Source organism: Agrobacterium sp. RAC06 (genome assembly GCF_001713475.1).
Classification (GTDB): Bacteria; Pseudomonadota; Alphaproteobacteria; order Rhizobiales; family Rhizobiaceae; genus Allorhizobium.
Genome location: NZ_CP016499.1, coordinates 454,800 through 568,651 on the forward strand (window position 1 = coordinate 454,800; position 113,852 = coordinate 568,651).

Annotated in this window: 104 protein-coding genes and 1 tRNA gene (2 of these 105 cut by a window edge); 62 read left to right on the forward strand and 43 right to left on the reverse strand. The window is 61.3% G+C overall.

The window, feature by feature from the left end; translation table 11 throughout:
- The 5 genes in view from BSY240_RS02140 to BSY240_RS02160 are tightly spaced (at most 2 nt apart) and all read left to right on the forward strand, a layout consistent with a single transcriptional unit that may run on beyond the window.
- On the forward strand, window positions 1–588 hold the 3' portion of the coding sequence (locus tag BSY240_RS02140; protein ID WP_150127373.1) for a vWA domain-containing protein. Its footprint begins 687 nt before the window's first position; 588 of the gene's 1,275 nt are visible here — the last part of the coding sequence; the start codon falls outside the window, past its left edge; its stop codon occupies window positions 586–588.
- Window positions 588–917, forward strand: a complete 330-nt coding sequence (locus BSY240_RS02145) for an XdhC family protein (RefSeq protein WP_069043790.1) — start codon at window positions 588–590, stop codon at window positions 915–917. The genes BSY240_RS02140 and BSY240_RS02145 overlap by 1 nt, the downstream gene beginning before the upstream one ends.
- Entirely contained in the window at window positions 917–1,633 is a 717-nt protein-coding gene (locus BSY240_RS02150) for an XdhC family protein (protein ID WP_069041260.1), read from the forward strand. Before BSY240_RS02145 ends, BSY240_RS02150 begins: the two co-directional genes overlap by 1 nt.
- Window positions 1,630–3,276 (forward strand): NTP transferase domain-containing protein, encoded by a 1,647-nt coding sequence (locus BSY240_RS02155; protein ID WP_069041261.1) that lies wholly within the window; start codon window positions 1,630–1,632, stop codon window positions 3,274–3,276. Before BSY240_RS02150 ends, BSY240_RS02155 begins: the two co-directional genes overlap by 4 nt.
- A 2-nt stretch (window positions 3,277–3,278) precedes the next feature.
- Window positions 3,279–3,620 (forward strand): TfoX/Sxy family protein, encoded by a 342-nt coding sequence (locus tag BSY240_RS02160; protein WP_069041262.1) that lies wholly within the window; start codon window positions 3,279–3,281, stop codon window positions 3,618–3,620.
- Here the strand turns inward: BSY240_RS02160 and BSY240_RS02165 are convergent.
- From BSY240_RS02165 to bcp, 5 genes are all read right to left on the reverse strand, one after another.
- Window positions 3,608–4,015 carry an NUDIX domain-containing protein gene (locus tag BSY240_RS02165; RefSeq protein WP_069041263.1) on the reverse strand — a complete coding sequence of 136 codons (408 nt, stop codon included), beginning with the start codon at window positions 4,013–4,015 and terminating at the stop codon, window positions 3,608–3,610. The genes BSY240_RS02160 and BSY240_RS02165 overlap by 13 nt on opposite strands.
- Window positions 4,016–4,020: 5 nt before the next feature.
- On the reverse strand, window positions 4,021–5,523 hold the full coding sequence (locus BSY240_RS02170; RefSeq protein ID WP_054149728.1) for a DEAD/DEAH box helicase: 1,503 nt from the start codon (window positions 5,521–5,523) through the stop codon (window positions 4,021–4,023).
- 227 nt (window positions 5,524–5,750) lie between these two features.
- Complete coding sequence (locus tag BSY240_RS02175; RefSeq protein ID WP_054149787.1) at window positions 5,751–7,061, reverse strand: peptidoglycan DD-metalloendopeptidase family protein; 1,311 nt, start codon at window positions 7,059–7,061, stop codon at window positions 5,751–5,753.
- Window positions 7,062–7,193: 132 nt separating this feature from the next.
- The gene (locus tag BSY240_RS02180) at window positions 7,194–8,039 is read right to left on the reverse strand and encodes a ferritin-like domain-containing protein (RefSeq protein WP_069041264.1); all 846 of its coding nucleotides are present in this window, start codon (window positions 8,037–8,039) and stop codon (window positions 7,194–7,196) included.
- Window position 8,040: 1 nt separating this feature from the next.
- Entirely contained in the window at window positions 8,041–8,508 is a 468-nt protein-coding gene (bcp, locus tag BSY240_RS02185) for a thioredoxin-dependent thiol peroxidase (protein WP_069041265.1), read from the reverse strand.
- A gap of 122 nt (window positions 8,509–8,630) precedes the next feature.
- Between bcp and BSY240_RS02190 the strand changes: the two genes are divergently transcribed.
- Window positions 8,631–12,041 carry a YhdP family protein gene (locus BSY240_RS02190; RefSeq protein WP_069041266.1) on the forward strand — a complete coding sequence of 1,137 codons (3,411 nt, stop codon included), beginning with the start codon at window positions 8,631–8,633 and terminating at the stop codon, window positions 12,039–12,041.
- A 12-nt stretch (window positions 12,042–12,053) separates the two neighbouring features.
- On the opposite strand, the gene BSY240_RS02195 is transcribed toward BSY240_RS02190, so the two are convergent.
- Together BSY240_RS02195 and BSY240_RS02200 are read right to left on the reverse strand one after the other, a co-directional pair.
- On the reverse strand, window positions 12,054–12,746 hold the full coding sequence (locus BSY240_RS02195; protein ID WP_069041267.1) for a cobalt-precorrin-6A reductase: 693 nt from the start codon (window positions 12,744–12,746) through the stop codon (window positions 12,054–12,056).
- Window positions 12,736–13,872, reverse strand: a complete 1,137-nt coding sequence (locus tag BSY240_RS02200) for a cobalt-precorrin-5B (C(1))-methyltransferase (protein ID WP_069041268.1) — start codon at window positions 13,870–13,872, stop codon at window positions 12,736–12,738. Before BSY240_RS02200 ends, BSY240_RS02195 begins: the two co-directional genes overlap by 11 nt.
- 107 nt (window positions 13,873–13,979) lie before the next feature.
- Between BSY240_RS02200 and cobA the strand changes: the two genes are divergently transcribed.
- Genes cobA through cbiB form a run of 4 tightly spaced genes read left to right on the forward strand, consistent with a single transcriptional unit; the run spans window position 13,980 to window position 18,110 of the window.
- Window positions 13,980–14,837: a uroporphyrinogen-III C-methyltransferase gene (gene cobA / locus BSY240_RS02205; RefSeq protein ID WP_171901542.1), complete on the forward strand. Its 858-nt coding sequence runs from the start codon at window positions 13,980–13,982 to the stop codon at window positions 14,835–14,837.
- Window positions 14,834–16,135, forward strand: coding sequence for a cobyrinate a,c-diamide synthase (locus tag BSY240_RS02210; RefSeq protein WP_069041269.1), 1,302 nt, complete (start codon window positions 14,834–14,836; stop codon window positions 16,133–16,135). Before cobA ends, BSY240_RS02210 begins: the two co-directional genes overlap by 4 nt.
- Window positions 16,132–17,136 carry a threonine-phosphate decarboxylase CobD gene (gene cobD / locus BSY240_RS02215; protein WP_069041270.1) on the forward strand — a complete coding sequence of 335 codons (1,005 nt, stop codon included), beginning with the start codon at window positions 16,132–16,134 and terminating at the stop codon, window positions 17,134–17,136. Before BSY240_RS02210 ends, cobD begins: the two co-directional genes overlap by 4 nt.
- Window positions 17,133–18,110 (forward strand): adenosylcobinamide-phosphate synthase CbiB, encoded by a 978-nt coding sequence (gene cbiB / locus BSY240_RS02220; protein ID WP_069041271.1) that lies wholly within the window; start codon window positions 17,133–17,135, stop codon window positions 18,108–18,110. The genes cobD and cbiB overlap by 4 nt, the downstream gene beginning before the upstream one ends.
- Before the next feature lie 60 nt (window positions 18,111–18,170).
- Here the strand turns inward: cbiB and BSY240_RS02225 are convergent, their stop codons facing one another.
- On the reverse strand, window positions 18,171–18,896 hold the full coding sequence (locus BSY240_RS02225) for a Crp/Fnr family transcriptional regulator (RefSeq protein ID WP_054149719.1): 726 nt from the start codon (window positions 18,894–18,896) through the stop codon (window positions 18,171–18,173).
- 189 nt (window positions 18,897–19,085) lie between these two features.
- Here BSY240_RS02225 and hemN point away from each other — a divergent pair, with 189 nt between their 5' ends.
- From hemN to BSY240_RS02265, 8 genes are all read left to right on the forward strand, one after another.
- Entirely contained in the window at window positions 19,086–20,435 is a 1,350-nt protein-coding gene (gene hemN, locus BSY240_RS02230) for an oxygen-independent coproporphyrinogen III oxidase (RefSeq protein ID WP_069041272.1), read from the forward strand.
- A gap of 105 nt (window positions 20,436–20,540) precedes the next feature.
- Window positions 20,541–20,819 (forward strand): acyl carrier protein, encoded by a 279-nt coding sequence (locus BSY240_RS02235; protein ID WP_003502893.1) that lies wholly within the window; start codon window positions 20,541–20,543, stop codon window positions 20,817–20,819.
- Between the two features lie 27 nt (window positions 20,820–20,846).
- Window positions 20,847–21,320, forward strand: coding sequence for a 3-hydroxyacyl-ACP dehydratase FabZ family protein (locus BSY240_RS02240; RefSeq protein ID WP_054149717.1), 474 nt, complete (start codon window positions 20,847–20,849; stop codon window positions 21,318–21,320).
- Window positions 21,321–21,421: 101 nt separating this feature from the next.
- The gene (locus BSY240_RS02245; RefSeq protein ID WP_069041273.1) at window positions 21,422–22,627 is read left to right on the forward strand and encodes a beta-ketoacyl-ACP synthase; all 1,206 of its coding nucleotides are present in this window, start codon (window positions 21,422–21,424) and stop codon (window positions 22,625–22,627) included.
- A gap of 12 nt (window positions 22,628–22,639) precedes the next feature.
- Entirely contained in the window at window positions 22,640–23,929 is a 1,290-nt protein-coding gene (locus BSY240_RS02250; protein WP_069041274.1) for a beta-ketoacyl-ACP synthase, read from the forward strand.
- Window positions 23,930–24,100: 171 nt separating this feature from the next.
- The gene (locus BSY240_RS02255; protein ID WP_006726181.1) at window positions 24,101–25,129 is read left to right on the forward strand and encodes a zinc-binding dehydrogenase; all 1,029 of its coding nucleotides are present in this window, start codon (window positions 24,101–24,103) and stop codon (window positions 25,127–25,129) included.
- A gap of 10 nt (window positions 25,130–25,139) precedes the next feature.
- Complete coding sequence (locus BSY240_RS02260) at window positions 25,140–26,063, forward strand: lipid A biosynthesis lauroyl acyltransferase (protein WP_377278502.1); 924 nt, start codon at window positions 25,140–25,142, stop codon at window positions 26,061–26,063.
- A gap of 234 nt (window positions 26,064–26,297) precedes the next feature.
- Window positions 26,298–27,029: a PAS domain-containing protein gene (locus BSY240_RS02265; RefSeq protein WP_069041276.1), complete on the forward strand. Its 732-nt coding sequence runs from the start codon at window positions 26,298–26,300 to the stop codon at window positions 27,027–27,029.
- A 57-nt stretch (window positions 27,030–27,086) separates the two neighbouring features.
- Here BSY240_RS02265 and BSY240_RS02270 read toward each other — a convergent pair whose 3' ends face one another.
- Window positions 27,087–27,584 carry a hemerythrin domain-containing protein gene (locus tag BSY240_RS02270; protein ID WP_054149712.1) on the reverse strand — a complete coding sequence of 166 codons (498 nt, stop codon included), beginning with the start codon at window positions 27,582–27,584 and terminating at the stop codon, window positions 27,087–27,089.
- Between the two features lie 276 nt (window positions 27,585–27,860).
- Between BSY240_RS02270 and ccoN the strand changes: the two genes are divergently transcribed.
- The 11 genes from ccoN to BSY240_RS02325 all read left to right on the forward strand — a co-directional run bounded on the left by ccoN (window position 27,861) and on the right by BSY240_RS02325 (window position 39,729).
- Window positions 27,861–29,504, forward strand: a complete 1,644-nt coding sequence (gene ccoN / locus BSY240_RS02275; protein WP_069041277.1) for a cytochrome-c oxidase, cbb3-type subunit I — start codon at window positions 27,861–27,863, stop codon at window positions 29,502–29,504.
- 14 nt (window positions 29,505–29,518) lie between these two features.
- Window positions 29,519–30,250, forward strand: coding sequence for a cytochrome-c oxidase, cbb3-type subunit II (ccoO, locus tag BSY240_RS02280; protein WP_069041278.1), 732 nt, complete (start codon window positions 29,519–29,521; stop codon window positions 30,248–30,250).
- Window positions 30,251–30,260: 10 nt separating this feature from the next.
- A complete protein-coding gene (locus BSY240_RS02285) occupies window positions 30,261–30,413 on the forward strand; it encodes a CcoQ/FixQ family Cbb3-type cytochrome c oxidase assembly chaperone (RefSeq protein ID WP_054149709.1) in 153 nt (50 codons plus the stop codon).
- Window positions 30,414–30,416: 3 nt separating this feature from the next.
- Window positions 30,417–31,283, forward strand: a complete 867-nt coding sequence (gene ccoP, locus BSY240_RS02290; protein ID WP_054149708.1) for a cytochrome-c oxidase, cbb3-type subunit III — start codon at window positions 30,417–30,419, stop codon at window positions 31,281–31,283.
- A 167-nt stretch (window positions 31,284–31,450) separates the two neighbouring features.
- Window positions 31,451–33,037 (forward strand): cytochrome c oxidase accessory protein CcoG, encoded by a 1,587-nt coding sequence (ccoG, locus tag BSY240_RS02295; protein WP_069041279.1) that lies wholly within the window; start codon window positions 31,451–31,453, stop codon window positions 33,035–33,037.
- Window positions 33,034–33,522, forward strand: a complete 489-nt coding sequence (locus BSY240_RS02300) for a FixH family protein (protein WP_069041280.1) — start codon at window positions 33,034–33,036, stop codon at window positions 33,520–33,522. Before ccoG ends, BSY240_RS02300 begins: the two co-directional genes overlap by 4 nt.
- A 2-nt stretch (window positions 33,523–33,524) precedes the next feature.
- The gene (locus BSY240_RS02305; RefSeq protein ID WP_150127375.1) at window positions 33,525–35,834 is read left to right on the forward strand and encodes a cation-translocating P-type ATPase; all 2,310 of its coding nucleotides are present in this window, start codon (window positions 33,525–33,527) and stop codon (window positions 35,832–35,834) included.
- Window positions 35,831–35,986, forward strand: a complete 156-nt coding sequence (gene ccoS, locus BSY240_RS02310; protein WP_006726192.1) for a cbb3-type cytochrome oxidase assembly protein CcoS — start codon at window positions 35,831–35,833, stop codon at window positions 35,984–35,986. Before BSY240_RS02305 ends, ccoS begins: the two co-directional genes overlap by 4 nt.
- A 96-nt stretch (window positions 35,987–36,082) precedes the next feature.
- Window positions 36,083–37,504 (forward strand): NADP-dependent phosphogluconate dehydrogenase, encoded by a 1,422-nt coding sequence (gndA, locus tag BSY240_RS02315; protein WP_069043793.1) that lies wholly within the window; start codon window positions 36,083–36,085, stop codon window positions 37,502–37,504.
- Window positions 37,505–37,579: 75 nt separating this feature from the next.
- Window positions 37,580–38,431 carry an MBL fold metallo-hydrolase gene (locus BSY240_RS02320; protein ID WP_069041281.1) on the forward strand — a complete coding sequence of 284 codons (852 nt, stop codon included), beginning with the start codon at window positions 37,580–37,582 and terminating at the stop codon, window positions 38,429–38,431.
- Window positions 38,432–38,550: 119 nt separating this feature from the next.
- Entirely contained in the window at window positions 38,551–39,729 is a 1,179-nt protein-coding gene (locus BSY240_RS02325; protein ID WP_069041282.1) for a GGDEF domain-containing protein, read from the forward strand.
- 39 nt (window positions 39,730–39,768) lie between these two features.
- Here the strand turns inward: BSY240_RS02325 and BSY240_RS02330 are convergent, their stop codons facing one another.
- Window positions 39,769–40,779 carry a LacI family transcriptional regulator gene (locus tag BSY240_RS02330; protein WP_150127376.1) on the reverse strand — a complete coding sequence of 337 codons (1,011 nt, stop codon included), beginning with the start codon at window positions 40,777–40,779 and terminating at the stop codon, window positions 39,769–39,771.
- A gap of 476 nt (window positions 40,780–41,255) precedes the next feature.
- Here BSY240_RS02330 and BSY240_RS02335 point away from each other — a divergent pair, with 476 nt between their 5' ends.
- The 9 genes from BSY240_RS02335 to BSY240_RS02375 all read left to right on the forward strand — a co-directional run bounded on the left by BSY240_RS02335 (window position 41,256) and on the right by BSY240_RS02375 (window position 53,092).
- Window positions 41,256–42,491, forward strand: coding sequence for an ABC transporter substrate-binding protein (locus BSY240_RS02335; RefSeq protein WP_054149701.1), 1,236 nt, complete (start codon window positions 41,256–41,258; stop codon window positions 42,489–42,491).
- A 165-nt stretch (window positions 42,492–42,656) separates the two neighbouring features.
- Window positions 42,657–43,559, forward strand: coding sequence for a carbohydrate ABC transporter permease (locus BSY240_RS02340; protein ID WP_054149700.1), 903 nt, complete (start codon window positions 42,657–42,659; stop codon window positions 43,557–43,559).
- Window positions 43,552–44,511: a carbohydrate ABC transporter permease gene (locus BSY240_RS02345; protein WP_054149699.1), complete on the forward strand. Its 960-nt coding sequence runs from the start codon at window positions 43,552–43,554 to the stop codon at window positions 44,509–44,511. Before BSY240_RS02340 ends, BSY240_RS02345 begins: the two co-directional genes overlap by 8 nt.
- A gap of 4 nt (window positions 44,512–44,515) precedes the next feature.
- Window positions 44,516–45,604: an ABC transporter ATP-binding protein gene (locus BSY240_RS02350; RefSeq protein ID WP_069041283.1), complete on the forward strand. Its 1,089-nt coding sequence runs from the start codon at window positions 44,516–44,518 to the stop codon at window positions 45,602–45,604.
- A gap of 63 nt (window positions 45,605–45,667) precedes the next feature.
- Window positions 45,668–48,127, forward strand: coding sequence for a beta-mannosidase (locus BSY240_RS02355; protein WP_069041284.1), 2,460 nt, complete (start codon window positions 45,668–45,670; stop codon window positions 48,125–48,127).
- Between the two features lie 63 nt (window positions 48,128–48,190).
- Window positions 48,191–48,952: a sugar phosphate isomerase/epimerase family protein gene (locus BSY240_RS02360; RefSeq protein WP_069041285.1), complete on the forward strand. Its 762-nt coding sequence runs from the start codon at window positions 48,191–48,193 to the stop codon at window positions 48,950–48,952.
- Between the two features lie 28 nt (window positions 48,953–48,980).
- Entirely contained in the window at window positions 48,981–50,114 is a 1,134-nt protein-coding gene (locus BSY240_RS02365) for a Gfo/Idh/MocA family protein (RefSeq protein ID WP_069041286.1), read from the forward strand.
- 117 nt (window positions 50,115–50,231) lie between these two features.
- Window positions 50,232–51,284 (forward strand): L-glyceraldehyde 3-phosphate reductase, encoded by a 1,053-nt coding sequence (mgrA, locus tag BSY240_RS02370; RefSeq protein ID WP_069041287.1) that lies wholly within the window; start codon window positions 50,232–50,234, stop codon window positions 51,282–51,284.
- A gap of 200 nt (window positions 51,285–51,484) precedes the next feature.
- Window positions 51,485–53,092: a glycoside hydrolase family 43 protein gene (locus tag BSY240_RS02375; RefSeq protein WP_069041288.1), complete on the forward strand. Its 1,608-nt coding sequence runs from the start codon at window positions 51,485–51,487 to the stop codon at window positions 53,090–53,092.
- Between the two features lie 125 nt (window positions 53,093–53,217).
- On the opposite strand, the gene fghA is transcribed toward BSY240_RS02375, so the two are convergent.
- The 7 genes from fghA to BSY240_RS02410 form a co-directional block, all read right to left on the reverse strand.
- Window positions 53,218–54,051, reverse strand: coding sequence for an S-formylglutathione hydrolase (gene fghA, locus BSY240_RS02380; protein ID WP_069041289.1), 834 nt, complete (start codon window positions 54,049–54,051; stop codon window positions 53,218–53,220).
- Between the two features lie 34 nt (window positions 54,052–54,085).
- Window positions 54,086–54,532 carry a YaiI/YqxD family protein gene (locus BSY240_RS02385; RefSeq protein WP_054149691.1) on the reverse strand — a complete coding sequence of 149 codons (447 nt, stop codon included), beginning with the start codon at window positions 54,530–54,532 and terminating at the stop codon, window positions 54,086–54,088.
- A 3-nt stretch (window positions 54,533–54,535) separates the two neighbouring features.
- Window positions 54,536–54,988, reverse strand: a complete 453-nt coding sequence (locus BSY240_RS02390) for a GNAT family N-acetyltransferase (RefSeq protein ID WP_171901543.1) — start codon at window positions 54,986–54,988, stop codon at window positions 54,536–54,538.
- Complete coding sequence (locus BSY240_RS02395; protein WP_054149689.1) at window positions 54,988–56,115, reverse strand: S-(hydroxymethyl)glutathione dehydrogenase/class III alcohol dehydrogenase; 1,128 nt, start codon at window positions 56,113–56,115, stop codon at window positions 54,988–54,990. The genes BSY240_RS02390 and BSY240_RS02395 overlap by 1 nt, the downstream gene beginning before the upstream one ends.
- A 100-nt stretch (window positions 56,116–56,215) precedes the next feature.
- Window positions 56,216–56,833, reverse strand: a complete 618-nt coding sequence (locus BSY240_RS02400; RefSeq protein WP_069041290.1) for a GNAT family N-acetyltransferase — start codon at window positions 56,831–56,833, stop codon at window positions 56,216–56,218.
- Window positions 56,834–56,890: 57 nt separating this feature from the next.
- A complete protein-coding gene (locus tag BSY240_RS02405; RefSeq protein ID WP_069041291.1) occupies window positions 56,891–58,162 on the reverse strand; it encodes a hypothetical protein in 1,272 nt (423 codons plus the stop codon).
- Window positions 58,163–58,262: 100 nt separating this feature from the next.
- Window positions 58,263–59,195, reverse strand: coding sequence for a DMT family transporter (locus BSY240_RS02410; protein WP_069041292.1), 933 nt, complete (start codon window positions 59,193–59,195; stop codon window positions 58,263–58,265).
- Window positions 59,196–59,472: 277 nt separating this feature from the next.
- On the opposite strand from BSY240_RS02410, the gene BSY240_RS02415 reads away from it, so the two are divergent.
- The gene (locus BSY240_RS02415; RefSeq protein ID WP_069041293.1) at window positions 59,473–59,910 is read left to right on the forward strand and encodes a helix-turn-helix domain-containing protein; all 438 of its coding nucleotides are present in this window, start codon (window positions 59,473–59,475) and stop codon (window positions 59,908–59,910) included.
- Between the two features lie 4 nt (window positions 59,911–59,914).
- Here BSY240_RS02415 and lipB read toward each other — a convergent pair whose 3' ends face one another.
- Window positions 59,915–60,631: a lipoyl(octanoyl) transferase LipB gene (gene lipB, locus BSY240_RS02420; RefSeq protein WP_054149684.1), complete on the reverse strand. Its 717-nt coding sequence runs from the start codon at window positions 60,629–60,631 to the stop codon at window positions 59,915–59,917.
- 214 nt (window positions 60,632–60,845) lie between these two features.
- Between lipB and BSY240_RS02425 the strand changes: the two genes are divergently transcribed.
- The 4 genes from BSY240_RS02425 (at window position 60,846) to BSY240_RS02440 (ending at window position 64,654) form a co-directional block, all read left to right on the forward strand.
- A tRNA-Leu gene (locus BSY240_RS02425) sits at window positions 60,846–60,930 on the forward strand.
- A gap of 424 nt (window positions 60,931–61,354) precedes the next feature.
- On the forward strand, window positions 61,355–62,917 hold the full coding sequence (locus tag BSY240_RS02430; protein ID WP_171901544.1) for an alginate export family protein: 1,563 nt from the start codon (window positions 61,355–61,357) through the stop codon (window positions 62,915–62,917).
- 29 nt (window positions 62,918–62,946) lie between these two features.
- Window positions 62,947–63,969: an SDR family NAD(P)-dependent oxidoreductase gene (locus BSY240_RS02435; RefSeq protein ID WP_083229533.1), complete on the forward strand. Its 1,023-nt coding sequence runs from the start codon at window positions 62,947–62,949 to the stop codon at window positions 63,967–63,969.
- 106 nt (window positions 63,970–64,075) lie between these two features.
- Window positions 64,076–64,654 carry an HdeD family acid-resistance protein gene (locus BSY240_RS02440; RefSeq protein WP_069041295.1) on the forward strand — a complete coding sequence of 193 codons (579 nt, stop codon included), beginning with the start codon at window positions 64,076–64,078 and terminating at the stop codon, window positions 64,652–64,654.
- A gap of 9 nt (window positions 64,655–64,663) precedes the next feature.
- Here the strand turns inward: BSY240_RS02440 and BSY240_RS02445 are convergent, their stop codons facing one another.
- Both BSY240_RS02445 and BSY240_RS02450 read right to left on the reverse strand, forming a co-directional pair.
- Window positions 64,664–65,164, reverse strand: coding sequence for a BON domain-containing protein (locus tag BSY240_RS02445; protein WP_083229534.1), 501 nt, complete (start codon window positions 65,162–65,164; stop codon window positions 64,664–64,666).
- A 65-nt stretch (window positions 65,165–65,229) separates the two neighbouring features.
- Window positions 65,230–65,724, reverse strand: a complete 495-nt coding sequence (locus tag BSY240_RS02450; protein WP_150127377.1) for a peptide deformylase — start codon at window positions 65,722–65,724, stop codon at window positions 65,230–65,232.
- A gap of 180 nt (window positions 65,725–65,904) precedes the next feature.
- On the opposite strand from BSY240_RS02450, the gene mgtE reads away from it, so the two are divergent.
- Both mgtE and BSY240_RS02460 read left to right on the forward strand, forming a co-directional pair.
- Window positions 65,905–67,317 carry a magnesium transporter gene (gene mgtE / locus BSY240_RS02455; protein ID WP_069041297.1) on the forward strand — a complete coding sequence of 471 codons (1,413 nt, stop codon included), beginning with the start codon at window positions 65,905–65,907 and terminating at the stop codon, window positions 67,315–67,317.
- 108 nt (window positions 67,318–67,425) lie between these two features.
- Window positions 67,426–67,818: a MerR family transcriptional regulator gene (locus BSY240_RS02460; RefSeq protein WP_054149681.1), complete on the forward strand. Its 393-nt coding sequence runs from the start codon at window positions 67,426–67,428 to the stop codon at window positions 67,816–67,818.
- Window positions 67,819–67,842: 24 nt separating this feature from the next.
- On the opposite strand, the gene BSY240_RS02465 is transcribed toward BSY240_RS02460, so the two are convergent.
- From BSY240_RS02465 to BSY240_RS02475, 3 genes are all read right to left on the reverse strand, one after another.
- Window positions 67,843–68,319 carry a methyltransferase family protein gene (locus tag BSY240_RS02465; protein WP_069041298.1) on the reverse strand — a complete coding sequence of 159 codons (477 nt, stop codon included), beginning with the start codon at window positions 68,317–68,319 and terminating at the stop codon, window positions 67,843–67,845.
- A gap of 70 nt (window positions 68,320–68,389) precedes the next feature.
- Entirely contained in the window at window positions 68,390–69,403 is a 1,014-nt protein-coding gene (locus BSY240_RS02470) for a heparan-alpha-glucosaminide N-acetyltransferase (protein ID WP_083229535.1), read from the reverse strand.
- A 69-nt stretch (window positions 69,404–69,472) separates the two neighbouring features.
- A complete protein-coding gene (locus tag BSY240_RS02475) occupies window positions 69,473–70,165 on the reverse strand; it encodes a DUF599 domain-containing protein (RefSeq protein WP_054149678.1) in 693 nt (230 codons plus the stop codon).
- A 597-nt stretch (window positions 70,166–70,762) separates the two neighbouring features.
- Between BSY240_RS02475 and BSY240_RS02480 the strand changes: the two genes are divergently transcribed.
- From BSY240_RS02480 to dusA, 5 genes are all read left to right on the forward strand, one after another.
- Complete coding sequence (locus BSY240_RS02480) at window positions 70,763–72,163, forward strand: L-serine ammonia-lyase (protein ID WP_054149677.1); 1,401 nt, start codon at window positions 70,763–70,765, stop codon at window positions 72,161–72,163.
- Window positions 72,164–72,434: 271 nt separating this feature from the next.
- A complete protein-coding gene (locus BSY240_RS02485; protein ID WP_054149676.1) occupies window positions 72,435–72,872 on the forward strand; it encodes a DUF1489 family protein in 438 nt (145 codons plus the stop codon).
- Between the two features lie 126 nt (window positions 72,873–72,998).
- Window positions 72,999–74,087 carry a DUF1176 domain-containing protein gene (locus tag BSY240_RS02490; RefSeq protein ID WP_069041300.1) on the forward strand — a complete coding sequence of 363 codons (1,089 nt, stop codon included), beginning with the start codon at window positions 72,999–73,001 and terminating at the stop codon, window positions 74,085–74,087.
- Between the two features lie 117 nt (window positions 74,088–74,204).
- Window positions 74,205–74,837, forward strand: coding sequence for a tyrosine-protein phosphatase (locus BSY240_RS02495; protein WP_083229712.1), 633 nt, complete (start codon window positions 74,205–74,207; stop codon window positions 74,835–74,837).
- Window positions 74,838–74,902: 65 nt separating this feature from the next.
- Window positions 74,903–75,970, forward strand: coding sequence for a tRNA dihydrouridine(20/20a) synthase DusA (gene dusA, locus BSY240_RS02500; RefSeq protein ID WP_069043796.1), 1,068 nt, complete (start codon window positions 74,903–74,905; stop codon window positions 75,968–75,970).
- 77 nt (window positions 75,971–76,047) lie between these two features.
- Here the strand turns inward: dusA and BSY240_RS02505 are convergent, their stop codons facing one another.
- Window positions 76,048–76,260 (reverse strand): cold-shock protein, encoded by a 213-nt coding sequence (locus BSY240_RS02505; protein ID WP_006724570.1) that lies wholly within the window; start codon window positions 76,258–76,260, stop codon window positions 76,048–76,050.
- Between the two features lie 459 nt (window positions 76,261–76,719).
- Here BSY240_RS02505 and BSY240_RS02510 point away from each other — a divergent pair, with 459 nt between their 5' ends.
- Both BSY240_RS02510 and BSY240_RS02515 read left to right on the forward strand, forming a co-directional pair.
- Window positions 76,720–77,346 carry a J domain-containing protein gene (locus BSY240_RS02510; RefSeq protein WP_150127378.1) on the forward strand — a complete coding sequence of 209 codons (627 nt, stop codon included), beginning with the start codon at window positions 76,720–76,722 and terminating at the stop codon, window positions 77,344–77,346.
- 304 nt (window positions 77,347–77,650) lie between these two features.
- The gene (locus BSY240_RS02515) at window positions 77,651–77,944 is read left to right on the forward strand and encodes a DUF6074 family protein (protein ID WP_054149656.1); all 294 of its coding nucleotides are present in this window, start codon (window positions 77,651–77,653) and stop codon (window positions 77,942–77,944) included.
- Window positions 77,945–78,042: 98 nt separating this feature from the next.
- On the opposite strand, the gene BSY240_RS02520 is transcribed toward BSY240_RS02515, so the two are convergent.
- The 5 genes from BSY240_RS02520 to BSY240_RS02540 form a co-directional block, all read right to left on the reverse strand.
- A complete protein-coding gene (locus tag BSY240_RS02520) occupies window positions 78,043–78,543 on the reverse strand; it encodes a hypothetical protein (protein WP_069041301.1) in 501 nt (166 codons plus the stop codon).
- Between the two features lie 1,627 nt (window positions 78,544–80,170).
- Window positions 80,171–81,628, reverse strand: a complete 1,458-nt coding sequence (locus BSY240_RS02525; RefSeq protein WP_069041302.1) for a hypothetical protein — start codon at window positions 81,626–81,628, stop codon at window positions 80,171–80,173.
- Between the two features lie 457 nt (window positions 81,629–82,085).
- On the reverse strand, window positions 82,086–85,211 hold the full coding sequence (uvrB, locus tag BSY240_RS02530; RefSeq protein ID WP_069041303.1) for an excinuclease ABC subunit UvrB: 3,126 nt from the start codon (window positions 85,209–85,211) through the stop codon (window positions 82,086–82,088).
- Window positions 85,212–85,328: 117 nt separating this feature from the next.
- Complete coding sequence (locus tag BSY240_RS02535) at window positions 85,329–86,249, reverse strand: HNH endonuclease (RefSeq protein ID WP_069041304.1); 921 nt, start codon at window positions 86,247–86,249, stop codon at window positions 85,329–85,331.
- 66 nt (window positions 86,250–86,315) lie between these two features.
- Window positions 86,316–88,325 carry a putative bifunctional diguanylate cyclase/phosphodiesterase gene (locus tag BSY240_RS02540; RefSeq protein WP_236759303.1) on the reverse strand — a complete coding sequence of 670 codons (2,010 nt, stop codon included), beginning with the start codon at window positions 88,323–88,325 and terminating at the stop codon, window positions 86,316–86,318.
- Between the two features lie 322 nt (window positions 88,326–88,647).
- Here BSY240_RS02540 and BSY240_RS02545 point away from each other — a divergent pair, with 322 nt between their 5' ends.
- On the forward strand, window positions 88,648–88,998 hold the full coding sequence (locus BSY240_RS02545) for a DMT family protein (RefSeq protein WP_069041305.1): 351 nt from the start codon (window positions 88,648–88,650) through the stop codon (window positions 88,996–88,998).
- A 61-nt stretch (window positions 88,999–89,059) separates the two neighbouring features.
- Here the strand turns inward: BSY240_RS02545 and BSY240_RS02550 are convergent, their stop codons facing one another.
- Complete coding sequence (locus tag BSY240_RS02550; protein WP_069041306.1) at window positions 89,060–89,497, reverse strand: hypothetical protein; 438 nt, start codon at window positions 89,495–89,497, stop codon at window positions 89,060–89,062.
- A 148-nt stretch (window positions 89,498–89,645) separates the two neighbouring features.
- Here BSY240_RS02550 and BSY240_RS02555 point away from each other — a divergent pair, with 148 nt between their 5' ends.
- Window positions 89,646–90,413: a helix-turn-helix domain-containing protein gene (locus BSY240_RS02555; RefSeq protein WP_069043799.1), complete on the forward strand. Its 768-nt coding sequence runs from the start codon at window positions 89,646–89,648 to the stop codon at window positions 90,411–90,413.
- A 6-nt stretch (window positions 90,414–90,419) separates the two neighbouring features.
- Here the strand turns inward: BSY240_RS02555 and BSY240_RS02560 are convergent, their stop codons facing one another.
- Window positions 90,420–90,809 carry an acyl-CoA thioesterase gene (locus BSY240_RS02560; RefSeq protein WP_082347838.1) on the reverse strand — a complete coding sequence of 130 codons (390 nt, stop codon included), beginning with the start codon at window positions 90,807–90,809 and terminating at the stop codon, window positions 90,420–90,422.
- Between the two features lie 178 nt (window positions 90,810–90,987).
- Between BSY240_RS02560 and BSY240_RS02565 the strand changes: the two genes are divergently transcribed.
- The 3 genes from BSY240_RS02565 (at window position 90,988) to BSY240_RS02575 (ending at window position 95,000) form a co-directional block, all read left to right on the forward strand.
- The gene (locus tag BSY240_RS02565; RefSeq protein ID WP_054151375.1) at window positions 90,988–92,802 is read left to right on the forward strand and encodes a methyl-accepting chemotaxis protein; all 1,815 of its coding nucleotides are present in this window, start codon (window positions 90,988–90,990) and stop codon (window positions 92,800–92,802) included.
- A gap of 164 nt (window positions 92,803–92,966) precedes the next feature.
- Window positions 92,967–93,767, forward strand: a complete 801-nt coding sequence (locus tag BSY240_RS02570; RefSeq protein ID WP_069041307.1) for a hypothetical protein — start codon at window positions 92,967–92,969, stop codon at window positions 93,765–93,767.
- Between the two features lie 411 nt (window positions 93,768–94,178).
- Window positions 94,179–95,000 (forward strand): sulfite exporter TauE/SafE family protein, encoded by an 822-nt coding sequence (locus BSY240_RS02575; RefSeq protein WP_069041308.1) that lies wholly within the window; start codon window positions 94,179–94,181, stop codon window positions 94,998–95,000.
- 13 nt (window positions 95,001–95,013) lie between these two features.
- On the opposite strand, the gene BSY240_RS02580 is transcribed toward BSY240_RS02575, so the two are convergent.
- The 3 genes from BSY240_RS02580 to BSY240_RS02590 form a co-directional block, all read right to left on the reverse strand.
- On the reverse strand, window positions 95,014–98,343 hold the full coding sequence (locus BSY240_RS02580; protein ID WP_150127379.1) for an SIR2 family protein: 3,330 nt from the start codon (window positions 98,341–98,343) through the stop codon (window positions 95,014–95,016).
- Between the two features lie 155 nt (window positions 98,344–98,498).
- Window positions 98,499–99,524 carry a GlxA family transcriptional regulator gene (locus BSY240_RS02585; protein ID WP_006727769.1) on the reverse strand — a complete coding sequence of 342 codons (1,026 nt, stop codon included), beginning with the start codon at window positions 99,522–99,524 and terminating at the stop codon, window positions 98,499–98,501.
- A 346-nt stretch (window positions 99,525–99,870) separates the two neighbouring features.
- Window positions 99,871–100,149 (reverse strand): hypothetical protein, encoded by a 279-nt coding sequence (locus BSY240_RS02590; protein ID WP_069041310.1) that lies wholly within the window; start codon window positions 100,147–100,149, stop codon window positions 99,871–99,873.
- On the opposite strand from BSY240_RS02590, the gene BSY240_RS24070 reads away from it, so the two are divergent.
- The 3 genes from BSY240_RS24070 (at window position 100,142) to BSY240_RS02605 (ending at window position 101,958) form a co-directional block, all read left to right on the forward strand.
- Window positions 100,142–100,501, forward strand: coding sequence for a hypothetical protein (locus tag BSY240_RS24070; protein WP_069041311.1), 360 nt, complete (start codon window positions 100,142–100,144; stop codon window positions 100,499–100,501). The genes BSY240_RS02590 and BSY240_RS24070 overlap by 8 nt on opposite strands.
- A gap of 39 nt (window positions 100,502–100,540) precedes the next feature.
- Window positions 100,541–101,437: a LysR family transcriptional regulator gene (locus tag BSY240_RS02600; protein WP_054151366.1), complete on the forward strand. Its 897-nt coding sequence runs from the start codon at window positions 100,541–100,543 to the stop codon at window positions 101,435–101,437.
- Between the two features lie 83 nt (window positions 101,438–101,520).
- Complete coding sequence (locus tag BSY240_RS02605) at window positions 101,521–101,958, forward strand: acyl-CoA thioesterase (protein WP_069041312.1); 438 nt, start codon at window positions 101,521–101,523, stop codon at window positions 101,956–101,958.
- A 4-nt stretch (window positions 101,959–101,962) separates the two neighbouring features.
- Here BSY240_RS02605 and BSY240_RS02610 read toward each other — a convergent pair whose 3' ends face one another.
- Both BSY240_RS02610 and BSY240_RS02615 read right to left on the reverse strand, forming a co-directional pair.
- Window positions 101,963–102,592, reverse strand: a complete 630-nt coding sequence (locus BSY240_RS02610) for a histidine phosphatase family protein (RefSeq protein WP_069041313.1) — start codon at window positions 102,590–102,592, stop codon at window positions 101,963–101,965.
- A 44-nt stretch (window positions 102,593–102,636) separates the two neighbouring features.
- On the reverse strand, window positions 102,637–103,362 hold the full coding sequence (locus BSY240_RS02615; protein WP_069043800.1) for a pyridoxamine 5'-phosphate oxidase family protein: 726 nt from the start codon (window positions 103,360–103,362) through the stop codon (window positions 102,637–102,639).
- A 64-nt stretch (window positions 103,363–103,426) separates the two neighbouring features.
- Here BSY240_RS02615 and pdxR point away from each other — a divergent pair, with 64 nt between their 5' ends.
- Window positions 103,427–104,878 (forward strand): MocR-like pyridoxine biosynthesis transcription factor PdxR, encoded by a 1,452-nt coding sequence (gene pdxR / locus BSY240_RS02620; protein WP_442856008.1) that lies wholly within the window; start codon window positions 103,427–103,429, stop codon window positions 104,876–104,878.
- Here the strand turns inward: pdxR and BSY240_RS02625 are convergent.
- A complete protein-coding gene (locus tag BSY240_RS02625) occupies window positions 104,816–105,442 on the reverse strand; it encodes a TetR/AcrR family transcriptional regulator (protein ID WP_069041315.1) in 627 nt (208 codons plus the stop codon). The two genes, pdxR and BSY240_RS02625, sit on opposite strands and share 63 nt — an antisense overlap.
- 98 nt (window positions 105,443–105,540) lie before the next feature.
- Here BSY240_RS02625 and BSY240_RS02630 point away from each other — a divergent pair, with 98 nt between their 5' ends.
- Entirely contained in the window at window positions 105,541–106,137 is a 597-nt protein-coding gene (locus tag BSY240_RS02630; RefSeq protein ID WP_069041316.1) for an NAD(P)H-dependent oxidoreductase, read from the forward strand.
- 137 nt (window positions 106,138–106,274) lie between these two features.
- On the opposite strand, the gene BSY240_RS02635 is transcribed toward BSY240_RS02630, so the two are convergent.
- From BSY240_RS02635 to BSY240_RS02660, 6 genes are all read right to left on the reverse strand, one after another.
- Window positions 106,275–108,032 (reverse strand): ATP-binding protein, encoded by a 1,758-nt coding sequence (locus BSY240_RS02635; RefSeq protein WP_069041317.1) that lies wholly within the window; start codon window positions 108,030–108,032, stop codon window positions 106,275–106,277.
- A gap of 651 nt (window positions 108,033–108,683) precedes the next feature.
- Entirely contained in the window at window positions 108,684–110,717 is a 2,034-nt protein-coding gene (locus tag BSY240_RS02640) for an ASKHA domain-containing protein (RefSeq protein ID WP_069041318.1), read from the reverse strand.
- Window positions 110,718–110,826: 109 nt separating this feature from the next.
- A complete protein-coding gene (locus tag BSY240_RS02645) occupies window positions 110,827–111,801 on the reverse strand; it encodes a methyltetrahydrofolate cobalamin methyltransferase (protein ID WP_069041319.1) in 975 nt (324 codons plus the stop codon).
- Window positions 111,802–111,870: 69 nt separating this feature from the next.
- The gene (locus BSY240_RS02650) at window positions 111,871–112,968 is read right to left on the reverse strand and encodes a methylenetetrahydrofolate reductase (protein WP_069041320.1); all 1,098 of its coding nucleotides are present in this window, start codon (window positions 112,966–112,968) and stop codon (window positions 111,871–111,873) included.
- Between the two features lie 2 nt (window positions 112,969–112,970).
- Window positions 112,971–113,570, reverse strand: a complete 600-nt coding sequence (locus BSY240_RS02655) for a methylenetetrahydrofolate reductase C-terminal domain-containing protein (protein ID WP_069041321.1) — start codon at window positions 113,568–113,570, stop codon at window positions 112,971–112,973.
- Window positions 113,563–113,852: the 3' portion of a virulence factor gene (locus BSY240_RS02660; RefSeq protein WP_006727754.1), read on the reverse strand. Its footprint extends 13 nt past the window's final position; only the last 290 of its 303 coding nucleotides appear in the window; its start codon lies off the right edge, out of view — the gene reads right to left on this strand; the stop codon is at window positions 113,563–113,565. The genes BSY240_RS02655 and BSY240_RS02660 overlap by 8 nt, the downstream gene beginning before the upstream one ends.

Here is a 113,852-nt window from a genome sequence, read left to right on the forward strand (position 1 = left end):
CAACAGCCGCCGCCGCTCGTCATCCTCGCGGACATTTCCGGTTCGATGAGCCAGTATACCCGCATCTGCCTGCATTTCCTGCATGTTCTGACCGAACGTCGCCGCCGGGTGCATACCTTCCTCTTTGGTACGCGGCTGACCAATGTGACGAGGCAACTCCGTCACCGAGATCCGGACGAGGCGATTGCGCAATGCACAGACGCCGTGGCCGACTGGTCGGGCGGTACGCGGATCGGCGAAACGCTCAGGCTCTTCAACCGCCATTGGGGCCGTCGCGTTCTGGGGCAGGGTGCCGTTGTTCTCCTGATCACCGACGGGCTGGAGCGGGACGAGGTCGATATGCTTGCCCGCGAGACCGACCGGCTACATCGTTCGTGTAGGCGCCTCGTCTGGCTCAATCCGCTGCTGCGCTTTGCCGGTTTTGAAGCGCGCGCGCGGGGGGTGCGCGCCATGCTGCCGCATGTCGACGAGTTGCGGTCAGTCCATAATCTGGAAGCGCTTTCGGATCTCGTCCAATCTCTTTCCGGGGCGCCGGATCGGAACTGCGATCCCCGGCGTTACCTCGCTTCAGACAGGAGCCAGCCATGATGACCACCGAAGCCGTTCTGCGCGATCCGCTCGAAATTGCCGAAAGCTGGTTCGCCGAGGGACGATCCGTCGCGATCGCGACTGTGATCGAGACCTGGGGCTCGGCGCCGCGCCCGATCGGCAGCCATCTTGTCATCGATGGCGAGGGTAATTTCGAGGGCTCGGTGTCCGGCGGCTGTGTCGAAGGGGCTGTCATCACGGAGGCGCTCGACGTGATCGAGAGCGGGACGCCGAAGATGCTCGAATTCGGCGTGGCCGACGAGACCGCCTGGCGGGTGGGGCTGTCCTGCGGCGGCCGCATCCGCGTGCAGGTCGAGAGGCTCGGCTGATGGAGATTTCGACGCTTGCGACTCTGAACGCCGCGAAACGTGACCGTCTCGGCGCCGTGCTGGTGAGCGACCTCGACACGGGCGTCTCGCAACTAATCACCGAGGATCAGGTTGCGACCGATGCCCTGGGGCAGGAGATCCGGGCGCGTCTTCTCTCCGGCAAGTCGGGCACTGCCGAGATCGCGGGCAAGAGCCTGTTCCTGAACGTGCATCTGCCGCCGCCGCGGATCGTCGTGATCGGCGCCGTGCACATCAGCCAGGCACTGGCGCCGATGGCGGCGCTATCAGGCTTTGCCGTCACCATCATCGATCCGCGCACAGCCTTCGCAACGCCCGAGCGCTTCGCCGGTATCGATCTACGGGCTGACTGGCCGGACGAGGTCTTCGCCGGGATGCCGCTCGACCGCTATTCCGCCATGGTGGCCGTCACCCATGATCCGAAGATCGACGATCCCGGCCTGATCGCGGCGCTGCAGGCGCGCTGCTTCTATGTCGGTGCGCTTGGCTCCCGCAAGACGCATGCGAAGCGCGTCGAGCGCTTGATTGCGGGCGGTCTGGATGCCGAGACCATTGCCGCCATCCGGGCCCCGATCGGCATCGATATCGGCGCTGCCTCACCGGCCGAAATCGCGGTCGCGATCCTCGCCGATGTCATCCAGTCGCTGCGCCGGCGTAGTGTCGGGGCGGCCTCCGGCTCCCATGAGGCCTCGCCGTGAGGTTCGGGCCGATCCTGACACCAGAAGCTGAGGGTGCGATCCTTGCGCATTCCCAGCCACTCGCCTCCGGCAAACTGCCGAAGGGCCACCGCCTGCAGACGGCGGATCTCGTTCGCTTGAAGGCAGAGGGGGTAACGACCGTCATTGCCTGCCGGCTGGAACCGGGCGACCTGATGGAAGACGAAGCGGCCGACCGGTTGAGCGCTGCAATAGAGCCCAGAGGCCTGACCCGCAGTCCGGCCTCGACCGGGCGGGTGAATTTCTATGCCTCTGCAAACGGTCTCTTTCGCGCGAACAGGACGTTGGTCGACCGCTTCAACGCCGTCGATCCCGCGATCACGCTCGCCTGTCTCGCTGATCGGCGGGACGTGCGGGCCGGTGATCTCGTCGCGACCGTGAAGATCATCCCGCTGGCCGTGGCCGGTGCACGTGTTGCAGAAGCTGCTGCCCTCCTGCAGGAGGTGGTCATCGCCTTTGAGGTCGCGCCCTATTGTCGCCACCGGGTACATCTCGTCGCGACCCATCTGCCGTCCCTGAAACCGTCTGTCATGGACAAGACGACCCGCGTGCTTGAAGCCCGGCTTGCGCCCTCGGCGAGCCGACTTGCATCTGAACACCGGGTCCCGCATCGGGCTGACGCCGTGGCGGACGCCATCCGCGCCTCGCTTAACGACAGAGCTGTCGTGGAAGACGGTCCGCCGCTCATCGTCGTCTTTGGTGCCTCGGCCGTGGCAGATGCCGATGACGTGATACCCTCCGCCATCCGCCTTGCCGGTGGCGTGGTCGATCAGGTCGGCCTGCCCGTCGATCCTGGCAATCTGCTGGTTCTCGGTCATGTGGGCGATGTCCCCGTCATCGGTGCGCCAGGCTGCGCCCGCTCGCCGAAAGAAAATGGTTTCGACTGGGTCCTGAATGGCATTCTCGCCGGTCAACCGCCCGACCGCATGGAAATGGCGGGCTGGGGCGTCGGTGGTCTGCTGATGGAAATCCCGAGCCGTCCGCTGCCGCGTCTAAGTGCCACGAAGGACGTCGATCCGGCGGCCTTTGGCCTCGTGGTGCTTGCCGCAGGGCGGGCAAGCCGGATGGGCGAGGGTGGTCGCCATAAGCTGCTCGCCGAGTTCGAGGGCGAGCCGCTCGTACGACGCTCCGTGCGTCAGGCAATCGAGGCCGGCGTCGGTGCTGTTACGGTCATCACCGGCCATCGCAGCGGCGAGGTTGCCGAGGCGCTTGCAGGGTTCGCTGTTGAAGTGCTGGAAAATGAACACTTTTTGACCGGTATGGCGAGTTCGCTGAAGGCGGGTCTTGCCTCGGTCGAGGCCAAGGGGCTGCCTGGCATGATGGTGCTGCTGGCTGACATGCCGAACGTCTCCAGCGCGGATATCGCAGCACTTGCAAGCGCTTACGGTAAATCCGGCGGCAAGGCGATTGTGCGCGCCGTTTCCGATGGCCAGCGCGGCAATCCCGTCATTTTGCCCGCAGCAACCTTCGAGGCCTTGAAGACGCTTGAAGGCGATATCGGCGCCCGGCCTGTGATCGAAAGCGCGGGGCTTGCCGTCATCGATGTCGAGATCGGCCCCGCTGCCCGTCTTGACGTCGATACGCCCGAGGCCATTCTGGCAGCCGGCGGGATCCTGAAGGATTGATCATGGACAATGCGGCGATTGAGGAGATGTTCGAGGCGGTCGGGCCGGTGTCGATCCGTCGGATGTTCGGCGGCAAGGGCATTTATGCGCGCGGCATCATCTTCGCACTCGAACTGCGCGGCGAACTGATGCTGAAGGGTGACGACGAGAGTGCGCCCTTGCTCGAAGAAGCCGGCGCCCGGCGCTGGAGCTACGAGGGTCGAAGCGGCAAGCCTGTCGCCATGCCCTATTGGACGATCCCCGACGAAGCGCTCGACGACCCCGACATCATGGCGAAATGGGCGCGTATCGCGCTCGATGCCGCGATGCGGGTTACTGAGCGTGAGGCCGCTCAGCGCAGATAGGTCAGAACCGTCTGGGTGAAGACGGAAAGCGGCTGCGGCAGGTCATCCAGAGCAAACCAGCTGATTTCCGAAAGCTTGTCCGGTTCGGTCAGTTGTGGATCGCCGGATGTGTCGTCGGTGACGTAGAGCAGCGAGATCCAGTGCTGGCGGTCCGCCTCGATCAATTGTTCGGTAATGCCGAGATAGCGGATCGGACCGATCGAGAGCCCCGTTTCTTCCTCGGCCTCACGGCGCGCGGCGATCTCGGCACGCTCCATGTGATCGACCTTGCCGCCGACGATGTTCCAGTGGCCGGCTTCCGGCGCCTTCATGCGCTTGCACAAAAGCAGTTTGCCATCCCGGAGGATGGCAAGACCAACCCCGAGACCGGGGAAATCGATACCGGGCTGACCCACAGGGATCAGGCCTTGGCGGCAGCGACGATCAGCATGAAGGCCGGGATGTCATCGCCGAAGCCAACGGGCGTCGGGCCGTCGTCATGGTCGTTATGACGGTTGCGGCGGCGATCACGATTGTCGTCGTTTGCCGGATAAGGATTGTTGCGGTTGTTGCGCGGGTTCTGATCGCGGCGCTTGTCCGTTTTGCGTTCTGTCGCCACCGGCTCCACCTTGATCGCTTCCACTTTCACCGCTTCCATCACCTGTTGTTCCTCTGCCGGTTTGACATACTCGCTGCGCGTATCGGATTTATGACCGCCGCGCCGCTCACGACCCTTGTCGCGGCCGCGTTTTCCACGGCTTTCGTCATGGCTCTCGGCCGGCGCCGGAAGGGCCGACAGGTCGCCATCAAGCCATTCGATCTTCTGATCGATGAGCTTTTCGATGGCATCGAGGAACTTGGTGTCGCTGCGCGTAACCAGGGTAAAGGCCGCGCCTGAGCGTCCGGCACGACCGGTACGGCCAATGCGGTGGACATAGTCTTCGGCGTGGATCGGAACGTCGAAATTGAAGACATGGCTGACATCGGGGATGTCGAGGCCGCGGGCGGCGACGTCAGAGGCGACGAGCAGCGTGATCGCGTTGGCCTTGAAGCCTGCCAGCATGGTCGTACGAGAGCGCTGGTCCATGTCGCCATGCAGCGCGCCCACCGAGAAGCCGTGGCGCTCGAGCGACCGGAAGAGGTCGGCGACATCCTTCTTGCGGTTGCAGAAGATGATCGCGTTCTTCAGGTCGTCCTGGGCGCGGATGAGGTCTCGCAGCTTCGAACGCTTCTCGTAATCTTTGTTGTGGCATGCGACGAGGCGCTGCGTCACCGTCTTCGCCGTCGATGACGGCGGAGCGACTTCGATTCGCTCTGGATTCTGCAGAAACTGGTCGGCCAGCTTCTGGATTTCTGGCGGCATGGTTGCCGAGAAGAACAGCGTCTGACGCGTGAACGGGATCATCTTGGCGATGCGCTCGATATCGGGGATGAAGCCCATGTCGAGCATTCGGTCGGCTTCGTCGATCACGAGGATCTCGACGCCTGTCATCAGAAGCTTGCCGCGCTCACAATGGTCGAGCAGGCGGCCTGGTGTGCAGATCAGGACGTCGGCACCACGTTCCAGTTTGCGATCCTGCTCATCGAACGACACGCCACCAATCAGCAGCGCCACGTTCAACTTGTGATTCCGTCCGTACTTCTCGAAGTTCTCGGCGACCTGGGCTGCCAATTCGCGCGTCGGCTCCAGAATGAGCGTGCGCGGCATGCGAGCCCTGGCGCGGCCCTTCTCGAGCAGCGTCAACATGGGGAGAACGAAGCCTGCCGTCTTGCCGGTGCCTGTCTGGGCGATGCCGAGAATGTCACGCCGCTGCAGGGCCGGCGGAATTGCGCCTGCCTGGATCGGGGTCGGAATGGTGTAGCCGGCATCGGTGACGGCAGAAAGGACTTTTTGGCTCAGGCCAAGGTCAGCAAAAGTGGTCAAAGGGAAGTAGTTTCCGTTCCTGTTCTCGCGAACATCGCTCAATAGCCCGGAAGATCGGGCAACAATGGTTGCGGCGAATAGAAGGAAACTGCCGGAAAGTCAAGGAAACGGGCGGATTTACCCCTACAAAGGCTTAATGATCACGATTAATTGGCTTGCAACGTCATGGTTATCCGCAAACCGGAGCCCTGCTGACGGAAAACCTGCTGCGAATCGTCCTGTCGCCGTCAATTGATCAGCGGCGTCAGCTTCATTCCGGCATTGAGAAAACGCATGGGATCGACAGGGTCGCCATTGCGCCGGACCTCGTAGTGCAGATGCGGGCCGGTCGACCGTCCCGTCGAGCCTGCCAGGCCGAGAATCTGCCCGGTTTCGACAGTGTCGCCCTCGCTCACCAGAATGCGGGACATGTGCCCGTAACGGGTGGAGAGGCCGAGGCCGTGATCGATTTCGACCATGTTGCCATAGCCGCCCGAAAAGCTTGCGGTGACGATCTTGCCTGCCCCGGTGGAGCGGATTTCCGTGCCCGTCGGAGCGCGGAAATCGATGCCGGCATGCATGGCAAGTCCGCCGAAGAAGGGATCCGGACGGTTGCCGAATCGGCTGGTGATTTCCCTGCCAGGGGCGGGGTTTGCAAAGGGCAGGCGCTTGGCTGTGTCGCGAACCGTTTCCAGCCGCGTGAGGGCGACATCCAGCGCATTCAGCGAAGCGTTGAAATCGCGGTCTGACTGCGGCGCCAGATAAGGGCCACCGACGGCGTCGGTTGCCGGCAGTGCAGCCTGTTCGTCGATCGGCACGCCCTGACGCCTGAGGATCGCGGCAATCTCGTCGGCGGTCTGCGAGGCGCCGTTCGCCAGTTCCTCGATTCGTTGCAGCTGTTCGGCCTCGATCTCCTTCAGCGACAGCGTCATGTTCGAAAAGAGGCGGTCGGCGCGATCGGCGACATTTTCGCCGGTCATCGGCACGTAACCAAGCGCGAGTGCCGGCCTATGCGGGACCTCAGTCTTGGGTTCTGGTGCTGTTTCGCCGAGCAGGGCGGCGAAGGCCTGTGTGCCCGTTGAGAAGGAAGCCTGATCCTTGCCATCGACCACTGGCTTCTCGGCGGGCAGGGGGCCATCCGTCGGCAAAGCGTCAGGCTCACTCCCCGTCTGCAGAAGCGCGTCGATCCGGCCATGGCGGGAGGTGAGAGCCATCTGCTGCTCGAGCAGTTTCTCGACCTTTTCCTCGACCACCTGCTGGTCGAGCAATTGGCGCGAGGTGACACGGTCTACCTGGGCGCGCAGTGCTGCGATCCGGTCTTCATATTCATGCTGCATGCGCGCCTGGCGCGCCATGGTGGCGCCAATCAGGTTGTCGCGCAGGACGAGGTAGGTCGTGGCGCCGAGGTAGCCGATCGCCATGGTGCCGAGAAAACAGACTGTGAGCGCCACCATCCAGGGACGGATCGTCATGTGCCGGATGCGGTCGCCGCTCGCCAAGATGACGATATGCTGCTCCCTGCGCTTTCCGAAGACCTGGCTGTTCGAACCCGTCGTCACGCTGTCCCCCAATAAAGTCGGGCGCGCCTCGCGTAGCGTCATGCCCGATATCGGCGAGTCGCCTGTCCGATCCGCCGTTAGCAATTACGCATAATTAGGGTTAATGAAGCGTTAGGCGCTTGGAATTGCGTGTCAAGCCGACGAGTTGTTCTTGGAGGACAGCGACCGGTAGAAGGATGGCGTCAGGCCCGCTTCGGCGCGTGCGACATCGTTGAAAGGCGCCTTCAGCTGGCCGCGGAAATTGGCGCGCACCAGGTCCTGAAACGCCCGTGCGGGGTCACGCTTTTCGCGGGCGCAAAGGAAGCGGAACCACTTTGCGCCGACGGCCACATGGCCTTTTTCGTCTTCGTAGATGACCTTCAGCACGTCGGCGCTTTCGAGATCGCCCGTTTCGCGCATCTTGTCCTGCAGCGACGGCGTAACATCGAGGCCGCGGGCTTCGAGGATGAGCGGCACCACCGCAAGGCGGGCCGTGAGGTCGTTCTTCGTCGAGTGCGCCGCCTGCCAGAGCCCGTCATGGGCGGGCATGTCGCCATAATCTGCACCGAGCGCCCGCATGCGGTCGCGCACCAGCCGGAAATGCTTGGCCTCCTCATAGGCCACCTTCATCCAGCCGTCGAAGAAGGATTGCGGCACCGGTTCGGTGGCAAAGCGGGCGACGATGTCGAGCGCGAGGTCAACGGCATTGAGCTCGATATGGGCGAGCGCATGCAAAAGGGCGACGCGGCCGGGCAGGGTGTGCAGCGAGCGTTTCCCGACCGCCTTTGGCGGCACGAGCTCGGGTTTTGCCGGGCGGCCCGGCCGATCGGGAAGCGGCGGATCGAGCGGCGAGCGCAGCGACAGGCGGCGCTCATGCCAGCGCATCGCTGCGGTTTGTGCGAGCGCCGTCTTCTCGTCGAGGTCGGCGCTCAGGATTGCGAGGGTGGCAGCGCCGCGAAGGGAATGGAATGCCGTCTCGGGCTGCGTCCTCTCCAGCATGTCAAAGCGCCTGCGCGGCCTTCAACACGGCCTCTGCATGGCCGGGGACCTTCACCTTGCGCCAGACGTCGGCTACCTTGCCGGACTTGTCGATCAGGAAGGTCGAGCGTTCCACGCCCATATAGGTCTTGCCGTACATGCTCTTTTCCTTCCAGACGCCATAGGCTTCCAGTGCCTTGTGCTCCTCGTCAGCGGCCAGCACCACCGAAAGGTTGTGTTTGGCGGCAAACTTGTCATGGCTCTTCACCGAATCAGGCGACACACCGATGACGGTCGCGCCGAGCTTTGCGAACTCCTCGGTCAGACCCGAGAAGTCGACCGCTTCGGTCGTGCAGCCGCTGGTGTCGTCCTTCGGGTAGAAATAGAGAATCACCGGCTTTCCGGCGAAATCGGAAAGAGAAACGGTGCCGCCGCCATTGCGGGGCAGGGAGAAATCGGGGGCCATGTCCCCGGCAGTCAAATCCGTCATGGGATAACCTTTCTTTTGCCCGTTTTGTGGGTGAATGTGGGCGCCTTCGATATATAGTCCGCTCCGCAGTCGTCCAGAGCGACTTGTTAGCGGCATCGATCGACGGAGACAATCACCAGGATATGTCGGAGATCCGGGGCGAAAAGCTACGGTTTCGCAAGCGGGACATTGTGCCGCTGCATGCTCTTCCGTCTGCCCAGGCCGAGGATCCCCTCATCGTGCATTGTCCGCCGCCGAAGCGATCGTTGTTTCGGCGCCTGTTGCGGGTGCTGGCCGGCTTCGCGGGGCTCTGGGTCGTCGTGTTCTTTGCGGTCTATGCCGTGGTCGAAAGCGGCACCCTCGATGCCGCCCTTGCGCAACGAGCGCAGGCCGTCCTGAACAATGCCCTCGGACCGCAGTTCACCGCCAAAATCGGCGGCACGGAAGTGCGCTTCTCCAACGGTATGGAATTGTCCGTCGAGGCGCGGGACGTCACTTTACACGAACAGGCCGGCGGCGAGCGGGTCGCCCTGACGAATTCGGTCCGATTCATCCTTGAGCCCTTGGCGCTTCTCGGCGGTCGGTTCTCCATACGCGAGATCGTCAGCGAGGGCATCGATCTCGATGCGACGGTGCTGCCGAAGGGTGAGCGTCTCGACATCTCGGATTGGCGGATCGATCATATTCCGGCCCGGTTGGCAGATGCCTTTGCCGAACTCGACCGGCTGCAGGGTTTCATTGCCCGCGGCGGTCTCGACCGCATGCGCCTTGCCGGACTGGAGATCGCCTCCACGAGTACCAGTGGGCGGCCGATGACGCTTGCGATCGACGACATCGTGCTGGAGCGCGGCGATGACGGTTCCCTTTCGATCTTCGGCGCGGTTGCAGTCAACGGGCAACAAACGGAACTGACGGCGCTGACCACGAATGTCGACGGCCGTGCCGAATCGCTGACGATGCGGGTTGCCGATGTGCGGCTGACCCCGTTCCTGCTGCGGCGTTCCAGCACGGGCGAAGCGCGCCAGGGCATCGACGGCTCGGCCGAATTGCTGCTGAATGCTCGGCGCGAGGCGCCGGATCAGGATGCCAGCGTCTCGCTCGGCATCAACATGCAGAAAGCCGGCTTCTACTCCGACGGCCAACGCCAGGAGATCACCGACGCTCGTCTCAGGCTTTCCTACGACTTTGCCAAGGATACGATAGAACTTGCCGATTCGACTGCCCGATTCGACCAAACCATCTTTCCGCTCTCCGGCGGCCTGATCGATCTCGATCGGCTGCCGGAAGGCAGTAGTTTCGGCAAGGGTTTCGGCATCGACCTTGTGGTCACCGATGGCCGAGCAAATGTGCCGCGCGCCGGCGAAGCACCGTTTCCCTTCTTCCTGAAGGGCTATGGTCGCTACCTGGTCGAAGAGAACCGCCTGCAACTCGACACGCTTGACGTTTCCACGCCGTCGGGCAACATGCGCGGCAAGCTTCAGGTGGGCTTCGGTGGAACGGGGCCGGAGATCCGGTTCAACGCCGTGGTCGAGAACATGCGCACCACCGTGGTGAAGCAGTTGTGGCCCTACTGGATTGCCTCCAAGCCGCGCGAATGGGTTCTCGGAAACCTCTATGGCGGCCTGATCCCCAAGGGGACGATCGACGTCTTCATTCCGCAGAACCGCCTGTCGATCGACCCGAAGCCGGTGCGGCTTGATGCCGACGAACTGAAGATCGGTTTCGATCTGGAAGACGCGCGCCTTAACCTGACCGGCGAACTGCCGCCGCTTCGCGACGTCTACGGCCGCTTCGACATGGTGGGCGAGCGGGTGGATGTCGCCATCCGCTCGGCCGGTTCCTTCTTCCCGTCGGGCCGCATGGTCAAGCTGGAGAGCGGTCGTCTGGTGCTGCAGGACGCCTATGAGAAACCTCTGATGGCGGATATCGATCTCGATATCGCAGGCGCTGCGGATGCCGTGGCCGAACTCGTTTCCTTCAAGCCTATCGAAGCGCTGAAGGTCGTCGACTTCCAGCCCTCGGACTTCTCGGGCAAGGTTCGCGGGCAGGCGAAGATCCGGCTCGGTCTGGTGCCGGATCAGTCGCCGCCCGATCCGAGCTGGACGGCTGAAGTCGCGCTCAACGATGTGGATGTGGCCAAACCCTTCGACGGGCGTCAGATCGCCGATGTCACCGGATCCCTGTCTGTCGATCGCGACAAGGCCATGCTCGATGCATCAGCGAAGATCGACGACGTCCCGATGGAGGTGAAGCTCACCGAACCGGTGCGTCGCGGCGATGGTGCCGTAGCCCGCGAACAGGTCGTAACGGCGACACTTGACAATTCAGCCCGCGAAAAGCTCGCGCCGGGGCTCGGCGAGATCGTCAACGGGGCGATCAAGCTGGAGCTGCGCCGGCTCGACGACACGACACAGGCCGTGTCCGTCGATCTCCGATCCGCGACGCTGACCATTCCCTGGGTGGGTTGGTCGAAGGGGCAAGGCATTGGCGCGACCGCCAAGTTCGAGTTGACCAAAGACGGAAAGCTGTCGGTGATCCGCAAGTTCGCTCTGGATGGTGAGGGCTTTGGCGCCTCCGGCGACATGAGCATTGATGATACCGGGCTTGTTGCGGCCAATCTGTCGCGCGTCCGCCTGTCGCCGGAAGACGAGGTGGCGCTGACCGTCCGTCTCAGCAAGGGCGTCTATTCGGTTGTGGCCAATGGCCGCGCCTTCGACGCTCGCTCTCTGATCTCCACCCTGCAGCGTCCCTCCACTGACGGCGACACCAAGGCTGCGCGGACTTCGCTCAGGATCGAAGGACGCTTCGACCGCGTGGTCGGCTTCAGCGGCGAGCAGTTGTCGGGTGTTTCGATCATCTATGGAGCGAGCAAGGGCCGGGTCAGTGCCGTCGACTTTTCCGGTGTGACAAGCAGCGGTCAGGCATTGGTCGCCAAACTGCGTCAGCCCGAAGCAATGAGAGAGCTCTCCGTCACCACCAGCGATGCCGGTGCCGTCCTGCGCTTTATCGACACGTACAAACGGCTGGGCGGCGGTCTTGCCAACCTGCGCCTGACGGAAACGCGCGACGGCGCCTGGAGCGGCAATCTCGATCTGCGCAACTTCCAGGTCGAGAACGAAGAGCGGCTTCAGACGATCGTCTCCGCGCCGACCGGTGCCGGCGGACGCAGTCTCAACAATGCCGTCCGCAGCGATATCGATGTGAGATCTGCCCGATTCCAGCGCGCTTTTGCCCGGCTTGCGCTGGTCGGCGGTACGCTCAGCGTCGAAAACGGTATCGTGCGCGGCGAGCAGGTGGGCGCGACCTTCCAGGGGATCGTCCGCGATCAGGCCGGACGGATCGACCTCACCGGCACCTTCATGCCGGCCTATGGGCTCAATCGACTGTTCGCCGAACTGCCGGTGATTGGTGCCATCCTCGGCAATGGGCGCGACCGCGGCCTGCTCGGCATCACCTTCAAGTTGACCGGGCCGACGATGAAGCCGAATCTGGTGATCAACCCGCTGTCGATCATCGCGCCGGGTGTTTTCCGCCAGATCTTCGAGTTCCGCTGAGCCGCAAGCTGTTCAGTCGCGTTCGAGCATCACGACGGGCATGGCGAGGCGTCGTGCTGCAAGGATCTTGGCATAGCCGGCGGGACCACCAGAATTGCGGCAGACGAGATGCGTGACGCCATGTGCCGTCAAGAGGTCGGCCTCGCGGTCGGGATCGTTTGCCGGTTTGCCAAGGACGAGGCTGTAATCCGCGAAGGCGAGTGGCGTTTCCGGCGGATCGACCATGCGGATCACGAATCGGCAGTCGTCCCGCCCGACGAAAACGTCGAGATATTGTCGGCCAAGCGCGAGGAAGACCGTTGCGTGCAATGGCAATGCCTCGGCCGCCGCCTCGAGTGTGGCTACGCTCCTCCAGCGGTCACCCGGCTGTTTCTGCCAGCGAGGGCGCAGCCGCTGTTCGAGAGGCACGCCTGAGATCGCCGCAGCCTTGATCGCATTCTCGCTGATCCGCCGCGCGAAGGGATGGGTGGCGTCGATCATCCGGTCGAATCCCTCCGTCTTCAAATAGACCGCCAGACCTTCCGGCCCTCCGAATCCTCCGATGCGCACTGCGCCCGCAGGCAGGATTGGGTCAACCGTTCGCCCCGCCAGCGAGGTGGTGACAAGATGGCCTTCGACCACGAGCCTTTCCGCCAGAAGACGGGCCTCGGCCGTGCCGCCAAGGATCAGGATTTTCTGCGGCGCATCCTCCGGTTCAGCTCGCATGGGCGATGATCGCTCCCTTGCGATCGGTGACGATGATGTCCACCACAACGCCACTGTCGCGCAGCACTCCCTCGGCCGTGCGTTTCGCCGCCTCGGCCACAGATGCGGCGATTGCGATCCCTTCTTGTGTCATGATCTCAAGTACTTCCATCGCGGTATTCGCGTTTTCGACGGCACTGCGAGCAGAATCTTTGAGGATATGACTGCAAGGCATTGAAAGAAAAAATTTATTATCGATTTGGCTGCGTGAGGAATGCAGGTCGAGAGCCCCCTGGGCCAGTTTCGTCATCTTGGCAAAGCCGCCAGCGATCGTCAGCTTGGGGACTGGGTGGGCACGCAGGTATTTCAGCAATCCGCCGGCGAAGTCGCCCATGTCGATCAGGGCGCCGTCCGGCAGGTTGTGAAAGATCTGGGCCGCTTTTTCCGATGTCGAACCGGTCGCGCCGAGCAGATGGGTCAGGCCTTCGGCGCGGGCGACGTCGATGCCGCGGTGGATCGAATGAATCCAGGCAGCGCACGAGAAGGGATGCACGATGCCCGTCGTGCCAAGAATTGAGATCCCACCGAGAATGCCGAGCCGAGGGTTCCAGGTGCTTTCTGCGATCTGTGCGCCGCCGGGAATGGAGATCGTCACCTCGAGATCCGGCGCGATCCCATATGCTGCAGCAATCGCTTCGATCTCCGCCGTCATCATGGCGCGGGGTACCGGATTGATCGCCGGTTCTCCAACGGCAATCGGCAGGCCCGCTTTGGTGACGGTGCCGACCCCGTCGCCAGCCACAAAGCGGATGCCGCTTCCGGGAGGTAGGCGGGTCACTGTCGCGATTACGGTGGCGCCATGGGTCACATCCGGATCATCACCGGCATCCTTGACGATGCCCGCATAGGCGCTCTCGCCGTCGAAACCTTCGCGTGCGAGGGCGAAGGCCGGCGTTTCGCCTTTCGGCAGTGTGATCGAGACGGGGTCTGGAAAGTTGCGCGTCAGAAGAGCCGTGAATGCCGCCTTGGTTGCCGCCGTCGCACAGGCTCCCGTCGTCCAACCATTGCGCAAGGGGGTGCCTTCCGGCTTTTCAAGCCGGTGGCCCTCGGCACCATTTCTTCCAGCCTGTTTCTCGACGTCACTCATGGCTCGCTTATAGGCGAGCCGGCGGTCTTGAGGAAGGCGTATGGGCGAAGGTTTGGGGCGGAAAGAGCCATGGCGGAATTGCAATTTTGCCGCACGAGGCCTAGACCATGACCATGAGTGACACGATGCGTCTAGCCCTGCCCATGAGCCTGCCGGCCCTCGAGCCCGGCCATGTGTGGCTGGCCGGCGCCGGCCCCGGGGATCCGGGCCTCTTGACGCTGCTGGCGGCCAAGGCGCTGTCGGAAGCCGATGTCATCGTGCACGACGCTCTGGTGAACGACGACTGCCTGAAACTCGCGCGCAGTGGCGCCATTCTCGAATATGCAGGCAAACGCGGTGGGAAGCCGTCGGCCAAGCAGCGAGATATATCGTTGCGTCTTGTCGAACTCGCAAAGGCCGGCCACCGCGTGCTCAGGCTGAAAGGCGGCGATCCCTTCGTTTTTGGACGGGGCGGCGAAGAGGCGCTAACGCTCATCGAATATGGTGTGCCCTTCCGCATCGTTCCGGGCATCACGGCGGGGATCGGCGGGCTTGCCTATGCCGGGATCCCGGTAACCCACCGCGAAGTCAACCATGCCGTGACATTCCTGACCGGCCATGATTCCTCCGGCGTCGTGCCCGATCGAATCGACTGGGCCGCCATCGGTCGCGGCTCACCCGTCATCGTCATGTATATGGCGATGAAACACATGGGCCAGATCGCTGCCAATCTGATGGCCGCCGGACGCCGGGCAGACGAGGCCGTGGCCTTCGTCTGCAATGCCGCGACCCCGGAACAGACCGTGCTCGAAACCACACTCGGACGCGCCGAAGCGGACATGCTTGCCGCGGGGATCGAACCGCCGGCGATCGTTGTCATCGGTGAGGTCGTGCGTCTGAGGCCTTCGCTCGACTGGCTGGGCGCCCTTTCGGGCCGCAAGCTTCTGCCCGATCCCTTTGCCGTGGAGCGGAAAGACACGGCATGAGCGGATTGCTGATCGCCGCGCCGGCTTCCGGTTCGGGCAAGACAGTGGTGACGCTCGGCTTGATGCGGGCGTTGAAGCGTCGCGGTCTAGTGGTCGCGCCCGGCAAGGCCGGTCCGGACTATATTGATCCCGCCTTTCACACGGCTGCGAGTGGTACACCCTGCTTCAACTTCGATCCCTGGGCCATGCGCCCGTCGTTTCTCCACGCACAGGCCGCTCAGACATCACCTTATGCCTTGCTGGTCATCGAGGCGATGATGGGGCTCTTCGATGGCGCGGCCGACGGGAGGGGAAGTGCAGGGGATCTCTCGAGCCTTCTGTCCCTGCCTGTTATGCTGGTTGTCGATTGCGCTCGTACATCGCAATCCGTCGCGGCTGTCGCAACGGGCTTTGCCCGATTTCGCGCTGACGTGCGGGTCGCCGGCGTCCTCCTCAACCGCGTCGGCAGCGACCGCCATGAAGCCATGTTGCGCGCCGCCATGGCAAAGACCGAGGTGCCGGTGCTGGGTTGCCTTAGGAGTGACCCGCAGCTTTCCCTGCCGGAGCGGCATCTCGGTCTGGTGCAGGCCGGCGAACATGCTGCTCTCGAGAGCTTCATCGAGCGAGCGGCCGATGCGATCGATGCGGGGATCGATATTGGCGCACTGCTTTCCATCGCCCAGGCTGCGCCTCGCAGAGAAGGCGCGCCGGTGCGCGGCATCGCCCCGCTCGGTCAGCACATCGCCGTCGCCCGCGATCTCGCCTTCGCCTTTTCCTATCCGCATCTCCTGGACGGCTGGCGGCGGCAAGGCGCGACACTCTCCTTCTTTTCGCCGCTCGCCGACGAGGGGCCATCGCCAGATGCCGATGCGATCCACCTGCCGGGTGGTTATCCCGAATTGCATGCCGGGAGATTGGCCACTGCTGACGGCTTCCGCTCGTCAATGATGGGAGCGGCGGACCGGGGAGCGCGGATCTATGGGGAATGCGGCGGCTATATGGTTCTGGGCGATGGGCTCGTCGACGCTGACGGCCATCGCCACCCCATGCTCGGCCTCTTGCCGCTGGTGACGAGCTATGCGGTCCGCAAACGTCATCTGGGTTATCGGCGGTTGAGATCGCTCGCGCCCGATCTGTTTGCCGGCAGCTATACCGGCCACGAATTCCACTATTCCACGGTTGTTGCGGAAGGGGCGGCGGACCGCCTGTTCGAGGCAGAGGACGCTCTCGGCGAACCGCTCGGTGCCGTCGGGCTTAGGCGCGGGTCTGTTGCGGGGTCTTACATGCACCTCATCGACATTGCAGGAGCGGGCGCATGAGCGGGCCGATTCAGCATGGAGGCGGTCTCGCCGCTGCTTCTGCCCTCTATGGAGGGCGCATTGAAGACTGGGTCGACCTGTCGACCGGCATCAACCCCTGTCCGCCTGATCTGCCCGAGATCCCGATGCGGGCCTGGCATCGCTTGCCCGACCAGGAACGGGAGACGGCGTCACGGCACGCGGCTCAGCGCTTCTATCGCTCGCGCGATCGGCTGCCACTTCCGGTGCCGGGGACGCAATCGGTCATCCAGTTGCTGCCGCGCCTGGTGCCATCAGGTGCCCGGGTTGCAGTGGTCTCGCCAACCTATGGCGAATATGCGCGCGCCTTCACGCTTGCCGGGCTTGCCGTGGATGCTATCAGTGATCTCAATGAGATCAGCAAGGCGCATGGTCTTGTCGTGGTGGTCAATCCGAACAATCCGGACGGACGGCTCCACACACCGACCGAGCTTCGAGCGCTGGCCGGTGATCTCGCAGATCGGGGCGGGATGCTTGTGGTCGACGAGGCCTTCGGTGACATGCTGCCCGACCAGAGCCTTGCCGGCGATGACAGTGCTAACCTGATCGTCTTCCGCTCCTTCGGAAAATTCTTCGGCCTTGCCGGCATTCGCCTCGGATTTGTCATCGCCGCCGACGAAGTCGCAGCGCAATTTTCCGAATGGCTTGGACCTTGGGCCGTGTCCGGCCCGGCGCTCGTGCTTGCCGAGCGTTTGATGTCTTCCGATACCAGCCTCATTGCCCAGCAGATCCGAAGCCGCGCGCTTGCACTTCAGGAGATTCTGTCCGAAGCCGGCTTCACAGTCAGCGGTGGCACCGAGCTTTTCCAACTGGTCGAAGATGCGAGAGTCGGCGAATTGTACCGGCATCTCTGCAGCCGCCAGATCCTGACGCGCAAGTTCGACTACCGACCGGACTGGCTGCGTTTCGGCCTTGCACCCGACGAGGCGGGCGATACGCGTCTCCGCGAGGCGCTCAGAACATTCCGGAGTTCGTCAGCATGAACCATCTGCTGCTCCTTCTTGCAGCCATCGTTCTCGACCGGGTCGTCGGCGATCCGCCATGGCTCTGGCAACGTGTGCCGCATCCGGTGGTGATCTTCGGCAAAGCGATCGATCTCTTCGAAAAGCGCCTGAACAGGACAAGTTTCACAGCCGAAGGTCGACGCTTGAATGGCGTCTTCACGATCGTGGCGTTGCTCGCCGCCTCGGCGGCCGTCGGCATGCTGCTTTCTGCCCTGTTCGGTAAACTCGGCCTTCTCGGCATCATCCTCGAAATGATCGTCGTGGCCGTCTTCCTTGCCCAGAAGAGCCTTGGCGATCATGTCCAAGCGGTGGCCGACGGTCTCTTGCGTGATGGTCTCGAGGGAGGTCGGCAAGCGGTTGCGATGATCGTCGGACGCGATCCGAAGACTCTCGACGAGGCCGGCGTTTCGCGCGCGGCGATCGAAAGCCTGTCCGAAAACTTTGCCGATGGTGTCGTTGCGCCGGCTTTCTGGTACGCGATTGCCGGCCTTCCCGGCATCCTCGCCTACAAGATGCTGAACACGGCTGATTCGATGATCGGCCACAAGAATGAGCGCTTCCTGCAATTCGGCTGGGCCTCCGCCAGGCTCGATGATCTCGCGAACTGGCCGGCTGCGCGGCTATCCGCCGGGTTCATCGCCCTGGCTACAGTCTTGAAACGCGGGGCAGGGGCCGGCCGTCGCTCGTTATCTGCGGCCCTGCGCGATAGTGGATTGCACCGCTCGCCGAATTCCGGCTGGCCGGAAGCTGCGATGGCGGGTGCACTCGATCTGCAGCTCGCCGGTCCGCGCGTCTACGGCGGCACCAGAGTGAGCGAGCCGATGATGCATGCATCCGGCCGCAGCGATGCCGGGCCTGCTGATATCCTTGCGGGAATCGGTGTTTTCTACGCAGCCTGCGGCGTCATGGCGGCATTAATCGCCCTGATATGGGCGATCTCGAAAATCATCTGACGTTTCGAGCTTAAATTGGCTGGCGGTGTGCCCCGGCTTCGCCTCTGACAGCACAACTGATCAGTCGATACCGGCTGCGTCGCGCAAGCGATCGAGCTTCGGCACGATGACGTGGCGGTTGTTCTCGATGACGATGATGCCATCCTTGCGCAGTTTGGTCATCTGGCGGCTGACGGTTTCGATGGTCAGCCCGAGGAAGTCGGCGATATCGGCACGCGACAGCGGCAGATCGAAGGTCTGTGTGCCCTCGCTTTCGGGGTCAATGTGAGTCGCGATCAGATAGAGGAAGCTCGCCACTTTCTCCTGGGCTGTCTTGCGGCCCAGCGTCAGCATCCAGTCGCGGGCCTCGTCCAGTTCCTTCAACGACTGGGAATGGAGCTTGCGCTCCATGTCGGGCACTTCGCCAACCATGCGGTCTACGATGTTGCGTGGGAAGGTGCAGATTTCCGTATCCGTTGCGGCTTCCGCCGTGATCGTGCTTTCGCCAAGGAACGGGCGGCCAAGGAAGTCGGGTGCAAATTGCAGGCCGACGATCTGCTGGCGGCCATCCGCCATCATCTTCGACAGCTTGATGACGCCCTTGAGGATGTTGCTGTAGCTTCCGACCTGTTCGCCCTGGCCGATAACCTCGTTACCGGCGTCGACCCGGCGGCGGATCGAATGCTTGTTCAGTTCGGTCAGTTGGGCGGAGGTCAGGACTGAGCACAGGCCGCCATGGCGCGCGTCGCAGGATCGACAAACGGCAGGAGCCTCACATTCCGGAAAATGTTTTCTGAAAGTGTCCATGGTCGTGCCATCCAATCAGACCGTCTCTGGACGCCATGCGTCCCTCGGTCAGTGCCCAATTCGGGCTTCTGAGTTTCAATAAACTCTACGTGAGAAATGTATCAGTAAATTGATCGATGTCAAAGGCCGGGACAAGAGACGGCGCTATCTTTGATCGCAGCTCGACACGTCTCAAGGCAGCGCAAAACCATGCAAAATTCCCTTCTGGCCAAATATTCCGGCGCTGTCCCTCGTTACACCAGCTATCCCACGGCGCCACATTTTCACGAAGGCATCGACTGCGGCAAATATGCGCAGTGGCTGCAGGCGATCACTGGACAGGAGCGCATCTCGCTCTACATCCACGTCCCCTATTGTGACCGGCTCTGTTGGTTCTGTGCCTGCCACACCAAGCATACGCTGAAATACGAGCCGATTGCGATCTATCTGGAATCGTTGAAAAAGGAGATTGCGGCCGTCGGCGCGCTGGTCAGTCGCGACGCTGCCGTGACGGCGGTTCATTTCGGTGGGGGGTCTCCCACGATGGTCCGGCCCGACGACATGATCGACCTGATGGCAGCACTCCGCTCGGCCTTCACCTTCGCCGAGGATGTCGAGATCAGCGTCGAGATGGATCCGAACGACCTCGATGAGCCGCGTTACGATGCACTCGCCGCCATCGGCATGACGCGCGCCAGTCTCGGCGTTCAGGACTTCCACCCTGAGGTGCAGAAGGCGATCAACCGTATCCAGACCTTTGAACACACGAAGTCGGTGGTCGAGGCTGTCCGCGCGCGCGGCGTGCATTCCGTCAATTGCGACATCCTCTATGGTCTTCCGCACCAGACCGAGGCGACTGTCGCCGAAACGGTGAAGGACATCCTTTCCCTTGCCCCCGATCGGATCGCGCTCTTCGGTTATGCGCATGTGCCGTGGATGAAGAAGCACCAGACGATGATCAAGGACGAGATTCTACCCGGGCTTGATGAGCGTTTCGCGCAGATGAACCTTGCCGCCTCGATGCTGGTTGCCGCCGGTTACGAGCCTATCGGCATCGACCATTTCGCGCTGCCCGACGACCGGATGGCGATTGCAGCGCGGGAAGGGCGGCTGCGGCGAAATTTTCAGGGCTATACCGACGATGCCGCCGAAGCGCTGATCGGGCTGGGCGCCTCCTCGATCGGTCAGTTGCCACAGGGCTATGTCCAGAACATGCCGGCGACCGGCGAGTATCAGCGCATGGCCGACGCCGGCGGACTGGCAGCCGTGCGCGGCATCGAGGTCAGCGAAGACGACAGGCTGCGGCGTCGGGTGATCGAGGAAATCATGTGCCGCTTCGCCATGTCCTTCTCGGAACTGCGGCAGGAGTTCGGTGATGCGGTCGATGCGATCGCAGCCGAGGCGAAGAGCTTTGCGCTATCCAACCAGGATCGAATCTGCCTCATCGAGGGTGATCGTTTCGTCATCACGGATGCCGGCCGGCCCTTCGCCCGGACGATTGCTGCCGTCTTCGACAGCTATCTCGCCAATGGAAAGGGACGCCATTCGATTGCTGTTTAAGCAACACTTCGGCTCCAAATTTCGCTGTCGCACAAAACCACCATTGGCATTTGACCGTGTTTTCCTTATGTGGAACCCAGAATTTAAGACACATGAGGTACTGGCGTGACCGCTACATTCGACAAAGTTGCCGACATCATTGCTGAGACCAGCGAAATCGACCGCGAGACGATTACGCCGGAAAGCCACACGATCGATGACCTTGGCATCGACAGCCTCGACTTCCTCGACATCGTCTTTGCGATCGACAAGGAATTCGGCATCAAGATCCCGCTCGAGCAGTGGACGCAGGAAGTCAACGAAGGCAAGGTTTCTACCGAAGAGTACTTCGTGCTGAAGAACCTCTGCGCCAAGATCGACGAACTTCGCGCCGCCAAGGGCTGACCCGCCCCCAAAGGAGCGGACATCGTCATGCTGCTTGAATATTTCCAGATGATTGACAAGGTCGAGAGCGTTGATCTCGGCCTTGGTCGTTTGAAGGCCACGTCGACCGTGCCGATGGAAAGCCCTGTCTTCGAAGGGCATTTCCCCGGTATGCCGCTGGTTCCTGGCGTGCTTTTGATTGAGACCATGGCGCAGGCCTCCGGCATGCTGTTGCTTGCCGTCAAGGACTTCGAAGCCATGCCTTTCCTGATGTCGGTCGATGGCGCGAAGATGCGTACCTTCGTCGAGCCCGGCGCCGTCCTCGATATCGAGGCGGAACTCGAGCATGACGGTTCGGGCTTTGCCGTCACCAAGGCGAAGATCACGAGCGGTGGCAAGAAGGTCTGCGACGCCCAGCTGAAGCTCCGCACCATGCCGTTCTCCGAGGTGCCGCTCGCGCCGATCGTGCGCAAACGCGCCGAAGAGGTTGGCCTGATGGCCGCGATGGCGGCCCAAGGCTGACACGCTTTCGGCCGCAAGGGCGCAATTCCTATTGACCTTGGGGCCTTATTCGGGAAAACCCGCATTTTACGTCGGTGAGCCTGCCGGCGAGAGGATTGCATATGGTCAAACAACCGAATGATGTGGTGATCACCGGCGTCGGGATCGTCACCTGCCACGGCACCGGCAAGGACGCGCATCTCGCGCTGCTCTCCGCAAAGACCGCACCTGAACCGGTGCTCGAGACCGAAAAGTTCGCGCCTTACGTCGTGCACAAGCTGCCCGAGATCGACTGGTCGCAGCAGATCGCCAAGCGTGGCGACCAGCGCCAGATGGAAAACTGGCAGCGCCTCGGCGTCTTTGCAGCTGGCCTCGCGCTCGACGACGCCGGCATGAAGGATGACGCAGACGCCTGCGGCACCATGGACCTGATCGTCGCCGCCGGCGGTGGCGAGCGTGACATCGCGGTCGACAGCCTGATCGTCGACGAGGCTTTGCAGCGCAACGACCGCGAAAAATTCCTGATCGAGAAACTGAAGACCGAGCTTCGTCCGACACTGTTCCTGGCGCAGCTTTCCAACCTGCTCGCCGGCAATATCTCGATCGTGCACAAGGTCACCGGTTCCTCGCGCACCTTCATGGGTGAAGAAGCGGCCGGTATCTCGGCGATCGCAACCGCATTTGCCCGCATCAAGGCCGGCCAGTCGACGCATACGCTGGTCGGTGGCGCCTTTGTTTCCGAGCGCCCCGACATCCTGCTTCTGGTCGAAGGTATCCGCGCCCATCAGACCGGACCTTGGCAGCCGCTCTGGTCGCGCGATGGTTCCTCGGGCGGTGGCATGATTCTCGGCACGGTCGGCGCCTTCCTGGTGCTGGAATCGCGTGAACATGCCGAAGCCCGTGGCGCGCATATCTATGCCGTGCTCGACGCTGTCGAAGGTGATCGCGGCAATCGCGATGAGGGCAAGCTCGAAGCGCGTCTGGGCCGCATGGTGCCGGAGGCCGAATCGCTGTCCGCTGCGGACACCGTCGTGTTCTCGGGTGCGTCCGGCCTCGCCGATCTTACGCAACGGGAGAAGGCTCACCTTGCGGAACGTTTCGCCGGCATGCCGGTGCGTGGCTATGCCGGTTCGATCGGCCATTCGGTCGAGGCGCAGTTCCCGGCAGGCCTTGCGCTCGCGGCGCTTGCCATCGACGCTGGCGCCAAGGTGCCTGCCTTCGACGCTGCGAACGAAGCGGCTCATGCCGGTCCTGCCAAACATGCCATCATCTCCACCGTCGGCTATGTGCGGGGCGAAGGCCTCGCCGTGCTCTCGGCGAATGCGTGAGGAACTAGATCCATGACCGACAGCCGTTTCAAGGATCATCTCGGCCGCCCGATCATCGCCGTCACTGGCATGGGCGTCATCACCTCGCTCGGCCAGGGGCTTTCCGACAACTGGTCGAAGCTGACGTCGGGACTATCCGGCATCCACTACATCAAGCGCTTCGACACCGAGGGCATGTCGACCCGAATCGGTGGCACGGTCGATTTCATCGCCGTGCCCGCCAACAATGCCGTCGAGCGCTCCTATGCGCTGGCTCGCGAAACGACCATCGAGGCTCTGGCCCAGGCCGGCATCAATGGCGACTTCAACGGTCCGCTATTCCTGGCCGCACCACCAGTCGAGCCGGAATGGCATGACCGCTTTGCGCTGGCCGAACGGGCTCCGGCCTCGACCCAGCCGGGCGACGCCTATGTCCGCTTTCTCGCGGCAATGCGCGAAAAGCCCGATCCGGTCTTCCTCGAAGCCGTGCAGTTCGGCTCGATCTCAGAGCGTCTTTCCGACAAGTTCGGCACGCGCGGTCTTCCGGTGACGCTGTCAACGGCCTGCGCCTCGGGTGCCACCGCCATCCAGCTCGGCGTCGAAGCAATCCGCCAGGGCCGCACGGAGCGTGCGCTGACGGTTGCGACCGACGGCTCGATCAGCCCGGAAGCCGTGATCCGCTTCTCGCTGCTCTCGGCGCTTTCCACCCAGAACGATCCGCCGGAAAAGGCATCCAAGCCGTTCAGCAAGGAACGCGACGGCTTCGTCATCGCCGAGGGCGCGGCAACGCTCGTCTTGGAATCCCTGGAATCGGCCATTGCCCGCGGCGCCAAGGTGCTCGGCATCATCAAGGGCTGCGGCGAGAAGGCGGATCATTTCCACCGCACACGCTCCTCGCCGGACGGCGGTCCTGCGATCGCGACGATCAAGGCAGCGCTTGTCGATGCAGGCCTGTCAGAGAATGCTATTGGCTACATCAACGCTCACGGCACATCGACGCCTGAGAACGACAAAATGGAATATGGCGCCATGCTGTCGGTCTTCGGCGACCAGTTGAAGGATGCTATTCCGGCTTCGTCGAACAAGTCGATGATCGGCCACACGCTGACGGCCGCCGGCGCGGTCGAGGCGGTGTTCTCGATCCAGACCATGCTGACCGGCACGGTGCCGCCAACCATCAACTACACGAACCCCGATCCCTCGATCGTGCTCGACGTGGTGCCGAACGTGAAGCGGGAGGCCTCGGTTTCGGCTGTGCTCTCCAACTCCTTCGGTTTCGGTGGTCAGAACGCCAGCCTTGTCATGACGCGGGAACCGGTCTAAGGCCTGCGCCAACAATTCGGGACGTCATCCTCGGCCTTCGAGCCGGGGATCCACGCACCTCGCAAGAACAACGAAGGTCGGCAGATGCCAGGGAGTAACCCCTGGTATGACGGTGAAAGCGTGACGGCGCCTCATCCGCATCCGCCCCATAGGCCCTGAAGGAAACATGTCATGCGCGCATTGCAACTCGTCGAAGACCGCAAGCTTGAAATCGTCGACCTGCCGGAGCCGGATGCTCCGGGTCCAGGTGAGGTTACGCTGCGCGTCAAGGCCGTCGCGCTGAACCATATCGACGTCTGGGGCTGGCGCGGGATGGCGTTCGCCAAGCGCAAGATGCCGCTTGTCATCGGTGCGGAAGCCTCCGGTGTCGTCGAGGCGATCGGTCCAGGCGTCGGCAATATCCTGCCTGGCCAGCTCGCCGCCGTCTATGGCGCGCGCACCTGCGGTCTCTGCAAGCCCTGCCGCGAAGGCCGTGACAATCTTTGCGAAAACGTCTCGGGGGTGCATGGCTTTCATCTCGACGGCTTTGCCCAGGAAAAGATCAACCTGCCGGCCCGCCTGCTCGTTCCGGCCCCTCCGGGCGTCGATGCGGTTGCCGCGGCTCTGGCCCCGGTCACCTTCGGCACCGTCGAGCACATGCTCTTCGACAATGCCAAGCTCCAGCCGGGTGAAACCATCCTCATCCATGCCGGCGGTTCCGGTATCGGCACGGCTGCCATCCAGCTTGCCAAGAAGATCGGCTGCACTGTGATCACCACCGTCGGTTCCGACGACAAGATCGAGCCGGCCAAGGCGCTCGGTGCCGATCACGTCATCAACTATCGCACCGACCGCTTCGAAGGCATGGTCCGCAAGATCACCAAGAAGAAGGGCGTCGATGTCGTCTTCGAACATGTCGGCAAGGACACGTTTGCAGCCTCGATGTTCTGCCTGAAGCGCGGTGGCCGCCTTGTCACCTGCGGCTCCACCTCTGGTGTCTCGACCGAAGTGAACCTGATGATGCTTTTCCAGCAGCAGCTCAAGCTCTTCGGCTCCTTCGGCTGCCGCATGGAAAACATGGCGGATGCCATGCAGAAGATGGCGCGCGGCCTCGTGCACCCCGTCATCGACACGCAGGTCTCTTTCGACGATATCGACAAGGCCCTTGCCCGCATGGAAGGCCGCCAGGTCTTTGGCAAGATCATCCTGAAGATGGACTGACCGCGTGCGGATGCTCGTCACCCGCATCGTTCTGGCGCTGCGCAAGTTCTATCAGTGGTCAGTCGCCCAGGCGGCCTTCGGCTTCCTGACGGCATTGAAGATCCTGCCGGCGGATGCCGCGATCAACTTTGCCGACCGGCTGATGCGCTGGGTCGGGCCGAAGACGAAGCGCCACCGGCTGATGCAGGTGAACCTGCGCAATGCGTTTCCCGAGAAGTCGGATGCCGAACGGGAGGAGATCGCGCTGGCGAGCTGGGGCCATATGGGCCGGCTTGCCGCCGAATATGTCTTCCTCGACCGTCTGTTCGACTTCGATCCGGAAAAGCCAGGCGAGGGCAGGGTAGAGGTGTCGGGCGTCGAGCAGTTTCTCGACCTGCGCGACAATCCGCGTCCCTTCATCGTCTTTACCGGCCATACCGCCAATTTCGAACTGCTGCCGGTCGCGGGTGCCGCGTTCGGGCTTTACGTAACCGTCCTCTTCCGGCCGCCGAACAACCCCTACATCGCCGAGAAGGTCTTCGAGTTCCGCCGCAAGCGCATGGGCAAGCTTGTGCCGTCGCATGCGGGGTCCTCCTTCGCACTGGCCCGGCAGCTGGAGCAGGGGGGTGGCGTCGGCGTGCTCGTCGACCAGAAGTTCTGGAAGGGCGTCGAGACCCAGTTCTTCGGCCAGCCGGTCAAGACCAATCCGCTGCTCGCCAAGCTGACGCGTCAGTTCGACTGTGAAGTCTATCCGGCGCGTTGCATCCGCCTGCCCGGCAATCGTTTTCGTCTGGAGATCGAGCCGCGCATCTCGGTGCCGCGCAACGAGCGGGGCCAGGTGGACGTGAACGCCACCGCCCAGCTGCTCAACGACAAGGTCGAGGCCTGGGTTCGGGAATATCCGGAGCAGTGGCTCTGGTATCACGATCGCTGGGCGATCAAGGACAAGATCTGACGGTCTCTGCTTCAGGCTCGTCTGAAGGATAAATCGGAATGTGCGCGGAGCGTCGCGGCCGGTCGCCATGCGCATTATCGCCTATTCGTTTCATCTGATATTGCAGATATTTTTTGGGCTGCGATGCGCGTGAGTGCCCGTAGCGATTGAAGGTGACGCAACCTCATGTTACGGACGTCGAAAGTGGTGTGACGTAATCATTTCTTTTGTCACACCTGAGGGATGAGGTTGCTGATGTCTTTTGGCGAATTCCGTGATTCGAATCTGCGCGCAATGTTCGAAGCGGTTTCGTTGAAGAACCTTCAGTTGCAGCAGGCCATCCGCAATGGTGACGACCATCTCGTGCGCATGCTCGATCGCGAGATCGATCCGCTGATCGCAACGCTCGTCAACTACCGCGCCACGGATCTCGACGATGTCTATCTTCAGATGCGACTGCTGACGAAGCTGCTGCGGGAGGATGCCGATGACGGGGCCTGCGTGCTGCGCCACGCCTCCATGCTGTCCTTGCTGATCGAGCGCTATTTCGGTCCGAAACGCAGCGATCAGAGCCCAGCACCGCGGGTTTTCGACACGCGCCAGCCGCGTGATGGTGACGATGAGCAGCTGAACGAGGCGATCCTCAACAACTTGCCGGAACGTGTGGCCGTGGTGACGCGCGACTGTCGCTATCTCTTCGCCAACACGGCCATGGCCAGCATGCTCGGCATGCGGCAGATCGAGCTGATTGGACGCAGCGTCTTCGATCTCGGCCTTGCGGCCGGCGGTCATGACTGGCTTCAGGATGCGCTCGATTCGGCCTTTGCAGGACGTTCGGGATCCTTTGTCGCCCGGATGTCGGCCGCAACCGTCACCGGCGACATGCCGGCTCGTTTCAGCCCGTTTCGGGCCGCAGACGGTAGCATTAGCGGTGCCATCCTGACGCTTGGGGAATGCGAGCCGGTCTATGGTGGCGTCGCCGCCTGATCAAGGCCGAGGCGCGCAGTACCGATCTGACGGCAGGCTCTTGCCGCCCCGTTTTTCTCAATCCGTGACGCCCTGAAGCAGATGTTCTCGCTCGAAGGCGATGTGGCGTCTGATACCCTCGAAGAAGCCTCGCAACATGTAGCCGACGGCCTCCATGTTCACACGATCTCCGGATCCCAGCTTCAGCAGCGCATCCGTCAGTTCCTCGGCGAAGCACTCGTCCTCGCAATGCTCGAACTTTAGCCGCTCCAGCGTCGGTCCCAATGCGTCCGTCGCGTCGGGGCTCGACTGTAGCTGCGGAAACAGCACCGTCTCCTCGTAGTGATGGATGCCCTTGATGAGCGGGCCGAGCGCCTTTGCCGCATAGATGCATTTCTGCCGGTTGATGCTTGCCGGCAATGAGTCGGCGATCTCTTCCAGTTCCCGGCAGAGCGCGAGCTGTTCGGTGTGAGCGCGGTGAAGCCAGGCGAGGTCGCGCTTGCCTGCATCGAGCAGGCGGTTGCCCGTCCATGTGTCGCTCGCACTCCGCTTGCTGTTCTCGATATTCGTCAGCATGTCCGTTTTCTCCAACGGGGCTTTTCGCCGCGCGTAACCCCAGTGCTCCAAGACACGCACGAGCGGGCCTTGGCCCAAGCGATGTGCCGGCCTTGGTGTCCGAAGGTCGCAAACCCGATTGCAGCTTCGAGCCTCGCGAATTTTAGAGAGACTTGCATTGACTTGGATCAAGGTGGCTGGGCGGCCCCAATGCGATTGGTGCATTCGACGCGGGAGGCATTTCCCCAGGGTGAGGCCCCCGCGATGAGATCAGCAAGCCGTTGGGGGATACCAACAATGAACTATACGTTAGAGACACTGGTGATGGCGGTACTCGCCTTCGCCGCGCTGCTCGGGGTGGCTTTCGCCCATGACAGCCTCTTCGCGGCCCATATGTGGGTCGCCTTCTTCGTGCTCGCGGGGGGCACGATCATCATGCTGCGCCGGATGCAGTTTGCACCGACCACGGCATCCTCCTCCTCTTCCGGCCAGTCCAAGGCAACACAGTCGGAGTATTTCGACGACGTGGTGCGTTACGGCGTCATCGCCACCGTCTTCTGGGGCGTCGTCGGCTTCCTGGTCGGCGTTGTCGTCGCGCTGCAGATGGCCTATCCCCAGCTCTATATCGAGCCCTGGTTCACCTTCGGCCGCTTGCGTCCCCTCCACACCTCAGCCGTTATCTTTGCCTTCGGTGGCAATGCGCTGATCGCCACGTCGTTCTACGTCGTCCAGCGGACCTCGCGTGCACGTCTGTTTGGCGGCAATCTCGGCTGGTTCGTTTTCTGGGGATACCAGTTCTTCATCGTCATGGCGGCGACCGGCTATCTTCTGGGCATCACCCAGGGCCGCGAATATGCCGAACCGGAATGGTATGTGGACATCTGGCTGACCGTGGTCTGGGTCGCCTATCTGATCACTTTCATGGGTACGATCCTGAACCGCAAGGAGCCGCATATCTATGTGGCGAACTGGTTCTACCTGTCCTTCATCGTCACCATCGCGATGCTGCATATCGTCAACAATCTGGCGATGCCGGTATCCTTCCTTGGCGTGAAGAGCTACTCGGCCTTCTCGGGCGTGCAGGATGCGCTGACCCAGTGGTGGTACGGCCATAACGCCGTCGGCTTCTTCCTGACTGCCGGCTTCCTCGGCATGATGTACTACTTCGTGCCCAAGCAGGCTGGTCGCCCTGTCTATTCCTACCGCCTGTCGATCATCCACTTCTGGGCGCTGATCTTCATGTATATCTGGGCAGGTCCCCACCACCTGCATTACACGGCTTTGCCTGACTGGGCGCAGACGCTCGGCATGGTGTTCTCGATCATGCTCTGGATGCCGTCCTGGGGTGGTATGATCAACGGCCTGATGACGCTGTCTGGCGCCTGGGACAAAATCCGCACCGATCCGATCATCCGCATGATGGTGATTGCCATTGCCTTCTACGGCATGTCGACCTTCGAAGGCCCGATGATGTCGATCAAGGCCGTCAACTCGCTCAGCCACTACACCGAATGGACCATCGGTCACGTTCACTCGGGCGCTCTCGGCTGGGTCGGCATGATCACCTTCGGCGCCATCTATTACCTGACGCCCAAGCTGTGGAACCGCAACCGCCTCTACTCGATGCGCATGGTCAACTGGCACTTCTGGCTCGCGACGCTCGGCATCGTGGTCTATGCCGCCGTGCTCTGGGTCGCCGGCATCCAGCAGGGTCTGATGTGGCGTGAATACGACGATCAGGGCTTCCTGGTCTACTCCTTCGCCGAATCGGTCGCTGCCATGCATCCCTACTACGTGCTGCGGACAATCGGCGGTGTCATGTATCTCTTGGGCGGCATCATCATGGCCTACAACGTCGCCATGACCATTCTCGGCTACGAGCGTCAGGAAGCACCGATCGCCGGAACGGTCGTGCCGGCTGCCGCGCAGCCTGCTGAATAAGAAGGAAGGCTCACATGTCCATTCTTGATAAACACGCAATCCTCGAGAAGAACGCGAGCCTTCTCTTCCTCGGTTCGCTGGTGGTCGTGACCATCGGCGGTATCGTTGAAATCGCTCCGCTCTTCTATCTCGAGAACACGATCGAAAAGGTGGAGGGCATGCGGCCCTACTCGCCGCTCGAACTCGCCGGCCGCAACATCTACATCCGTGAAGGCTGCTATGTCTGTCACAGCCAGATGATCCGGCCGTTCAAGGACGAGGTCGAGCGCTACGGCCACTACAGCCTCGCAGCGGAATCGATGTACGACCATCCGTTCCAATGGGGATCGAAGCGAACCGGGCCTGACCTCGCGCGCGTCGGTGACCGCTATTCCAACGAGTGGCACGTCCAGCATCTCGTCAATCCCCGCGACGTGGTGCCGGAATCGATCATGCCTGGCTATGCCTTCCTGAAGGAAACGCCGCTCAAGATCACGAGTATCGGCATGATGCTCCAGGCCAACCGCACCGTCACCGTCCCCTATACGGACGAGATGATTGCCGAGGCCGAAGCCGATCTCACGGCACAGGCTGATCCGAACGCCGATACGACAGGCCTGATGGAGCGCTATCCGAAGGCCAAGGTCGGTGATTTCGACGGCGATCCTGCCAAGCTGACAGAGATGGACGCGCTCGTCGCCTATCTGCAGATGCTCGGCACGCTGGTCGACTTCTCCACCTATGACGACGCAAGCGGTTACCGCTGAGGAGGACATCATGGAAACCTATACCGCCATGCGCCAATTCGCCGACAGCTGGGCTCTGCTTGCAATGACCCTGTTCTTCGTCGGCGTCGTCCTCTTCACATTCCGCCCGGGCGGCAAGAAATCTGCCGACGACGCGGCCAGCATCCCTCTCAAGGAGGATTGAACAATGGCAGACAAGAAACACATCGACGAGATCAGCGGCGTCGAGACCACCGGCCATGAGTGGGATGGCATTCGCGAGCTGAACAACCCGATGCCGCGCTGGTGGGTCTATACCTTCTACGCGACCATCGTCTGGGCGATCGGCTACACGATCATGTATCCGGCCTGGCCGCTCCTGACCGACAACACCAAGGGTCTGCTCGGCTATTCGAGCCGTGCAGAAGTCGCTCAGGAACTGGCGGCGGCGAAGTCTTCGCAGGCAGTCTATCTCGACAAGATCGCGACCCTGCCGCTCGAAGAGATCATCGCCGACAAGGAACTGACCCAGTTTGCCGTTGCCGGCGGGGCTGCCGCCTTCAAGGTCAACTGCTCGCCTTGCCATGGTTCGGGTGCTGCCGGTGGCGCCGGTTATCCGAACCTCAACGACGACGACTGGCTCTGGGGCGGTGATCTCGAAGCGATCCACACCTCGATCGCCCACGGCATCCGCTATGACCAGGATCCGGACACCCGGTTCTCCGAAATGCCGGCCTATGGCGACATTCTCGACGCCGATCAGATCAAGCAGGTGGCGGCTTATGTCGTCAGCCTGACCGGCACGCCCCTCGATGCCTCGATGGTCGAGCCCGGCCAGCAGATCTATGCCGAAAACTGCGCAGCCTGCCATGGCGAAGATGCAAAGGGCGGGCGTGACTTCGGCGCGCCGAACCTCGCTGACGCCATCTGGCTGAAGGTCGATGGTGAAGCGCAGATTGCGGCCCAGATCCGTCAGCCGCGCCACGGCGCGATGCCCGGCTGGGGCCAGCGCCTGGGCGACACCACTGTCAAGCAGCTGACCGTCTACGTGCATCAGCTCGGCGGCGGCGAATAATCGACCTGTCCTCCGAAAGCTTGGGCCGCATCCGGTGATGCGGCCCTTTTCGTTTTATATTGCGCAAAACATATGTATTGCGACGCTTCGCCGCTGATTGACTTAAGTCAAGGCGAGCTGGTCTGCGAGATGGGACAAGGCGAGCATCAGAAGAAGGTTCTCGTCCCATGAACATACTTTCCGAGCCACACCGAGCACCGGACGCGCCCGAGATCGAAAGACTCGACGCCGAGGCCGTGATGTCGGCCAAGAGCCGGGGTCCGCTCTATGAAGCTCGCAAGAAAATCTTTCCCAAGCGTGCCGAAGGTGCATTCCGCCGATTCAAGTGGATCATCATGGCGATCACGCTCGGCATCTATTACCTCACGCCCTGGCTCCGCTGGGACCGTGGCGAATTCGCGCCCGACCAGGCCGTGCTGATCGATATTGCCCACCGCCGCTTCTATTTCTTCTTCATCGAGATCTGGCCGCAGGAGTTCTTCTTCGTCGCAGGCCTGCTCGTCATGGCCGGATTCGGCCTGTTTCTCGTCACCTCGGCCGTCGGCCGTGCCTGGTGCGGCTATACCTGTCCGCAGACGGTCTGGGTCGATCTCTTCCTCGTCGTCGAGCGTTTCATCGAGGGCGACCGCAATGCCCGCATCAAGCTTGAATCAGCGCCCTGGACCTTCGACAAGATCTGGAAGCGTGTCAGTAAACACGCGACCTGGATCCTGATCGGTGTGCTGACGGGTGGTGCCTGGATCTTCTATTTCGCCGATGCGCCTTCTCTTGCCATGGATTTTCTCACCGGCAACGCTGCTCCGATCGCCTATATCACCGTCGCCATCCTGACCGCCACAACTTACGTCTTCGGTGGCCTGATGCGCGAACAGGTCTGCATCTACATGTGCCCGTGGCCGCGCATCCAGGCCGCCATGCTCGACGAGAATTCGCTGGTCGTGACCTATAATGACTGGCGCGGCGAGCCCCGTACCCGCCATGCCAAGAAGGCGATTGCATCAGGCGAATCGGTCGGCGACTGCGTCGACTGCAATGCCTGCGTCGCCGTCTGTCCCATGGGCATCGATATCAGGGATGGCCAGCAGCTCGAATGCATCACCTGTGCGCTGTGCATCGACGCCTGTGACGGTGTCATGGACAAGATCGGCAAGCCGCGCGGACTGATCGCCTATGCCACCCTCGACGAGTATCAGTCGAACATGGCGCTCGCCACCAATGGCGGCGTAACTGCGATCGATCCGAAGATGGTGCGCAACGCCGATGGCAGTTTCTCCGACAAGATTCGCCATTTCGACTGGCGCGTGATTTTCCGCGCTCGCACGCTCCTCTACATGGCAGTTTGGACTGCCGTCGGTGTCGGCATGCTGGTTGCGCTTCTTGGTCGCGACCGACTGGAGGTCAACGTCCTGCATGATCGCAATCCGCAATTCGTGCTCGAATCCGATGGTTCGATCCGCAACGGCTATACAGTGCGCATTCTGAACATGATCGCCGTCCCGCGCGACATTGAGGTGTCGATCGAGGGATTGCCGGATGCCTCGATGAAGATCAACGGTATCAACCAGCCGCCGTCGCGTGCCTTCACGGTATCGGTCGAGCCGGATGAAGCCACGACACTCAAGGTCTTCGTTACACTTGCCGGTGACAAGGTCACCGATGCCAACCAGAATTTCCAGTTCATCGCCCAGGATGCCGACGGCGACGAGCGGGACGTCTATGATGCAGTCTTCATGGGGCCGGGAGCCAGGAAATGAGCACTTACGCCAAGAAACCCTTCACCTTTACAGGCTGGCACATGCTGGCGATCATGCTGGCCTTCTTCGGCACGATCATCACTGTCAACTTCACCATGGCCTATCTCGCCACATCGACGTGGAGCGGTCTGGTGGTGAAGAACACCTATGTCGCCAGCCAGCAGTTCAACGGCAAGACTGCCGCGATCCGAGAGATGCTGGCAACCGGTATTGCGGGTGAACTCTCTGTCGATGCCAAGGGCATGCGCTACCGCCTGACATTGCCTGAAAACACCCCTGTCGTTGCCGATTCGGTCACCGCCCATTTCAAGCGTCCGGTCGGGACTGCCCAGGATTTCGAACTGCAACTGACGCCGGCCGGCGACGGCCTCTACCTCGCCGAGATGGACGTGCTTGCGGGCAGCTGGATCGTCGAGATTCAGGCGACCAAAGACGGTAAGATGATCATGCATGAGGCGAAGCGGATCACCGTTTCGGGAGAATGACGATGAGTTGCTGCGCGGCAGGGACCGAAGGGGCACTGGACATGGAGCGGGCAGGGGTCTCCCTGCCGTCGGCTGAAGAGCTGAAGCTCTGCAGCCGTGCGGTCGGGCCCGGCCTCTGGCAGGTCGACATGAGCGTGCCCGCGGTCCATTGCGGCACCTGCATCTCGACAGTAGAAGGTGTGCTCAAAGCCTTGCCGGAAGTCGAGCGGGCCCGCGTCAACCTCTCGACCAAGCGCGTTTCCGTCGTCTGGAAAGAGGCGGTCGACGGGGTCGAGACCGATCCGGTGAACCTCGCGCGTGCCATCGCCACAACAGGCTATTCCGCCCATCTATTCACAGCCGCAGAAGAAGCCTCTGACGCCTTGCGCAATCAGCTGGTCCGCGCGGTTGCCGTGTCGGGCTTCGCTGCCACGAACATCATGCTTCTGTCCGTGTCGGTCTGGTCGGGTGCAGATGCCTCGACACGCGATCTCTTCCACTGGATCTCGGCGATGATCGCGGCCCCTGCGCTGATCTATGCCGGCCGCTTCTTCTACGAATCGGCCTGGAATGCGCTGAAGCACGGGCGCACCAATATGGATGTGCCGATCGCCATCGGGATCACGCTCTCCTATTTCGCTTCGTTGTGGGAGACCATCCATCACGGCGAACACGCCTATTTCGATGCGACGGCCTCGCTGCTCTTCTTCCTTTTGATCGGCCGCACGCTCGATCACATCATGCGTGACCGGGCGCGCTCCGCAATCAGCGGGCTTGCCCGCCTCAATCCGCGTGGTGCCATGGTGCTTTCCAACGATGGCTCGCGGGAGTATCGCGCGGTCGATGAAATCCGCGTCGGCGATCAGGTGTCCATCGCTGCCGGCGACCGGATCCCGGTCGACGGTGTCGTCATCTCTGGTGAGAGCGATCTCGACATGTCGATCGTCAATGGCGAAAGCGCACCTGTTTCAGTCCGCCCGGGCTCCGACGTCCAGGCGGGTACACTCAGCCTGACCGGCTCGCTGACGGTCAAGGCGACAGCCACGGCGCAGAACTCGTTCCTCTCAGAGATCATCCATTTGATGGAGGCAGCCGAAGGGGGCAGGGCACGCTACCGTCGCATTGCGGACCGGGCGGCTCAGTATTATTCGCCGGTCGTGCACCTGCTCGCCATCATCGCCTTCATGGGCTGGGGGCTTTATGACGGCGACTGGAAACACGCGATGATGGTGGCGATCGCAGTCCTCATCATCACCTGCCCCTGTGCCCTTGGTCTCGCAGTCCCGGTCGTTCAGGTCGTCGCTGCTGGTCGGCTGTTCAAGGCCGGCGTGATGGTCAAGGACGGTTCCGCCATGGAGCGGCTCGCCGAAATCGAGGCCGTCGCCTTCGACAAGACCGGCACGCTGACACTGGGGCGCCCGAAGCTGGTGGACGTTGCCAAAATTGAGCCGATTGGCTTCGCTGTCGCCGCCGGTCTTGCCGCCCATTCCCGCCATCCGCTGTCGCGGGCGCTGTGGTCCGCTTATGGCGGCCAGCCGCGCGGCTTCGACACCGTTCGTGAAGTGCCGGGCGCTGGTGTTGAGGCGGAGACGGAAGAAGGTGTCTGGCGTCTCGGCAATCGCCGCTTTGCCTGTGCGACCGAGGCGATCGATGTCAGCGACAAACCCTATTCCGAAGTCGTCCTCTCTCTCGACGGTATCGAACGCGCCACCTTCCTGTTCGAAGATACGCTCCGGCCACGGGCCCGTGCCTCGATCGAGACGCTGAAGAATGGTGGCCTCGAACTCGGCATCCTCTCGGGTGATCGTGCGCCTGTGGTGGCCAAGCTTGCCGCCGATCTCGGGATCACCAACTGGCGCGCTGGCCTCACGCCACGGGACAAGGCCGAAGCCTGCGCTGAGGCGTCCGCCCACGGCCAGCGCGTGCTGATGGTCGGCGACGGCATCAATGATGCTCCGGCGCTTTCTGCAGCCCATGTCTCCATGGCGCCGGCGACGGCTGCCGATGTCGGGCGCCAGGCAGCCGATTTCGTCTTCATGCGCGATGGGCTCGAAGCCGTGCCCTTCGCCATCGAGGCTTCGCGCCGGGCCGGGCGTCTGATCCGCGAGAACTTCGCGCTCGCCATCGGCTACAATGTCATTGCCGTGCCGATCGCGCTGCTCGGCTATGCGACCCCGCTGATTGCCGCGGTCGCCATGTCCACCTCGTCGATCATCGTGGTTGCCAATGCGCTCCGGCTCAACCGGCTTTCGCTCGATGAGCGGACATTGACGGAGCGCCCGGCGGCTGTCCTCTCGACGGGCGCCTCCGACAATGCGAGGATCGCCGCATGAACATGCTGATCTACCTCATCCCGATCGCACTCTTTCTCGGCGGGCTCGGTCTGTTCGCCTTCCTCTGGTCGCTGAAGAGCGGTCAGTACGAAGACCTCGACGGAGCGGCCTGGCGAGTGATCTCCGAGAAGGACGACCAGCCGGACGCTTGATACAGCGTTTACCGAACGGTCAAATTTCAGTCTTGCCGCATCCCTTCGCGAATGCGAGAAAGCCCCATCCATGAAATTGCATGCGGAGGCTTCATCGTGCAGCAGGCGGAAATCGGACTGATCGGTCTCGGAGTCATGGGCTCCAATCTGGCGCTCAACATTGCCGAGAAAGGCAACCGCATCGCGGTCTTCAACCGGACGCCTTCGCGCACGGATGAATTCCTCGGGGAAGCCGGCGATCTGGCCGGCCAGATCATCGGTTGCCATACGATCGAAGAGTTTGTTGCCGCTATCCGTCCGCCGCGTCCGATCATCATCATGATCAAGGCGGGCGAGGCCGTCGACCAGCAGATGGCAGCCCTTCTGCCGCATCTTTCCAAGAACGACATCATGATCGATGCCGGCAACGCCAATTTCCGCGACACGGTTGCGCGCTTCGAAAAGCTTGCCGGTACCGACGTCACTTTCATCGGCATGGGTGTGTCCGGTGGTGAGGAAGGCGCCCGCCACGGACCCTCGATCATGGTCGGCGGCACCGAAGAGAGCTGGAAGCGCGTCGAGCCGGTGCTGACCTCGATCGCCGCCAAGTTCAACGACGAGCCCTGCGTTGCCTGGCTCGGGACCGATGGTGCGGGCCATTTCGTCAAGACGATCCACAACGGTATCGAATATGCCGACATGCAGATGATCGCCGAGATCTACGGTATCCTGCGCGACGGCCTCAAGATGTCAGCCGCCGAAATCGGCGAGATCTTCGGTCAGTGGAACAAGGGCCGCCTCAACTCCTACCTGATCGAGATCACAGAGAAGGTTCTCAAGGCTACCGATCCGGAAACCGGCAAGCCGATGGTTGACGTGATTGTCGATGCCGCCGGCCAGAAGGGCACCGGCAAGTGGTCGGCCATCGAGGCGCAGAACCTCGCGGTCGCCGCATCCGGCATCGAGGCCGCGGTTGCCGGTCGCGTGCTTTCCTCGCTGCGCGAAGAGCGTATCGCTGCGGAAAAGCTCTTCGGCCTGCCGGGACTGACTGAGGCTCCCAAGGACAAGGCGGCCTTCATCGCCGATCTTGAGAATGCACTGCTTGCTGCCAAGATTGCGGCCTATGCGCAGGGCTTTGCCGTGATGTCCTCGGCCTCGGAGGAGTTCAACTGGTCGCTGCCCATGCCGACGATCGCCAAGATCTGGCGCGCCGGCTGCATCATCCGCTCGCAGTTCCTTGACGAGATCACCTCGGCATTCACCAAGGATCCTGATGTGGCGAACCTCGTCGTCACGCCGGCCTTTGCCGCCATGGTCAAGGAAACCGACGGGGCACTTCGCCGTGTGGTTGCCCATGCCGTCCTGTCCGGCTTGCCGGTCCCGGCGCTGGCCTCGGCGCTCTCCTACTTCGACACCTATCGTCGCGGCCGTGGCACGGCGAACCTGATCCAGGCGCAGCGCGATTTCTTCGGCGCGCATGGTTTCGATCGTCTCGACGGCAAGGACATCCATCACGGCCCCTGGGCCGGCCAGTTCTGAGCGATCCCGCAACGTATTGCAGTTCGAGGCCCGATATCCCGCGATGTCGGGCCTCTTTTTCATTGGGGGCAGATCATGACAGACAGGCTTACGCTTCTCGGCACCAAAGGCGGCCCCGCGATCCGTCCCGGCGGGCCCAATCCGACATCGATCCTGCTTGACCTGTCCGGGCGCCGTATCGTCATCGATTGCGGGCTCGGTGTGGCGCGGGGTCTGGTCGAGACCGGCATGTCGCTCAAGGAACTCGACCTCGTCTTCATCACCCATCTGCATTCCGACCATGTGCTGGAGCTTGGGCCGCTTATCCACACCGCCTGGACGACGGGGCTAGATCATTCCGTCACGGTCTATGGTCCCAAGGGTACGCTGAACGTCTGGACGGGATTTCTCGCCTCGCTCGCCTATGACATTGAAACGCGGATCGCCGACGAGGGGCGTCCGGATCTGGCGAGTCTGGTCGAAATTGTCGAATATGGTCCGGGCGAGATCTTCCGGGAGGGGGATCTGGTCGTTGAGGCACTGCGGGTCGACCATCCTCCCGTGACGGACTGTTTTGCGCTGAAGGTCTCCGGTGCGGATAAGACGCTCGTCTTCTCCGCCGATACCGCGCCGTTCCCGCCGCTTGTCGACTTTGCCCGGGGGGCCGATATCCTCGTGCACGAGGCGATGCTGCCGGAGGGGCTGGACAGCATTGTCAGGCGGACCGGAAATGGTGCCCGTCTGCGCGAGCATCTCGTTGCCTCGCACAGTTTCGCTGCGGATGCGGCTCAGATTGCAACGAAGGCTGGCGTCGGCATGCTCGTCCTCAACCATCTCATTCCGGCCGATGATCCCGCCTTTACCGAGGACGACTGGCGGGCGGCCGTCGCGCCGCATTGGACCGGACCGCTCATCATCGGTCGCGATGGCCTCGCAATTGCCTTGTGAATGAAGGCGACGGCGCTCCGATTTTGGTAAAATCCTATGTTTTCGTTTACCTTGGAGTTAACGCCTGTCGCCTAGCGTGCCGGAGCGGTTAACGATTCCGCGCGTATTTCAGGCGATTCATGATGGTATCCGTTAATCTATCTACACTGGCGCTCGGCGCATTCGCAGTTCTGGCGGTCTTTGCTGCGCTTTATGCGCGACATTGGCGCGAGGAGCCGAATCGAAACGAATTCTTGCTGTTTGCCGCAGCATCCGGGCTTGCTGCGCTCGGCGCATTGCTCTCGGCCTTCTCGAATGGCGGCTATGCGCTGATCACCGTCGTTCTCGCGCAGACGCTGGTGCTGTCGGGCGCTGCACTTGCCTGGCAGGGCATGCGGGCTTTCGATCACCGGGCTCTTGATCTGAAGCTCGCTGCCGTGGGGCCGCTCGCCTTTTGCCTGTTCGCGGCGTCGGCGCCCCTTTTGCAGGACGACGTGACGGCCCGTTTTCTGGTCGCCGCCGTTGTCGGCGCGATCTATACCGGATTGGCTGCCTGGGAGCTGAAAGCGTCCGAAGTCGAAGAGCGACTTTCCAACCGTCCCTTCGCCTATCTCTGGTTTGCTGCCCTATCCGTGGTTCTGCTCATCGCGGCTCTTGTGGCCTACGTCTGGCCGTTTAACGCCTCCGATGTCGTCGGCTCCGGACCTCTCTGGCTGACCGTCGTCGCGTTTGCGGCCTTCCTGCACGCGGTAGTCGCGCCGCTGTCGATCTTTCTTCTGGTGCGCGACCGCCTGCTGGTGGAACATCGCTGGTCGGCAGCGACCGATAACCTGACCGGCCTTGCCAATCGCTTCACCTTTCTCGACATGCTGCAGACGCTCTCGACCAAGGTGCGCGGCGAGGGGGCCTTCCTCTATGTCGATGTCGACCATGTGAAGCGGATCAACGACCAATACGGGCATTCCGGCGGTGACGAGGTCCTGAAGACCTGCGCTGAACTCATCCTGCGGGAGTTGCCCGAGCATGCCCTGCTCGGCCGTCTGGCAGGCGCCGAGTTTGCCGCCTATGTGCCCTTCTGCAAGGTCGAGGAGGCCGAGAAGCTCGGCCACGTCATCCATGACAGTGTGGAGCAGCAGATGTTCTTCCTCGGTGGCGAACTCGTGCCGGTGACGGTCAGCGTTGGCGTGGCCCATGGCGCAATGCAGGTCACGGCGGACGAGCTCTTGAAGCGGGCGGACGCGGCGCTGCATACGGCCAAGGTCAACGGCCGCAATTCCGTGGTGGTCTGGGACGGCGGCCAGCGTCCGTCCTACGCCTGACCGAACTCAACGCGCAAAACGGGTTGTCCTTGGTCTGCGTTAGGACTGCTCCCAGCGCGGCTCGCTGATGCTCTGCAGCAGCCCAGGGTCGACGCCGTCGATCCGGGCGATGACCGCCTTGGCGAGCTCTCGGCCTGATTGCCGCACATCCTCGTAGACGGCGATAATCTCGGGACGTATCCAGTTGAGGATTGGTGTGCCCTGTTTGGCCACCAGGTCAATCTCTACGCCGACCCGCTTGCCTGCCGCTTCGATGCCGGCATTGGCGGCAATCGCGCTGCTGCCGGAAGAGGAGATCAAGCCGTCCGGCGCATCCGATCCTCGCATCAGATCCTCGACCGCCGCGCGGATCTGTCCGAGCGAGGCGTCGATGTTGATGTGTAGCGGCACTTCCTCCGCACCGAAGGCCTTCAGCCCGCGCATGAAGCCGTCGAAGGTGTGCTTGTAATAGGTCAGCTTGCTCGGGGGCGGCAGAAGTGCGATGCGCTTGCGGCCGCGCTTCACCAGCCGTTCGACCGCCTGGTAAGCGAATGTCTCGTTGTCGAAGTCGTGATAGGGATGCTCGATGCCCATGTCTGTGCGACCATGGGTGACGAAGGGCATGTTCTGCTCGGTGAGCAGTCGCACCCGGGCGTCATCCGGCTCGGTGCGTGAAATGATCACACCATCGGCAGACCCGGTCTCAAGGATGTAACGCACCGGCAGCATCGGATCCTTGGTATGCGCATGAGGCGTCACGACGATATGGTAGGGCGTGCCGGCCAGCACCTCCGATATGCCGACGACCATCTGGTTGGAAAAGCCGAGGATTTCCTCGTCGATCCCAAGCACCAGCGCGATCACGTTGGTCTTGCCGGTCCTGAGGCGGACACCCGCGCGGTTCGGCTGATAGCCGAGCTGACGTGCGACCATGCGCACGCGTTCCTTGGTCTCCGCGCCGATGTCGGGCGCATCTTTCAGGGCGCGCGACACCGTTGTGATGCCGAGCCCGGTCATGAAGGCGATGGTCTTGAGCGTCGGCCGCTCTTTCGTCGCCACTGGGCGGTCCATCAGGCCGCTCCCCTGCTGATCTGTCATGTCGTCCCCGTCACTCGCACAAGTCACGCTTATAGTTGGCTTTTTCCTGCCTGCAAACCTGGAGACCGGCACCTCCTCCCGGTGCGGTGAAGGAAAAATCTGAAACGATACAGTCGATTTGTCGAGCCCTTTTCTATGCTGCGCTGCGAATGGGTGCAACCAAGACGGGAGATGGCGCGTTATTCTGTGGTTTTCGTCGGGTATGGGCGCTCTTGGACGCCCATGCAGCAAATTATTCTTTATTAGTCGGCAAGACATTGGAGCTGTAACGATACTTCTCATGCTGCTGCGCAATATCCATCTCCCCCAAAGCGTTTTGAGCGACGCGCCTGAAGCACACGCCTGCGCTGAAATTTGGCTGTAATAGAAAATTTACAATCCGACAGGTTGCGCTCCAAAATTCTTTGACATAAGTTTTTCCGGCAACGTTTCAGTGAGGGAGGAGACTCATGAATTTTCGTAGCTTTGCGGCAGCTTTGGCCGCTACTGTTGTCATGCCGTTTGCGGCAGCGCAGGCCACCGATCTCGAAGTAACCCATTGGTGGACGTCGGGCGGTGAAGCCGCTGCTGTCGCCGAGCTTGCCAAGGCATTCGACGCCACCGGCAACAAATGGGTCGACGGTGCTATCGCCGGTTCCGGCGGTACCGCCCGCCCGATCATGATCAGCCGCATCACCGGTGGTGATCCGATGGCTGCAACCCAGTTCAACCACGGTCGCCAGGCCGAGGAACTGGCTGAAGCCGGTCTGATGAAGGACCTCACGGCCGTCGCCGAAAAGGAAGGCTGGAAGGACATCATCAAGCCGGCAAGCCTGCTTGAAAGCTGCACGATCGACGGCAAGGTTTACTGCGCCCCGGTCAACATCCACTCCTGGCAGTGGCTGTGGCTTTCGAACGGAGCATTCGAAAGTGCGGGCGTCGCCGTGCCGAAGAACTGGGACGAATTCGTCGCGGCAGCCCCCGCACTTGAAGCGAAGGGCATTATTCCGCTCGCCGTTGGTGGTCAGCCGTGGCAGTCGGCTGGTGCCTTCGACGTTTTGATGGTCGCCATCGCTGGTAAGGAAACCTTCGAAAAGGTGTTCAAGGACAAGGATGCAGACGTTGCAGCCGGTCCTGAGATCGCCAAGGTGTTCGCCGCTGCCGACGATGCGCGCAAAATGTCCAAGGGCTCCAACGTTCAGGATTGGAACCAGGCTACCAATCTGGTCATCACCGGCAAGGCCGGCGGCCAGATCATGGGTGACTGGGCACAGGGCGAATTCGCTCTGGCCGGTCAGGTTGCCGGGAAGGACTATACCTGCCTTCCGGGCCTCGGCGTGAACGAGATCATCTCGACCGGCGGTGACGCATTCTACTTCCCCGTCCTCGATGACGAAGAAAAGTCTGCTGCCCAGGACGTTCTGGCTGCCACCCTGGTTGCACCCGCAACACAGGTTGCGTTCAACCTGAAGAAGGGCTCGCTGCCGGTTCGCGGTGACGTCGATCTCGCTGCTGCCAACGACTGCATGAAGAAGGGCCTCGACATTCTCGCCAAGGGCAATGTCATCCAGGGCACCGACCAGCTGCTTTCTGCCGACAGTCAGAAGCAGAAGGAAGACCTCTTCTCGGAGTTCTTCGCCAATCCGTCCATGACCGTCGAAGATGCGCAGAAGCGCTTCGCCGACATCATCGCTTCCGCTGATTAATCGCGGGTGACCTGTCCAGCCAGGGGCGACCCTGGCTGGACATAGGCCATTTTCGACCCGGGGTAGGGCGTCGAGCCCATGTGCCGGCTGCGTGCGGGAAGCGTGTGCGTTTCAGCGTGACGGCCTTGGTACGACACCCGTGTCCAGGACGAGGAGGACTGACCCATGGCGAGCCCGTCGCATGCTGGTCGACCCAACAAGCTGTTTCGCAATCTGAACGCCAAGATCGCGTCCATTCCAATGGTGCTGACCGCCATGGTCATCTTCCTTGGAGGGACAATCTGGACGGTCGTCTATTCCTTCACCAATTCGCGGCTTTTGCCGCGCGCCAACTTCATAGGCTTCGAGCAGTATGAACGTCTGTGGGATGCGCCGCGATGGATCATTTCGATCCAGAACCTGGCGATCTACGGGATACTCTCGCTGATCTTCTCGATCGTTATCGGGTTCCTACTGGCAGCGCTGATGGATCAGAAGATCCGTTTCGAAAACGCGTTCCGCACGATCTTTCTCTATCCCTTCGCGCTGTCCTTCATCGTCACCGGTCTCGTCTGGCAATGGATCCTCAACCCGGATTTCGGGGTGCAGTCGATCGTGCGGTCGTTGGGCTGGGAGACCTTCACCTTCAACCCGCTCTACAATTCGGAGATCGTCATCTACGGCATCCTGATCGCCGGTCTGTGGCAGGGCACGGGTCTCGTCATGTGTCTGCTGCTCGCGGGTCTGCGTGGCATCGACGAAGACATCTGGAAGGCCTCGCGCGTCGACGGCATTCCCATGTGGAAGACCTATCTCTTCATCATCATCCCGATGATGCGCCCTGTCTTCATCACCACGCTGGTCATCATCACATCCGGCATCGTCCGCCTCTACGACCTCGTCGTCGCCCAGACCAGCGGCGGCCCCGGTATCGCCTCCGAAGTCCCTGCCAAATACGTCTACGACTATATGTTCCAGGCACAGAATCTCGGCCAGGGCTTCGCCGCATCGACCATGATGCTGCTGACGGTCGCGATTATCATCATCCCCTGGGCCTATCTCGAATTCGGAGGAAAGAAGCGTGGCTAATCCCGGTTCTCTCAACGCTACCGCCGCCGGTTTCGACGCGGTCTCAAATCAGGTTGGCTCCGATCATGTCGGGTCGGGCCCACGCGGTGCCAAGCCGAAGCGCACCTTCTCGGGGCGCAACATCATGCTCTACGGGTCGCTGATCTTCTTTGCGATCTACTATCTGATCCCGCTCTACGTGATGATCGTGACGTCGCTGAAGGGCATGCCGGAGATCCGTCTCGGCAATATCTTCTCGCCACCGATGGAGATCACCTTCGAGCCGTGGGTCAAGGCCTGGGCAACCGCCTGCACCGGCCTGAATTGCGACGGCCTGTCGCGCGGGTTCTGGAATTCGGTCCGGATCACCGTGCCTTCGACGCTGATCTCGATCCTGATCGCCTCGGTCAATGGCTATGCACTCGCCAACTGGCGCTTCAAGGGTGCGGAACTGTTCTTCACGATCCTGATCATCGGCGCCTTCATTCCCTATCAGGTGATGATCTACCCGATCGTCATCGTGCTGCGCGAACTCGGCATCTACGGCACGCTTACCGGCCTTGTCGTCGTGCACACCATCTTCGGCATGCCGATCCTGACGCTCTTGTTCCGCAACTACTTCACCTCGCTGCCGGAAGAGCTGTTCAAGGCCGCCCGTATCGATGGGGCGGGGTTCTGGCAGATCTATCTCAGGATCATGCTGCCCATGTCGCTGCCGATCTTCGTCGTCGCCATGATCCTGCAGATCACCGGAATCTGGAACGACTTCCTGTTCGGCGTCGTGTTCACCCGACCGGAATACTACCCGATGACGGTCCAGCTCAACAACATCGTCAACTCGGTCCAGGGCGTGAAGGAATACAACGTCAACATGGCCGCAACACTTCTGACCGGCGCCGTGCCGCTCATCGTCTACTTCATTTCCGGACGCCTCTTCGTCCGGGGCATCGCCGCCGGCGCAGTCAAGGGTTAAGCTCATGTCGCATAGTGTATCGATCAAGGACCTCTCTTTGAGCTTCGGCGCCGTCAAGGTGCTGGAAAACCTCAATCTCGACATTGTCGACGGTGAGTTCATCGTTCTCCTGGGCTCATCCGGCTGCGGCAAGTCCACGTTGCTCAACTGCATCGCGGGACTGCTCGAGCCGACCGACGGGCAGATCTTCATCAAGGGCAAGAACGTCACCTGGGAAGAGCCCAAGGACCGCGGCATCGGCATGGTGTTCCAGTCCTATGCGCTCTATCCGCAGATGTCGGTGAAGAAAAACCTCTCCTTCGGCCTGCAGGTTGCCAAGATGCCGAAGGACGAGATTGAAAAGCGCGTCCAGCGCGCCGCCGACATCCTGCAGATCGGTCCGTTGCTCGACCGCAAGCCCTCGGCACTTTCCGGTGGTCAGCGTCAGCGCGTGGCGATCGGTCGTGCCCTGGTGCGCGACGTTGACGTCTTCCTGTTCGACGAGCCGCTTTCCAACCTCGATGCCAAGCTGCGCTCGGAACTGCGTGTCGAAATCAAGCGCCTTCACCACAGCCTCAAGAACACGATGATCTACGTCACGCACGACCAGATCGAGGCGCTGACGCTTGCCGACCGCATTGCGATCATGAAGAGCGGCGTCATCCAGCAGCTCGCCGATCCGAACACGATCTACAACCAGCCGCGAAACCTCTTCGTCGCCGGCTTCATCGGCTCGCCGTCGATGAATTTCCTGAATGGTGATCTCGTCAATGAAGGCGGCGAGGTCTTCTTCCGCACCCATGACGTTATCTTCTCTTTGAAGGGATATCGCTCGGCGGAGCCTCTGACCGGCGGTCGCAAGGTGGTGCTCGGCGTACGTCCGGAGCATATCAAGGTCGATGAAGAGGCCGGTATCGGCGAGCTGCACGAGGCGATCGTCGACATCGAGGAGCCGATGGGCGCCGACAACCTGCTCTGGCTCAAACATGCCGGCCACACCATGTCGGTCCGCATCGGCGGCACCCGCCGTTATGCGCCGGGCGCCAAGGTTCGCCTCGGCTTTGACATGGAAGTCGCCTCCCTTTTCGATGCGCAGACCGAAGAGCGCATCTGACACGTTCCCCCCTGCGTCCCGGCCTGTGACCGGGGCGCCTTTTTCTTCTGCAGGACTGTCGTCATGACCCAGAATGCCCACAACGGCGCCATCGATCTTCACGGCGAATGGCGTCTTTCGTCCGCCAACGGCGATCATCAGGCGGCGATCACGCTGCCGGGCGATGTGCATTCGGCGCTGCATGCCGCAGGCCTGATCCCCGATCCCTATTTCGGTCGCAACGAAGAGGTCGTGCAATGGGTTGCCGAGCGCGACTGGGTTATCGAACGTCAGGTCGTCGTTCCCGATATTTCCGGCAGCTGGTATCTCGACATCGACTATCTCGATACGGTCGCCGTCGTCTTCGTCAACGATGTGCCGGTGCTATCCGCCGACAACTGTTTCCGCCGCTATCGCCCCGATGTCAGCCACGCGCTGCAGCCGGGCGAAAACACCGTCCGCATCGTCTTCCATTCCAGCATCTCGGCTGGCGCCGAACGCCAGGCCCGCCAGCCCTTCTATATTCCGTATTCGACTGCGAATTCCCCGATCCCCAACGGCAACATGCTGCGCAAGCCGCAATGCCATTTCGGCTGGGACTGGAACATCGCGATCGCGCCGCTCGGCATCTACGGTACGCTTTCGCTGAAAAAGCTCGACCCGGCCCGCATCGAGCATGTCGAGACGGAGCAGGTCCACTACGCCGATGGCCGCGTCGAGCTCAAGGTTACCGCTACCATCCATTCCGCCGAGCCAGCCGTGGTGCCGATCCACTTCGCACTCGACGCCGATCGTGTGCGCCTGGATGTCGGCATTTCCGCTGGCGAGACGAAGGTCGTGCATGTCTTCGAGATCGAAAACCCGCGGCTCTGGTGGCCATCGGGCTCCGGTGAGCAGGCGCTCTATACGCTGACCGTCGACCTGCCGAGCGAAACCGTGACCCGCCAGATCGGCCTTCGCACCGTCGAACTGATTACCGATCCGGACGAGGCCGGCAGCCGCTTTGCGCTCAAGGTCAACGGCCGCGAGATCTTCTGCCGTGGCGCCAACTGGATCCCGGCGGATGCGCTGTTCTCTCGGTCGTCGGAGGAGAAGACCACCGATCTGCTGAATTCCGCCGTCGCCGCGCATATGAACATGATCCGTATCTGGGGCGGTGGCTTCTACGAGGCCGACTGGCTTTACGACCTCTGCGACCGGCTCGGCCTGATGGTCTGGCAGGACTTCATGTTCTCTTGCAACCTCTATCCTTGCACCGACGACTTCCTCGACAATGTGGCCCACGAGGTCGAATACCAGGTCAAGCGGCTCTCCAGCCATGCCTCCATCGTCATCTGGTGCGGCGACAACGAGCTCGTCGGTGCGCTCACCTGGTTTCCGGAATCTCGCGACAACCGCGACCGCTATCTCGTCGCCTATGACCGCCTCAACCGTGTCATCGAGCAGGGCGTCAAGAAGACTTATCCCCAGGGAATCTGGTGGCCGTCGAGCCCGGCCTCGGGCTATCTCGACTATGGCGATGCCTGGCATGCCGATGGCTCCGGTGACATGCATTACTGGTCGGTCTGGCACGAGAACAAGAGTTTCGATAATTACCGAACTGTCAAACCGCGCTTCTGCTCGGAGTTCGGCTTCCAGTCCTACACGTCGCTGCCGATCATCGAGGGTTTTGCCGACAAGGGCGACATGAACATCGCTTCGCCGGTGATCGAGCTTCACCAGAAGAATGCCGGCGGCAATGAGCGGATCGCGGGCACCATGTTCCGCTATTTCCGTTTTCCCAAGGATTTCGCCAATTTCGTCTATCTGAGCCAAATCCAGCAGGGCCTCGCCATCAAGACGGCTGTCGAATACTGGCGCTCGCTGAAGCCCCATTGCATGGGCACCATCTACTGGCAGCTCAACGACACTTGGCCGGTTGCTTCCTGGTCCAGCCTCGACTACGGCGGCAGCTGGAAGGCGATGCATTACATGGTGCGGCGCTTCTTCCAGCCGGTCTCGGTCGCCGCCATCCCGTCCGAAGACGGCAGCACCATCGCGCTCTCCATGGTCAACGACACGCTCGATACCGTCACCATCGACGCCAATCTCTTCGTTTTGACGCTGTCCGGCGATCGCATCCCGCTCAAAAGCGTGCAGGGCGATTGCGACCCTGATACGGCCGACGTGCTCGTCACGCTCGATGCCAGTGAGATCCCCGCCGACGGTCTGCTCGCATGGAGCTTCACCGCTTCCAACGGCATGAGCGGCGAGGGGCACTTCCTCAATGGCACCTACAAGGCGCTCGACCTAGAACCCTCGCGTTTGGAAGTCTCCGTTTCCCCGACCGGCGACGGTGCGTTCGAGGTGACCGTCACGTCCCAAGCCCTCGCACTTTTCGTCATGCTCGAAAGCGCGACCCCTGGCCGCTATTCGGACAACGCCTTCGACCTTTCGGCCGGCGAGAGCCGCCGCATCACTTTCAAACCGGATGCCGCGCTGCCCGCAGGCACCCTGCCGGCGTTCCGCATCTACGATCTCTATAGCTGCCAGTCGGAGGACTGACAGGCGACACAGATAAGGCCCTGGGCGCCCGATCCAGGACCAAACGAGGAGGAGACTACCCCCATGACCAAACTCGGCTTCCAACTTTACAGCGCCCGCAATTTCCAGCCCTTCAGCGGCATCTATCCGAAACTCCAGGCCGTTGGTTACAGTGAGGTCGAGGGTTACGGCGCCCTCTACGCGTCGCTTGCCGACGGTGAGCTCGACGCCTTCCGCAAGGAACTCGACGACAACAGCCTGACCATGCCGACCGCCCATTTCGGCCTCGACATGATCGAGAACGACCCGGCCCGGGTCATCAAGATCGCCAGGACGCTTGGCATCGAGGCCGTCTACTGCCCCTATCTGATGCCCGACCAGCGTCCCTCGGATGCGGCCGGCTGGTTCGCCTTCGGCCAGCGCCTGCAAGCGGCGGGCAAGCCGCTGCGCGATGCGGGCCTCGTCTTCGGCTGGCACAATCACGACTTCGAATTTGCGGCCCTGCCGGATGGATCGACGCCGCAGGAGCAGATCTTCGCCGGCGGTCCCGAGCTCGACTGGGAAGCCGATATCGCCTGGGTCATCCGTGGCGGTGCCGATCCCTTCTCCTGGATCGAAAGCTACGGCAAACGCATCAGTGCCGTGCATGTAAAGGATATCGCCGCCGCAGGTGAAAACACCGAGGAAGACGGCTGGGCGGATGTTGGCCATGGCACCGTCGACTGGAAGGGCCTGATCGCGGCGCTGAAGAGCACCCGCGTCAAGCATTTCGTCGTCGAGCACGATAATCCCAAGGATATCGACCGGCTGATCACCCGTTCGATCGCTTCCTTCAACACCTATTGAACCCATCGCAGCAAGCAGGACATTTCCCATGGCACGCGAACTCGGCGTCGGCATCATCGGATCCGGCAATATTTCCACCACCTACTTTTCGCTGGCGCCGCTGTTTCGCGGCTTGAAGGTCGTCGCATGCGCCGACATCAATATGAGTGCGGCGCAGCTGCGCGCCGAAGAATACGGCGTCAAGGCGCAGACCATCGACGAGCTGCTGGCCAATGACGAGGTGGACATCGTCGTCAACCTGACGATCCCGGATGCGCATTATCCCGTCTCAAAGCGCATTCTCGAAGCCGGCAAACATGTCTATTCGGAAAAGCCGCTGGTGCTCTCGCTCGAACAGGGCGAGGAGCTTCGCAGCATCGCCAAGGCCAAGGGCCTGTCTGTCGGTTGCGCACCGGATACTTTCCTCGGCGGTGCGCACCAGCTGGCGCGTGACTATATCGACAAGGGCGGCATCGGCCGCGTCACGTCGGGCACTTGCCATGTGATGAGCCCCGGCATGGAGATGTGGCATCCGAACCCGGACTTCTTCTTCTTGCCCGGCGGCGGCCCGGTCCTCGACCTCGGCCCCTATTACATCGCCAACCTGATCAACCTGATCGGCCCGGTGAAGCGGGTGGCAGCCCTGACCTCCATGGCGAACGAGACCCGGACGATCACCAGCCAGCCGCGCAGTGGCGACGTCATCCCGGTCAAGACCCCGACCAATATCCATGCGCTTCTGGAATTCCAGAACGGCGCGACGATCACGCTCTCGGCCAGCTGGGATGTCTGGAGCCACCGCCACGCCAATATGGAACTCTACGGCACCGATGGCTCGCTCTACGTGCCCGATCCGAACTTCTTCGGCGGCGTCGTCGAGGCTTCCGGCCGCAACAAGGACATCCAGCCGCTCGAAGCCTGGGATCATCCCTTCGGTCGCAACAACCAGGAAAGCCCGCAAGGTCCTCGCGCCAACTACCGCACGGCCGGCCTTGCCGACATGGCGGTCGCGATCCTCGAAGGCCGCGATGCCCGCTGCTCGCTGGACCGCACGCTACACGGCGTCGATGTCATGGTGTCGATCCTGAAGTCCGGCGAGACGGGTGAATTCGTAACCCTGTCGACAACCTGCACTCAACCGGCTGCCCTGGGTATCGACGAAGCGCAGGCTCTGCTTAGATAAGGGGGAGCTATGCCCATCATCCGGCTGCCGCCTCCTTCTCCCCGCCTGCGGGGATAAGGTCCCGGCAGGGGGATGAGGGGCAAGCAACAAGCGTCTGCATCCGGGAGAGAACCATCCATGACCTATACCCCCGCCGAAAACCGCTATGAGCGGATGACCTATAATCGCTGCGGCAAAAGCGGGCTGAAGCTGCCGGCGATCTCGCTCGGCCTCTGGCACAATTTCGGCAATGACACGCCGCATTCCACCAAGCAGGCGATCTGCCGTAGGGCTTTCGACCTCGGCATCACCCATTTCGACCTCGCCAACAATTACGGCCCGCCGGCCGGCTCTGCGGAAGAAGCCTTCGGTGATATCCTCAAGACCGATTTCCGAGGCTACCGCGACGAACTGATCATCTCTTCAAAGGCGGGCTACAACATGTGGCCGGGTCCTTACGGCGAATGGGGCAGCCGCAAGTACCTGATCGCTTCCTGCGACCAGAGCCTGAAGCGCATGGGCCTCGACTATGTCGACATCTTCTATTCGCACCGCTTCGATCCCGACACGCCGCTCGAGGAGACCTGCGGCGCGCTCGACCACATCGTCCGTTCGGGCAGGGCGCAATATGTCGGCATTTCCTCCTACAATTCCAAGCGCACCCGCGAAGCCCATGCCATCCTGAAAAGCCTTGGCACGCCGCTTCTCATCCATCAGCCCAGCTATTCGATGATCAATCGCTGGATCGAGGAAGACGGGCTGATCGATACGCTGGAAGAACTGGGCGTCGGTTCGATCGTCTTCTCGCCGCTCGCGCAGGGCATGCTGACCTCGAAATACCTGAACGGCATTCCGGAAGGCACCCGCGCCACGCAGGACAAGTCGCTTGACCCGGGCTTCCTCAACGACCGCAATCTCGAAAACATCCGGGGCCTCAACAAGATCGCGGAAAAGCGCGGCCAGACGCTGGCGCAGATGGCGCTCGCCTGGGTGCTGCGCGGCGGCCATATCACCACCGCCCTGATCGGCGCGTCGAAGCCCTCTCAGGTCGATGACTGCGTCAAGGCAATCGAAACGCCGGACTTCACCGCGGAAGAACTCGCCGAGATAGACGTTTTCGCCAAGGACGCCGACATCAACATCTGGGCCGCGTCCGCCGAGCGCAAGGGCCCGCCACGGAAGAAGAAGTAGAAACCTATCTCCCCCCTTGCGGGGGAGAACGGGATTTCAGCAGCTTAGCGTCAGCTAAGTGCTAGAAATCCCAAGAGAAGGGCTTGTCAGTCAGGCAGCCCCTCTCCTGAAAAATCTAGGGCTTGAGCCTTTGGCTAGACCCTGATTTTTCTTCCCCTCCCGCAGGGGGAGAGGTAACTGCGGAGGAGAAACCACACCCCATGATCATCAACCCCATCCTGCCGGGCTTCAATCCGGACCCGTCGATCTGCCGCGTGGGCGAGGATTATTACATCGCCACCTCCACCTTCGAATGGTTCCCCGGCGTCCAGATCCACCATTCGCGCGACCTCGCCAACTGGGAGCTCGTCTGCCGTCCGCTCAACCGCGCAAGCCAGCTCGACATGCGCGGCAATCCCGACAGCGGCGGCGTCTGGGCGCCGTGCCTGTCCTATGCCGACGGGTTGTTCTGGCTCGTCTATACCGACGTGAAGCGTTTCGAAGGTTCCTTCAAGGACGCACACAATTACATCGTCACGGCGCCTTCGATCGAAGGGCCCTGGTCCGATCCCATCTATGTCAATTCCTCAGGCTTCGACCCCTCGCTCTTCCATGACGATGACGGCGCCAAGTGGTTCCTCAACATGCAGTGGAACCACCGCCCCGAAGCCCGCAACACCATCGGCCATGCCAAATTCGACGGCATCCTGCTGCAGGAATGGGACCCGAAGACGAAGACGCTCACCGGCCCGATCAGGAACATTTTCGAGGGCAGCAAACAGGGCCTCGTCGAAGGCCCGCATGTCTTCAAGCGGAATGGCTGGTACTACCTGACGACTGCCGAAGGCGGCACTGGATATGACCATGTCGTCACCATGGCCCGCTCGCGCGCCATCGAGGGTCCCTATGAGATGCACCCGAATACGCATCTCATCACCTCCAAGGATGACCCGGACGCAGATCTGCAACGCGCCGGTCACGGCCAATATGTCGAAACTCCGGATGGTCAGTTCTATCACACCCATCTCTGCGGGCGTCCGATGCCGCCCAAGCGTCGCTGCACGCTGGGCCGCGAAACGGGCCTGCAGAAATGCGTATGGAAGGAGGATGGCTGGCTCTATCTCGAACAGGGCGGCGTCGTGCCCGCCGTCGAGGTTCCGGCGCCCTATGGCGCCATGAAGCGCGAGGAACCCGTCGAGATAGTCAGGGCCTTCGACAGCCCCGACTTACCATCCGAATTCCAGTGGCTGCGTACGCCCTATCCTGAGCGCCTGTTCAGCCTGACCGGACGGGCAGGGCGCTTGCGCCTTTTCGGCCGGGAAAGCATCGGTTCCTGGTTCGAACAGTCGCTCATTGCCCGCCGTCAGGAGCATCACCGCTTCCGCGCCGAGACGCGTCTTGAATTTGCGCCCGAGACCTATCAGCAGGTCGCTGGCCTGACGCATTACTACAATCGCTACAAATTCCACGCGCTCGGCATTTCCACGGACGAAAAGCTCGGCCGCTCGCTGATCATCCTGTCCTGCCCGGGCGAGTATCCCTCGGGCAAGCTGGAGTTTCCGATCGGCATGGGCCAGTCTATCCCCGATGGCGCGATCGACCTCGCCATGGAGATCACCGACAACGACCTGCAATTCTTCTGGCGGGTCTCAGGCGAAGGCACGTGGCAGGCCATCGGCCCCGTCCTCGACGCCGGCGTCGTCTCCGACGAAGGCGGTTTCGGCGAACACGGCTCGTTTACCGGGGCGTTTGCCGGCATGTTCTGTTTTGATGTGTCGGGGCAGGGCAAAGCGGCGGATTTCGAGCGGTTTGTCTATCGGCGGGGGTAAGGGGCGCGCTGACATACGCCGCCGTCATCCTCGGCCCTGCGCCGAGGATCTACTTACGTCGCAGTCAATTCAACGGTAGCGGATGCTCGGGACTGGCCCGAGCATGACGGCGTTTTGCCTTTAGTTCACCCCAACCGTTCCGCATGCCACTTCAGATGATCCTCCATGAAGGTCGAGATGAAGTAGTAGGAATGGTCGTAGCGCTCATGCATGCGCAGCGTCAGGCCGATATCCGTGCCCTTCACTGCCTCTTCGAATTTCCAGGGGGCGAGACCTGTCTCGAGGAAACTGTCGGCCTTGCCCTGATCAACAAGGAATTCCGGGAAGCGGGCGCCGTCTTCCACCAGTGCGCAGGCGTCGTATTCACGCCATTTCGCACGGTCAGCACCGAGATACTTTTCGAACGCATCCTGTGTCCAGTCCGCCGTCAGCGGATTGACGATCGGGGCAAAGGCTGAGCAGCTCTTGAAGCGCTCAGGGTTCTTCAGCGCAATCGTCATGGCGCCATGGCCGCCCATGGAATGGCCGAAAATGCCCTGGCGGTCCATGTCGGCGCGGAACTGCTCTGCGATCAGGCTGGGAAGCTCTTCCGTGATGTAGGAGTACATCTGGTAATGTTCGGCCCAGGGCGTTTCCGTGGCATTCAGATACATGCCCGCGCCCTTGCCCATCTTCCAGTTGGTCAGCTCATCGGCCACGTCATTGCCGCGCGGGCTCGTATCCGGGCAGACGACGATCAGGCCGAGTTCGGCGGCCATCCGGCGATATTCGCCCTTTTCCATCACATTGGCATGGCTGCAGGTCAGCCCTGAGAGATACCAGAGCACCGGCCGCTTTTCGGTGGTCGCCTGGGGTGGCACGAAGACGGCAAAGGTCATCTCGGTGCCGGTCGCCTCCGATGCGTGAGAGAAGACGCCCTGCATGCCGCCGAAGGCGGTGTTCTGGGAAAGGATATTCATGGGGATCTGTCCTTGTTCAGGGCCCTTTCGGGGCTCATTTCTTCACCCGACGGCAAAGCCGGTCGAGCGTTTCGAGGAAGGCCGAACGGTCGCGCGGCGAAAAGGCGGCATTGTAGCCCTTGCTCTCGCCGGTCTCGCGCAAGTGTGCGCCAAGGTCGCGCATCGCCGTCGCCATGCCAATATTGGCCGTGTCGAAGATCCGTCCTGTCGGGCCGGTGACCAGTGCACCGGCGGCGACGCATCGACCGGCCAGCGGCACATCGGCGGTCACGACGATGTCACCTTCGCTGCAGCGCTCGGCAATCCAGTCGTCAGCCGCATCGAAGGCGCCTGATACAATGACATTCTTGACCATCGGATCGCGCGAGGGGCGAAGGCCGGAATTCGCAACAAAGGTCACCGGCAGATCATGCCGCTCGGCCACTTTCAGGATCTCCGGCTTCACCGGACAGGCATCGGCATCGACATAGATTTCGGGCATCGGCTATCCTTTCCGCAGCATATCCACATGCGGGATGCCATCCTCCAGATACTCCTCCGAGATCACCTCAAACCCCAGCGACCCATAGAATTTCTGCAGATGGCTCTGCGCCGAGATCTCGATCGGTTTACCCGGATGGCGCTTCTCGACCTCTGAAATCGCCTCGCGCATCAGCGCTTCGCCAAGCCGCTTGCCGCGATGATCAGGAGAGACCGCAACGCGGCCAATGCGCGGATGGTGCTCCGCCGAAGGCCGCCACAGCCTTGCGCAGGCGAGCAGGTCCTCGCCATCGAGCAGGCGAAGATGCAGGCAGTCCTTGTCGTTCCCGTCGAGCTCCGGATAGGGGCAATGCTGCTCGACGACGAAAACGTCGACGCGCAGCTTCAGCATGTCGTAGAGGTCGGCGGCGGAGAACTCGTCGAGCCTCCGCACGTCGACAGTGTAATGCGCAGACATCAATAGACCACGACGCCGCGGATCGATTCGCCCTTGTGCATCAGGTCAAAGCCCTTGTTGATGTCTTCGAGCGGCATGGTGTGGGTGATCATCGGGTCGATCTGGATCTTGCCCTCCATGTACCAGTCGACGATCTTCGGAACGTCGGTGCGGCCGCGCGCGCCGCCAAAGGCGGTGCCCATCCAGTTGCGGCCGGTGACCAGCTGGAAGGGACGCGTCGAGATTTCCTGGCCGGCGCCGGCGACGCCGATGATGACGGACTTGCCCCAGCCGCGATGCGAGCTTTCCAGCGCCTGGCGCATCACCTTGGTATTGCCGGTGCAGTCGAAGGTGTAGTCCGCGCCGCCGATCAGATCGTTGCCGCGCTTCGTCATGTTGACGAGGTAAGGCACGATGTCGTCGCCGACTTCCTTCGGATTGACGAAATGCGTCATGCCGAATTTCTCGCCCCAGGCCTTGCGATCCGGGTTGATGTCGACGCCGATGATCATGTCGGCACCGGCCAGGCGCAGGCCCTGCAGCACGTTCAGACCAATGCCGCCGAGACCGAAGACGATGGCGGTCGAGCCGATCTCGACCTTGGCGGTGTTGATGACCGCACCGATGCCGGTCGTCACACCGCAGCCGATGTAGCAGATCTTGTCGAAGGGCGCGTCCGGGTTGACCTTGGCAACGGCAATCTCGGGCAGAACGGTAAAGTTCGAGAACGTCGAGCAACCCATGTAGTGGTGGATCTTGTCCTTGCCGATCGAGAATCGGCTCGTACCATCCGGCATCACGCCCTGTCCCTGGGTTGTGCGGATAGAGGTGCAGAGATTGGTCTTGCGCGAGGTGCAGGAATAGCATTCGCGGCATTCCGGCGTGTAGAGCGGAATGACATGGTCGCCCTTTTTCACCGAGGTCACGCCCGGGCCGACATCAACCACGATGCCTGCACCTTCATGGCCGAGAATGGCCGGGAAGAGACCTTCCGGATCGGCGCCCGAGAGCGTGAAATCGTCGGTGTGACAGATCCCGGTGGCCTTCACCTCGATCAGCACTTCGCCGGCGCGCGGGCCTTCGAGTTGAACGGTCATGACCTCAAGCGGCTTTCCAGCCTGCACGGCGACGGCGGCGCGAACATCCATGGTTTTTCTCCTGACAAATCGTTGGTGGCGACTTTGGCACGCCTTCGCCATCCGGCTCAAGGCCCGAGCCGGATTTTCTCAAAAGTCTGATTTTTATCGTCTATTCGGCGGTGAGCACGGGGAAATGCGGTGCTGCATCTGGCCGCAGTTTACCCGTCTGTCTGGGATCTTCGAAAATCTCGACCATGCGCTTGTAAGGTCTGAAACCGGAGCGCTGGTAGAAGGCGAATGCCGCCGGATGGTCGAGATGGCAGGTGTGAACCCAGAAGCGTGATATCGACTTTTCCCAGGCCGTGTCGATCGCGACATTCATCAGGATACGCCCGGCGCCCGATCCAATCAGGCTCTGGTCGAGACCGAAAAAGGCGAGTTCGCATTCTGCGCCTTCGCGGAAGTCGAGTTCCAGCAGCCCGAGCTTTTCGCCGTTGCGCGTCAGCGCATGGATTTCAACGGCGGGATCTTCGATGATGGCCCTCAGCTTCTCGTCATCCATCACGGCGCGCGAGACCCAGAGCCAATCCTCTCCCACGCGGCGGTAGAGCGCGCGGTAATCCTCAAGCGCCGGCGCGTTCCAGCGCTCCACCGTCAGCCCATCGGTCGGCGGATTGGGGCGAGGTGCTGGTCTTGTCGTCATTTCAAGGCAGGTGACGATGGTCGCGAGCATGTTCGGCGCGACGTCGTGATAGCCGGCGGGGAGGGGCTTTTGTTCGGTATCCATGCGGTCTCTTGGAGCTTGAGCGCCGCCGCATGTCAAGCGGGTGAAGCAGCGGCGGGATCAGGGAAACAGTCTGTCGCAGGCATAGATCACGGCGTAGACGTGGATGGCCAAGGCCGCATAGTAGCCGAAGCCGGTCATCAGGCGCTCCGGACCATTCATCGGCACGAGGGCCTCGCGGGGCTTTGCCGACTTCGTCCTGATCATGCCAAGCAGCGTGAAAAGTGCCACGCCGATCGTCAGTGCTGGTGCTGAAAGCCCAATTCTCCAGCCGGTCCAGGCCACCACGCCTGTCACCAGAAAACTGGTGAGCGCGAGGGCGCGTGGCGCTTGAAACACCTGTCGCAGCACCTGGCCGCCGTCAAAGCGGTAGGTGGGAAGAAGGTTCAGAAGATTGAAGGCGCCGAGAATCACCAGAAAGACCAGGATCGGGCCATCCATCGCCGTCGAATGGGGAATGTCCCCCGCCGATTGATGGGCAGCGACAAGGATCGGGACAAGCAGCGCCGAGAAGCCGGCCCCCATCAGGGCGCAGGTTGCGACCTCGAAATGGGTATTGTAGGGGCGCCCGCCGATGGCCACGCCGCCCAGCAGCGGCACGAAGAGCATGCGCGTCGTCGGATGGCCGAAGGCGCGGTAGGCCACCATGTGGCCGAGTTCATGCAGCAGGATGACGAGGGTCAGGAACACCGAGATCATCAGGCCCTGTGCGGTCAGGCCAAAAAACGGCCAGAGCAAGAGGGTCGAGAGCAGCACGAGTACGGTCTGCCAAAGCGGGTGTTCGAAATGCAGAAGGTTCGACGCGGGGCTTTCCTCCACATGGTTCTGCAATGCGGAGAGTTCGCGGGCGAGGGCTATGCGCCGGAACAGATAAAAGGCGAGCCCGCGATAGTTGTCCGTCTGCTCGAAGGTGACCCGGCTGCCGAGGGGGGCACGTTCGACCTTGCGGCTTTCGCGATAGCCTTCCCAGAAAGTGTGGTCGAGCGTCGTGTCATTGACCACCCTCAGTTCGCAGGTGAAACAGCCGGCGGCCGTCATCGCGGTGCGGTCAACGATCATGGTTCGTCTGCTGGGATGCCCGTGACGATCGCTTTGCCGATAGGCGAATTCCACCAGGTCCGGTTTGCCATCGACAGGTTCGACGGCAATGACATTTGGATGCCAGGAGGTTTGGTCGCCAGCGGGTCGGGTGATGTTCCACAGCTCTTCAGGACGCTCGCGGATGATACGGCTCACGCGGATGGTCCGCCGCCCAAGCGGTGCTGCCATCAGAAGCCACAGCAGGCCGAGATTGAAGGCGGCCAGAAACACTGCGGCCTGATACGTCGCCAAGAAGCTCTCCCGGTGCTGCGGATGAATGCGCCGAACCTAGGCGAGAACCCTTAGAATCCCGTGATTGAAAACATTCAAATGCCGTCGAACGGCCGGTCTTTCAGGCAATGTCCTTGACGGTCCGTGCCGGCGTTGTCCGTCTCTGTTCGCGCCAGAGAATGAAGAGACCCGATCCGACGATGATCAGGATGCCGAGCCATTTGGACGGTGTCGGAAATTCGTCAAACAGCAGGTAACCCAGCGCAACGGCGGCGATGATCTCGAAATACTGGAAGGGCGCGAGCACGGACAGCGTCGCCATGCGAAAGGCGCGGACGACGAGGAGATGGATGTAGCCGGAGATCGCGCCGAGCAGGACGAGCAGGACGAGGCCAAGCCATGAGGTCGGCAGCGACATCTCGAAGTCGACGCCGTCGGCAGCGGTGCCGAGCAACAGGGCGCCCCCCATGAAAATCGTGCCACCGATCCCGGCCATGGTCTGCATGGTCATCGGGGTGTCGGCCTCGCCGATCGCCCGGTTCAGGAACATGTAGAGCGCATAGAGAAAGGCGCAGGCGACAGGCAACAGGGCCTTCATGCCGAAAACTTCGTAGCTCGGCTGGATGACGATCATCGCACCGCCAAAGCCGACCGCGATCGCCAGCCAGCGGCGCCAGCCGACTTTTTCCTTGAGGAAGATGGCCGACATGGCCGTCAGAATGAAGGGCTCGACAAAGTAGATGGCGAAGACATCGGCGAGCGGCATGTATTTGACCGCCATGAAAAACATCAGGCTCGCGGCGCCATGGATCGCGCCGCGCAGCAGGTTCATCCACGGGCGTTTCGCCGAAAAGGCTGCCAGACCGTTGAGGGCGATCAGAACCGGCAGGACTGAGGCCAGCTGGAAGAAGAAGCGGTAAAAGGTTACCTGTCCCGGTGACATGCCTTCGACCGTCGCCATGTATTTGGCAATGGCATCCATCACCGGCAGCACGAGCATGCAGCCCGCCATGAGAACCATGCCGCGAAATGGACTGGAAGGCGTGGCGCTCATTGTCGGGACTCACCGGAGGACTTCGTGCTTGAGAGAACAAGCATGAGGCGCGCTCCGTGATCAAGCAAAGAAAATGCGGAACAAAAATTCGCTGGCAGCGTTTACGACGCGTTTGTACGCATCTCCAGGATGTCGCCGTGTGACGGGTTTTCACCTGTTGGTGGCGCCTGCGGAAAGATGCAGGATCATCATGTCGTCTAATGTAGCGATGTGAGATCGAGGTAGAAAGGACCGTCGCCCTCCGGGTCGGCGTTTCCTCACGGTCAGGAGAAGTCGCATGCCCACACGTAAGGTCTATCCCCGGATGACGGATTCGAGTGACGATACGCTTGGGGGCCGCCTGTCGGCTGCGCGCGACGCATCTGGCCTCTCACTTGCCGATGTCGCAAACCGCGTCGGTGTGAAGCGCGACAGCCTCTTGGCCTGGGAAGCGGATCGTGCCGAGCCGAGACCGTCAAACCTGATCGATCTCGCAGGCATTCTCGGTGTTTCGCCCATGTGGCTGATGACCGGCGTCGGTTCGGGCCCCATTCAGGAGGCCGGCGATCTGCCGCTCGAAGCGCTCAAGCTCGATCTTCAGCGCCTGACCGAGGCGCATCTCGAATGCGGCCGGCTGATCGAAAAGATTGCCCGACAGATCGAGACCTACGAGGAACGGCACGAAAGTCGCTGCGATCCCGGCGATCTCGACGGTCCGGTGATGGGACGCGCCTGAGGTCTCAGCCTTCGTTCACCGTAGGCCCGAAGACGTCTTCGAAAGCTTCGCGCAGGCGCATGTCGACGTCTGCCATCATCACCGGCAGCCCGAGATCGACGAGGCTCGTCACACCATAGGCGGAGATGCCGCAGGGCACGATCCCGGTGAAGTGCGAGAGATCGGGATCGACATTGATCGACAGGCCGTGAAAACTCACCCAGCGGCGCAGGCGAATGCCGAGCGCTGCGATCTTGTCCTCGCTCATCGTGCCATCGGGCAGAACAGGCTTTTCCGGACGACGCACCCAGACGCCGACGCGGTCCTCGCGGCGCTCGCCCTTGACGTTCATGCTGTCGAGCGTGCGGATCACCACTTCTTCGAGGGCCGCCACATAAGCGCGGACATCCTGGCGCCGGCGCTTCAGGTCGAGCATCACATAGGCCACCCGCTGGCCCGGACCATGATAGGTGTATTCACCGCCGCGACCGGTCGCGAAAACCGGGAATCGTTCGGGCTCGATCAGGTCCTTGGAATCAGCACTGGTGCCGGCCGTATAAAGGGGAGGGTGCTCCACCAGCCAGACCAGTTCGTCGGCCTTTCCGTCGGCAATCAGAGCCACCTGATGCTCCATTTCGGCAACCGCATCCTCATAACCCACGAGACCGTCCGAGACTCGCCAACGCACCGAAGGTGAGCCTTCACGAGGGTGCATGGCATGGTCGAGATCTGTGCGAAGCATGAAAATTGCCTTGGGCTGTGGATTGGCGAAAAGCCTTGTTTTCCCTGTATTTGGCAAGAAAAGCCCCGGAGTTCAAGGGCGCCGGCCTCCCCCATGCAGGGGGCTTATCCACCGGCCATGACGAATTTTCAAAAATCTGTCACGGCGGGCTTGTGGACCCCCAAGGCTTTTGCTACATGCAGCCCCGCCGGAGCAATTCGGCGCCTACCACGATGCGGTCGTGGCGGAATTGGTAGACGCGCAGCGTTGAGGTCGCTGTGGGGCAACCCGTGGAAGTTCGAGTCTTCTCGACCGCACCAAAAAAAACCCGGCCTTCGAGCCGGGTTTTTTGTTGCCCGCATGGCGGGCCGCCTGTTCGGCACCCAGCGGATGCCTCAGAAATTCTCTTGTGTGCAACGCTAGTAGCGCGACAATTTCTTGTGTACGATTTTTACACTTTGCTAAACATTGGCATCGGCATAGTTTGATATCATATTATGTGCGAGGGGCGTTATGTATCAAACACTTGCCAGTGCCGGCGGGCTTGCTTCAGGCCGTATCCCGCGTTCGCTCTCGTTCGGCATATTCCCTCGCGTCCTCGGTCTTGCCTTGATGATCCTAGTTGGCCCGCTCGCGGCGAACCCTGGACTTGCGCAGACCCCGTCGTCCGACGAGGGGCGGCTTGTCGAGAGTGTTGATATCGTTCTCGCCAATCCCTCTGCAGATGCGGCAGCGAATGACCGGGTGATCGATGCGATCCGGCGCAATATCGGCCTGTTTCGAGGCGCATCCTTCAACCGTGCCGAATTGGAGATCGCGATTGCCCGGGCCAGCCGTCAGGCGACGGTGGCGTCGGCCGAACTCGAAGTCTCCTCCGGGCGCTCGGGTGGGGTCGCCCTGACGATCAATGCAACGCTCAGCGACCAGATCCTGCGCGCGGATCGGGGGTATTTGGTCAGTGGAGACACCAAGGATCTGCCCATCCTCTATGACAGCGAAGGGACCATCATCGTCGGGAAACTCGAGACCCTGACGATGCTCTATGGCAATGTCGATGCTTGGTATGGACGCCCCGACCTGTTCCTAAATGGAAATCCGTTGGCGTCTGGAAACATGGCCGGCAGCGGCGCAAGCGGATGGGGGGAAGGCTTCATCCATACGGGGCTCTATGGATTGACGCCGATTGGCGATGATATCTATGCCTATGGCGGCCTCAGCGGCATCGTCAGCGGGTCGGCGGGAACCGAGTTGTTCACCGATGAAAGCCGCGCACACTTTGGTGTCGAAGACGCCTATGTCGGTCTTGTCGGAGGTCAAACCTACGACTCGGGCGACCGGCTCGTGTGGAACGCCTCTGTCGGGCGCAAGCGCTATGCGATCGCCGACAGCATGATTATCGGAAACACCGCATCGAACGGCGATGAACGGGCTGCGCTGCAGTCCAATCCGCGCTGGGCGGCGGACATGCTGGTGCTGGGACAGTTGCGCTACAACAACAGCCTGTTCGAGCTGTTCTACCTCGATCCCGACGAACTTCCCGTCGTCGATTCTCGTACGCGCATGGTTGGGCTGAATGTCGAGACGCCGGTGGGCGGCGGTTTCAAGCTCGGCGGCAGCTATATCAGAGTTCTGGAATCGGGCTCTTCCTACTTTGCCCAGACTGCGCCTAATCCCACCACGGCCAAACTGGGGCGCAAAGGGCTTGAGGTGTTCAATGCGCGCATTCGTTGGGATCAGCCGAATGGCGACTTCTTCGGCAATGCGGAATTCGCCCTGCAGCGCAACGAAAATTTCGATATGCACGCGACAGCGCTGGCGGCCGAGATCGGCTACCAGTTTTCCGAGATAGCGTGGCAACCCGTCGTCAGCTATCGCTACGCCCAGTTTTCGGGTGACGATCCCGCCACCGCGCGTTTCGAACGCTGGGATCCACTGCTGTCCGGCGGAAACGGCGAGCAATGGGTGCAGGGGATCAACCATTTCAAGGTGTTCCAGGATAGCAACCTGATCGCCCACCGTCTGCAATTGCGTTTGCGACCCACCCCCATGGTCGAACTGGTGCCGCAATTCTGGGTCTTCAGGGCTGACAGCGCCACGAATCTCGGTGGCAACCCCGCTTTGTCATCACTCGGTTCGAAAGAACTCGGCTACGAGGCCAACCTGACGGCCAAGTGGTTCATCTCCCCCAAGGTGATGCTGCAGGGCCATGTTGCCGCGACTTTCCCGGGCGATGCGGTCAAGCAGGCGACCTCGGGTGGTGCCGATACTTGGTGGAGCGCGATGGCCTTCCTGCGCGTGGCGTTTTGAGTTTAACAATTTCCAAGGAGGATGCCGAAATGGACAGACGTGATTTGTTGAAGGGCGTGTCGCTTGCTGCCGGTGCGGTCGCAGCGAGCGCGGTCATTGATGGGGTCGCCGGTAACGAGGCCACTGCGCAGATGGGTGGCGGCCGAGCCGATGGCAACGCCGTTGTCGGCATTACGCCCACGCCTGAAGATTTCTTCATATCCAACCGCTTCGCGGGTCGAACCTTCATCGTGACCGGCTCGGCGCGCGGCATGGGCCAGGCAGCGGCGATCCGGCTTGCGCGCGAAGGCGCCAATGTCGTCGGCGTTGACTGGATCAAGGATCTCGGAGAGGCGACGCACAATTCAATTCTTGCCGGCGGCGGCAAGAGCGTTTTCGTGTTCGGTGACGTCGGCGATCCCGCCGTCTCGGAGCAGGCCGTTGCCCAGGCCGTATCGCAGTTTGGCAAGCTCGACGGGGCACTCAACAATGCGGGGGTGATGGACGGCGTCTACTCGGGTGATCCGATCAATTACGAGAAGCAGCGCGACCTGATCTTCGCGCCGATTCACGAGGCCGGCGACCTCTATTGGGACAATGTCTTCAAGACGAACGTGACCGGCGTGTTCTACAGCATGCGGGCGCAGTTGAAGCAGCTGGTCAAGCAGAGCGCCGGCGGAGCGATTGTCAATGTGGGCTCCATCGCCGGCATGACGGGGCTTTCCGGCAATCCGGCCTATGTGGCGAGTAAACATGCCGTCACCGGATTGACCCGGAATGCGGCGATCGACTACGCGCCCTACGGCATTCGTGTGAATTCGGTCAACATGGCGGCGACCGATACGCCGATGGTGGCGCGCGCCGGCGAACTGGTGGCGCTCGCGTCGCAGGCCGCGACCGGACCGACCATGGGGCGAATCAAGATCGACAGCATCCTCGCCTATACCGACAAGAAGCATCGTCCGGCGACTGTGGCCGAGCAGGTGAGCATGATGTTGTTCCTGCTGTCCGACGAGGCGTCCAATTTTACCGGCGGCATCTACGCGACCGACGGAGGCTGGACGGCCTATTGAACCGACCGTGCAAGGCGGCGTATCATCGGTTCAAGACCAATGATGCGCCGCCGGCCATCTTCGTCTGCATTCTTCCTGGCCGATGCCCGGCGAAAAGGAGCGGTCCATGACGATCTCACTGGATGCTGCAGCCCAAGTTTATCGTGAAGCGGTGCGCCAGTCCGTGCGCAAGCATGCGACGTTCCATCTCGTCGAGGCGGCACTGCTGGTGGTGACGGGCATCTTCGCGGCTTTGTTTCCGTTGGTCTCGTCCGCCGCGGCAGTTGTCACCTTCGGCTGGCTGATGGTGCTGACAGGCCTGATCCAGTGCCTTGGACTGATCAGTGCTCGCCACGCGCCGAATTTCTGGCTGCAGTTCACTTCCGCCGTGCTTGCGGTGCTGCTGGGTATCCTGCTGCTGCGCAATCTCGGCGAAGGCCTTCTGCTTCTCTCGCTGCTGATGGTGATCTTCCTCATGATCGAAGGGATTTCGAAGGTCGTCTTTGCGATGACGATCCGTCCCCTGCCAACCTGGGCCTGGACGCTGGTGAGCGGACTTTTGTCGATTGCACTTTCGCTGGTTCTGCTTGCGGCCATGCCGCTCGCCGCGCTATGGCTGATCGGCTTGATCCTCGGAATCAATCTGATCGCCATTGGTATGGCCCTCGGCGCTCTGGCATGGGCTGTTCGCCAAAGCGCCGCCTGAAAGGGCGGATTAATCCCCATCATCAGGAATGTGACTGTCGACGCCGAGCGTTGTGATGAAGTTCTTCACGTCGCTGACGCCCTTCACGCCCAGTACTTTCAACTCGACCATCCGGCGCTCCTCCGCCGTGTCGAGCGACCCGCGCAGCGTCACGACATGGCCGTCCACATGGATGTCGAGACCGGCCAAAATGGTGTCATCAAGACCTTCAAGCGCGGTCGCGACATCGGATTCGAGCTGGTCATCGTCTTCCCGGCCATCTGTGGTCGGCAGTACCGGAGTGGCGACATCTGGCTCGAAGCCATCGGCATTGACCGCGTCGATCCGAAAACCTTCGTTGCGGTCACGGTCGAAGTTGGCGCCGGTTTCGCCATAGCCGCGATTCTCGACCGGTGTCGCCGTCGCACCCGCGCCATCGGCATAGGGCCAGCCTTCGCCGATATTGCGCTGGTCGTAATCGCGGTAATCGTCTTCGCGGGAAAATTCGGTCTTGCGGTCGTCCTTGGCCATGGGAGGGCTCCTTTTCATCTCATCTGACGGAGATAACGCCCGGCCACTGGCTTTGTTCGATGGCGTCAGCGCGGCGCCTTGTCCCATTTCTTCAACAGCCGCTCGCGCTTCAGGCGCGAGAGCCTCATGATCCAGAAGATACCGTCGAGCTGGTCTATCTCGTGCTGCATGCAGATCGCGGCAAAACCTTGCATCTCCTCCTCGACCACGGTCCCGTCCAGCGTCTGATAGCGGATCCTGACGGCCTCGGGTCGCGTGACCTCGTCGGTCATTCCCGGCATGGAGACACTGCCTTCGGTATGGGTCATCATGACATCGGAGGCCCAGAGGATTTCCGGGTTCACATAGTCGCGCCGCCCGCCAATTTCGGGGAGGTCGATCACCGTCAGTCTAAGGAGAATGCCGCAATGGGGTGCGGTGATGCCGACACCGGGGGCAGCCTTCATCGTTTCGTAGAGATCGTCGGCGAGGGTGGCGAGGTCAGCCCCGAAGTCGCTGACGGGCTCGGCGGTCGCCTTCAGGGCGGGGTCGGGATAGCGGCGGATGGTCAGGCGGGTCACGAAAAGCTCATGTCTTCAGGTGTGATGTGATTGTCGGCTGTGGCGGTCCGGCGACGCTAGCAGGCGCAGCATTGCTTTGCACTGACAACAGGAGATTTCCGCTATCTGCTTGTTGACTTGAGGGTTTTTGCGGCCATTCTCCGGGGCGTCCGAGTGTGGTGCCGCGAGTGAGAGGTTGGGATGACAGAGAACGAAGACGAAATTGTCAACCGTCCCGCGGCCGAAGAGAGCCACGACGACATCTATGACGACGAGGGATCTGTCCGTCAGGATTTCCTGACGTTGGTCGGGGCGGCGATCACTGATCGTGACGTGCTGTTTCTAAGGCAGAACGTCGCGCGATTGCACGAATCGGAACTCGGCGACCTGATCGAGGCGATCCAGCCCGACCAGCGTCTGGCGATGATCCGCCTGCTCGGCGACGACTTCGACATGACGGCGCTGACCGAGGTCGATGAAACGATCCGTATGCAGATCGTCGACCAGATGCCGAACGACCAGATTGCTGCTGCCATCGGCGATCTCGATTCGGACGATGCCGTCTATATTCTCGAAGATCTCGACGACGAGGACCGCGAGGAGATCCTTGCCCAGCTGCCGTTCACCGAACGGGTGCGACTGCGTCGTGCGCTGGACTATCCCGAAAGCTCGGCCGGCCGACGCATGCAGACCGAATTCGTCGCCGTGCCGCCCTTCTGGACGGTTGGGCAGACGATCGACTACATGCGCGACGAAGAAGACCTGCCGGAGAGCTTTACCCAGATCTTCGTTATCGATCCTACCTTCAAGCTGCTCGGCGCGGTCAATCTCGATGCGATCCTGCGCACCAAGCGCGGTGTGAAGATCGAGACCATCATGCATGCGACCAACCACCCGATCCCGGCCGAGATGGACCAGGAAGAGGCGGCCCAACTCTTCGAACAATACGACCTCCTGTCGGCCGCCGTCGTCGACGAGAACGAACGGCTGGTCGGCGTTCTCACGATCGACGACGTGGTCGACGTCATCCAGGAAGAGGCGGAAGAAGACCTGTTGCGCCTCGGCGGCGTCGGCGACGAAGAGCTCTCCGACAGCATTGCCGAAACGTCTCGTTCGCGCGTGCCGTGGCTTGCGGTCAATCTGGTGACCGCCTTCATGGCGGCCTCGGTGATCTCGCTGTTCGAGGCGACCATCCAGGAGATCGTCGCACTCGCCGTCCTGATGCCGATCGTCGCCGGCATGGGCGGCAATGCCGGTTCGCAGACGATGACGGTGACGGTGCGGGCGCTTGCGACCCGCAATCTCGACATCCACAACGCCTTCCGCGTCGTGCGCCGCGAGGCGGGCGTCGGGCTTTTGAACGGTCTGATCTTCGGCGTTTCGATCGGCGCCGTGGCGGGTTTCTGGTTCCAGGATCCCAATATCGGCGGCATCATTGCCACGGCGATGCTGATCAACATGATGGCGGCCGCCATCGCCGGGATCCTCATTCCCCTGTCGCTGGACCGCTTCGGCGCCGATCCTGCCGTCTCCTCGGCCGTCTTTGTCACAACCGTGACCGACATCACCGGCTTCTTCGCCTTTCTGGGGCTCGCGACCTGGTGGTTCATGTGACCGCCGACACAGGCAAGACTGCATAATCGCGCAAGAGGCGGTCAGGGCAATGCCGAAAAATTGACTTGTACGTAAAAGTCAATATCATGGTCATCCCTACAGGATCGGATGACCGTGAAGAAATACTATAGCATAACAGAGCTCACGCGAGAATTCGGTGTGTCAACGCGCACCCTGCGTTTCTACGAGGACGAGGGCCTGCTGCATCCGGAACGTCGTGGCCGGACGCGCCTCTACCGTGCCGCTGACCGCCGTTTCCTGCAGGAGATCCTGCGCGGTCGCCGTATCGGCTTCACGATCGCCGAAATCCGCGAAATCGTTCACGTCTACAAGGAGCCGCCGGGCGAAATCGGGCAGCTCAAGCTGATGATGAAGAAGATCGACGAGAAGCGCGACGAGCTTCGCCAGAAGCGCCGCGATATCGACGAGACGCTCTCGGAACTCGATCAGGCCGAAGAAGCCTGTCTCACCCGCCTGGTGGAAATCGGCGTCGGGACCTGATCCCGGGCCGGCAATCTCCCCGAATCAGATCCAGCGCCGCGTGCGCTTGCGGTAGCTTTCGTAATCGTAGCCGAAGCGGGCTTCGAGATGGCGTTCCTCCCTGGGGATCGCCAGGATCCGTGTCGCCAAAAGCGCCAGGAATGCCGCGATGAAGAACCAGGCATTGCCGGTGATGAAGCCGAGCGCCACCGTGAACAGCGTATAGGCGAGATAGATCGGATTGCGGCTGAACCGAAACGGACCGCAGGTCACGAGATGGCGCGCACAGCCGGTATCGAAAACCGGGGTCTGTCGCTCCATCAGGGTGCGCACCGCCCAGATGTCGAGGGTAACGGCAAAGAGGCCGATACTGAATCCGATCGACGGCAGAACGTAGGGAAGCGGCGAGGGGACCGGCGCCAGGGCAGTGAACCTGCCGGCCATTATCGCACCGATGATGCCCGCCAGATAAAGCAGTGGCGGCCAGGGATATCGCAGAGGCTTCGCGCGGTAGGCATTCATATTAGAATTCCCCCTTGTACCAAGTCGAGGTGATGGCGGACCTATGGGGGCCTATCGTCGAGATTTGGTACTACGGCGCTGGCTGACTCCTGATGGTGCATTCCTCGGCCAGCGTCTGGATGCGTGTATTCTGCTCGTCCAAGTTTGCGCCAGACTGGACACGGTCGAGGAGGTTTTCTGCCTGCAGGCGCTCCAGGGTGCAGCTGCAGAAACGCTCGCAGAGGCCCGCATCGTTGCCCTGCTGTGCACAACTTGCCTCGCAGCTCCCGATATAGGATGCGACCGGATCCAGGGCGGGCGGCGGTATGACGAAGCTCGCCAGATAGACGCCGGCAATCAGCACCGGTTGGTGTAGCAGATAGACGGTCAGCGAGTGGCGTCCGCCCCAGCGTAACCAGCGAGGCCCCGCCGGCAGCCGGTCGATCCAGCCGAGGCGGTTGCGATCGACCAGAAACCGTGCCGTGGCGATGCCGGTCAACAATGCGCCGATCCAGGGCAGGAGGGGCACATAGTCATTGGATCGGGGCAGGGTCTCCGAGATCCCGAGGAACCAGAACCAAGCCGAATCGAAGGCCGATGAGCGCAGGAATTCGGGGAGAGAAAACGCCACGACTGCCGAAAGCAGTGTCAAAATCGGCGGGACCCGGAGGAAGAGAAGGCCAATCAGGCTCGAGAGCGCGATGGCATGCAGAATCCCGAAAAAGATCCAGCTGTCGGGCGTGAACCAGTAGGTGGTAATGGAAATGGCGGCCGCTGCGGCGACGATCATGCCGAGACGCCGCAGGAAGGGGTCAAGCCTGAGCTTTGGATAATGGGCAAGCACGAGGCTGAAGCCCGCAAGGAATAGAAAGCTCGACGCGATCATGCGGGCGTAGAGACGCAGGAACCCTTGAGTAGATGTCCCGGGCGCGAGGTAACCGAAGAATTCCAGGTCCCAGCTGAAGTGATAGGTCGCCATGGCGATCAGGGCGAGCCCGCGAGCCGCATCGAGCGCTAGCAGGCGCGGTCTGGTCGGGGCGATAAGTCGCTCGGTCGGATCTGCCACTTGCTCTTCCTTAAGCTCTTTGACGATGGACCTCGCCATCGTCACTTTGGCTTGGCGGGGTCGGCACCAAAGACGGCGAATTCAAGGCTGCGGCCACCATGCCTGCCGTCACCTATCGCTCGTGTTGAGGAGGGCAAGGCGCGCCTCGGAGAAAAACTGGCGGCGCAGCAGCACGATGAAGACGAGTACCGTAGCGATCATGAAGACCCAGGGGCTGACGAACCAGCCGAGATAACCAATCGAATAGAAGATCGCTCTAAGTCCCATGTTGAAGTGGCTGGCAGCGATGATGTTCATGCGAATCGTTCGCTCGGCGGTTTGCATCGCCCGCTCAGGATCCTTTGCCGCTTCGTCCGCCATCGGGATCGCGCCGAAGAGAATGGTGCAGTAGTTGAACAGGCGATAGGACCAGCCGAACTTGAAGAAGGAGTAAGCAAACAGTGCGATCAGGCCGCAGACCTTCAGCTCGAAGATCGCGCGCCCGCCCTGCACGATGTAGGGGATGTCCCTCAAGATGGCATCGACCTGCTCGGTCGCACCAAGAAGCGCGAAGCAGCCACCGATCGCGAAGATCGTCGTGGAGGCAAAGAAGGCTGTTCCGTTCTGCAATCCGCCCATGATCTGCGTGTCGATCATCTTCAGATCACGCTTCATCGAGTTCAGGATCCATTCGCGTCGGCGCTCGGCCATGGCCTTGGTGAGGCTCGTTCTCGACAGGATCTGCTGGTCGCCGGTGATGCGAGCATAAGCGAGCCAGAGCAGCAGAAAGAGCGCCATGGCGCAGTAGTCGACAATGGTCATATCGAGCGAATCCCAGGGGCAAGATCGGTTGGGGCATTATCCTGCCGTTCGGTTCATCCACAACGGAAATTAACCACCCGAAAGATATTGGCCCGAATTGGGGCAGGGCGGTTGCGATTCTGATGTACGCAGCAAGCTGCTATCCCATTGAAATCTCGACAATCCATGCAAGCTGCGCATGCCTGCCTCCCATCTGGAGCCTTCCTTTTGCCATTTTTGCAGTTGCGAACCCGCTCCGATTTTAATAGATCAGGCGTCAGAAAGCGGTCGGGGGACGGCTTTCCCTGTGAATGTGATCTCACTCGGAGTTTTCATGGAAGGTAGTTTCCATAAGTCGTGCTGGGGTGTTACATTTCGTGCCTTGATGGGTTTCGCCGGCTTCATGTGCCTGGCTTACCTTTTTGGGTCGATCTGACACCCGCCACAGGCGATTGATCAAACAGCGCGGTCCTCACGGCCGCGCTGTTTGCGTTTCCGCAGTTCCGATCTCATCTCTCGTCATGTCGCGGCGGTGAAAGCCGATGTCGATTGCAAGGAGCATTCGTGCTACGCGATGCTCTAGCCTTTGGGCTTTCAATCCCGCATGCGAGGAGCTCCATGTTTCTTTCGGTTTTCGACGTGTTCAAGATCGGCGTCGGCCCCTCGAGTTCCCACACCATGGGTCCGATGACGGCGGCCAACCGGTTCCTCGACCTCATTCTCTCCGACCAGTGGCCGCGTCCGGCCGGCGCGCAAGTGGCAGCGCTCAAGGCCAGCCTGCATGGTTCGCTCGCCTATACCGGCATTGGTCACGGCACGGGCAATGCTGTCATCATCGGTTTGATGGGCGAAGCGCCCGACAGCATTGATCCGGACCGGATGGAGGCAATTATCGCCGAAGTCGAGCGTACGGGACGGGTCACCCCTCCCGGTCACCCCGGCTATGTGTTCCAGCCGAAGGATGACCTCGTCTACGACAAGAAGACGCCGCTCTCGGGCCATGCCAACGGCATGCGGCTTTCTGCGCTCGACAAGGACGGTCGGGTTCTGCTCACCCAGATCTACTATTCGATCGGCGGCGGTTTTGTCGTCACCGATACCGAGCTGCTCGCCATGCAGAAGCAGAAGAAGCAGGCCTCGTCGCAAAAAGTGCCCTATCCCTTTTCCTCGGCGAAGGAAATGCTGGCGATGGCCGCGGCTTCAGGGCTTTCGATTGCCCAGATGAAGCGGGCAAACGAGGAAGCGGTCCGCTCGCGCGAGGATCTGGATGCCGGGCTCGACAAGCTCTGGGACGCAATGTCGAGCTGCATTGATCGTGGCCTGCGCCAGGAAGGCCAGCTACCGGGCGGTCTCAAGGTTCGCCGCCGGGCCAAATCGATCCACGACAAGCTGCAAGAGGAGTGGCGCTCCAACCGTCTCAATCCCGTTCTCGCCAATGACTGGCTCTCGGTCTATGCCATGGCGGTGAACGAGGAGAATGCTGCTGGTGGCCGCGTCGTGACCTCGCCGACCAATGGGGCGGCCGGTGTGGTGCCGGCGACTGTCCGCTATTACCTGCATTTCCATCCCGATGCCGATCAGGAGGGCATTCGCGACTATCTGCTGACGGCGGCTGCCATTGGTGGGATCATCAAGCACAATGCTTCGATCTCGGGCGCGGAAGTCGGCTGTCAGGGCGAAGTCGGCTCGGCCTCGGCCATGGCCGCAGCGGGTCTTGCCGCCGTTATGGGCGGCACGCCGGAACAGATTGAAAACGCTGCCGAAATTGCGCTCGAACACCATCTCGGCATGACCTGCGACCCCGTGGCAGGCCTTGTCCAAGTACCATGCATCGAGCGCAATGCGCTTGGCGCCGTCAAAGCCGTCACCGCCGCCTCGCTCGCGCTCAAAGGCGACGGCGTGCATTTCGTGCCGCTCGATGCCTGTATCGAAACCATGCGCCAGACCGGCAACGACATGAGCGAGAAATACAAGGAAACCTCGCTCGGTGGGTTGGCCGTCAACGTCGTGGAATGTTGATGCGGGCAGGGGGGCTGGCGTGGCGGCGGCTGTCTCGACACCTTCCCTCCGTCATCCTCGGGCTTGTCCCGAGGATCTGCCGCCGCTGCGATGTGTTCGGCGCCAGTGGTCTGTTCTTCCTGAACGTTCGGTCCTCGGCCTCTCTCAATAGATCCTCGGGACAAGCCCGAGGATGACGCCGCGGCCCTCACTCCACCGAAACTGTTGAGCACATCACCCCTGCGACACCCCAGCCCTTGACCCGCCGCATGGACAGGCTATCTCGGGTGTCATGGCACTGCATCTCCTCAAGCTCTGCGTCGGAGCCGACTCCATCGATGATCTGCGCGACTGGGTCGCCGAACGCTGTCTCGTCGCGGTTGCGGCGGGCCTGGAGCCGCATTCTTCGCATGTCACCCGCATGGTGCCGAAGCGCATGGAGGAACTGCTCGATGGCGGTTCGCTCTACTGGATCATCAAGGGCCAGTTGTCTGCGCGGCAGAAGCTCCTTGATATCAAGACCTTTACCGGCGGCGACGGGATTACGCGCTGCGAGCTGATCCTCGGCCCCGAGGTCATCGAGGTGGCACCGGCGCCGCGCCGTCCGTTCCAGGGCTGGCGCTATCTGGATGCGGATGTCGCCCCGCGCGACCTTGCTGCCTCCGGCGCCGATATCGAGGACATGCCTGACGATCTCAAGCGGGAACTGGCCGAACTCGGCCTGCTTTGAGTTGCCCTTTTTGATCCGCATCAGGAGAAGGTTCCTGCTTGTGAGTGCCGTTCTCTGACGGTACCCTAAATTTTGGGTGGATTGCGCTGCCAGGGGGCAGGGCGCGGTCCAGGATCAGGGGGAACCATGCCGTCTTATAAATTGCCTTGTCTTGCGCTGGCCCTGGCTGTCGCCGCGTCGCATCCTGCTGTGGCGGAAGACTCGTCGATCGATCTGAAGCTCTTCGGCAAACACGAGATCGAGGGTGGCCTCAGCACCTGTCATCTCGCCTTCTGGCAGAGCAACAAGGATCCCGAGACCGACAAGTATGCCTATCTGATCTATATGCCCTTTGATCAGGATGGCGTGCCGTTGCAGGCGGTTGTCGAGATCGGCACGGAGAAGATTGCGCTGACGGAGAGTGCGCGCGGCGATTTCGATCCGCCGTCGCGGCTCGGTTACCGCCTCTTTTCCAGCATCGACCACGAGACGCATATGCTGGTTCGGATCGAAGAGGCTGTCGTGACCGGTTCGTTGCAGACGGTCGGCAAGGCAACCGTCACTGTGGTGCGGCCGGATCTCCCGCCCTTCGTTGCGGGCGCCAAGGGCGTCATCGGCTGCCCTGGCACATCGGCGCCCGAGACGGCTGCCGCTATTCCTTCTGAGCCCGTCTCCGACGAGGGTGCCGCCGCCGGCGGGCCGTCGCCCTATACCGGCCCCGTCGGGCTGCCGCTTGCCCCGCCTGTCCTTCTGGCATCGACAAGCGAGGTGCCGGATGCCGTTCGCCGCGAGATTGCGACCTATGCGCCGGATCAATGCAGCGAGCCGGAAACGCTTGCCTATCCCGGTCAGCGTTATGCCGTGAACGACAACTTCACTCTCTGGGAAGTACCGTGTTTCCTCGGCGCTTATCAGGGCACGAGCATCTTCGCGATTACCCAGAACCCGCCTGCCGACTGGGCGACGATGCTGAGCCTGCCCAATCCGCCAGCGCTTGAGGGCGAGAACAATGCCCAGATGATGAACCCGCAGGTCTTTGCCGAAAAGGGTCTGTTCATCTCGACATCGCTCGCGCGCGGCGAGGGGGATTGCGGCACCTATCAGGTCTTCCGCCTGATGGATGCCCCGGGCGAGACCCTCGAATTCCAGCTGATGGAGTATCGCGAGAAGGTGAATTGCGACGGCGTGCAGAGCGAGCCATCCGAATGGCCGCTGCAGTTCCAGCCCGGAGAATGAATAGCGCGGGTGCCCTCATGCTGACCGAATTGCGGGATCTGCGACCAGGTCGGATACTTCGGCCATCTAAAGGTCCCAATTCGATTTCAGTCGTCGATGACAGTCAACCAGTCGGCCATGAGAGGAACTCGTTTGCGCGCCCATGATCTGCCGATCTCCGATACGACGCCTCGGCGGACAGGAACCCTCGCGCGGCGGATCGCGCTGCGCCTTGGGCTTACCCTTGTCGGCCTCGCCGGCCTATTTGGTGCCTATGACGGCGTGCTGATCTTCTCGGGCAATTTTCACGAAATTGTGCCGGGCCAGTTCTATCGCTCAGCGCAGCTTTCAGGCGAACGCCTCGGCGCCGAGATCGATCGCTACGGGATCAAGACCGTGATCAATCTGCGGGGCGAAAGTCCGGACAGGGGATGGTATATCGACGAGGTTGCGGCGACGGCTGCGCATGGGGCAACCCATGTCGATTTCGGGATGTCCGCCAGCCGCGACCTGACGCCGGAGCGGACACAGGAATTGCTGACGCTGCTGAAAACCGCCAAGCAGCCGATCCTCGTGCATTGCATGTCCGGCGCTGACCGCACCGGGCTTGCCTCTGTAATCTTTCTTCAGCAAGTGGCCGGCATCGACGAAGAGCAGGCCGAGTGGCAGCTTTCGCCGATCTACGGCCACATCAACCTGCCCTTCCTTGCCGTCTATGCCATGGATGATACCTGGGAGAGCCTTGAAAAACTGATCGGTCTGGAAAGCTGACACAGCCACCCCTGGGCGCGATCGGTCGGTGTCCTTTCGTCGCAAAGCATGCTATGGGCGCGGCCATGACGACAGATCCCGACTTTTTCACCCGCGCCATTCCCGGTCCCGCCCCCTATGGACGGGCAGTGTTTGCGGTTGCGCCCATGATCGACTGGACGGATCGGCATTGCCGGTTCTTCCACCGCCAGCTGTCGGCCAAGGCACTGCTCTATACCGAGATGGTGGTGGCTGACGCGATCATCCACGGGCCGCGCGAGAAATTGCTATCGTTCAACGAGGCGGAACATCCGGTGGCGCTGCAGATCGGTGGTTCGGATCCGCGAAAACTGGTCGAGGCGGTGAATATTGCTGCTGATTACGGCTATGACGAGATCAACCTCAATGTTGGATGTCCCTCGGACCGGGTTCAGTCGGGGACGTTCGGGGCTTGTCTCATGCAGACGCCCGCAGTGGTCGAGGCCTGTGTCACGGCCATGAAAAAGGTGGCGACGGTGCCGGTTACTGTGAAGTGCCGGATCGGGGTGGATGAGCAGGAGCCGGCTCAGGTGCTTCCCGATTTCCTCGCCCGGATGATCGGGGCGGGGGCGGATGCGATCTGGATCCATGCTCGGAAGGCCTGGCTGAAGGGGCTTTCTCCGAAGGAAAACCGCGAGATCCCGCCGCTGGATTACGAGCTGGTCTACAGGATGAAGCGGGAAAATCCCGATGTTTTCATCGGCATCAATGGCGGGATCAGCGATCTCGATCAGGCCGTTCAGCATCTCTCCGTCATGGATGGGGTCATGCTGGGGCGGGCGAGTTATCACAATGCGACGCTTCTGACCGAGGTCGATGCCCGCATCTATGGCGAGGCAGCCGTTTCGGTTGATTGGGACCAGGTGCGTGATGTGATGATCGGCTATGCGGAGCGGGTCATCGCATCCGGCGGGCGGCTCAACCATGTCACGCGGCATATGGTCGGGCTGTTCCAGGGCTATGCCGGTGCCCGGCGGTACCGGCAGATCCTGTCGTCGGAAGCGACGAAGCCGGGTGTCTCGCCACAACTCATCGCCGAGGCCTTTGCGGCGGTCGATATTGCTGGCGGGCCAAAAACACACGGCGCGTCAAGCACCTCTGCCGCTGCGGAATAATCTCTAGCGCTGCTTTTCGGCAAATCTTGGTCTGAAATCGAAAATGGCGTCCCGTGGGACGCCATTCGAAAGTCAGATCAGGCAGCCTGGATGTTGACGGCCTTGGGGCCCTTGCCCATGCGGTCCGGCTCGGTGTCGAAGGTGACCTGCTGGCCGTCCTGCAGGGTCTGGAGACCCGAGGCCTGGAGCGCGGAGATGTGGACGAATACGTCCTTCGCGCCGCCTTCCGGGGTGATGAAGCCGAAGCCCTTGTCCTGGTTGAAGAATTTTACGGTGCCCTTGGTGGCCATGGGGATAGTCCTTATTCCCGTGTTGTCGTCTGCGCCGCGGCCGGCTGACCGGAAGCGGCTGGTTGAAGTTCCGCCGAAACGGAACCGTCGAGGGATCGCGATAACGGGGAAAGAACGTCTACCGGCGGGAGAAGGCCCCCAATGACCGCGCGGGCGGTCGATACAAGTCAGTCCAGTCTCCGGGATCATTTGTGCCCGAACATAGAAAGAGGTAGGGACATTTCGGAATCTTGGCAAGTATGAAAAGTCACAGTCGGGCCGACAATATCGCGGCAACGGGCTGAAATCCTTGAGATTTAAAGGGTGGTACCGTTTCCATGCGCCCGTCCTGCCCCCGATCCCCTTCGGCGGGCCGTGCGGATGGTGCGGATCGTGACCGGGGACAGAGGCTTGTTCCGTCTTGAAGCAGCCGCCATCCGGGTTTAGGGGAGAGGTGGCTGGGCACGGGAGTGGATGAGTATGGCAAAGACGGGTGCCGCAGTGATCGACCCTTACGAGGTCCTGGGCGTGGCCCGCGATGCCGACGAGGCCGCCATCAAGGCCGCCTATCGCAAGGTGGCGAAGACCGCCCATCCGGATGCCGGCGGCGATACGGAAGCCTTTGCGAAGATCTCCGCCTGCTACGAACTGCTGAAGGATCCCGTGCGCCGCCGCGTCTTCGACGACACCGGCTATGATCCGCAGCTGGCCGAGCCGGCCGACCTCAAGGGGCTGATGGTGCTGGAAACGCTGATCAACGACATGATCCTCGACGAGCGCGAACCGGGCTCGTTCGATCCGGTCGCGGGGCTGCGCCGCAAGCTGACCGACGACATCCTGAAGGCCCGCTTCCACATTCTCGAACTCGAACGCCACCGGGCGCGGGTGCGCAAGCATCTCGACCGGCTCGGCCGCCGCCCCGAGACCGATGTGCTCGGCTCGATGCTGCGGGCCCGGGCGCAATCGATCACCGATGCCATCAAGGCCTCCGAGGTGCAGATCGCCGCGATCGAGCGGGCCTATTCCATGCTCGAGGGCTATTCCTACGAGATGGAGCCGCTGCCTGTGGAAGTCGAGACCGAGGAGCTGCCGAAGGCGGCTGAGTAGGGGCGGAACGTAAGCTCCGGCTGACATTTTCCGGCCGAAAGCCTGACAAAACACAAATCTCGTGGAGAACCTGTCAACGCCTGTTGACAGTGACTTAGCGTTTTTTAGTATCGCGACATACTCCGGTGAACTGGCCCTTGTCGAAGACAGTATCGGCACTGTCACCCCAGTAGGACTGGCATGGCATGACATGGCATGGCATGGATCAGGTCCGCCGGGCGCTGCGCGCGTTTGCGCTGCCTCATCCTGATCCGTGAGCCCCTGGGAGGGGGTCCCCAGATACCAACAACTGGAGAAGGCACAGATGCATAGCGACGGCTTCGTATCGCAGGCGCGCGAGACGATCATACACTTCCCCCTTGCGCATCGTCGGCAACTCGTTCGCTCCGCCGCCTGTCGGCTGGATCAGCTGAACGGACAGGCGGCGACCGATTTCTGGAAAACGCTCTGCAGCCGGCTGAAAACCGAGCTGTTCGATACCGGCCAAACCTATGAGGATGTGCGCCGGGAGATCCTCGCCTTTCAGGCCGAGGTGCACCGGGAGCTGTTCCTGCTCTATGAGCCTAATGGCTGCGAGCGCAGTCTCGCGGCGACCTAGCATCGCTTCCACTCCCTTGCGATAGAAATGGCCTTGCGGCCTGTCCGCCGTGACGATGGCAGGCCGCGTCATGTCCTGTCGCAGGATGGGGGCCTGCCTCATGACGGCGCGGAGCCCGGATTTGCGCGTGGCTTTGTCTCCCGCTTGATGTGGCGCCAGATTCGGCGGCAGACGGCGGATAGTTGTGGGTTTGGGTCGCAGGCGGCCCAGGCGGCAAGCGCTGTCCGTTCGCTGTCCGGATGCGGGCCGGGGCGGGTGTGGATGCGCTCGACGATCGCGATCGCCTGGCGAAGGTGGTTGGCCGCCTCTCTGTCATCCGGCCAGATGCCGGGGGCGGTGCTGTCATCAAGAGGCGGAAGCAGGTCACTCGCCATGGCCAGGAACTGCCGGCGTGCTTCGGGTTTGGCGCGGAGGGCGCAGGGCGGCAGCCTTTCGTCTGCGGTGAGCGGGGCGACCGGGCTGAGTGCTGCGCCGCTGCAGTGCCGGCTGCGGCGGCATTGGCGCCGCGGGCAGCGGCGCGGTATTCCGCGTTCGTCGAAGGTGTCGCGCAGCAGGCGCAGCTCCAGCGGTTCGGGGGCGGGGGTTCGTGGGTCTGGCATGTCGGGCTCCTTTCGGTTGTTAGGGAATTGGCGAAATAGGGAAGCAAGGAATGGGCGGGTGGGGTGCCTCTCCCCTTGTGGGAGAGGTTACAAAATCGAGGGCTTAGCCCGATCAGGGCTAAACCTCAGATTTTGTTGGTGAGGGGATCGGTGATGGTGGCACGACGAACGGACCCCCTCACTTGCGATTTCAGATGTTTAGGCGGCTTGCGCTCGCCTAATTCATCGAAATCGCTTTCTCCCCCACCAAGGGGGAGAGGGGCTCCGCGCTTGCGGCCCGCTCTCCACCCTCCAGGAACTGAACTGTCAAAAACCCCAAGCTTCGCCGCCGGTCGGGATCGCCTCCCTCCGGGTGGGTCATGCTTGTTTCGGACGAGGCGCCAGAAGCAACCTGTCTAAGTAATGTATGTGGCTCCTTCCGGCGCCTCGTTCGGCGTTTTTTCCCGCTGCATGCGTCTCTCTGGCAAGGCGGCGACGGTCCTCGTCATCCTCGGGCTTGACCCGAGGACCGAGGATGACCGGGCGTAGGGTCCGGCTTGGCAGAGTCCTCCGTAGAGTGTTCTGCCAGAGCCTGGCCGGTGGCCCGGGAGGTTCCCGTCGGATGGTGCACCATTCCGACCGGGACCCTCGCCCGGGGGATGATCGTCTGGCCATTCGCGACCTCACCATCATCCCCGCCGCTTTATCCGCCCCGCCGTCTGGTATGTTTGCGACGGCGTGGGCGCCTTGTCTGTGTGCCTCTGAGGCACGTCCTTCCGATCGGGGTATCCGGTGAGAGGCATCCGACCCCATCACCTTCGTTACCAGCCCCACGTCCAGAGGGAGACCGTTGCAGCGGGCCGGGGATTTGTGCCTGCGAGAGCACGCCACCCCGGCGCCGGCCCCGCCTCGCCTGACATCGCATCGTCAGGTGTATCCGAGGGCGGGACGGGGATCAGGGTAAGGGCGTGGAAATGGACGGGGATGAAAAAAAGATTTTTTGTTGATTTTGTTGGGGAATCGGGTCGGGGCGTCCCCCTTTTTTTGGCGATTTGTGGCGGACTGGCGGGGGTGTCTGGCCTTGGCACGCTTGTGTTTGGATCCTCGGGTCAAGCCCGAGGATGACGGAGTGTAGGGGAGCGACATGTATCCTCCACCACCGTTGAGATCGCACAACGCTCGAGGAGAATGCCTCCCCCGGGCTAGAGGTCGTCATCCTCGGGCTTGACCCGAGGATCCAGTCACAAGCCAAAGTCGGGTCCCATCTCCCTCCTTGCTGCGGAGACTTCGGAGCGGTGCCCGAAGGCCAGAAATCGATCCATTGAGTCGAATTGAGCGAACGGAGGCCTGAGCGCGACACCGCGCGAAGGCTGTGAGAGGAGTTGGCCCGATCCGGATGTCAAACCTCAGATTTCGCACGAGGGGGGGCTCGGTGAGGTGAGTGCCAACGGAACCGTGCCCCTCTCTAGGAAAATCTGAAGTTTAGGCGGCTTGCGCTCGCCTGAGCCTTCGATTTTCCGTCCTTCCTGGCTTGGGGGGGGGGCGCGATTCGTGCGGAGGGGGCGGTGACTAACGGTGTGGGAAACGCAGACTGGTGCAACTTCCTCTGAGATTGGGCCGATAAGTCCTTGAGAATCGCCAATTGACTTCAAAATTTGTTGATTCCGAGGATTTTTTCGATCTGCTTGCGGCTGTTCTCCAGACCTCGTTTATCTCCCGGCGTTTTCGAAAGGGTGATGTTTTCAAGCCCGCCCATGCCTTTTACAGGTTCAAGTCGGATATGCTTATTGTCCGATTTCTCGATATACCCATGGCGTAGTAATAAGCTGCTTACTTCAGCAGTCATTCTTTTGGGGTCCCTAGATGCTCGTTTTAAGTCGTTGCAGAGCTCGCTTACGTCGTCTGAATACGAAGAATTTTTGATTATTTCTTCAATTATATTCTTGCTTCTCTTATCTAATCCATCGCTGTCAGCGTGCTTTAAGCAAGATTGTACGGCGAGGCGTATTCTGTCTGAAATCTCGTTCGGATATATTTCTGGAGACATCAGTTCTATGAATTCTCTGCTTACGAGAAACTCTTCTCCCGGGCCCGAGCCTTGGGTTGTGGTTATTGGCCTTTCGAGAAGTTGATTTTCAAGATCATTTATCTTCTCATCTTTTGTTCGTATTTCTTCCTGGTAGATATATTCAATTTCTTCCGCTGTTAAGCGCGTTCGCTCTCTGTTTCGTTGATCAATTAAGCAAGCCTCTTGGAGATTGAGCCAATCCCACCCCAACACTGGCATCTGGGAGCGGACTGATGTCGCGGCAGCTCTTACGGATTGCGATAATTCGAACCGGTCTATGTCGTTTCCGCCAGAAAAGAAGCGACGCAATGTTCCGTAAGTTGGGGCGACTAGCGCGATGGTCCCACCATACGAGTTTTTGCCTGCCGTAGCATCGCGGAGTTTGAATGAGAACCCTCGAGAAGGTTCCACAACAACGTGCGCAACTCCACCAAGTTCATACGCTAGCTTCTCTATTGCAACTCTATCTAGCTGCCACTCATTTGGTTTCTTGGCTGATATGTAGACTATAGGAAGGAACTTGCTTGCCGTGGATTGAAATATGGAGGCAGCCCGTAGGACGTCTTGTTCGGATTCGCTCAGCCATACCGGCTTGTCCGATACCGGCAAGCTCTTGTCCGACGACTGCCAACTGTCACCAATTATTGCCTTAATCAAAAACGGCTTTTTGGGTACGTCAGTCCTAGCAGTCGGCCACTTGGCAAGACACTGCGTTTTGAAACTGATTAGGTTGAGGTCGTTAGAAGGAAAACTAAATCTCAGCACCGCTTCAGTGCGCCATAAGCGCCCGTTGTCGTCTGGAATGTCATGACGAAAACCGATCGCTTTATTGCTTCCGTCATCAGTTAGCTCACGAAATATCAGCTCTTCATGGTTCGCCGAGCGAATGTGAGCGTGGCTCTTGTCGAGGTCTTTGCTGTCAAATTCATCAAGCACTTTACTGAAATTGTTTCCGCGAAGCCATGCTATGACTTGCGATAGGAACGCGGCTTTATCCACGCTCGATTTTACCGGAAATTCTGTTGCAAAAAGTGACATGAAGCACCCCTCCGTTCGAACAGCAACTTATCCGAGAGTGTCATTATAGCAACGGTGTTTCTTGTTGCTAACAGTCGAAGTATCTTGTGGATGGGGCGCTGTTGGGCTTTCTCATTCAGAGTGGGCGCCTTGCACGTTACCTGAAAGTTCAGATGCGAAGAACGCCAAATTTCGGGCTCAATGAGGTCCTCGACGATGCTATATTTAGCAGTCGGTGGCCATAGTTGCTACATCCCCCACAACAACCCAACCATCAACACTACCATCACACCCCGCACCAGCCATCGCACGCTGCGGGAACGGCTGCGCGAGCCGGCGGTCATGTAACTGAGGATATCAGAGAGCAGGTTTGCCAGGTCTTGCATGGTTTCCGCTTGTGCCCCTCTCTTGGAATTTCTAGCACTTAGCTGCGCTAAGATGCTGAAATTCCATTCTCCCCCGCAAGGGGGGAGATGACCTAGCGCCCCGGCCGCCCCGTCTTGCCCTTCGTTCGGCCCTTGCGCTTCTGATCCGCCGGATCCTCGTAGGAGCCGGCGCCGGAGCGGGCGCGGATGATGGGGCGGGGGTCGTCGGGTTGCCCCTCATCCGCCCTTCGGGCACCTTCTCCCCGTGAACGGGGAGAAGGGGGAGCCTCCGGCTTCTCGGGTAGCTTGCCGGTCACCGGTTTCTCGGTGCGGCCGACGGTCATTTCGTCGAGGGTGTTCTTGCGGAAATAGGAGCTTTCCGGGCCGGATTTCGGCATGGGGACGGCGCCATCGGTGCCGGGGCCCATGTCGTCGATATGGGGTTTGGAGAAATAGCTGCCCTTGCCTTCCGGGGCGCCGGATTTGTTGCGGCCTGACGTGGAGATGTGGGGCTGCCCCTCATCCGCCCTACCGGGCACCTTCTCCCCGCCAGCGGGGAGAAGGGGAGTGCCGCGGCCCTTGCCGCCTTCGATATTCTTCGCTTCCTGCTTCGCGATCGGGTCGTCCATGGCGGCGAGTTCGACGGCCTTGAGGCGTTTGATTTCGTCGCGCAGGCGGGCGGCCTTTTCGAAGTCGAGGTCGGCGGCGGCGTTGCGCATATCTTTTTCCAGCGCGTTGAGATGGGCCTGGAGGTTGTTGCCGACGAGATGGCCGCCATCGGCGAAGCCCTTGCCGGAGACGCCGGAGATATCGGCGCGGACGTGGTCGCGTTCGTAGACGCTGTCGAGGATGTCGGAGATGCGGGCCTTGACCGACTCAGGCGTGATGCCGTGTTCGGTGTTGTAGGCCATCTGCTTTTCGCGGCGGCGGGACGTTTCGTCCATGGCGCGCTGCATCGAGCCGGTGATCTGGTCGGCATAGAGGATGACCTTGCCGTCGACGTTTCGGGCGGCGCGGCCGATGGTCTGGACCAGCGAGGTTTCCGAGCGGAGGAAACCTTCCTTGTCCGCATCGAGGATGGCGACGAAGCCGCATTCCGGGATGTCGAGGCCTTCGCGCAAGAGGTTGATGCCGACGAGCACGTCGAAGGCGCCGAGGCGGAGATCGCGGATGATCTCGATGCGCTCCAGCGTGTCGATGTCGGAGTGCATGTAGCGGACGCGCACGCCCTGTTCATGCAGGTATTCGGTGAGGTCTTCGGCCATGCGCTTGGTGAGCACGGTGACGAGGGTGCGGTAGCCCTTCAGCGCGGTTTCGCGGATCTCGCCGAGCACGTCGTCGACCTGGGATTTGGCCGGGCGGATTTCGACCGGCGGGTCGATGAGGCCTGTCGGGCGGATGACCTGTTCGGCAAAGACGCCGCCGGCCTCCTCCATTTCCCAGCTGCCGGGCGTGGCGGAGACGGCGACGGTCTGGGGGCGCATGGCGTCCCATTCCTCGAAGCGCAGCGGGCGGTTGTCCATGCAGGAGGGCAGGCGGAAGCCGTATTCGGCCAGCGTCGCCTTGCGGCGGAAGTCGCCTCGATACATGCCGCCGATCTGGGAGACGGAGACGTGGCTCTCGTCGATGAAGAGCAGGGCGTTGTCGGGGATGTATTCGAACAGCGTCGGTGGCGGCTCGCCGGGTTTGCGGCCGGTGAGGTAGCGCGAATAGTTCTCGATGCCGGCGCAGGAGCCGGTGGCCTCGAGCATTTCGATGTCGTATTTCGTCCGCTGTTCGAGGCGCTGGGCCTCCAGCAGGCGGCCGCCCTTTTCCAGCTCGGCGAGGCGCATTTTCAGCTCCTCCTTGATCGACTTGATGGCGCCGTTGAGGGCGGGTCTCGGCGTGACATAGTGGCTGTTGGCGTAGATCTTCACCGTCTTCATCTCGCCGGTCTTGTGGCCGGTCAAGGGATCGAATTCGGTGATGCTCTCGATCTCGTCGCCGAACAGCGTAATGCGCCAGGCGGCATCCTCCAGGTGGGCGGGGAAGAGTTCGATCGTGTCGCCACGGACCCGGAAGGAGCCGCGGACGAAGTTGATGTCCTGGCGCTTGTATTGCTGGGCGACGAGGTCGGCCAAGAGCTGGCGCTGGTCGATGCGGTCGCCGACCGACATCTGGAAGGTCATGGCGGTGTAGGTTTCGACCGAGCCGATACCATAGATGCAGGAGACGGAGGCGACGATGATGCAGTCGTCGCGCTCGAGGATGGCGCGGGTGGCGGCGTGGCGCATGCGGTCGATCTGTTCGTTGATCGAACTCTCCTTCTCGATGAAGGTATCCGAGCGCGGCACATAGGCTTCCGGCTGATAGTAGTCGTAATAGGAGACGAAATATTCCACCGCGTTGTCGGGGAAGAAGTTCTTGAACTCGGAATAGAGCTGGGCGGCGAGCGTCTTGTTCGGCGCGAGGATGACGGCGGGGCGCTGGGTGGCCTCGATCACCTTGGCCATGGTGAAGGTCTTACCCGAGCCGGTGACGCCGAGCAGGACCTGGGTGCGGTCGTCATTGGCAAGGCCCTCGACGAGGTCGCGGATGGCGGTCGGCTGGTCGCCGGCGGGCTCGAAGTCGGAGGCCATGCGGATCGGCACGCCGCCTTCGGACTTTTGCGGGCGGGCCGGGCGGTGCGGCATCCAGAGTTCGCCGTTCTTGAACAGCGGGTTGCCGCTTTCGATCAGGGCGGTGAGGGCCTCGACGGTGGCGGTGACGGCGCCGGTCGCCAGCGATTCGGCTTCTTCGAGGCTGACATCCATGCCGGCGATCGGATTGAGGCCGGCGGCGGCACGGGTCTTCGGGTCATTGGAGGCGCCGATGGAGACGCCGCGGGAGGTCTTGGTCGAGGTGGTGTTCTTGGCTGTTTGCTTCGCGCTCACGCTGTCGTCGCTTTGCGACTTCGCTCCGCGGGGGCCTCGCACGGGCTCGGACGCCCGTTCGGGCTTGCGGCCTGCGGCCGTTGATTTGGCCTTTTCCAGCGCCACCTTCTCGGCATGGCGGCGGGCCTCGATCTCGATCTTCTTGCGGTGCTTGCCGGCCTTCGAGGCGAGTTCGCGCTGGCTCTCGACGGTGGACGCCTCGGCTTCCGCCTCCAATTGCTTCACCCAGTCGGAGACGGAGCCTGCGAGCGGCGCGCCTTCGAATGCGGTCTGCGGGGCTTCCTCGAAACTATCAGAGGGGGCGGAGGATTTGGGAGACTTGGCCATGGCCGGAATATGGAGAAGCGCGCCGGCAAAGGGAAGGGGCGGGGCCAGGATAATCAGAACAAAAACGCAACAGGAAGAGGAGGTTGTTGCCAGCGTGGTGGCAGGAGGGAGAGGGCGTCAGTGCTTGAAGACGTTGTCGCGATGCCAGCCGAGATAATGGGGATGCGGACGCAGATGCGGGGCGGCCGGGACGCGTGCCTTGCCGTCCTTGACGAGCAGGTGGGAGATGTCCTCGTTCAACTGGCGGGACTGCAGGATGGTGAAGTCGTCTGCGAGTGACAGGAGGCCGCGATCGAACATCCAGTGGACGGTGCCTGAGAGGGCGATACCGTTTTGCACAGAATCGTTGCCGCCGCGTTCGACGGGCACGATATGGGCTGCTTCCACTTCGGGCCGGCCTCCGCCGTTGATCAGGCGAAGGCCCGTGAAGGCGCAGGTCCTGTCATAGACTTGCCGGATATGCTGGCGGAATTTCGCATCCCGGAACGGACGATTGATCGTCTGCTGCAGGATCGGCCGTTCATAGCCGTCTGCGACATACCCGGCTTGCGCTGGCTCATCGACTTCGAAGTAGGTTAGGGGGTCGGCTGGCAGATGACTGTCTCCCGCCTGGTCGATCCTTTGCGGCCACTCATCGGGTTCGGACAGGCCGCTGTTCACCAGGGCAGCAAATTCACCGTCACTGATCACGCGGACTGCCTGGACGCTGCGCCCGGGATTGACGCTTCCATCGGGGCTTACCAACTGCCGCTCGAACCCGCCGTTTTCGCGGTAATCCAGTGGACGGTCAAAATCGATATAGTCAGCCAACCTGGCGTAATAGTGATCCGCAATCTCGTTGTCGTCGTCGATCGCCGTGACCCTGGCAAGGCCAGAGTAGTAGCGGCTCGGCATGCCCGTCAGGGGGCCGTAATAGACGATCCAGTCACCCAGAGACTGCTGCACTCGGGAGAGGTACATTTTCGGGAAGTGATAAAGCTGTCCTCGGACATCCTTATAGCCGCTCCCGTCCTTGTGGTAGAAAATCGCCTTTGCCATGGCCGTCCCGAGTCATTTCGCTTCGCCACTATGCAGCCGTAGTCGGCGGACGCAACCATCGTTCAATCACGCCACCGACAGATGTTTTGACCGGGTCTTGCGCTTGAGTGCGGTCGGCTGGTTCTCGGCGATCCAAGTGTCGAGGGCGTTTGCAGGCATGGGGCGGGCGAAGAGATAGCCCTGGGCGATGCTGCAGCCGAGGCGGGCGAGGATGGCGGCGTCTTCGGGCGTCTCGACCCCTTCGACGACGATGTCGAGGGAGAGGGACTGGCCGAGGCTGATCATGGCCGAGATCAGTTTCTGGTTGGTCTCGCTGCGGGCGACGTCCTTGACGAAGCTGCGGTCGATCTTGAGGCGGTCGACCTTCAGGCCGATCAGATAGGCGAGGGATGAATGGCCCATGCCGAAATCATCGACGGCGAGCTTGTAACCGTCCTGTTCGAGCTGCTTCAACTGCTCGTCGGCCAGTGCGGGATCGAGAATGGCCTCCTCGGTGATCTCTATCTCGAGTGCCGATGGCGCCACGCCATGGGCGCTAGTGACACGCTGCAGCATGCAAGGCACGGAATAGAGCGCAAATTCCCGCGGCGAAACGTTGAGTGCCACCGTCACGTCGCCGAGGTGGAAATCAGGCAGGCGGCGGGCGAGCAGGCAAGCATCGCGGGCGATACTTGCCGTGAGCTGTTCCGAGAGATGCACCGTGCGTGCGGCGTTGACGATTTCCGGTGGTGACACGAAGCCGAGCTGCGGATGCTGCCAGCGCACCAGCGCCTCGAAGCCGGTGATGCGGCGTGTCGTCAGGTCGACCTGGGGCTGGAACCAGGCGCCAATGGCGCCGCTCTGTATGGCGCGGTCGAGGTCCTGCTCGATGATGCGCTTGCGCTCGGCATTGCGGCGCAGGTCCGGGTCGAACTCCCGCAGCTGGCGGCGATCGGCGCGCTTGGCGTCGTAGAGTGCCATGTCTGCGCAGGCGAGCAGTTCTTCGGCATTGTCTGCGTGATCTGGATAGGCCGCGAGGCCGACGCTCAGGCCGATGACGGACTGGCGCTGGTGCCAGTGAATCGGCCGGCGGCTGGCTTCGAGCACGGCGGCCGCATGGGTACGGGCGCGGTCCAGAGCATCCGGACCGCTGACGACCACGGCGAATTCATCGCCGCCAAGACGGGCGATCAGGCTGCCGTCCTCGACGAGCGATGCAAGGCGGGTGGCGATCTCACGCAGCAGCGCATCGCCGGCGCTATGGCCAAGCGTGTCGTTGATCGACTGGAAACGCTCGACGTCGAAGATCAGCAGGGCGACCTGTTCGTTGACAACGGCGGCCCTGGCGATGTCGCCGGCGAGGCGTCCGTGAAAGAACATGCGGTTGGCGAGGCCGGTCAGCGTGTCACGGTTGGCCAAGGCTTCGAGACGAGAGTTCTGACGAAGGATGTCGCTGTTGGCACGGGTCAGACTATCAGCGAGTGCGGTCGCCTCATGGCGGGCGACCTGGCTGTTGACGAACATACGCTCCGCCCAGAGGCTGCGGCGGATGAAAACGAAGATCATCAGGCTGAGGCAGACGCCGACCAGCACGTCATTGAAGCGCCAGTTGCCGATCAGATTGACCATCAGGGAGAGCAGAATCGGGATGGAGTAGTTCAAGGCGAGCGGCGTGTAGCCGATCTGCTTAACGACCGATCCGGCGGCCATGCCGCCCATCATCAAGAAGAGTGGGGCATGGCGCCCGAGCGGTTCGAAGTCGTCAATTGTCCAGGGCAGTGCGGCCCAGACGATGCCCGAGGCGAGCGCGCCGAGCGAAAGAATGGTCAGGCTGCTCTGCGGCGCCGACAACAGCTTGCCGCGCCGATTGAGCGCATTCATGGTATAGGCCCTGATGGCGACCACAATCATCGACACGACATACCAGGAGACGTTTGTCCAGCCTGCCTCGTTCTGAAGGTGCAGGATGAACAGGCAGACGGTGAGTGTGATCAGGTTCAAGACGAGTGTGGAGCGATAGCCGTCGGCGATGTCCGCCACCTGGGCTTGCAGCACTGCCGGCACTGTTCCGCCGCTTCGGCTCTCGTTCAACCACATAAAACAAAACCCATACCAATCGCAATAAAACATCAATAACAAGAGCGACTTAACGGGGTGTTATCGCGGCTCGCCGCAATTTAACTAGAAATCATCGGCAACTTTTTGGTGGTGCTTAAATGTGAGTTCGCGTCGCATTTGCCCGCTTTCACTCTGGCCTTCCAAGCCCTGATTTCGTCGCGCAGGTTGCAAAACGCTACACGCAAGGGAATTCAGTGGCGGCCGAGAATGCACAGCCCATAGTCGAGACCAATTGATATGTAGATATGTGCAGGCGACTCATGGGTCGCCTGCATCTCCCCCTCCATCTCACGAGTTCTCCATGCCGAGCCTCTCTCCCGCCGCTCTCTGGCCGATCCTGCTTCTTTCCCTCTCGAACGTCTTCATGACATTCGCCTGGTACGGGCATCTCAAATACAAGACGTCCGCCCTCTGGATCGCGATCGTCGCGAGCTGGGGCATCGCCTTCTTCGAATATTGCCTGGCGGTTCCTGCCAACCGGATTGGTGCGGAGGTCTATTCGGCCGCGCAGTTGAAGACCATTCAGGAAGTCATCACGTTGATCGTCTTTTCCGGCTTCACGGTGTTCTTGCTCAAGGAAAGCCTGACCATCAACCATGTGATCGGCTTTGCCCTGATCGCTGCCGGGGCTGCCTTCGTCTTTCGCGGATGAAAGGCGGCGCGGCCAAGTTCTGGTCGCGCCGTCTTCTGGCCGGTTTGGGGCCACCGTTTCTCTAGCTTGCGGTAGCGACGCGATCCGTGCCGATACGCCAGGCCGGAAGGACGATGGCAGCCAAGAGGAGAGTGTTGAGCAGGACGTTGACGCTCGCGCCGGATGCGAAGGAGCCGGTGCTGTCGACGAGATACCAGGCAAATGTCCCCTCGATCATCAATAAACGGGCAAGCTTTGGATCGGCCGGCAGCAGGCGGTCGATGATCAGCCACATCATGACGCCCCAGCCGACCATGACCCCGCCGCCCATGGCAGCGAGTACGCGGGCGGCCTGGGTATCTATGGGCTGGGCGCCGTCAAGCGGCCAGAACACCGCGTCGGCGAGGAGGGTTGCCGGCAGCGAAACGGCCGGGTGGGCGCCGAGGGCGACGAGCAGGCCCAGCAATACGATGAAGAGACTGGTGAGCTTCAGCCAGGTGGCGGCAAAATCACGGGACATTGGCAATTTTCCTTTCCGGTTGCGATGACGTGACCATGGCGGCCGGCCGGACGTGTCGCAATTACTCCGCAGGTAAGTGACGAGGCGCGCTGCATCTGCCAGAAGTTTTTGCAATTGCCGCTCGGAACGCTGCAGCATGGAGGATGTCATGACGGGTGATTTTGGTGGCCAGTTGCGCAACTGGCGCGGCAAGCGACGGATGAGCCAATTGCAGCTGGCGCTGGTTGCCGATGTCTCCGCGCGGCACATCGCCTTTCTTGAGACGGGACGGGCGAAGCCGAGCCGGCACATGGTTCTGCGGCTCGGCGAGGCGCTGGAGGTGCCGCGGGCCGAGCGCAACCTGATGCTGGATGCGGCAGGCTACCGCGCGGCCTATGCCCGCCGGCCGCTGGACAGCGCAACCATGGCACCTATCCGCAGGGCGATCAGCCACATGATTGCCGGGCATATGCCCTATCCGGCCTTTGTCTTCGATCGCTGCTGGACCGTGATGGATGCCAATGCGAGCGGTCATGCCATGTTGTCGGGCTTCGGCCTTGCTGCCGGGGACAGCTTCATCGACTTCCTGCTGCAGCCCGGACAGGGCGCAGAACTGGTGGAGAACTGGCATGAGGTTGCCGGGCATCTGGCGGCCCGTTTCAGACTGGAAAGCGCTCATCTCGGCGGCGATGCGATGCTGGAGCGGGCAGCCGAGGCGCTGGCTTGCGAGGTGGGAGAGGGCGATCACGGCGTAAGCGGCGAACTGCCACCGGTTCTGGCGGTGCGCTTTCGCTTCGGTGGAATGGTCTATCCGATGTTCTCGACGATCACGCAGTTCGGCACGGCGGATGACATCGCGCTCGCGGATATCAAGATCGAAATGTTCTTCCCGTCGGATGACGCCTGCGAAGCTTTCTTCCTCAGCATGGCCGGCTGAGGCCGGTCAGGCCTGGGGCACCGGCGTCGGCTTGCCATCAGCATCGAGCGCGACCATGACGAAGGTCGCTTCGGTGACTTTTTCCATGACATGGGTCAGATAGCGCTGGGCCCAGGTCTCGACCTTGAGCGTCATGGATGTGCGGCCGACGCGGCTGATTTCCGTATAGACGCACAGCGTGTCGCCGATTTTGACCGGCATGGCAAAGGCCATCTCCTGGACGGCAGCCGTGACGACGCGGCCTCGGGCACGCTCGGCCGCCCGGATGCCGCAGGCAAGGTCCATCTGGGCCATGACCCAGCCACCGAAGATATCGCCTGCCGCATTGGCGTCTGCCGGCATGGCAAGTGTCCTCAGGGTCAGTTCGCCGGTGGGTGTTTGCGTTGTACCGATCATCATTCTGTCGAGACTCCTCTGTGTGCTGCACAGAGAAGTACGCGGAGCAGCCGGTGCGCCACTACTAATATTCACATACAAAAAAGTACCCGTAATATTTTGTAAGACCGCATTTACGGAGTTTAGAACTGATAAATATCAAAATTTGGCATTCGAATCAAAGTTGGGGGTGGAAAGCATGAAATCGGTGTCTCTGTCTGTGCGGCTATACGCACTGGTCGCACTGGCTCTGGCGGTACTCGTGGGCACACTGACATACAGCCTCGTTCAATCATATGACGCGCTGGTACACGAGCGTCGTCTGGGTCTGGCCCAAATCAACGATCAGGCGATCTCGATTTTCGACACGTATCACAAGCAGGAGCTTGACGGCACGCTGTCGCGCGAGGAGGCGCAGGCGCGTGCCAAGGAAGTCACCGGCGCGATGCGCTACAATCCTGACGGCTACTACTTCGTCATCGATATGCAGCCGGCCATGGTCATGCATCCGATCAAGCCGGAACTGAACGGCAAGGATCTGAGCCAGAACAAGGACCCGAACGGCAAGTTCCTGTTCGTCGAGTTCGTCAATACGGTCAAGGCTAGCAAGGAAGGCTTCGTCGACTATTACTGGCCGAAGCCTGGCTTCGAAGAGCCGGTCGAGAAGCTGTCTCATGTGATCGGCTACGAGCCATGGGGCTGGGTGGTCGGCACGGGCGTCTATTCTGATGACCTCGCAGTGCTCTTCCGCGGCACGGCGCTCCGCTATGGTGTCGTGATTGGTCTTGCGGGCATCGGCATGGTGTTCTTTGCCTATCTCGTTGTGCGCAGCATCGTGCATCCGATCAACCGCCTGAAGGGCGCAATGAACGACATCGCTGAGGAGCGAGTCGACGTTTCCATCGGTGACATCGAGCGTCGGGATGAGATCGGCGGCATGGCCAAGACGCTTGAGGTTCTGCGTGGCAGCGTGCGCGAACGCATCGAGCTGCGCGATCGCGAAGCGCAGCAGCAGGCTAATCTGAACGGCGAACGCGAGCGCAACGAGCTCAATCTGCGCACCTCTTCCGAGCGGCAGAACCATGCGATCAATGCGCTGGGTTCGGCGCTGGAGCGTCTGGCAGAAGGTGATCTCACCGTGCAGATCGGCGTCATCGGTTCGGAATACGAAAAGCTGCGCGACGACTTCAACCGCGCAGTGGAATCACTGGGCGGCGTCATTGCCGCGATCAACCAGACGAGTGACATCGTAACGTCCTCGGCCGGCAATATCAGCGAGGCGACCAACAACCTGTCGAAGCGCACCGAGCAGCAGGCGGCAGCCCTCGAAGAGACGGCGGCGGCCCTCGACGAGATCACCGCAACCGTTCGCACGGCGGCTGAACGCGCCAATGAGGCACGTCAGATGGTGGCCGAGACCAAGTCGAGCGCCAACCGCTCCGGCGAGATCGTGCGCAGCGCGGTCGATGCCATGGGCCGGATCGAGGGCTCTTCGCAGAAGATCAGCCAGATCATCTCCGTCATCGACGAAATCGCCTTCCAGACCAACCTGCTGGCACTGAACGCCGGCGTCGAGGCGGCGCGTGCCGGTGAAGCGGGTCGCGGCTTTGCGGTCGTGGCGCAGGAAGTGCGGGAACTGGCGCAGCGTTCGGCGAATGCGGCGAAGGAGATCAAGACGCTGATCAGCGCATCGGCTGCCGAAGTCGATACCGGCGTTGGCCTGGTGCGCTCGACCGGCGAGGCACTGATCGAGATCGAGGCCTTGGTCAACCGCGTCAACGAAAGCGTCAACACGATCGCGACCGCGGCGAAGGAACAGGCCACGGGCCTGGCCGAGATCAATACCTCGGTCAACCACATGGACCAGATGACGCAGCAGAATGCGGCGATGGTCGAGGAAACCTCGGCTGCCGGCCAGTCGCTGGCGGAAGAGAGCTACAACCTGCGCCAGCTGCTCTCGCGCCTCAAGGTGAACGCTGCGCAGGCGGCGGCCGGTCATCGCCGGGCGGCGTAAGCGTCAGGCTTGACGCACGGACAATCGACAGACCGGGGCCGGCGGAGCGATCTGCCGGCCCCTAATTTTTGCCCTGGATTCCTCAAGGTTTTCGTTCATGGCGCATTAAGCCGGGATCGCCTATGCTGTCTTTCGTTGTCCCATAAGGGGATATCGAGGGTGAAATGAGTGTTGCGTTTTCGTCCCTTGGCAGCCGGCTGACGGTTGCCGTCCTTTCGCTCCTTCTCGTCGCCGGTTGTTCCGGCAGCGACCGGATTCCTTTCGCTGACGTTGGAGGGCCGCGCGCCGGCGACCAGCTGATCGGCAAGGTCGATCGCAGCAAAGACGGGCGGGTGCTTGTCGGTCGCGTCGGCGACCCACGAGCGGAGGCGGCCGCCTATGCGCCGCCGGCAGGGGCTGCGAATGGCGGGGCGCAGGGGCTCGACTATCTCGATACACCTAACCTGGCTGACAGCGATGCGTCGCAGGCCGCGCCGATGATGGCGGCGGGCACTGAGGCGCCTGTTGACGCCCAGGACCAGACGATGAGCGCGATGGTGATCCCGGAAGGCGGCGTCAATATTGACGGCGCGCTCGGGATCGGGGCCGAGCCCGGGATTTCCGATGTCGCTTACGCGGATGCGACGAGCCCGGTCGGCGTGCAGCCGCATGTGGTGACGCAAGGCGGGGCTATGGCGATCGCCGAGGGCAATACCAGCCAGCCGGTGGTCGACGGGATCGGCTTCGACGAGCCGGCGCAGATCGTGACGGGGCCGAGCGGGGCGCAGCAGCCCGTGATGCAGGAAACGCAGGTGGCCGAGATGTCGGAGGAGGGCGGGATCCTGCCGCTTTCGGTGGATAGTGGCAATTCCGGCATTGATGATCCGGTCCCCGTTTCGAGCCGGCGGACAGCGGCGGCTTCGAAAGCGCGAGCGCCTGCGGGCAAGGATTGTTCGCTCTATCTCGACAAGCGGAACTGCCGCTGAGCCGCTCCTCAGCCCCTATCCTATTTTGCTAAATGCCTAATCTTTGTCTGGTAAGCGCTTGCTGACGTTCTGGCCCGGACCTCACCGGCGGGGGCGGGGGTGTGGTTGCCTGACCATGGTGCCTGGATTCTTTCGGAAGGCCCCTCCCAACCCACCCCCAAGGGGGAGGGCTTAATCCGGCGGTACGGTCGTCTTTGCTGCCGGGTGCCGGGGCGATGGGCGATTGTGGGGGCAGGAGGGGCGCGAGCCGTACCGCCCGGGGCTTTGGCAGGCTTGCGGGCGGGGCGGTGAGCGCCTAGAGGCTTGGGCAGGGGTTGGTTGGCCTTCCACCACATCGTCGAGCGGGGCCCCGCGCTTGATCCTGCCGCTTTCCTCGCCGCCCGGCCGGGCGGTCTTATCTCCGGAGTAGCCATGCCGCCGATTGCCGATATCCTGTTTTTCGTCGCTCTTCTGGCGGCGGCCGGCGCTGTGGCGGGGCTGCTTGCCGGCGTCTTCGGGATTGGCGGGGGCGCGGTGCTGGTGCCGGTCTTCTACCAGGTCTTCGGCTATGCCGGGATCCCGGAGGAGGTGATCATGCATCTGGCTGTGGGAACCTCGACGGCGCTGATCGTGCCGACTTCGATCCGCTCGTTCCAGGCGCATCGCAAACGCGGGGCTGTTGATATGGACCTCCTCAAAGGCTGGACGATCGCGGTGCCGCTTGGCGCCCTTCTCGCCACCGTGGTCGCGGCTTACGTCTCGAGCGAAGGTCTTCGCCTGTTCTTCGCGGTGATGGGCCTGGTGCTTGCCGCCCGCATGCTGTTCCTCTCCAACCGGATGCATCTGGGCACAGAACTGCCGGGCCAGCCCTTCCGATTTCTCACCGGATCGGCAATCGGGCTTTTTTCCGGGCTGATGGGGGTTGGCGGCGGGGTGTTCAACAACACCTTCATGACGCTCTACGGCCGGCCGATCCACCAGGCGGTGGCGACGTCGTCAGGTGTAGGCGTCTTGATCTCGATCCCGGCCTTTTTCGGCTTCATCTATGCCGGCTGGGGCGAGGCGGGCCTGCCGCCCTTTTCCACCGGTTATGTCAACTGGATTGCCTTTGCGGTGATCTTCCCGATCGCTATGCTGGTCACGCCCTATGGCGCGCAGCTGGCGCACCGGCTGAACAAGCGGCAGCTGGAAATGGGGTTTGCGGTGTTTCTGCTGTTTGTGTCGGCGCGGTTCTTCTGGAGTTTGGTGGGGTAAGGGGGGGGCTACGTCACGTCATGCTAGGTGGGGGTATTCTGCGCGTCCTTCGTGCTCGGTCTGGCAGCTCAATGCGCTTCGATTTTGGTATACGAAGCGACTTCTCGAGCGTTTTAATTATGTCGACCACAGGGCCGGAAATTGTAAAGCGATCCATCGCTTTTAGGCGCCCGTAAAGTGACCGATCGTCGATGACGTTCTTTGCGTGAAAAGCTACCACAAAGCAGCCCAGCTCCAAGCGTGAGCCACTTAAAAGGTCCATTCTAGACAGAACTACCTCCCGTTCGGCGGCATCTAGGTGAACTGGCCACTCGTCTCGCCCAATGGAAGCGCATTTGCTGATCGCAAAAGAGTTTACTTCGTTCTCGTCAGGTGAAGCTAACATAAGCTCGAGAAGTTTATCTAAAACTGCCACATCAGGGGCTTCGAGCTCATGGCTTGAATACAGCAATCCAAGGACCCAAGCCGCAGGTTCCAGTGCTTTGGGCATGTCGCCGAGCAAGTGGGCTGTTACCAGTTCCAACAGCTCCGTATCCGGTGGCAAATGAAAGAGGCTTCCCCAGTAACCGCCCGCGATGGTTAACAAAGCCCTCTCTACTTCATCCTCGCTACCAGCAGCCAGTTTCTGGCGAATTTCTAGCTTGCCATCAGTGGAGAGCCAATATGTCGGACTTTTTGTAAGTGCCAATGATACGGCTCTTGTGTTTCTGAGCCAGATATCTGGTGTCCATTCCTGCGGGTCGATGTCAAATATAGTCTTAATGAATTCGTCGGAATACAAACCTTTAAGCAATGCATCCCAGTTTGGGTTGTCGCGACAACCTCTAGCAAAGACGCCCAAAGCCAGAAGTGCTTCTTTCATGGCTGCAGGCGAGGCTTCCGTCTCCTCAGCGAGACATTGAAGTAATAGCGTCACGACGTGCGGCATCGAGCGCCCACCTTTGACTTGCTTCAAGTCGGCCTCGGGTCCACGTCTTAGCTTCGCAATGTGTGGGGCAGCCCTCGATACCAATTCAAGGATGACAGACTCCGCCTGTCTTCTAGCAAGTACAGTTGCCATGGGCACGACCTCTTTCCACTCCTGCTGTTCGAGGTGCGCAGCTAAGGGCGTCAATAGGCTGTCGTCACTGCTGTAGTTGCTATAGTTACCATCAACAGATGCTTCTGCCGCTAAGTATTCTTGGAATGTTAGATGCCGAAACTGGTAGAACGGAACAGCCTTAGCTCCTTCCAACTGGTATCCTGATTCCATCAATAAACTAGATCGCAATTCGACGCGCTTGAGAAAATCTACCGGGCTGTCTTTTGCGTACATCCTAATTCTTGGAACCTTTTTCCGAGCTTCCTCAAGCAGGGATATCAACTCCAATTGGGTCGCTGTTTGTTTGCCTCTCTTCATCAGTTCATAGGCTATGTATGATAGCTGTGGCAGCGCCTCTTTGATATTGAGTGCCTCATGCCCCTTAATGTTCCAGGTGTCTAGCAACACCTCTACCGCTCGATTGTAGAGGCTGACCCTATCCGGGGGCAATCTCCCGGCGCCGTGCTTCACAACAAGAAGCATTGTCAATAGAAGTGGGTTCTCTGCCAAACGCCTCAATGCAGGATTGCTTATCAATCTTTCTGTGACTTCTTCAGCTTCGTCTAGAGCCTCCGGGGTCTCGCCGGTCATAAGTTTGTGCCAGTGAACTGATAGCGACGATATAGCTTCCTCGTCGAGCGGCGCGATACGCCATCTGGAGCAAAACCGTGCTATAGTAGGCGCAATAAGTGCAAAACCCGCTTCGCGGCTGGTTACCACCAATCGGACCTTTTTATTCTCCTCTAAAAACTTCTCTAGGTTCTCGACGAATGTGGCACGGTCTGCGTCGTTATGTATCTCGTCTAGTCCATCTACGAGCAGTACAACTTTACCCGCTTTCAACAGCGGGGTCAGTGCCTCGTAGAGATTGTCGAGCCCATCCTGCCCTGTAATCGCAGAGATATTCTTTAATATAAATGGAATTGGCCGCGAGATATGCTCCCGCCATTCACGGCACCTAATTAGAACTGGAAAAAGTTCCAGATTTGGCAAAAGGTCATCAGCACTACTTCTCCGATCTACGTTGGAGTAGGCAACAGCAAGCCGCTTCAGCAACAGCGTCTTACCTCCGCCAGGCAGAGCCAGTAGGGCAATTCGCTCGTTCGTCTTGAATGTTTCGCCAAATTGGGCTGGGCCCTCATTCTCTTCATGCCACTTCTTGAGCTTCTCCTCTCTGCGCTTGTCTGATGGGGGGAATTCCGGTGGCACAGGCGTTACGCTTAATGGGACGAAAAGCTTCTCCAAATCAAATTTTCGCTGTGCCGTATCAATATCTGTCCTGATGCCTTCGATTGTCATCTGTCCACAGTCCTTCACTAGGAATGACCGATAGGCAGTAAGTGTTTTATCGTCTCTAATCTGCGATTCTGTAGACGGAGGTTGTGACTTCGAGATGTGCTCAAAAACTTCAATCGAAGGGAGTATGGACTGAAGCGAGGCAGGTAGGTCCTCGTATTCTTTTCCGTAGCTGATGGGCTCGACGAAGCCCTGCCAGGTGGGGTCAGCTTGCCGCGAACGGGCTTCACTCTCACGCACCATGGCATAGTGCAACGGATGTCCACCTTTAATTTCGTCGCGCATCCATGAGATCAACGTAGAGAAATTAGGATCAGAAAATGTATCTCCGCATCCGATAAACAGTAGTCTTCCAAATGTACTTAAATGTCTTTGAAAGAACTGTCTCACTTCATTAGAAGATGCAGAGTGATAATCGCGAACACCCAGCACGCAGCTTTCAGGTGAGTCCCATACTCCGTGCAGATGTACAATACCTTCAATTTCCCGTCGCGCCCACTGCGCTACCTTGCGGGTGTCGGAAAATTTGATCGTAGGTAGTCCGGTGACCTTCTCCAATAGAGTATCGTAGTTTAGTGTTACGATCGGTATGCCCAATGTCTTCAGGTTGCGTAGTATTCGTGCGAATTCATTGTCCGATGGCCCGACATCGCCGAAACATTCCTCAAGCCATCGGCTATACATACCGCCATTTGGGGCTTCGAGTTTGCGGCCAATGAACTCGGCGGCGCTTATGAGGTCATCGAGGTCGTCAGATTGGGCCAGTGTTTGCCATACAGCATGCTGACCGTCATTTATCAAACTCCGGCTTCGGCAATAAGAAATCCCGTTATCAATCAACCCTCGCCAGGAGAAAATGGTTTTGTGCGTGGCCGATAGCGCCTGACTAGCCCCTGTGCCGATCACGACAACTAGATTTTTGTTTGCGATGGCGTTCTGAATTTCGCTTATGTGGCGTGGCTTCACGTCCGTCGTCTTAGATCCTGCCAACTTTGGTATCCCCCGCTTCCGGCACAAACCTCGCAAAATCGGAATTAAATTTCAACGAGGAGTTTGCTGGTGAGTTGTGGACAACCTTAATTCAGTGCGTTGGCAAAGTAAGTCGAGTTGTGGGCTATGGCTTACACCACCACCCCCGTCCGATTGCTCGACATCGTCAGCTTCCGCTCGGCGCGCTCCTGCTGGGGGGAGCGGTTGTAGAGTTCGCGGTAACATTTGGAGAAGTGGGAAGCCGAGACGAAGCCGCAGGCGACGGCGACTTCGACGACGGGCATGGAGGACTGGACCAGCAGGTGGCGGGCGCGGTCGAGGCGGATTTCGAGATAGTAGCGGGCGGGGGAGCGGCCCATCTCTTGTCTGAAGAGGCGCTCGATCTGGCGGCGCGAAAGACCGGCGTCATCGGCGATTTCCAGAAGCGACAAGGGTTCTGCGAGATTGGCTTCCATCAGTTCGATGATCTGCAGCACCTTGGAATTCTGCACGCCGAGGCGGGCGCGCAGCGGCAAGCGCTGGCGGTCGTTGGCGGAGCGGACGCGGTCGGTCAGGTGCTGTTCGCAGACGCGGTTGACGAGGCCTTCGCCGAAATCCTGGCCGATCAGGTTCAGCATCATGTCGAGCGAGGCGGTGCCGCCGGCGCATGTGTAGAGATTGCCGTCGACTTCGTAGAGGTCGGCATAGACTTCGGCCTGGGGGAAGGTTTCCGAGAAGCCGGGGAGGTTTTCCCAGTGGATGGCGCAGCGCTTGCCATTCAGGAGGCCGGCCTGGGCCAGCACATGGGCGCCGGTACAGAGCGAGCCGACCGCGACATTGCGGTTATAGGCCTCGCGCAGCCAGGCATTGACCGACTTGTTGTTGAACTCCTCGACATAGATGCCGGAACAGACGATCGCCATGTTCGGGCGGTTTTCGCCGCCGAGAAAGCGGCGCTCGTCGGCGAGCGAGGAATTCACCTCGATGCCGATGCCCGAGGAGGAATAGACCTTCTGGCCATCGACGGAGGCGAGGCGCCATTCATAGGCCGCATAACCCAGCATGCGGTTGGCGATGCGCAGCGTCTCGATGGCGCCGGCAAAGGGCAGAAGGGTGAAATGCGGGACGAGGAAGAAGACGATGGATCGCTTCTTGGTTTGCGGCTGTATCTTGCTCATGATGATGCCCAGTTGTCCTTGCTGCCGTTCCCTTGTTTTGCAGGCATGCTCCGCCTGAATCGATCGGCGCGATTGTCGTTTTACGACATTGTCATCCTATCGCGCGCCGCGCCCGCATCGGCAATTGCTAAAGAACGACATTTTCCGACTTTTTTCAGGCTGCGACGCCGTGAGCCAGGCGCCTGACGCGGCTCGGCGGCAGGTAATTGAAAAACCTTGATTTCGCGGACCGGGGTGGCTTGGGCGGGGAGACGGGCACTGCCCCGTTTGCGACGCGGTTGGGCGGCTCCGTCGCAAACGGGGTGCCGGAGCGGCTTGAGGCCGCCGCCGATGTGATCGACCAGTGTCAGGGCGCGGTGTCGCCAGAAGGCCAGCCGAGGTCCTTGCGCAGGTCGAAGGGCAGGGCTTCGAGGGCGGCCGCGTCCAGACGCCGGCGGCGGTGATCGGCGAGCGCGCGGGACAGCGTCCGGATGATGGTCGCGAGGCGATCGGCGGCATGGCTTGCGCGCTCGTCGAGCGTTCGGGCGGCGGCGGTCAGGCCGGCGCTGTCAGTGCGCGCGTTGAGCCGCGGGATCGTCCGGGAACTCGGCCGAGGCAAAGGGGTGTCGCAGCAAACCATGGTCATGGTTGTTATCCTCTTGGTGGTGGCCCGTCTTTCGCCTTGTTGGTTGGGCCAGAGCTCTGTTGTGATCGGCTTCGTTCCATCAATCAAACGAATGTTTCTGATGTTTGTCATTCTGAAAGCTGATCAATTGGCGATGGCGGGTGAGGCCGATATCATCGCGCAGGGCGGGGCCGAGGATGGCGAGCGCCGCGCGGGTCTGCTCGCGCACGGCATGGCGGCGAGTGTTGCTGAGCAGCGTCTCAAGCTTCTGCTGGACGGTCTGGAAACCTTGCTGTGTCATGCGGCAATCCTCCTCTTTGCGGTCTGTGAGGAGAAGGATGCGCCCGGATTGACATTCAATCAAACGCAATAGTATCGTTCTCAAGTTCAATTTTGTTGAAGGTCAATCCTCATGACTCTCATGCTCCGCCAGCCGCTTCCGCTGCTCGACAACGATGTTCTCCGGACCTTCGTGGCAATCGCCGAGACCGGCAGTTTCACCACCGCCGCCGACCGGGTCTATCGCACGCCGTCGGCCGTCTCGATGCAGATCAAGAAGCTGGAGGAGCAGCTGAATGTGACGCTGTTCCTGCGCGATGCGCGCTCGGTGACGCTGACGGAAAGCGGCGAGGTGCTGCTTCCTTATGCGCGGCGAATGCTGGCGCTGTCGAATGAGGCGGTGGGGCGGTTTCGCATGCCGGAAATGAAGGGGGTGGTCAGGCTCGGCGCGCCCGATGATATCGGCGAGCGCTTCATGCCGACGATCCTGCGTCGCTTTGCCGAGCTCTATCCGCTGATCATGGTGGACCTGACGGTCGATACATCGGGTGCGCTTCGGCGCAGGCTTGCCGAACAGCGGCTGGATCTGACACTGGTCAATTGCGCGCCGGGCCAGGTGGTGCATGAGGGCGAGGTGATCCACCAGGAACAACTGGTCTGGGCAGGAGCCAAATGCGGCACGGCGCATATCCGCGATCCGCTGCCCGTGTCGATCTGGGAGGATGGCTGCTGCTGGCGGGCGGATGCGCTGGCCAGGCTCGACAAGGACAAGCGGCCGTATCGGATCGCCTATCTCTCGGCACACACGATGGCACAGCGGGCCGCCGTGATTGCCGATCTCGCGGTGGCGCCGCTTCCGCGCAGCTATCTCACCGACGACATGACGGCGCTGGGTTCCAAGCACGGGCTGCCGGAGCTGGGGTCCTTCGAGGTGCGGTTGCTCACCGGCAAGGAGACGTCGGAGACGATCCAGGCGGTGGCGGACAGCGTGCGTTATGCCTTTTCCGAGATGATCGGGATGGCGGCGTAAGCGGGCGCGATCGGTAAGTGGTTGGCGATTTCTGGAATTAGGGAAATAGCGAATAGCGAATAGCGAATAGGATTTGATGAGAGATGGCGGATGACAAGGGTCAAGAGCTGCGGCTTCAGGATTTTGCGGGCCAGGCTTACGACAAGCTGCGCTACGGCGACACGGACCGGCAGGGGCATGTCAACAATGCCGTCTTTGCCACCTTCATGGAAACGGGGCGTGTGGAGCTGATCTACAACCCGCAAGATCCGCTGCTCGAGGACGGCTTTTCCTTCGTGCTCGCCAAGCTTGATATTGACTATATCGCCGAGGTTTTGTGGCCGGGTAAGGTCGAGATCGGTACGCGGGTAACGCGTGTCGGGCGGTCGTCGGTCTCCATGCAACAGGCGGTGTTTCAGGCGGCCAAGCTCTGTGCCTCGGCCGAGACGGTGGTGGTGCATTTCGACCAGACGACGCGCAAGTCGCATCCGTTTTCGGAGGCGCAGCGGGCGAAGCTCGAGGGATGGACGCAGGTGGGGTGAGGTGTCAGGCGATCCCGGCGAGGTGGGCTTTCTCGCCGAGCTGGATCACACTGCGGCTCTTCCACTGGGTGTTTTCCGCGAGATGGGTTATGCTGCCTGAGGGGACGGGGAAGCCGACCCGGCCGAGGCAGTCAATCGGCATGCCGATCCACCAGGCGATGACGAAGGTCAGTGCGAAGCCGTGGGTGACGATGACAAGGGTGTCGGCCGGATCGGCCATCAGCGCATCCATGGCGCCGTAGATGCGGGTGCCGGTCTGGCGGCGGGTTTCGGCCCCCTCGATGCCGCCGGTGTCGTCGAGGCCGCCATCATCGGGCACCGGCAGGCGGCGCGTGTCGAGCCAGGCCTGTGGCTTTCCTTCCGCGACACCGTAGCTCATTTCGCGCAGGCCGGGCGTCAGGCGGGGCGTGAGGGAGAGGTGTCTGCCGATGATTTCGGCGGTCTCGCTGCAGCGCAGGAGGTCGGAGGAGACGAGGGCCGGGGTGTCTTCGGCGCAGAGTTCGGTGATGCGGGCGGCGATCGCCTCGGCCTGGCGGCGACCGAGATCGGTCAGAGCGGTATCGTACCAGCCGCCAACACGACCCTCGACATGATGGACCGATTGCGGATGGGTGACGACATAAAGGGTTTTCATGCGGGGCCTCGCTTTCACAGCGCGCCCCGCATCGGGAGGCGCGTTCAGGCCTGCTTTTCATAGAGCGCCTGGCTCTCCGTCAAGACCTCGTCCAGCCGGCGGCCTTCCTGAAAATGGGCGAGATGCTCGGGATAGGTGACGCCGTCGGGCACCTTGGGGCAGATTTCGGGCAGGCCGAGCCGTGTCTCGACCGGGATGGCGCCGGCCCAGACGCGGGCATCGACATCGGCTGGGTCGTCGGAGACGCCGCCTGAGCGGACCTTTGCCGAGGCCTCCTCGATGCGCATGCCGATGACCATGGTGCCCTTGGCCTCCTGCGGATCGTTTTCGCGCAACACGTCGGAGCGGCCGGGATAGAAGCGGTCGACGACGGCTTTGAGCGCGTCCGCCTTTTCCTGGGGATCGTCGATGATGTGGGCGGTGCCAAAACACATGGCGGAGCGGTAGTTGGCGGAATGGTGGAAGCCGGAACGGGCGAGCACCAGGCCGTCGAGATGGGCGACGGTGAGGCAGACGGGGATACCGGCCTTCTGGCTCTTCAGCATGCGGCTGGCGGAGGAGCCGTGCCAGAACAGCCAGTCGCCGTCGCGCCAGTGGATGGTCGGCGTGCAATAGGGCTGACCGTCGATGACATAGGCGACGTGACAGAGCAGGGCCGCATCGAGCACGGCATAGACGGCGTCGCGGTCGTAAGCCGCGCGCTCATGCAGGCGTTTTGCCCGGTTGCGCGGGGTAACGGGGAAGGATTGTGGCTCGGGTCTCTCGTTCATGCTTGCCTCCTGACGGCTGATGCGGCAGGGATAGTCTGATAGATTGGTCCAAAGAAGATCCATGATGGTCAAAAATATCCGAACCAATTCCGACTGGTCTGCGAGCACGCCGATGCTGCCGGCGCAGGGGCCGCGGCGGCTGGCGCTCTATCGTTCGCTGCGCGGGCTGATCGAAAGTGGCCAGATGAAGCCCGGCGACAAGCTGCCGACGACGCGGGATATCGCCAAACGGTTTGGCGTGTCGCGTGGGGCGGCCGTTGCAGCCTATGAGATGTTGGTGGCCGACGGATTTGCCGAAGCGCGGGTGGGGGCGGGGACCTATGTGGCCGAGGCCGTGCCACTGTTGCAGGCCGTGCCCGAGCCGCGGGTGATCGAGGTCCAAGAGGTGGCAGCGCCGCTGCCCGGCGCACTCGGTTGTTCGACGGCGGACGAGACGACGCTTCGCATCTTCCGCATGCTGATGAACCGGCATCTCACGCAGCCCTCGGCGCGGCATTTCCACTACAACGATCCGGCGGGAAGTCATGCGCTCCGTGTTGAGGTTGCGGCTTACCTCAAGGCGGCGCGCGGGGTGGTATGCGAACCGGATCAGGTGATCATGACGGCGGGCACGCAGCAGGGGCTGGATCTGGCTGTCAGGGCACTTCTGAAACCCGGCGATCCGGTTTGGATCGAGGACCCCTGTTATGCAGCGGCGCGCGAATTGTTTGACGGCACGGGGATTGCCGTGACGCCGGTGCCTGTCGATGGCGAAGGGATTGATGTGGCCTCAGGGATTGCGGCGCGGCCGGATGCCAAGGCCGTCTATGTGACGCCGTCGCATCAGTATCCGCTGGGTGTGACGCTTTCCATGGCGCGACGGCTTGCCCTGATCGACTGGGCGCGGGCCACGGGCGCCTATATCATCGAGGATGATTACGACAGCGAGTTCCGCTTTGCCGGCCCGCCCTTGAGCGCGCTTCAGGGCATCGATGGCGAGGGGCGGGTGATCTATTTAGGCACATTTTCGAAGACGCTGCTGCCCGGTTTTCGCTTCGGCTATCTCGTGGTTCCCCGGCATTTACGTGAGCGAGTGCTGACAATTCGCCGGCTAACTGATCGCTTTCCGTCGACGCTGGCCGAGGATGCGCTGACGGAATTCCTGCGCGACGGGCATTTTTCGGCGCATATCAAGCGGGCGCGCAAGCGGGTGAAGGCGGCGCGGGATGCGCTCATCGAGGCGCTTCGCTGCGATCGGCTCGCGGTGACCGTGCCGGAACAGGGTTTGCATCTGGTGGCCGAGCTCGACGGGGCGGAAGACGATGTGGCGCTGGCAGCTGAGGCGCGGGCAGTTGGTTTCGGCGTCAAGGCGCTGTCGCCGCTTTATCATGGCGAGACGAAACGGCGCGGACTGGTGATCGGCTTTTCCGGCTTTGCGCCTGACGTGCTGGCGCAGGCGGCCCGGCGTTTCGTGTCAGGCCTTCAGGGCTCGCCGATGCGCGACGCCGTCGACCCAGATCGTCAGCATCTGAGCTAACAGCTGCTGCGGCGGCGCAGGGTTTGGCCGCGACTGCTTTAGCCCTTCCGACATTTCGAAGACGATCACCTCATGGAACAGCGCCTGGGCACCCCGGGCGTAAAGGCGTGCTTCGCCTGAGGTGAGAGAAGGATAGACGCGGGTGAAGAGGGCAGCAACCTGGTCTTCCACCTCGAAGCAGAGGCGCATGAAGGTCTCGGTATAGGGGCCGGTGACGATAGCCGCCTGGCTGAGATAGAGCTCGGCAAAGGCCGGCTCGCGGCAGAAATAGGTGAGCCAGGGGCTGAGCAGGCCGACCAGCTGGATGTCGAGCATTGCTTCTGGATCGATGCCGACGCCCTTGCGACCGGCTTCGGCCAGTTGCTCGATCTCGGTCAGGCCGAGGGCCGCCAGGAGATTGGTCTTGTCGCCGAAATGGGCAAAGACGCTGGATTTCGCGACTTTGGCGGCATTGGCGATCTGGTCGATGCTGGTCTGCTCGTAACCCTGACGGGAAAACAGGTCTCGCGCGGCGGCCAGAATATGGTCCCTGGTCTGACGGCTGCGGGTCTGGCGAAGCTTCATGCGCGAATCCTTTTGGTCGAGCCTACGCCAAATATATGTTGACCACGGTCAATTTCATCTCCATAAAATGACCACGGTCAAAAACGCGAGTGTTCCTCATGTCCTTTCTGTCGCGCGATGCTCAGCCCTCGAGAGTTCTGGTCCTGAACGGCAATCCGGCCAGGGATGCCCTGTGCGGCGCCATGGCGGAAAAAATCGCCGACGAGGCGCGGCGGCGTGGCCAGACGGTTCGGCTGGTGCATCTTGAGGATCTCGATTTCGACGCCAATCTTCGCCGAGGCTATCGCGCGCGCATGGAATGGGAACCGGATATCAAGGCCTTTGCCGACAGCCTGACCTGGTGCGACCGGCTGGTGATCGTGCATCCACTCTGGTGGGGATCGGCGCCGGCTAAGCTCAAGGGCCTGCTGGACCGTGTCCTGATGCCCGGTTTCGGCTTTCAATACATCGAGGGCAAGGCATTCCCGAAGCCGCTGCTCGCTGGGCGCAAGGCCCGCGTCGTCATCACCTCGGACACGCCGACCTTCTTTCTCAAATGGTTTTACGGCAATGGCTGGGTGAAGGTGCTGCGCCGGCAGATCCTGGGCTTCTGTGGCTTTAGGGATTTGAAGGTGAAGTATTTCAGCCCGGTGCGTGGGGCAAAGCCCGAGGCGCTGGCGAAGATGGTGGAGGATGCGGCTGGGATTTTGGGGTGAGGGGGAAGGGGCGGCTTTGGATATAAGCGGGATGGCATCCTTTGGGCAACAGATCATAAGTGTGGCTGTCGCGATGCCAACACAACCGGACTGCGTCGGCACGTCGATCTACAGTCCCTGCCGATGGTATTAGGAGACTAACGGCTTAGAGATGAAATCAGCCATTCTAGTTCTGTGCGAGCGGATGAAAGTACGCTTGCGTAGGAACTCACGGTCGTCATGTCAGTCCCATATCTCTTGTCCATGGAGGCTGCAGAGCCCTTACCGATCATTAGTATTCGCAACGGGCTGGATGAGGTGATCGTCCGTGACAAGTCATCGCGATATTGCTCGGCCTGCGCAATGTCTTCCCGAGAAATTGAATGGTTCGGGCGTTTGAATTCGATCAGCAGGTAACTGTCAGCTAGATCCTGCGACAACAGAAGATCAGGCCGTTTCGAGGCTCGCTCACCGGTAAATGTCTTATCACTGTAGCTTGAGATGACCCGTTTCAGTGTGCTGTTCGAGGACATCAGAGCGTACTGGCGACCGAGAAGCCACAAATTCGTCTCGAAGGCCTTATGAACGTCTTTTTCGAGGGTCGCTTCGTTCTCGATAAGCTCCTCAAGGTAGTCCAAAAATCTCATCCGTCTGGTCGCTTGAGCAGCGATACCCGAGAGCTCGACCAATCCAAAATCTTCAAGCGCCGCAGCGAAAGAACTTACATCTGTCCTGTCTGTTGCATTGATCCGCTCAAGTACCGCCCAATAGGCATCATGCTCCATGGCGTCGAGCGCGACATCTGCGATTGTCGCAATGCGGTCTTCGCTTTCCCGATAGAATCGTTGCAGGATCCGATGGAGGGCTTCTTCAGCAAAGCGTCTGCGGTGTTCTGGTAGGTCTTTCAGCCTCGCGTCTAACTGCCTTTTCAATCGAGCTAGCTGAAGGCTCATATCGCGAGAGTGGCTCTCCTTAAGCCCTTCTTTGACGATCGATTTGACGTAAGTTTGGATTTCTTGGAATGCTTTGCTGTTCTCGATTACACCGCCCCAATCTGCGGTTACGAAATGGTCGTTACCCTGGAGTTCCACCTCTCCGTAAACTCTTTTCGACAAGTTAAAGGGAATTTCCTCATCATCATCTAAGCCGAACATCATTGGTTTGCCGACGACCTTCCCATCTACCTTCAACACTATACCCGGTGATTTTGGTGCCTTCTTGCCGTCTGCAATCGTAAACTTTAGGCGAACTGGGCCGCTCTCCGTGAGGGTCTGCTCGACTTCCCTCGAAACGCCTGGAACATCATCTACCGATAGCAGCACATCATTTACGTATACCTTGAAGGCATCCTCTCGGCCGTATTCGTGGACGAGGACTTCTCGAAAACGATCTGGAGTGGGGAAATTCAAGCGACTATCAAGACCGGATAGCGTGATTGTCGTACCCGTATCAGCTTCGCCTGCATCTTCCTCATTGAATGGTAGAGGTACAGCTTCAAGGTCATTCTCGTTCTCGGAAAGGACGAGCTTGTCTATCGTCAGGGTGCATTTTAATCCTCGCGCAACCGCTGAAACATCCATGCGGCTTGCCAATGACAAGCCCGCGAACTTGCCGATACCTTTACGACCCTTGACCTTCCGCTTCAGGAAAGGGGTCCGCTCGCCCGTCCGTGCGCGCTTATCGCTGGCGATGTTCAGGTATTCGTTTCTCATTTCCAGAGATGTCATTCCTGAACCGTTGTCGCGCACGATAATCGGATCAGGCGACATGGGCGCCGGCAATGTGACCCACACGTTTTTAGCGTCGGCGTCCCATGCGTTATCGACTAGTTCCTTTAGGGCAGTTTCGCTTGATCTATAGGTTTCACCCAGAAGTCTTGTTAGTCGTGTATTGACCGAAAAATGCACGTCATCCATCGAACGCGTTCCTCAGCTCGCACCTAAACCAAAAGTAGCAGAAAGAATAAGTCTCTGAAACCTGAGTTGGCCATTCCCCACAGGAAACAACGCAGCGCTGGCTAGGTGTAAAGTCTCTGCCTGTATCGGTGCGCCAGCTAGACATACAAAGACGCGAGATTTATTGAGGCTAATACTAAAGACTCGTGGTTCTGTGAGGAGAGCAGTGGTGGAAGCTTTTGATGATCCTAGGCTACCTCACTTTCGGATTACTATGGATGACGGAAGATTAGCGTGGCCGGTGGCTGAAGCCAACGGCGTGACGCTTGAGGTCTTCTACCTCCGGCTTAGCATGCGGTGGTCCGGCCAGAAGGCGGCAACCCATCCAGCGCCCACTCGGCAGCGAAGATCACCGCCTCAGCGACCGTCTCTGAAGCTATCGACGTTCCTTAATGATGGACGATTAGCGTGGCCGGTTGCGGCATCAAACGGAGTAAGCGAGGCTCTGTTCTATGCCCGGCTCAAACAGGGGATGGGGCCGGATGATGTAGCGTTCACACCAGTAATGCCGCGAGGATGGCGACCCCACCGTCGTTAGTCCCAGGCAATCAGTTACGCTGCTGCAGTCTACTTGCACTCTGACGCAGTAGAACCTGAACACGCCCCACCCTACTACTCCCTCGACCGCCGCCGTCTCCGGCCACCACCCTCGCCATCGCCGTCCGCCAGCACCTTGCGCTCCGGCAGCGTCACGGCTGCCGAAAGCTTCGGGAAGGGATCGACCTTGTTCGGCAGGGCCATGGCGTCGATGAAGAGTTGCTGGAAATGCGGCTCGAGGGCTGTTTCGATCTTTTCGATGCGGGTGACGGTTTCCTCGATTTCGCGGCGGTAGTCGCGGTTGAGGAGGGCCATCAGGGCGCCTGTGCCGGCGGCGTTGCCGACGGCTTTGACCTCTTCGAGCTCGCAATCGGGGATGAGGCCCAAGACCATCGCGTATTTCGGATCGATGAAGGAGCCGAAGGCGCCGGCGAAGCGGATGGTGTCGACGGTCTCGACTTCGAGCTTTTCCATCAGGAGCTTGATGCCGGCATAAAGGGCGGCCTTGGCGAGCTGGATGGCGCGCACGTCGTTCTGGGTGACGGTGATCTTCTGGGCGCCGTCATGCAGCAGGTAAGAGAAGGTGCGGCCGTTTTCGAGAATTCTATGGCTTTTCGCGGCCATGCCGCCGTCGACGACGCCGTCGGTGGAGATGACGCCGGAGAGATACATTTCGGCGACGACTTCGATGATCGCCGAGCCGCAGATGCCGGTGATGCCGGTCTTTTCCGCGGCCTCGGCAAAACCCTCTTCATCGGACCACTGCTCGACACCGATGACCTTGAAGCGGGGTTCCAGTGTTTCCGGGTCGATGCGGACGCGCTCGATGGCGCCGGGGGCGGCGCGCTGGCCGCAGGAGATTTCGGCACCTTCGAAGGCGGGGCCCGTGGGGGAGGAGGCGGCAACGGTGCGCTCACGGTTACCAAGCACGATCTCGGCATTGGTGCCGACATCGACCATCAGCATCATCTTGTCCTGGCGGTGCGGGCCTTCCGAAAGCGTGGCGCCGGCTGCATCCGCGCCGACATGGCCGGCGATGCAGGGGAGGCAATAGACGCGGGCCCCATGATTGATGGCGAGATCGATCTCGCGCGACCAGGTGTGCACGGCGCCGGAGACGGCAAGCGCGAAGGGCGCCTGGCCGAGTTCGGTCGGGTCGATGCCGAGGAACAGGTGGTGCATGATCGGATTGGCGACGAAGACGGCGTCGAGGATATCATTCGGATCGACGCCGGCTTCCGCGCAGACCTTGACGGTCAGATCGTTGATCGCCTGGCGGACGGCCTTGGTCATGGCCTCGCGGCCATCCGGGTTCATCATCACATAGGAGACGCGGCTCATCAGATCCTCGCCGAAGCGGATCTGCGGGTTCGACGTGCCGGAGGAGGCGATGACGCGGCCTGACAGAAGCGAGACGAGATGCATGGCGATCGTCGTCGAGCCGATGTCGCAGGCGATGCCATAGGCCTCGTTGTGCAGCCCCGGCCAGAGCGCGATCATGTTGGGGCGCGAGGTGTCGAGGTCGCGGTGGATAGCGGCGGTGACGCCCCAATTGCCCTTGCGCAAGGTCTTCTGGACATCCGGCAGGAGATGTTGAGCGACGAGGATGTCGTTGAAACCCCAGTCCTTTTCCAGCATCAGGTTCAGGCGGTCAAGATCGCCAAGCGGCTTATGCATGTCGGGTTCGTCAACCTCGACATAACATAGCTGGATGGCCGGATTGCGCGGGAAGGTGCGGTCGGTCGCGGCCTTGCGGATGACCTGGGCATTGACGACCGTATCCGGCGGCACGTCGACGACGAGATCGCCCTGGATGGTGGCCGAGCAGGAGAGGCGGCGGCCTTCCGGGATGGTGCGGACCTCGGCGTAGCGCTTTTCCTTCGGACCGACCGGCGAGATATGGTCGTTCGACGAGGTGATGCCGTGCTTGGCGAACTGGCCTTCCTGGACCTCGATCTGGCAACGCCCGCAGGTGGCGCGACCGCCGCAAACGCTCTCCACGTAGACGCCAAGCGTGCGCGCGGCTTCGAGCACTGTGGTGCCGATGGGGAAACGGCCACGCTTGCCGGAGGGCATGAAGAGGACGAGGGGATCGGTTGCGTCGGTCATTCTGGTCTTTCGGTTTCGAGGGACGTCTCCCTCATCTGTTGTGCGGAGGTTTTACCCCCCTCTGTCACTGCGTGACATCTCCCCCACATGGGGGAGAGTGGTGCTTCGATCACTCCGTCGGTGCGCCACCGCCCACACGCGCGGCACGGCCGCCGCGGCGGCCGCCGCCGGTCGAGGCTGAGGCGGGGGAAGCGGCCGGGGCTGCGTGGGCGCCGCCTTCGGCGGGCTTGTAGTCGCGGTAGGTCTTGATCCAGTTGTAGCAGTTCTCGTCGGTGCCATTGAGCACGTTGGCGGCGCGGACGGCTTCCATTTCCTGCGGGCGGCAGGGGTTCATGATGGCAGAGGTCATGCCGGCACCAATGACCATGGGGATGAAGCCGGCATTGATGCCGTGACGATGCGGCAGGCCGAAGGAGATGTTGGAGAGGCCGCAGGTGGTGTTGACCTTCAGCTCTTCGCGCAGACGGCGGACCAGCGCAAAGACCTGCAGGCCGGCCGAACCGATGGCGCCAATCGGCATGACCAGCGGGTCGACAACGATGTCATGCGGCTTGATGCCGTAATCCATGGCGCGCTCGACGATCTTCTTGGCGACGGCAAAGCGGACGTCCGGATCCTGGGAGATGCCGGTTTCGTCGTTGGAGATGGCAACGACCGGGACATTGTACTTGGCGCAGAGCGGCAGGATGGCTTCGAGCTTTTCCTCCTCGCCGGTGACCGAATTGACCAGCGGACGCCCCTTGGCGACCTTCAGGGCTGCCTCGATGGCGGCGGTGACGGAGCTATCGATCGCGAGCGGCACGTCGACGAGGCCCTGGACGATTTCCATGGTCTTGACCAGAAGGCCGGGCTCAGTCTCGTTCGGATTGACGGAGGTGACGCCGGCATTGACGTCGAGCATGGTGGCGCCGGCTGCGACCTGTTCCAGCGCATCCTTGATGACCGTGTCGAAATTGCCGGCCTGCATTTCGGCAGCAAGCTTCTTGCGACCCGTCGGGTTGATGCGCTCGCCGATGACGCAGAAGGGCTGGTCGAAACCGATGATGATTTCCTTGGTGGCGGATGCGACGATGGTGCGGGTCATTTCAGTCCTCCGGTCGGTGCCGGCTCTCGCACGGCGGGAATGGGGTGTGCCGGCAAGAGCCGGGGAAAATCAATGGGGCTGGGTATTGGCGGCAAGGCCTGCGAGCGTCTGCTGGTCCTGGACCGGATCGGCGCCGATTTCGCGCATACGCTGGGCAGCGATGTCGTCGGCGCGGCCGTGCTCGCGCTTCCACGGGCGGCGGCCCTTCAGGATGCCCGACTCATGGACGATTTCGGCGACATATTCCTCCTGGCGATAGGCCATGACATGCACGCCGGAGACGCCCTCGATCTCCTTCACCTCGTTGATGATGTCGATGCAGAGCTGCTTTCCTTCCTTCTTCTGGTCCTGTGCGCCTTCGAGGCGGGCGATCACATGGTCCGGAATGTGGATGCCCGGGACGTTGGAGCGGATCCACTTGGCCGTCTTGGCCGAGGCGAGCGGACCGACGCCGACGAGGATGTAGCATTTCTCGTGGAATCCGAGGTCGCGGACCTTCGCCATGTAGTCGCGGAACATCGGCACGTCGAAGCAATACTGGCTCTGGACGAACTGGGCGCCGGCCTCGATCTTCTTGCCGAGGCGATAGGGGCGGAAGTCATAAGGCGGGGCAAAGGGGTTGATCGCGGCGCCGAGGAAGACCTTGGGCGGACTGGTCAGTTTGCGGCCGGACAGGAACTTCGATTCGTCGCGCATAGTGCGGACGGTTTCGAGCAACGACATGCAGTCGAGGTCGAAGACCGGCTTGGCGCCAGGCTGGTCGCCGGCCTGCACGCCGTCGCCCGTCAGACACATGATGTTGGCGACGCCCATGGCGGCAGCGCCAAGCACGTCGCCTTGAATGGCGATGCGGTTCTTGTCGCGGCAGGCGATCTGCATGATCGGGGCGTAACCCATGCGGGTCAGAAGCGCGCAGATGCCGACCGAGGACATGTGGCAATTGGCGCCGGAGGCATCGACCGCGTTGATGCCGTCGACCCAGCCGTCGAAAACCTTGGCGCGCTCATAGACGTCTTCCGGGTCGGCACTATCAGGCGGGTTGAGTTCGGCGGTGACGGCGAATTCGCCGCGGCGCAGGACGCGCTCCAGTCGGCCGAGCGAGGAATGGCCGGGCAGGGGATCGAGCGGCAGGTGGACCCCAAGCGGATTTTCATCGATATGGGCCATGCTCAGGCTTCCTTTGCCGTGTTCTTTTCGCGCTCGGCGGCGGCTTCCGCCGTGACGCGCAGCCAGGAGGATGTCTCGCGCAGCGACTGGTTGACCGGCTTCTGCACTTTCAGGATCGCGTCGCCGGCCACCATGTTGCGCGAGCCGTTCCAGGCCTGAACCCAGACGCAGGGCATGTCGGGCTCGACCTCGCAATTGCCATTGGCGCGTACACCGCCGCAGGGGCCGTTGCGCAGCTGTTTGGGACAGTTCATCGGGCAGGACATGCCGGTCGAAGACAGCACGCACTGGCCGCACATGCGACAGTCGAACAGCAGACCCTTCACATTGCGCTCGACGAAGGTGATCGGCGTTTCGACCCTGTTGTAACCGAGCTTCTTCCAGACCGGATGGAGGAAGAGGAAGGCATTGGCGAAGTTGCGGTAGAACCATTCGAGGAAACGGGAATTGCGCACGGCCCAGAGGCGGATCGTATAGGAGCGGCGGGCGCGGCGGTTGGGCGAAACGCCTGCCGGCGTGAATGCACCGGTCTTGGCCTTGGCTGCGGGAGCGGCATTGCCCTTTTTTGGCGGGCCGGGATCCACGAGAACAGGTTCACCCATTGTCGCGGCCTCCGGCATGGACAAGCGCCACGAGGCGGGCCTTGTCGTAAGCGGCTTCGATTTCAGCGGCAGCGGTTTCGGCCTCGGCTTCGAGGTCGTCACCGACAGGGACCGGATCGGCCTTGCGCCAGTCGGCGAGATAGGCGTCGGTTTCCGCAGCGCCAGTGCGCATCGCGGCCATGTCGATCGCCTCGGTGAAGCGCAGCGAGAGCTCGCGCTTGGCCGATTTGCGACCCTGCTTGACGATCACCTGGGCCGGAATATCCCGCCAGTAAACGACGA

Excerpts from the sequence above, each read along its gene's own strand:
- BSY240_RS02435 (WP_083229533.1), top strand. The coding sequence starts at position 62,947 with ATGGACAGACGTGATTTGTTGAAGGGCGTGTCGCTTGCTGCCGGTGCG.
- mgrA (WP_069041287.1), top strand. The coding sequence starts at position 50,232 with ATGACCTATACCCCCGCCGAAAACCGCTATGAGCGGATGACCTATAAT.
- BSY240_RS02640 (WP_069041318.1), bottom strand. The coding sequence starts at position 110,717 with ATGACCGACGCAACCGATCCCCTCGTCCTCTTCATGCCCTCCGGCAAG.
- BSY240_RS02415 (WP_069041293.1), top strand. The coding sequence starts at position 59,473 with ATGCCCACACGTAAGGTCTATCCCCGGATGACGGATTCGAGTGACGAT.
- BSY240_RS02510 (WP_150127378.1), top strand. The coding sequence starts at position 76,720 with ATGGCAAAGACGGGTGCCGCAGTGATCGACCCTTACGAGGTCCTGGGC.
- ccoS (WP_006726192.1), top strand. The coding sequence starts at position 35,831 with ATGAACATGCTGATCTACCTCATCCCGATCGCACTCTTTCTCGGCGGG.
- BSY240_RS02485 (WP_054149676.1), top strand. The coding sequence starts at position 72,435 with ATGGCACTGCATCTCCTCAAGCTCTGCGTCGGAGCCGACTCCATCGAT.
- BSY240_RS02255 (WP_006726181.1), top strand. The coding sequence starts at position 24,101 with ATGCGCGCATTGCAACTCGTCGAAGACCGCAAGCTTGAAATCGTCGAC.
- BSY240_RS02270 (WP_054149712.1), bottom strand. The coding sequence starts at position 27,584 with ATGCTGACGAATATCGAGAACAGCAAGCGGAGTGCGAGCGACACATGG.
- cobD (WP_069041270.1), top strand. The coding sequence starts at position 16,132 with ATGAGCGGGCCGATTCAGCATGGAGGCGGTCTCGCCGCTGCTTCTGCC.
- BSY240_RS02590 (WP_069041310.1), bottom strand. The coding sequence starts at position 100,149 with ATGACCATGGTTTGCTGCGACACCCCTTTGCCTCGGCCGAGTTCCCGG.
- lipB (WP_054149684.1), bottom strand. The coding sequence starts at position 60,631 with ATGCTTCGCACAGATCTCGACCATGCCATGCACCCTCGTGAAGGCTCA.
- BSY240_RS02650 (WP_069041320.1), bottom strand. The coding sequence starts at position 112,968 with ATGGCCCATATCGATGAAAATCCGCTTGGGGTCCACCTGCCGCTCGAT.
- BSY240_RS02385 (WP_054149691.1), bottom strand. The coding sequence starts at position 54,532 with ATGCCCGAAATCTATGTCGATGCCGATGCCTGTCCGGTGAAGCCGGAG.
- BSY240_RS02340 (WP_054149700.1), top strand. The coding sequence starts at position 42,657 with ATGGCGAGCCCGTCGCATGCTGGTCGACCCAACAAGCTGTTTCGCAAT.
- BSY240_RS02610 (WP_069041313.1), bottom strand. The coding sequence starts at position 102,592 with ATGAAAACCCTTTATGTCGTCACCCATCCGCAATCGGTCCATCATGTC.
- BSY240_RS02195 (WP_069041267.1), bottom strand. The coding sequence starts at position 12,746 with ATGCGAGCTGAACCGGAGGATGCGCCGCAGAAAATCCTGATCCTTGGC.
- BSY240_RS02525 (WP_069041302.1), bottom strand. The coding sequence starts at position 81,628 with ATGTCACTTTTTGCAACAGAATTTCCGGTAAAATCGAGCGTGGATAAA.
- BSY240_RS02605 (WP_069041312.1), top strand. The coding sequence starts at position 101,521 with ATGGCGGATGACAAGGGTCAAGAGCTGCGGCTTCAGGATTTTGCGGGC.
- BSY240_RS02285 (WP_054149709.1), top strand. The coding sequence starts at position 30,261 with ATGGAAACCTATACCGCCATGCGCCAATTCGCCGACAGCTGGGCTCTG.
- ccoP (WP_054149708.1), top strand. The coding sequence starts at position 30,417 with ATGGCAGACAAGAAACACATCGACGAGATCAGCGGCGTCGAGACCACC.
- BSY240_RS02360 (WP_069041285.1), top strand. The coding sequence starts at position 48,191 with ATGACCAAACTCGGCTTCCAACTTTACAGCGCCCGCAATTTCCAGCCC.
- cobA (WP_171901542.1), top strand. The coding sequence starts at position 13,980 with ATGACCATGAGTGACACGATGCGTCTAGCCCTGCCCATGAGCCTGCCG.
- BSY240_RS02190 (WP_069041266.1), top strand. The coding sequence starts at position 8,631 with ATGTCGGAGATCCGGGGCGAAAAGCTACGGTTTCGCAAGCGGGACATT.
- BSY240_RS02520 (WP_069041301.1), bottom strand. The coding sequence starts at position 78,543 with ATGCCAGACCCACGAACCCCCGCCCCCGAACCGCTGGAGCTGCGCCTG.
- BSY240_RS02555 (WP_069043799.1), top strand. The coding sequence starts at position 89,646 with ATGACGGGTGATTTTGGTGGCCAGTTGCGCAACTGGCGCGGCAAGCGA.
- BSY240_RS02630 (WP_069041316.1), top strand. The coding sequence starts at position 105,541 with ATGTCCTTTCTGTCGCGCGATGCTCAGCCCTCGAGAGTTCTGGTCCTG.
- BSY240_RS02475 (WP_054149678.1), bottom strand. The coding sequence starts at position 70,165 with ATGACCATTGTCGACTACTGCGCCATGGCGCTCTTTCTGCTGCTCTGG.
- BSY240_RS02245 (WP_069041273.1), top strand. The coding sequence starts at position 21,422 with ATGGTCAAACAACCGAATGATGTGGTGATCACCGGCGTCGGGATCGTC.
- BSY240_RS02440 (WP_069041295.1), top strand. The coding sequence starts at position 64,076 with ATGACGATCTCACTGGATGCTGCAGCCCAAGTTTATCGTGAAGCGGTG.
- BSY240_RS02355 (WP_069041284.1), top strand. The coding sequence starts at position 45,668 with ATGACCCAGAATGCCCACAACGGCGCCATCGATCTTCACGGCGAATGG.
- BSY240_RS02150 (WP_069041260.1), top strand. The coding sequence starts at position 917 with ATGGAGATTTCGACGCTTGCGACTCTGAACGCCGCGAAACGTGACCGT.
- BSY240_RS02535 (WP_069041304.1), bottom strand. The coding sequence starts at position 86,249 with ATGGCAAAGGCGATTTTCTACCACAAGGACGGGAGCGGCTATAAGGAT.
- BSY240_RS02325 (WP_069041282.1), top strand. The coding sequence starts at position 38,551 with ATGATGGTATCCGTTAATCTATCTACACTGGCGCTCGGCGCATTCGCA.
- BSY240_RS02160 (WP_069041262.1), top strand. The coding sequence starts at position 3,279 with ATGGACAATGCGGCGATTGAGGAGATGTTCGAGGCGGTCGGGCCGGTG.
- BSY240_RS24070 (WP_069041311.1), top strand. The coding sequence starts at position 100,142 with ATGGTCATGGTTGTTATCCTCTTGGTGGTGGCCCGTCTTTCGCCTTGT.
- ccoO (WP_069041278.1), top strand. The coding sequence starts at position 29,519 with ATGTCCATTCTTGATAAACACGCAATCCTCGAGAAGAACGCGAGCCTT.
- BSY240_RS02565 (WP_054151375.1), top strand. The coding sequence starts at position 90,988 with ATGAAATCGGTGTCTCTGTCTGTGCGGCTATACGCACTGGTCGCACTG.
- BSY240_RS02600 (WP_054151366.1), top strand. The coding sequence starts at position 100,541 with ATGACTCTCATGCTCCGCCAGCCGCTTCCGCTGCTCGACAACGATGTT.
- BSY240_RS02480 (WP_054149677.1), top strand. The coding sequence starts at position 70,763 with ATGTTTCTTTCGGTTTTCGACGTGTTCAAGATCGGCGTCGGCCCCTCG.
- BSY240_RS02395 (WP_054149689.1), bottom strand. The coding sequence starts at position 56,115 with ATGGATGTTCGCGCCGCCGTCGCCGTGCAGGCTGGAAAGCCGCTTGAG.
- BSY240_RS02400 (WP_069041290.1), bottom strand. The coding sequence starts at position 56,833 with ATGGATACCGAACAAAAGCCCCTCCCCGCCGGCTATCACGACGTCGCG.
- BSY240_RS02615 (WP_069043800.1), bottom strand. The coding sequence starts at position 103,362 with ATGAACGAGAGACCCGAGCCACAATCCTTCCCCGTTACCCCGCGCAAC.
- BSY240_RS02570 (WP_069041307.1), top strand. The coding sequence starts at position 92,967 with ATGAGTGTTGCGTTTTCGTCCCTTGGCAGCCGGCTGACGGTTGCCGTC.
- BSY240_RS02180 (WP_069041264.1), bottom strand. The coding sequence starts at position 8,039 with ATGCTGGAGAGGACGCAGCCCGAGACGGCATTCCATTCCCTTCGCGGC.
- BSY240_RS02225 (WP_054149719.1), bottom strand. The coding sequence starts at position 18,896 with ATGGACACTTTCAGAAAACATTTTCCGGAATGTGAGGCTCCTGCCGTT.
- pdxR (WP_442856008.1), top strand. The coding sequence starts at position 103,427 with ATGGTCAAAAATATCCGAACCAATTCCGACTGGTCTGCGAGCACGCCG.
- BSY240_RS02240 (WP_054149717.1), top strand. The coding sequence starts at position 20,847 with ATGCTGCTTGAATATTTCCAGATGATTGACAAGGTCGAGAGCGTTGAT.
- BSY240_RS02470 (WP_083229535.1), bottom strand. The coding sequence starts at position 69,403 with ATGGCGAGGTCCATCGTCAAAGAGCTTAAGGAAGAGCAAGTGGCAGAT.
- BSY240_RS02445 (WP_083229534.1), bottom strand. The coding sequence starts at position 65,164 with ATGGCCAAGGACGACCGCAAGACCGAATTTTCCCGCGAAGACGATTAC.
- BSY240_RS02260 (WP_377278502.1), top strand. The coding sequence starts at position 25,140 with ATGCTCGTCACCCGCATCGTTCTGGCGCTGCGCAAGTTCTATCAGTGG.
- ccoN (WP_069041277.1), top strand. The coding sequence starts at position 27,861 with ATGAACTATACGTTAGAGACACTGGTGATGGCGGTACTCGCCTTCGCC.
- hemN (WP_069041272.1), top strand. The coding sequence starts at position 19,086 with ATGCAAAATTCCCTTCTGGCCAAATATTCCGGCGCTGTCCCTCGTTAC.
- BSY240_RS02200 (WP_069041268.1), bottom strand. The coding sequence starts at position 13,872 with ATGAGTGACGTCGAGAAACAGGCTGGAAGAAATGGTGCCGAGGGCCAC.
- BSY240_RS02655 (WP_069041321.1), bottom strand. The coding sequence starts at position 113,570 with ATGGGTGAACCTGTTCTCGTGGATCCCGGCCCGCCAAAAAAGGGCAAT.
- BSY240_RS02365 (WP_069041286.1), top strand. The coding sequence starts at position 48,981 with ATGGCACGCGAACTCGGCGTCGGCATCATCGGATCCGGCAATATTTCC.
- BSY240_RS02330 (WP_150127376.1), bottom strand. The coding sequence starts at position 40,779 with ATGGACCGCCCAGTGGCGACGAAAGAGCGGCCGACGCTCAAGACCATC.
- ccoG (WP_069041279.1), top strand. The coding sequence starts at position 31,451 with ATGAACATACTTTCCGAGCCACACCGAGCACCGGACGCGCCCGAGATC.
- BSY240_RS02375 (WP_069041288.1), top strand. The coding sequence starts at position 51,485 with ATGATCATCAACCCCATCCTGCCGGGCTTCAATCCGGACCCGTCGATC.
- bcp (WP_069041265.1), bottom strand. The coding sequence starts at position 8,508 with ATGACGGATTTGACTGCCGGGGACATGGCCCCCGATTTCTCCCTGCCC.
- BSY240_RS02305 (WP_150127375.1), top strand. The coding sequence starts at position 33,525 with ATGAGTTGCTGCGCGGCAGGGACCGAAGGGGCACTGGACATGGAGCGG.
- BSY240_RS02625 (WP_069041315.1), bottom strand. The coding sequence starts at position 105,442 with ATGAAGCTTCGCCAGACCCGCAGCCGTCAGACCAGGGACCATATTCTG.
- BSY240_RS02540 (WP_236759303.1), bottom strand. The coding sequence starts at position 88,325 with ATGTGGTTGAACGAGAGCCGAAGCGGCGGAACAGTGCCGGCAGTGCTG.
- BSY240_RS02550 (WP_069041306.1), bottom strand. The coding sequence starts at position 89,497 with ATGTCCCGTGATTTTGCCGCCACCTGGCTGAAGCTCACCAGTCTCTTC.
- BSY240_RS02560 (WP_082347838.1), bottom strand. The coding sequence starts at position 90,809 with ATGATCGGTACAACGCAAACACCCACCGGCGAACTGACCCTGAGGACA.
- BSY240_RS02390 (WP_171901543.1), bottom strand. The coding sequence starts at position 54,988 with ATGTCTGCGCATTACACTGTCGACGTGCGGAGGCTCGACGAGTTCTCC.
- BSY240_RS02300 (WP_069041280.1), top strand. The coding sequence starts at position 33,034 with ATGAGCACTTACGCCAAGAAACCCTTCACCTTTACAGGCTGGCACATG.
- BSY240_RS02320 (WP_069041281.1), top strand. The coding sequence starts at position 37,580 with ATGACAGACAGGCTTACGCTTCTCGGCACCAAAGGCGGCCCCGCGATC.
- BSY240_RS02545 (WP_069041305.1), top strand. The coding sequence starts at position 88,648 with ATGCCGAGCCTCTCTCCCGCCGCTCTCTGGCCGATCCTGCTTCTTTCC.
- BSY240_RS02515 (WP_054149656.1), top strand. The coding sequence starts at position 77,651 with ATGCATAGCGACGGCTTCGTATCGCAGGCGCGCGAGACGATCATACAC.
- BSY240_RS02635 (WP_069041317.1), bottom strand. The coding sequence starts at position 108,032 with ATGGATGACGTGCATTTTTCGGTCAATACACGACTAACAAGACTTCTG.
- BSY240_RS02490 (WP_069041300.1), top strand. The coding sequence starts at position 72,999 with ATGCCGTCTTATAAATTGCCTTGTCTTGCGCTGGCCCTGGCTGTCGCC.
- BSY240_RS02585 (WP_006727769.1), bottom strand. The coding sequence starts at position 99,524 with ATGAGCAAGATACAGCCGCAAACCAAGAAGCGATCCATCGTCTTCTTC.
- dusA (WP_069043796.1), top strand. The coding sequence starts at position 74,903 with ATGACGACAGATCCCGACTTTTTCACCCGCGCCATTCCCGGTCCCGCC.
- BSY240_RS02645 (WP_069041319.1), bottom strand. The coding sequence starts at position 111,801 with ATGACCCGCACCATCGTCGCATCCGCCACCAAGGAAATCATCATCGGT.
- BSY240_RS02505 (WP_006724570.1), bottom strand. The coding sequence starts at position 76,260 with ATGGCCACCAAGGGCACCGTAAAATTCTTCAACCAGGACAAGGGCTTC.
- fghA (WP_069041289.1), bottom strand. The coding sequence starts at position 54,051 with ATGAATATCCTTTCCCAGAACACCGCCTTCGGCGGCATGCAGGGCGTC.
- BSY240_RS02410 (WP_069041292.1), bottom strand. The coding sequence starts at position 59,195 with ATGAGCGCCACGCCTTCCAGTCCATTTCGCGGCATGGTTCTCATGGCG.
- mgtE (WP_069041297.1), top strand. The coding sequence starts at position 65,905 with ATGACAGAGAACGAAGACGAAATTGTCAACCGTCCCGCGGCCGAAGAG.
- BSY240_RS02145 (WP_069043790.1), top strand. The coding sequence starts at position 588 with ATGACCACCGAAGCCGTTCTGCGCGATCCGCTCGAAATTGCCGAAAGC.
- cbiB (WP_069041271.1), top strand. The coding sequence starts at position 17,133 with ATGAACCATCTGCTGCTCCTTCTTGCAGCCATCGTTCTCGACCGGGTC.
- BSY240_RS02460 (WP_054149681.1), top strand. The coding sequence starts at position 67,426 with ATGACCGTGAAGAAATACTATAGCATAACAGAGCTCACGCGAGAATTC.
- BSY240_RS02465 (WP_069041298.1), bottom strand. The coding sequence starts at position 68,319 with ATGAATGCCTACCGCGCGAAGCCTCTGCGATATCCCTGGCCGCCACTG.
- BSY240_RS02495 (WP_083229712.1), top strand. The coding sequence starts at position 74,205 with ATGAGAGGAACTCGTTTGCGCGCCCATGATCTGCCGATCTCCGATACG.
- BSY240_RS02210 (WP_069041269.1), top strand. The coding sequence starts at position 14,834 with ATGAGCGGATTGCTGATCGCCGCGCCGGCTTCCGGTTCGGGCAAGACA.
- BSY240_RS02335 (WP_054149701.1), top strand. The coding sequence starts at position 41,256 with ATGAATTTTCGTAGCTTTGCGGCAGCTTTGGCCGCTACTGTTGTCATG.
- BSY240_RS02575 (WP_069041308.1), top strand. The coding sequence starts at position 94,179 with ATGCCGCCGATTGCCGATATCCTGTTTTTCGTCGCTCTTCTGGCGGCG.
- BSY240_RS02350 (WP_069041283.1), top strand. The coding sequence starts at position 44,516 with ATGTCGCATAGTGTATCGATCAAGGACCTCTCTTTGAGCTTCGGCGCC.
- BSY240_RS02250 (WP_069041274.1), top strand. The coding sequence starts at position 22,640 with ATGACCGACAGCCGTTTCAAGGATCATCTCGGCCGCCCGATCATCGCC.
- BSY240_RS02265 (WP_069041276.1), top strand. The coding sequence starts at position 26,298 with ATGTCTTTTGGCGAATTCCGTGATTCGAATCTGCGCGCAATGTTCGAA.
- uvrB (WP_069041303.1), bottom strand. The coding sequence starts at position 85,211 with ATGGCCAAGTCTCCCAAATCCTCCGCCCCCTCTGATAGTTTCGAGGAA.